Origin of the sequence: Achromobacter sp. Root170 (assembly GCF_001428165.1) — a bacterium.
GTDB classification, from domain to species: domain Bacteria; phylum Pseudomonadota; class Gammaproteobacteria; order Burkholderiales; family Burkholderiaceae_B; genus Achromobacter; species Achromobacter mucicolens.
This window is the reverse complement of record NZ_LMHN01000012.1, coordinates 628,428-743,770: the sequence shown is the minus strand read 5'-3', so window position 1 is coordinate 743,770 and position 115,343 is coordinate 628,428. Positions and strand designations below refer to the sequence as shown.

Here is a 115,343-nt window from a genome sequence, read left to right as displayed (position 1 = left end):
AGCTTGGCGGTGTAGCCCAGCTCGGTCGTGCAGACGGGCGTGAAATCGGCCGGATGCGAGAAAAGCACCCCCCAGCTGTTGCCCAGGTACTCGTGGAAGCGGATCTTGCCAGCCGAGGATTCCTGCTCGAAATCAGGGGCGGTGTCGCCCAGGCGTAGTTGACTCATGATGTCTCCTGTACGGGATTCAGTTGATGGGACCGGCCGCCGGTCCGGCTTGGACCGCAGCGGGCAATCGCGTTTCGGGGCGGCGGTGACCGCGTGTGAAACGATTCTTCCATCAAACCAACAGGCGGGGAAATACGCAAGTCATATAACCTTATGCAATATTCGCAGCAGCCTTTGCGCCGCCTCGCCCCGGGGCCGAAGACCCTCAGCTCAGGTGGTACGCCAGCGACACGATGATCGGGCCAAGCACCGGCAGCAGCACGTTCGCGATGGCGTACGTCACGGTGTAACCCAAAAGGGGCACCGAACTACCGCTGGCCGTCAGGATGGCGCTGATGGCCGGCGTGCTGACATGCTGCCCGGCAATGGCGCCCACCAGCAGCGGCCCTTCGATCTTCAAGAGCTTGTGTCCCACCCAGAGTGACAGGCACGCGGGCCCCAGCGACACCAACAGGCCGATCAAGGGCAGCACCGCGCCATGCTCGCGGATCAGCGACAGTGCATCCGGCCCAGCCGACAGCCCCACGCAGGCCACGAAGATCGCCAGTCCCAGGTCCTTGAGCAGTTGCACGGCATGGGCCGGCATGTGTCCGATCGACGGCCGCTTCGCATTGATCCAGCCGCACACCAGGCCGCTGACCAGCGCCCCGCCCCCGCTGCCCAGCGATACCGGAATCCCCCACAGCCTTGCCCCCAGGCTGCCGATCATCAGCCCGGCAAGAATGCCGAACGCCAGAAAGACCAGGTCGGTCACGCCGCTACGGCGCAGTTCGGATCCCAGCGCCGCACCCGCCTCGGACAGCTCGGGCTGGGCGCCCACCAGGGTGACCAGATCGCCGTATTGCACGACCGTCGCGGGGGTCAGGGGCAGCACGTGCCCGGACCGCGTAATGGATTGCAGGAACACGCCACGCGCGCGCCGGGCGTTGGGGCGCTTAGCCAGCTCGCCCACCGTATGACCATTGACGGTCTTCTTGCTGACGATGACTTGCAGCTCGCTCAATTGCAGGTCGTCCGCATGCGCCTCAGGCAACTGGATTTCCGGGCCGATCACCGATCCGGCCCGCAGCGCAAAACGGCGCAGTCCCAGCACCACCACGATGTCGCCGGTCGCCAGCACATAATCGGGCGTGGCATCGACCGCCTCGCCATTGCGCAGGACGCGGCTGACCACCGTGCGTCCGCCCAACTGGGCCTCCACGTCGGCGACCCGTTTGCCGTCCACGTCCTTGACCACGTGGGCGCGTCCCACCAGACGCGGCAGTGTCGGCAGGCTGGCCTCGTCGTTGTCGCCGGGCGTGGCGCCCAACTGGGCCTCCAGCGCCTTGGACGCCTCGCGCAGGTTGATGCGCAGCAGCGCGGGCGCCACCTGGCTGGTGAAGAACACGATGCTGATAAGCCCCACCAGGTAGGTCAGCGTGTAGGCCGTCGCGATGTTGGCCTCCATGCGCTGCACCTCGGCATCCGGCAGCCCCAGGTGCTTGAGCGCCTCGGCGGCGGTGCCAACGACCGCCGATTCCGTGGCCGCGCCGGCCGCCAGGCCCGCGGCGGTGCCCGCATCCAGCCCGAACAGCGGCACGGCCGTCAGCACGATCGTCAAGACCAGCACCGCCTCGATCAGCGGCAGCGCCACAAAGCGCAGGCTGGACCGGTTGAGGTTGGCGAAGAACTGCGGGCCGCCGGAGTAGCCCATGGCAAAGATGAACAGGGCGAACGCGACCTCCTTCAGGTCGCCGCGCATCTGGCAGCCCGTCTGGCCGATCAGCAGGGCGACGATCAGCGTGCCGCACACCCCGCCTAGCTGTATCGGCCCGACCTTCAGCTTGCCGATCAGGTATCCCAAGCCCACCGTGACGAACAACACCGCGATGGGGACGTTATTGAAAAACCCGACCGAACACGTCATGAGTTCACGCCGCCCTGTTGTTGCCTGCGTTGCGCCCGCCTACTTCACGGCGGCCTTCTTGGCCGACTTCGCAGCGGTGTCGGCCTTCTTCACCGCCTTCTTCACTGCCTTCTTGGCCGCCGTCTTGCCAGCCGGGACGCGCTTCTTGGCGGCAGACGCCTTGACCGTCTGGCCCTTGCCCGCGGTGGGGCCGGAACGCACCAGTTCAGACGACTTCCACGCCTCGACATACTCGGTCGCGGATTCGACCATGTACTTGCCGATCTTGGCGTAGTCCCCGTCGTCCAGGTTGGCCAGCGAAATTCGGATCGACCACGGCGGGCCGCCGAAGCCGCCGCCATCCATCAGCACGACCCCCGACTTCTCGGCCAGGCGGAACAGAAAGTCCACCGGTTCGTAGTTGTCGATCATGTATTTGCAGAAGGCGTCTCCATACATGACCTTGGCCCAGACCATGAAGTCCAGTTCGACGTAATACCAGCCCCGCATCGGATCTTCCGGCGGCATCGGAATGCCCAGCCCCCGCCACAGCGCGTCGCGCCGGCTGCGCACGATCTGCATGGTCAGATGCTTGTAGGCGTCCTTCAGGTCCAGCAGATGCGACAGCGCGAAAAAGCCCATCTGCACCTGCTGCGGCAACGATAGGCCGGCCGTGTGGTTCAGGGCAACATCGCGGCTGTCGGCAACCAGGCGGTCGATGAACTTCAGTTTCTCCGGCTCCATCGTCATGGCGCTATAGCGCTTGTCCAGCCGTTTTTTCCACGCTGCGGGCAGCTCGGCGATGCGCCGGTCCATCGTGTTGTTCTCGTGCGTGGCGATGACGCCCAGACGCCAGCCGGTGCAGCCGAAATTCTTGGAAAAGGAGTACACGCAAATGGTGTTCTGCGGCACCTCGGCCATCAGCGACCGGAAGTTCGGCACGAAGGTGCCATAGACGTCGTCGGTCACCAGCACCAGGTCGGGATTCTTGCGGATCAGGCGCACGATCTGCTTCATCTCGACGGGACTGAATGCGACGGAGGGCGGGTTGCTCGGGTTCACCGTGACCGCCAGCTTGATCTTGGGATCCTCAAGCTTGGCGATTTCCGAGGGCGGATAGTGCCAATCGTGCGTGCCGTCGGCGCGCATGCTGCTGGCGTTGATGCCGACGATCTTGAACTGGAAGCGCTCGAGGTGCGCGATCTCGATGTAGGGCGTGAAGGTGGGCAGGAACAGCGCGATGGTGTCGCCCTGCTTGAGCAGACCGTTGACCATCAGCGAATCGAAGATGTAGCACATGGCCGCCGTGCCGCCTTCCACCGGGAAGAGATCGAACTTGCCCTTGGGCGGGCGGCCATCGCACATTTCCTTGACGAGGTAGTCATGGATGATCTGCTCGATGTGCACCAACGCCCGGGGAGGCACGGGATAGTGGTCGCCGATGATGCTGTCGGTCAGTTCATGGATCCATTCGTCCGGATCAAACCCCTTGATCTTCACGCCGTATTCCAGCACCCCGACCAGAAAGTCGTAGCCGTCTTCACCCTTGTGCTTGGAGAGGAACTTGCGCAGCCGGTCGGCGCATCCCTTCTTGGCCGGCATGCCCGCCAGAATGCCTTCGTCGCGCACCCGGCGCGCCTCTTTCATGGCAAACCGGCCCAACAGGAAAAACGCATCCCGCGGTTCCGTGGCGATCCAGTTGGGATTGCCCCGGCCCGCATTCAGCATGGAGGCGGCGGCCGATTGCTGGCTATCCTTGGCCAGCGTGATCAGATAGTCCTTCAGTTCAAACGGAGACAACTGTTCCAGGTCGCGCTGATGGGAACGCGTGGTCTTCAAGGCCGAGGCCAGGCTGACGGTGACGGGCGCAGTGGAAGCCATTTTGTGTACTCCTGATGAGCTTGTTGGCCGACGCCGTGAAGACCGGCGCCGTTACGATTGCCGCGCTTTTCTGCTCTGTAGCACCCGCACGCCGCGGCTTTGCGGGGCTGTCCTGCTAGGCCATGAGCATGACGATGACAATGCCCCAGATGATCAGGAGGGTATTGCCGATGGCATAAGGCACCGTGTAGCCAAGCGCCGGGACCTGGCTTTTCGCCGTCTCGGTGATCTGGCCGATGGCCGCGGTCGTGGTCCGGGCGCCGGCGCAGACCCCCAACGCAATGGCCGGGTGGAACTTGAAGACATGACGGGCGATCAGCACGCCCAGGATCATCGGAATGCTGGTGGCGATGACACCGGCGATGAAAAGCTTGGCGCCCAACTGCTGAAAACCCTGTACGAACCCCGGTCCGGACACGATGCCCACGACGGCGACGAACGCGGTAAGGCCGACCGATGTCAGGAACCAGTGCACCGGCTCGGGCACACGCCCGAACGTCGGATGCACGGAGCGCAGATAGCCGAACACCAGCCCTGAAATCAGCGCGCCGCCGGAGGTCGACAGCGTGATCGGAATTCCGCCCACGGTCAGCACCAGCGTGCCGAACAACCCGCCCAGCAAAATGCCGAAACCCACGAACACCATGTCGGTCTGGTTGGTCGCGCGGTCCACGTAGCCCAGCTTGCCCACGACCCGTTCGACGTCGCGCTTGGCGCCCAACATGAAAAGGCGGTCGCCGCGGTCCAGCTTCAGGCCCCAGTTGACCGGCATCTCGTGGCCGCCACGCACGACCTTGCGCAGGAATACGCCCCGGCCCAGTTGGCGCACAGTCTCGTTATCGGCAAGCTCCTTGATCGTCTTGCCGGCCACGTTCTTGTTGGTCAGCACGACTTCGACGACTTCGGCGGGCAGGTTGATGACGTCACGGTCCTCGACCTCGGTGCCAATGAGACCCGAGGCCTGCAGCACCAGCGCGTCATGGCGTCCGGTTACGCCCAGCACGTCGCCCGCCTGCAATGCGGTGGTGGAGTCGGCATCGATGATCTGGTCGCCGCGGCGGATACGCTCGACAAACACGCGGGCGTCGACGAACTTCGCCTCCAGGTCGCCCACCGTCTTTCCCACGTATTCCGTGTTGTCCAGCCGGTATGCCCGCGCCGTGAATTTGCGGTAGCCCGACAGTTCCATCGAGTCCGCCCCCCCGGACATCTTGGCCTCGTACTCCTGGCATTCCTTGACGATGTCCACGCGCATCAGCTTCGGACCCAGGGACGCCAGCAGCCAGGCGCTTCCCACCGTGCCGTAGATGTAGCAGACCGCGTACGCGACGGGGATGCTGTCGATCCACTGCTTCTTGGTGGCGGCGTCGACGGACAGCCCGTTGATCGTATCGGTGGCCACGCCCATGACCGCCGAAATGGTCTGCGCGCCCGACAGCAATCCCGCGCCTGTGCCGGCGTCAAAGCCGAACGCAACCGCGGTCCCCCAAGTGACCAGCAGGCAGAGCACGCAGATGACGACGGCAAAAATGACCTGAGGAAGGCCATCGCTTTTCATGCCGCGGAAGAATTGCGGTCCTACGCCGTAGCCAAGACCGAAGAGGAAAAGCAGGAAAAACACCTGCTTGAGAATGGGGGCAATCGATATGTTGAGCTGGCCGACCAGCACGCCCACCAACAGAGTTCCCGTTACTGCGCCCAGATTGAAGCCGAAGATCTTCTTGGCGCCGATCCAATAGCCAAGACCCAAGGTCAGGAAAATCGCCAGCTCCGGGTACTTACGTAGTGTGTCAAAGAACCATTCCATCACGAATCTCCTTCGTTCTGTACAGGTCAAGCACATTCGCAAACAGGGGGTAGCGCGTCGGTTACGTTAGCAGAGTCTTTGCGAAAATCAAACGTTTTTGACAATTTTGCGGCGCGGATAAAACGCGCAAAAAAACCGCGCAAAAAAAACCGCGGGCGTCACGCCCGCGGTTCTGATTGACGCCTGCGCTGCGGTTTACAGCGCGTTGGTCAGTTCGGGAACGACCGTGAACAGATCGCCCACCAGGCCGTAATCGGCCACGCCAAAAATCGGCGCCTCGGCGTCCTTGTTGATCGCGACGATGACCTTCGAGTCCTTCATGCCAGCCAGATGCTGGATGGCGCCCGAGATGCCGACGGCCACGTACAGTTGCGGCGCGACGATCTTGCCGGTCTGGCCAACCTGCCAGTCGTTCGGCGCATAGCCGGCGTCGACCGCGGCGCGCGAAGCGCCCAGCGCCGCGCCCAGCTTGTCGGCCAGCGGATCCAGGATCTTGAAGTTTTCGGCGCTGCCCAGACCGCGGCCGCCCGACACCACGACGCGGGCGCCGGCCAGTTCGGGACGATCGCTCTTGGCGACTTCGCGGCCCACGAACGTGGACAGGCCCGAGTCGGCGACAGCGGCAGCGTCTTCGACTGAGGCGGAACCGCCTTGCGCGGCAACGGCATCAAAGCCGGTCGTGCGCACGGTGATGACCTTGACGGCGTCGGCCGATTGCACGGTGGCAATGGCGTTGCCGGCGTAGATCGGACGCTGGAACGTATCGGCGGATTCGACGCCGATGATGTCGGAGATCTGCGCCACGTCGAGCTTGGCGGCTACGCGCGGCGCCACGTTCTTGCCCGAGGCAGTGGCCGGGAACAGGATGTGGCTGTAGCTCGAGGCCACGGCCAGCACCTGCGCGGCGATGTTTTCGGCCAGGCCGTCAGCCAGATGCGGGGCATCGGCCAGCAGGACCTTCGCCACGCCGGCGGCCTGGGCGGCCTGGTCGGCCACGGCACGCGCGTTGGCGCCGGCGACCAGCACGTGCACGTCGCCTCCGATCTTGGCGGCGGCGGCGATGGCGTTCAGGGTTGCGCCCTTGAGTTGGGCGTTATCGTGTTCGGCAATAACCAGCGTCGTCATGATCAGACCACCTTCGCTTCGTTCTTGAGTTTGTCCACCAGCGCCGCGACATCGGCAACCTTGATGCCGGCCTTGCGGGCGGGCGGCTCGCTGACCTTCAGCGTCTTCAGGCGGGGCGCGGGATCAACGCCCAGGTCTTGCGGCGTGACGGTGTCCAACTGCTTTTTCTTGGCCTTCATGATGTTCGGCAGCGTGACGTAGCGCGGCTCGTTCAGGCGCAGGTCGGTGGTCACGATGGCGGGCAGCTTGAGCGACAGGGTTTCCAGGCCGCCGTCGACTTCGCGCGTTACGGTGACCTTGCCGTCGGCCAGTTCGACCTTGCTGGCGAACGTGGCTTGCGGCCAGTCCAGCAGCGCGGCCAGCATCTGGCCCGTCTGGTTGGCGTCGTCGTCGATGGCCTGCTTGCCCAGAATCACGAGCTGGGGCTGTTCCTTATCGACCAGCGCCTTGAGCAGCTTGGCGACAGCCAGCGGCTGCAGTTCGGCATCGGTCTGGACCAGCACGCCGCGATCGGCGCCGATGGCCATGGCGGTACGCAGTGTCTCCTGGCATTGCGCAACGCCGCAAGAAACCGCCACGACTTCAGCGACCGCGCCCTTTTCCTTCAGGCGGGTGGCTTCTTCGACGGCGATCTCGTCAAAGGGGTTCATGGACATCTTCACGTTGGCGATATCCACGCCGGTCTGATCAGACTTGACGCGCACCTTGACGTTGTAGTCAACGACGCGCTTGACAGGTACCAACACCTTCATCCCGCTGCCTCCAATTGGAAAATAATGACCCGGCATGCGCCGGGATCGCATTGCACAATTTTTTCCTGATTCTACAGCTTCGCCAGCGCCCGTATGTGCGCGACCACGCTGCGGCCCAGGGCGGACAAGTTGTAACCGCCCTCGAGCGTGCTCACGATCCGGCCCTGACAGTGGCGATCGGCCACCTCGACCAGTTGCTCGGTGATCCAGGCGTAGTCCGCCTCCACCAGGCCCATCTGCCCCATGTCGTCCTCGCGATGGGCATCGAAGCCCGCGGACACTAGGATCAATTCCGGACGGTGCGCCTCCAGCCGCGGCAGCCAGGTGTCCGTGACGATGGTCCTGACCGCGGCGCCAGCCGTGTAGGCCGGCACGGGCACATTGAGCATGTTGGCGGCCGGATGGTCCGCGCCGCTGTTGGGAAAGAACGGATGCTGGAAGAAGCTGCACATCAGCACCCGATCGTCCCCGGCAAAGACATCTTCGGTGCCGTTGCCATGATGGACGTCGAAATCGACGATCGCCACGCGCGTCAGGCCGTGAAAGTCCATGGCATGCTGCGCCGCAATGGCGACGTTGTTGAAAAAGCAGAAGCCCATGGCCTGCGACCGGCACGCGTGGTGCCCGGGCGGACGCACGGCGCAGAAAGCCGTTCGCGCCTCGCCGCCCAGCACGGCATCGACCGCCGCCACCCCCGCTCCCGCCGCATGCAACGCCGCCTCGAAGGTGTGCGGGTTCATGAGCGTATCGGGATCGATAGGGTAATACCCTTGGTCCGGCGTATGTTTCTGCAAACTGTCCAGGTACTGGACAGTGTGCACGCGCAAGAGGTCATTGCGGGACGCCTGCGGCGCCTGCCGGTCATTCAGGTAAGGCATCAATCCGCTTGCGAGCAACTGATCGGAGATGGCGTCCAGCCTCTGGGGGCTTTCCGGATGCCAGCTTCCCATTTCATGCAAGCGGCATGCCGGGTGGGTAAGATACATGGTCTCCATAAGGAAGATTATGTTCATCTGTCGGCGAATACTGCAACTCGGCGCGCTTTCCGCTCTGCTGGCGGGGTGCTCCACCACCACTCCCACCGCAGCAACCTCCACTCCTTCCGCTTCCCAGACCGCTCAGGCTTCAGGGACGCCCGCCATCCGCATCGGGCCCAGCACGCCGACGCTCGGCCCCGAACTCGCGGACGACGCGCCCGCCACGCTGACGCCATCCGGCGCCTTGCGGCCCGACGTCCGCACCTTCGTCGAAAACCTGGCCGCCGAGCGTCAGCTGCCGCTGGCGCCGATGGTCCAGGCGCTGGAAAGCTCACGTTACAACGCCACGGTGGCGCGGCTCATCGCGCCCTCCCCACCCGGCAAGAAGGTCTGGCGCAGCTGGCTGACCTATCGCTCGCGCTTCGTCGAACCCAAGCGCATTGCCTGGGGCGTCGAGTTCTACAACGAAAACCGCGACCTGCTGAATCAGGCGGCGCAACGCTTCGGCGTGCCGGCCCCGATCATCGCCTCCATCATCGGCGTCGAAACGCTGTATGGCCGCAACATGGGCAATTTCCGCGTGCTGGACGCGCTGGCCACGCTGGCCTTCGACTACCCGGACCCGGCCAAGCCCGAGCGCGCCACGATGTTCCGCACCCAGCTGGCCGACTTCCTGACGCTCGTCATGAACGACAAGCTGGAACTGGAAACCAAGGGGTCTTACGCCGGCGCGATCGGCATGCCGCAATTCATGCCGACCAGCGTGATGCATTACGCCGTGGACGGCGACGGCAACGGCCATATCGACCTGACCAACAACACCCAGGACGCCATCATGTCCGTGGGCAGTTTCCTGGCGCAGCACGGCTGGCAGCGCGGCGTGCCGGTGTTCGCGCCCGTGGTGCTGCCCGCCGACCCGACCGCCTTGGTGGACGGCGGCCTGGAGCCCAAGCAAAGCTGGACCACGCTGACGGCGGCCGGCTCGCGCCTGCAGCCCGGCGCATCCAGCGATGGCTGGGTCAGCCAGCCGCTGGGCGTGGTGGATCTGGTCGAGGAAATGCGCGGCACGGCGCAGTATCGCGTGGGGACGCCCAACTTCTTTGCGCTCACCAAGTACAACCGCAGCTACTTCTACGCCACGTCCGTGGCCGACCTGGCCACCGAGATCGAGGCCCGGGTGACGCGATGATCGCGCGCGCGCCGATTTTTCCCGCGCGGTGACTGCTGCCGCGCGGATGGACAAACGCCCCGGCGGATTCAACCGCCGGGGCGTTTTTTCATTCAAGGGATTGCCGCCTCGTCCTGGGCGGCACGCCACGCAATCCCGCGCGGGCCAGCCAGCAGGTCAGTTGAAGACGCCCGTGGACAGATAGCGGTCGCCGCGGTCGCACACGATGAACACGATGGTCGCATCGTTGACGCGCTCGGCAACCCGCAGGGCCGCGACCAGGGCGCCGGCCGACGAGATCCCGCCGAAAATGCCTTCCTCGGCGGCCAGCCGCCGCGCCATCACTTCGGCTTCGGACTGCTGGATGGACTCGTAGGCGTCCACACGGCTGCGGTCGAAGATCTTGGGCATATAGGCCTCGGGCCATTTGCGGATGCCCGGGATCTGCGATCCTTCGGCCGGCTGCGCACCCACCACCTGCACGGCGGGGTTGCGCGACTTGAGGTACGTGGACACGCCCATGATCGTGCCCGTGGTGCCCATGGCGCTGACGAAGTGCGTGATGCGTCCTTCCGTCTGGTTCCAGAGTTCCGGGCCCGTGGTTTCAATGTGCGCGCGCGGATTGTCGGGATTGGCGAACTGGTCCAGCACCAGCCCCCGGCCATCGGCCTGCATCTCGGTGGCCAGGTCGCGGGCGTATTCCATGCCGCCCTTGTCGGCCGGCGTCAGGATGAGCTCAGCGCCATACGCCGCCATGGCGGCACGCCGCTCGACGGACAGGTTGTCCGGCATGATCAGGATCATGCGGTAGCCCTTCATGGCGGCGGCCATGGCCAGCGCAATGCCGGTATTGCCGCTGGTGGCTTCGATGAGCGTGTCGCCCGGCTTGATGTCGCCGCGCTCTTCCGCGCGCTGGATCATCGACAAGGCCGGGCGATCCTTCACGGATCCCGCCGGGTTGTTGCCTTCCAGCTTGGCCAGGATGACATTGCCGCGCGCGTCGCCCGCCGCCCCGGGAATGCGCTGCAGGCGCACCAGGGGCGTGTTGCCGACGGTCTGCTCGATGGTGGGGTAGGTAGTAGTCATGCGGTCGATCATAACTCCGCCCGGCGCCGCGCGGCCCCAAAAGCCGCGCACACGCCAGGGGCTCCCCGCATCGCCGGGATGCGGGGATGCGGGGATGCCGGATCGTCGGATAGTCGGATCGTCGGATCGCCGGATCGCTGGATCGCTGGACCTTGGGATCGCCGGATCGCCGGATCGGCTGATCGGCTGATCGGCTGATCGCCAGATCGCCGGGCTCAGGGCTTGGCGCGGGCCGGGACCGGCGCGCCGCCCGCCGTGGACGCCCCGGCCGGCTTTGCCGCAGCCGCCTTGCCTGCTGCGGCGCGGGCTGCGGGCGCGGTTGCCGCCGCAGACTTCGGTGCGGCGCCCGCCGCGCCGATCGTCAGGCCCGCCGCTTGAAGCGCCTGCGCCTTTTTCTGTCCGATGCCCCGCACACGCTCGGTCAGGTCGTCCAGCGATTCGAAACGGCCACCGCGCTCGCGTTCGCGCACGATGATGTCGGCGGTGCGCGGGCCGATGCCCCGCAGGCCTTCAAGCTGGGCCGCCGTTGCCTGGTTGATATCCACGGCCTGGGCGGGCGGCGCGGCCACGCCAAGGCCGGCGGACAGCAGCAAGGCGCCAAGCGCCTGCCGCAGCACACGCTGGCCCGTGCGCGGGCAGGCGGGCATGGCGGCCGGACGCGCGCGGCGCCACGGCGCGAGCGGCAGATGGCGGGCAACGGTGGAATGGACTAAGGGATTCATGGGTTCTCCTGACGGGTCGGAGCGCAGCGGTTGCCACGCCTTGTTCCCATCATCGGGCGCCGCCCCGCGCCGCGCCCGGCGAGTGAATCAATTCATCCAGCCCGGCAACCACGCAGGCGAAAAAAAGCCACCGCATGGCGGTGGCCTTGTCGGATCGGCTGCCGGAAGGATTACTTGCGGGCGCGCCAGTAGCGCACGTATTCGGCCACACCCGTCTGCACATCGCGCATGGGTGCCGTGAAGCCGGCGGCGCGAAGCTGCGTGACATCGGCCTGCGTGTAGCTTTGGTAGCGGCCCTTGAGGTCGTCCGGGAACGGGATGTAGCGGATCAGGTCCAGTTCGGCCAGCTGCGCCAGCGTCAGCTCGGCCTCGCCACGCTCGGCGCGCAGCGTGTTGACCACCGCGGCCGCCACGTCATTAAACGGCTGCGCCTTGCCGGTGCCGCAGTTGAAGATGCCGGATTGTTCGGGATGATCCAGGAAGTGAAGGTTCACCGCGACCACGTCTTCGACCGAGATGAAATCGCGGCTCTGGCCGCCATCCACGTAACCGTCCCAACCCGCGAAGAGGCGCACGTGCCCGTGTTCCAGGAATTGGTTCATGTTGTGAAAGGCCACCGAGGCCATGCGGCCCTTGTGCTGCTCGTGCGGGCCATACACGTTGAAATACCGCAGGCCGACGACTTGCGCCGTCAGGCTGTCCATGCGCTTGCGCAGCACCTGGTCGAACAGCAGCTTGGAATAGCCGTAGACGTTCAGCGGGCCTTCGTTGTCGGGATGCTCGACGTAGGTCGTCGACCCGCCGTACACGGCCGCGGAGGACGCATACAGGAACGGCACGCGGCGCGTCTGGCAGAACTCGAAGAGCTCCAGCGTGACGCGGTAGTTGTTGTCCATCATGTAGCGGCCGTTGCGCTCGGTGGTGTCCGAGCACGCGCCCTGGTGCAGCACCGCGCGGATATCGGGCAGGCTGCCGTCGGCGACGCGGCGGCGGAAGTCGTCCTTGTCCATGTAGTCGGCGATCTTGCAATCGACGAGATTGACGAACTTGTCGCCTTCGGACAGGTCATCGACGGCAATGATGTCTTCGATGCCGCGGCGGTTGAGCCCGCGAACCAGGTTGCTGCCAATGAAGCCCGCGGCTCCGGTAACGACGATCATGAGGATTCTCCTGCCAATTCCGCGGCGGTGACGACGGACGTGCCCAGCTTGCCCACGGCGATGCCGCCGGCCTTGTTGGCCCAGCCCATGGCTTCGGCCCAGGGCAGCCCGATGGCGCGCGTGACCGCCAGCGTCGCAAGCACGGTGTCGCCCGCGCCCGACACGTCGAACACTTCGTGCGCCTGCGCATCGGTGTGATCGCGTCCCGCATCGGAAAACAAAGTCATGCCCTGCTCGGACCGCGTCACAAGCAGGGCTTCAAGGTCCAGATCCGCGCGCAGGCGCTGCGCGCGATCGGTCAATTCGGCCTCGGAATTCCAGCGGCCGACCGCCTGCTGCATTTCCGAGCGGTTGGGCGTGACCAGGGTCGCGCCGCGATAGCGCGAGTAGTCATCGCCCTTGGGATCCACCAGCACCGGGATGCCTGCGCTGCGCGCCAGCGCAATCAGCGACTCCACGCGGGTCAGCACGCCTTTGGCGTAATCCGACAGCACCACGATGTCGTGGTTGGCCAGGTGGCGCGCCAGGGCCGCGTCCACGGCGTCCAGCGACGCCTGCGAGGGATGCTGTTCGAAATCCACGCGCAAGAGTTGCTGCTGGCGGCCCAGGACGCGCATCTTCAGGGTGGTGTGCAGTTCGTTGTCGGCGATCAGGTCGCCCTGGATGCCGGCTTCGGTGGACAGGCGCCGGACGCTGTCGCCGGCCTCGTCCTGACCCAGCACGCCGACCAGCGTGACATGGCCGCCCAGCGCGGCCACGTTGCGCGCCACGTTGGCGGCGCCGCCCAGACGATCTTCGCGGCGGGCGACCCGCACGACCGGCACCGGCGCTTCGGGGGAGATGCGCTCCACTTCGCCGAACCAGTAGCGGTCCAGCATGACGTCGCCAACCACGAGCACGCGGCTACGCGAAATGGCTTCGGCGGGAAAAGAGTTCATTCAAGTTCTTCCAGACGGCGCGGCGCATAGGTTTCCCAGGCGTTGCAGCCGGGACATTGCCAGTAGAAGCGACGCGCTTGAAAACCGCAATTGCGGCATGCGTAGCGATCGAGCCGTTGCGTGTGTTTGTGGATCAGGCTGCGCAGCAGGGTCAGGTCCGCGCCCGGCACCGGGCCGTGGTCGCCATCGCTGTCGCCGTTGGCCAGTTCGGCCTCCAGGAGGCGATCCAGGCCGAGCAGCGAAGGATGGCTGCGCAGCGCGCCGCGCGCGAAGGCCCAAGCCGTCGCCGCGCCCTGCTGCACGCGCAGTTCCCGGAACACCACGTTGAACAGATCCAGGGACGCATGACGGCCGTACTGCTTTTGCAGGAAGTCCAGGCCCGCAGCGGCCTGGTTGGCGTTGCGATAGTTCGCCAGCAACTGCTCGGCCACCAGCCCGGCGTACTCGGACGCGTCGGTCATGACCGATTCCAGGTACAGCCTTTCGCGCTTGGGATCCTGCTCGATCAGCGCCAGGCGCGCGCGCAGCATGGCGGTGCGCACCTTGGCGCCCTTGCTCGAGGCGGCCTCGGTGGTGGTCAGCGCGTGGTCTGCGGCATCCAGCGCCTTGTGCGCGCTTTCGACGTCGGCGGGCTTGGCCGCCAGCGCGGTCTGCGCCTGCTCGCAGTAGTAGTGCACGATTTGCGGGACGGGCTCGTCGACCAGGCCCTGCAAGGTCTTGACGGCCTCGATCGCACGCGGCCAATCGTGTTCGGATTCATAGATGCGGATCAGCGAGCGCAGCGCGGGCAACGCATAACGCGTGTCCTTAAGCTGCTCGAAACCGCTTTCGGCCCGGTCCAGCATCCCGGCCTTCAGGAAGTCCTGCGCCAGTTCGTGCTGTGCGTGTTCGCGCTCGGCCTGCGGCAGGTCGGAACGGTTCAGCAGGCTTTGATGCACGCGGATGGCGCGCTCCATTTCTCCGCGGCGGCGAAACAGGCTGCCCAGGGCAAAGTGCAGCTCCGTGGTTTCCGGGTCCAGCTTGGCGACCTCGACGAACGCGTCGATGGCGCGGTCCGGCTCTTCGTTGAGCAGGAAGTTGAGCCCGCGGAAATAGGAGTCAGGCAGGCTGCGCGTTTCCCGCAGCATCTGCCGGATATCGAAACGCGCGGCCAGCCAGCCCAGCGCGAACAGCACCGGGACGAAAATCAACCACCAAGGTTCAAAATCCACTATTCGGACTCATGCGGTAATTCGGTGCAAAAAAGCAGGCGCGATGTCACAGCGGCGACATGGGAGCGACGGCTTCGGGGGGCACGACAGGCGTGGTGCCGTTGGCGGCGGCCTGGATGCGATCCAGTTCGCGGCGCAGGCGGATGGCCTCGCGGCGGCGGCGCAGCGCTGCGGGAACGGTCAGCAGCAGCCCGAACACCGCGCCAAGCACGAATACGACCAGCATGACGACGATCAGCGGGACGTCCTGGATGACGTAGTCGGCGTAGAACTTCACGGCGACGGGGTCGGTGTTCTTCAAGGCGAACATCAACACCGCCACAAAGACGAGCAATCGCAGGGCCCAGACGAGATAGCGCATGGCGCATGCTCCAGATGATTCGAGACCGTCAATTGTAAGCGACGTCTTCACGGCGAGAGAAAAAAAAGCCCCAATGCGGAGCCCGGACAGCGAATGCCAAGGTGGGACGAACGCGTGAACGGGCGCCACAAAAACAAAGCCCCTTGATTTCTCAAGGGGCTTCGTTCGCGGTCCGATCTGCCCGAAGGCAGCTCTGCCTGGCCGACGCGTCAATGCATGGCGTGCAAACCTGCCATGGAAGACGGCATCGACTCGCTCGATCCGGAGGATTGAGCGTCCTCGTCATTGCCGCCGACCAGGTCCACCCGTTCGCGCAATTCCTTGCCTGCCTTGAAGTGCGGCACCTGTTTGCCAGGCACCAGCACCTGCTCGCCGGATTTGGGATTGCGACCGATGCGGGGAGACCGCTGCGACAACGAAAAACTGCCAAAACCGCGGATCTCGATGCGCTGACCCGAGGCAAGCGCCTGGGTCATTGCATCAAGTACGGTCTTGACCGCGTAATCGGTGTCGCGGGCGGCCAGCTGAGGATAGCGGGCCGCCAAGGCGGCGATCAGCTCCGACTTGGTCACGAATTAACCGTCGTTGCGCTGTTGGTCCAGCTTGGCCTTCAGCAGCGCGCCGAGGTTGGTGGTGCCGGACGAAGCGCTGGCGTCGGACATGCGCTGGATCGTGTCGGCGGTTTCGGCGTTGTCGCGGGCCTTGATCGACAGCTGGATCGAACGCGTCTTGCGGTCGATGTTGACGATCATGGCTTCGATGTTCTCGCCGGCGGACAGCACGGTGGTGGCATCTTCGACGCGGCCCGAGGAGATCTCGGAAGCGCGCAGGTAGCCTTCGACGTCCACGGACAGCGTAACCACGGCGCCCTTGGCTTCGACCGACTTGATGGTGCCCGGAACCACGGCGCCCTTGTCAAACGTGGCGACGAAGTTGTTGAAGGGGTCGCCTTCCAGCTGCTTGATGCCCAGCGAGATGCGTTCCTTGTCGGTGTCGATGCCCAGAACCACGGCTTCGATTTCGTCGCCCTTCTTGAAGTTGCGCACGGCTTCTTCGCCAGCTTCCGTCCACGACAGGTCGGACAGGTGAACCAGGCCGTCGATGCCGCCGGGCAGGCCGACGAACACGCCGAAGTCGGTGATCGACTTGATGGCGCCACGGACCTTGTCGCCACGCTTGAAGTTCGTGGCGAACTCTTCCCACGGGTTCTGGCGGCACTGCTTCATGCCCAGCGAAATGCGGCGACGGTCTTCGTCGATTTCCAGGACCATGACTTCGACTTCTTCGCCCAGGGTCACAACCTTGCGCGGGTCGACGTTCTTGTTGGTCCAGTCCATTTCGGACACGTGGACCAGGCCTTCGATGCCGGCTTCGACTTCAACGAACGCGCCGTAGTCGGTCAGGTTCGTGACCTTGCCGAACAGGCGGGTGCCTTGCGGGTAGCGGCGAGCCAGGCCCACCCACGGATCTTCGCCAAGCTGCTTGACGCCCAGGGAGACGCGGCTCTTTTCCTGGTCGAACTTGAGGACCTTGGCTTCGACTTCCTGACCCACTTGCAGGACTTCGGAGGGGTGACGCACACGGCGCCAGGCCATGTCGGTGATGTGCAGCAGGCCATCGATGCCGCCCAGGTCGACGAACGCGCCGTAGTCGGTGATGTTCTTGACCACGCCCTTGACCACGGCACCTTCGTGCAGGGTTTCGAGCAGCTTTTGACGCTCTTCGCCCATGCTGGCTTCCAGCACCTGGCGACGCGACAGCACAACGTTGTTGCGCTTGCGGTCGAGCTTGATGACCTTGAATTCGAGGGTCTTGCCTTCGTACGGGGTGGTGTCCTTGACCGGACGCAGATCCACCAGCGAACCCGGCAGGAACGCGCGGATGCCGTTGGTCATGACGGTCAGACCGCCCTTCACCTTGCCGGTGATGGTGCCGGTAACCAGTTCGCCGTTCTCCAGGGCCTTTTCCAGTTGCAGCCAGGCCGACAGGCGCTTGGCGCGGTCACGCGACAGGATGGTGTCGCCGTAGCCGTTTTCCAGGGAATCGATGGCCACCGAGACGAAATCGCCGGGTTGCACTTCGAGCTCGCCCTGGTCGTTCAGGAACTCTTCCAGGGGGATCAGCGCTTCGGACTTCAGGCCGGCGTTGACGACGACGAAATTGTGGTCGACGCGCACGACTTCGGCGCTGATGACCTCGCCGGACTTCATGTCCTGGCTCTTGAGGCTTTGTGCGAAAAGGTCGGCGAAGCTTTCGCCGCCGGTGGCGGTAGTGGAAACGGAAGACATGGGGTTGAAATCCATTGGGCCGAAATGGCCGTTAAGAACACACCGCAGCGGATTGCCCGCCACAGTGGAGTCAAAATACCTGCCGGCTGGCTGACCCTTGCGGGGTGGCCCGTGGGGGAGTCGCCTGGCTTGAGCAGGGCCTAATCAAAAAACTGCTTTAAGTGCTGCGTCGCGCATCACTGGCTGGCTTGCTGCCAGAAATCCAGTATTGCCTGCACCGTTTCTGCGATTGTCAGGTTGGACGAATCCAGCACGTGTGCATCTGCTGCGGGAGCGAGCGGCGCGGTGGCGCGCCCGGTATCGCGCGCATCACGCTCGCGCATATCCCGCAAAAGGTCGTCTAGATTAGCAGAAATTCCCTTTTCGATCAACTGCTTACGCCGCCTCTCCGCCCGGGCGACAACGTCGGCCACCAGGAAGACCTTCAGGGACGCATCCGGGAACACGACGGTGCCCATGTCACGGCCGTCCGCCACCAGGCCAGGCGGCAGCCGGAACGCGCGCTGGCGCTCGAGCAGCGCCTGCCGCACGCCGGGAAAGGCAGCCACGCGGGACGCGAAATTGCCCACTTCCTCGCGGCGGATGTCATGGCCCGCATCGGCGCCCTCGAGGTACACGTGGGGCCCCTCGAAACGCACATCCAGCGTCTCGGCCACGCGCGCCACGGCCGGCTCGTCCTCGGCGGCAACGCCCCGGTTGATGGCGGCCAGCGCGGTCAGGCGGTACAGCGCGCCGCTGTCCAGCACGGCCCAGCCCAGCGCCTTGGCGACGCGATGAGCCACGGTGCCCTTGCCGGAGGCGGTGGGGCCGTCGATCGTGATGACCGGGGCCAGTGAGGCGGAAGTTGAAGCTGTCGAAGTCATGGATGCCATGCAGCGCTAGGCCGACACCAGGCCGGCGTAGACGTCAAAGTAACCCGGGAACGTCTTGCTGACACAACCGGGGTCGAGAATGCGGACCGCCGCCGGGCCAAACGCCGCCAGCGAGAAGCACATGGCCATGCGATGGTCGTCCCAGGTGCCGATGTGCGCATCGCGCCAGGCGTCCTGCGCCGGCGGCGTCACCTGCAGCCAGTCGGGGCCGGATTCCACCCGTGCACCCAGCTTTTCAAGCTCGGTCTGCATGGCGTGGATGCGGTCCGTCTCCTTGACGCGCCAGCTGCCGATGTTGCGCAGCCGGCAGGGGCCGTCGGCATACAGGGCCAGCGCAGCGGCCGTCATGGCGGCGTCGGGAATCAGGTTGAAATCGGTGTCGAAAGCCTTCAGGCGCGCGCCGTCGGCGACCTGCACACCCGAGACTTCGATCCAGCCCGGGCCGTAGGTGACCTGGGCGCCCATGTCGGCCAGGGTGCTCGCGAATCCCACGTCGCCCTGGATGCTGTCGGCGCCCACGCCGGTCACCCGCACGGGGCCGCCGCCGATGGCGCCCAGCGCCAGGAAATACGACGCCGTCGATGCGTCCCCTTCCACGGCGATCTCACCCGGGCTGCGGTATGCCGCGCCCGCCTCCACCACGAAACGGCTCCAGCCATCCCGCTGCACCAGCACGCCAAAGCGCGCCATCAGGTTCAGGGTGATTTCGATATAAGGCTTGGAGATCAGCTCGCCCACGACCTCGATGGTCACCGGCTTGCCGCTGCGGGCCGCCTGCAGCGGCGCGGCCAGCAGCAATGCGGTCAGGAATTGGCTCGACACCGAACCCTGCACGCGCGTCACGGCGTTCTCGGCGATGTCGCCGCGGCCGATGTGCAGCGGCGGATAGCCCGGCTGCCCCAGGTAGTCGATGCGCGCGCCCAGCGCGTTCAGCGCATCGACCAGGTCGCCGATGGGACGTTCGTGCATGCGCGGCACGCCGGACAGGCGATAGTCGCCGCCCATCAGCGCCAACGCCGCCGTCAGCGGGCGGATCGCGGTGCCGGCATTGCCCATGAAAAGGTCGGCGCTTTCCACCGGAAAGCGGCTCACGCCCTGCACCGTCACGCGGCCGGCGTCCAGGTCGGACACCTGCACGCCCAACTGGCGCAACGCAGCCAGCATGACGCGGGTATCGTCGGAGTCCAGCAGGCCGGTAATGACGGTCGTGCCCTCGGCAATGGCCGACAGCAGCAGCACGCGGTTGGAAATGCTCTTGGATCCCGGCAAGGCCATCATGCCCTGCGCGCGCCGCACGCGCGGCAGATCGAGGTAAGGCAAAGCGCCCATTGAACTACTCCTTGCGCCAGCCGCGGCGCGCACGCGCCGCCGTGTCCAGCAACGTCAGCAAAGCCTCGCCGTCGCCATCGGCAATAGCGCGCTCGGCACGGTCCAGCACCCCGCGCACCGCAGCCAGTTCGGCCAGCATCGCGTCGCGGTTGGACAGAAAGATGTCGCGCCACATCTCGGGCGATCCGGCGGCGATACGGGTGAAGTCGCGAAAGCCGCTGCCCGCCAGGTCAAGCCGGGTCTGGGCGTCGGCGGCCGTGGCCACCTGTTCCATATACACCGCGGAAAGCAGATGCGGAAGATGGCTGACCGACGCGAGCACACGGTCGTGCGCGCCTGCCTCCATGTCGATCACGTCCGCGCCGCAGGCCTGCCAGGCCCGGCGCACCAGCGTCAGGGCGGCTGCCTGGTTTTCCGGCACGGGCGTGAGGATGACGGTGCGACCGCGATACAGGCTGGCGTCCGCCGCCTCCGGCCCGGTACGCTCGGCGCCCGCGATGGGATGGCCCGGGACGAACTGCCCAATGCGGTCGCCCAGCGCCTCGCGCGCGGCGTCGACCACCTCGGCCTTGGTGCTGCCGCCATCGGTCAGGATGGTATTGGGGGCAAGGTGCGGCCGCATCTGCGACAGCACGTTGGTCAGGCCGCCAACCGGCGTGGCCAGCATGATGAGATCCGCCTGGGCGGCCGCGGCTTCCGCTGGCACGGCCTCGTCGATCAGGCCCAGCGCGACGGCGCGTTCCAGCGACTGCGCATTGCGTCCCACGCCCAGCACCTTGCCAACCTGCCCGGCTTGGCGCAAGGCCGCCGCGAACGAACCGCCGATCAAGCCGACGCCAACTACTGCCAACACAGGAATCAGGGGGCCCGCGGCCCCCTGATCGCAAGAAGGTAACGCGTCGTTCATGCGGTCAGGATGGCGGTCAGGGCGTCGATGAATCGGGCGTTTTCATGGGGCAGTCCAATGGACACGCGCAGCCACTCCGGCAGGCCGTCGCCGGCCACCGGACGCACGATGACGCCACGCTTGAGAAGTTCAAGGTTGATGCGCGGCGCGTCGCCCACGTGGACCAGCACGAAGTTGCCGTAGCTGGGCACGTAACGCAGGTTGAGCTTGTCGAACGCGGCGCAGAGCTGAGCCTTGCCCGCCTTGTTGGAGGCGTAGGCTTCTTCCAGGTAGTCCGCATCGCCGAGCGCGGCGATGGCCGCGGCCTGGGCCAGCGTGTTGACGTTGAACGGCTGGCGCACGCGGTTCAGCAGATCGGTCAGGCCGGGCTGCGCGACCGAGAACCCGACACGCAGGCCCGCCAGGCCATAGGCTTTGGAGAACGTGCGCGACACGATCAGGTTCGAATAGCGGCGCACCAGCGCGGTGCTGTCAAAGCGCAAATCGGGGTCGAGGTATTCGTTGTAGGCCTCGTCCAGCACAACGGTGACGCGGTCGCCATGGGCGGCCTGCACGCGTTCCAGGAATTCGGCGACCTTCTCGCCCGGCACGAAGGTGCCGGTCGGGTTGTTCGGGTTGGCGATGAACACCAGCCGCGTGTCGTCGGCGATCGCCTCGAACATCGCATCCAGGTCATGGCCGTGGTCGACGGCGGGCACCACGATGTGGCGCGCGCCGCGCGCTTGCGTGGCCAGGCGGTAGACCGCAAACGAGTGCTGCGCGTACACCGCCGACGTGCCCGGTTCCAGCAGCGCGAGCGCGGCGATTTCCAGGATGTCGTTGGAACCGTTGCCCAGCGTGATCCAGTTCATCGGCACGCCATAGCGTTCGGCAAGCGCCGCCTTCAGGTCGAAACCGTTGGGGTCCGGATAGCGCGCCAGCGATTCGGCGGCGGCCAGCATGGCCGCGCGCGCCGACTTGGGCATGCCAAGCGGGTTTTCGTTGGAAGCGAGCTTGACGATGGTGGCCGGATCCAGCCCGAACTCGCGGGCCAGTTCTTCAATCGGCTTGCCGGCCTGGTACGGGGCAATGGCACTGACGTGCGCGGGGGCAACGAGGGGCTTGGATGCGTGGGTCATGATGTGGGATTCACTGCGCCGGGTACGAGCCCAGCACTTTGAGGTAGGCAACCTGCGCCTGCAAGGCTGCCAGGGCGCGCTCGACATTCGGGTCGTTCCGGTGGCCCAGGACGTCGACGTAGAAATAGTATTCCCACTGGCCGGTGCGCGCCGGGCGCGACTCGAAGCGCGTCATCGACACGCCGTTGGCGGCCATGGGCGCCAGCATTTCATAGACGGCGCCCGCGCGGTTGGGCACCGCCAGGATCAGGCTGGTCTTGTCCTTGCCGCTGACGAGCGGCTCGATGTTGCCGATCGCCAGAAAGCGGGTGCGGTTGTGCGGGTCGTCCTGGATGCCGGCGGCGATGATCTGCAGGTTCCAGGCAGGCGCCGCGACATCGCCGGCAATCGCCGCGATGGTCGGATCCCCGGCGGCAGCGCGCGCCGCTTCGGAGTTGCTGGACGCGGCCACGCGCTCGACGTCAGGATAGTTGCGCGTCAGCCAGCCCTGGCACTGGGCCAGCGCCTGCGGATGCGCGGAAATGGTCTTGATGCCGTCCATGCTGCCCGATTGCGACATCAGGCAATGACGAATCACCAGCGAACGCTCGCCCAGGATCTTGAGCGGGGTGTTCAGCAGCAGGTCCAGGCTGCGGTTGACGGCGCCTTCGGTCGAATTCTCGACAGGCACCATGCCCACGTCGGCCTGTCCGGCCTCGACGGCCCGGAAGACTTCGTCGAACGAGGCGCAAGGCAGCTTCTGCACCGCATGGCCGAAGTGTTCCAGCGCGGCCTGTTCCGAAAACGAACCCTGCGGGCCCAGGAACGCGACCGTCATGCCGCGCTCAAGGCCGCGGCATGCGGAAATGATTTCGGTCCAGACCGACGCCACGCCGGCATTCGGAAACGGACCCGGATTGATCTGCTGCAGGCGGCGGATGACTTCGGCCTCACGCTCGGGCCGCAGCACGGGGCCATCGGCGTGCGCCGCATGTTTGGCCTCGCCCACTTCCAGCGCGGCGCGGGCGCGCTGCGACAGGAGATCAAGGATTTGCGCATCGAGGTCGTCGATACGCTTGCGCAGGGGAAGCAGCTTGCGCTGCAGCTCTTCATCCATGGCGGCGCTCGAAGTCCTTCAGGTACTCGACCAGCGCCTTCACGCCTTCGAGCGGCAGCGCGTTGTAGATGGAGGCCCGCATGCCGCCCACGCTCTTGTGGCCCTTCAGCTGCGTGAGGCCCGCTGCCTCGGCGCCCTTCAGGAAGGCGTCGTTGAGCGACTCGTCATGCAGCACGAACGGCACGTTCATGCGCGAACGCACGGGCGCGTGAATGGGATTGCGGTAGAAACTGGTGCTGTCCAGATAACCGTACAGCAGGTCGGCCTTGGCCTTATTGGCCGCTTCCATGCCCGCCACGCCGCCGTTGGCCTTGACCCACTTGAACACCAGGCCCGCGATGTAGATCGCAAAGGTGGGCGGGGTGTTGTAGCGCGAGTGTTCGGCGGCCACGTTGGCGTAGTCGAACGCGGACGGGCAGATCGGCAATGCCTGGCCGATCAGGTCGCGGCGCGCGATGACCATGGTGACGCCGGCCGGACCAGCGTTCTTCTGCGCGCCGGCGTACATCATGCCGCAGCGCGTCACGTCCATCGGGCGCGACAGGAAATGCGAGGAAGCGTCGATGACCAGCGGCACGTCGGGCGCGCCCAGGTCGGCGGTATCGGGCCAATCCAGGAACTCGACGCCGCCGATGGTCTCGTTGCTGCACAGGTGCAGGTAGGCCGATTCCTTGCGCACCTGCCAGGTGTCGGCAGCCGGTACCCAGGTCAAGGGCGCCTGCTCGCGGCCGTCGATCTGGGTGGCGTGGTCGGAACTGGCCGCGATATGCGTGCTGCCGTAGCGGCCGGCTTCCTTGTACGAGCGCTTGGACCAATGGCCCGTCACGACGAAGTCCGCAGCCGGCGCGCCGCGGCGTCCCATGAGATTCATGGGAACGATGGCGTTTTCCCCGGAACCGCCGCCTTGCATGAACATGACGGCGTAGTCCGCCGGCAGGCCCAGCAGGTCGCGTAGATCGGACTCTGCTTCATCGCAGATCTGCACGAAATGCTTGCCGCGATGGCTCATTTCCATCACGGACATGCCGCTGCCGTGCCAGTCCAACATTTCTGCAGCGGCTTGCTGCAGCACCACCTCGGGCAGGACCGAGGGGCCGGCCGAGAAGTTCCAGGGGCGGGCCATTATTGCTCCGTAGGTTCCGTCGAATCTGCTGCGTCGCTGCTGTCGTCGCCACCGGCTTGCTGGCCGTCTTCGTCCAGTTCGCCGTCGTCGTCCGCATCGCTTTCCACGACACGGCGCACGCCGGACAGCGTGCTGCCATCGTCGACGTTGATCAGCGTGACGCCCTGCGTCGCGCGGCCCATTTCGCGGATTTCCGCGACGCGGGTGCGCACCAGGACGCCGCCAGTGGTGATGAGCATGATTTCATCCGTGGGCGTGACCAGCACCGCACCCACGACCTTGCCGTTACGCGAGGTGGTCTGGATGGCGATCATGCCCTTCGTGCCGCGGCCGTGGCGCGTGTATTCCGCGATCGGCGTGCGCTTGCCGTAGCCGTTTTCGGTGGCGGTCAGCACCGTCTGCGTTTCGTCGCCGGCGACCAGCAGCGCAATCACGGTCTGCGTGTCTTCGAGCATCATGCCGCGCACGCCGCGGGCATTGCGGCCCATCGGACGCACGTCGTTCTCGTCGAAGCGCACGGCCTTGCCGGCGTCCGAGAACAGCATGACGTCATGCTTGCCATCCGTGAGGTCGGCGCCGATCAGGTAGTCGCCATCGTCAAGGTCGACGGCGATGATGCCGGCCTTGCGCGGGTTGGAGAAGTCGGACAGCGGGGTCTTCTTGACCGTGCCGCGCGAGGTCGCCATGAAGACGAAGTGGTCTTCGCTGAATTCCTTGACCGGCAGCACCACCGTGATCTTCTCGCCGTCGGCCAGCGGGAACATGTTGACGATCGGCTTGCCGCGCGAATTACGCGTGCCCTGCGGCACTTCCCAGACCTTCAGCCAGTAGACGCGGCCGCGGTTCGAGAAGCACAGCAGGAAGTCGTGCGTATTGGCGATGAAGAGCTGGTCGATCCAGTCGTTTTCCTTCATGGCCGTGGCCTGCTTGCCGCGTCCGCCGCGCTTTTGCGAACGGTATTCGGACAACGGCTGGCTCTTGATGTAGCCGCCGTGCGACAGCGTCACAACCATGTCGGTCGGCGTGATCAGATCTTCGGTATCCAGTTCCGTCGCGTTCAGTTCGATTTCCGAACGGCGCGAATCCTTGGCGCCGGTCGAGAACTCGGCCTTGATGGCCTGCAGTTCTTCGCTGATGATCGTCGTGATGCGCTCGGGACGAGCCAGGATGTCCAGCAGGTCGGCGATGGTGGACATGATGTCCTTGTATTCGCCGACGATCTTGTCCTGCTCCAGCCCGGTCAGGCGTTGCAGGCGCATGTTCAGGATTTCCTGGGCCTGGGTGTCGCTCAGGCGGTACAGGCCGTCGCCCTGAAGGCCGAACTCGACGCCCAGGTCGTCCGGACGGAAGGCCGCGCGGCCTCCCGGCGTGTCGCCGTCGGCGCGCGACAGCATTTCACGCACCAGCGACGAATCCCAGGACTTCGCCATCAGTTCCTGGCGGGCCACCGGCGGGGTCGGCGCTGCCTTGATGATCGCGATGAAATCGTCGATGTTGGCCAGCGCCACCGCCAGGCCTTCCAGCACGTGGCCGCGCTCGCGGGCCTTGCGCAACTGGAACACGGTGCGGCGCGTGACCACTTCGCGGCGATGCTGCAGGAAGTAATCGATCATCTGCTTCAGGTTGAGCAGGCGGGGCTGGCCGTCGACCAGCGCCACCAGGTTCATCCCGAAGGTGTCCTGCAGCTGGGTGTTCTTGTAGAGGTTGTTCAGCACGACCTCGGGCACTTCACCGCGCTTGAGCTCGATGACAAGGCGCATGCCGTCCTTGTCGGACTCGTCGCGGATGTCGGAGATACCTTCGATCTTCTTGTCGTTGACCAGCTCGGCAATGCGTTCCTGCAGCGTCTTCTTGTTGACCTGGTAGGGAATCGCGTCGATCACGATCGCCTGGCGATTGCCCTTCTCCATGTCTTCGAAGTGCGTCTTGGCGCGCATGATGACGCGGCCGCGACCCGTGCGATAGCCTTCGCGCACGCCGGACATGCCGTAGATGATGCCGCCCGTGGGGAAGTCCGGCGCCGGGATGAGCTCGATCAGCTCATCGACCGTGCACGCCGGATTGCGCAGGCAGTACAGGCAGCCGTCGACCACTTCCTGGAGGTTGTGCGGCGGAATATTGGTGGCCATGCCCACCGCGATGCCCGAGCTGCCGTTGACAAGCAGGTTGGGCAGGCGCGACGGCAGCAGCAGCGGTTCCTGTTCGCTGCCGTCGTAGTTGGGTCCGAAATCGACGGTTTCCTGGTCGATGTCGGCCAGGAGCTCGTGCGCGATCTTGGCCAGGCGGATTTCGGTGTAACGCATCGCGGCGGCGTTGTCGCCGTCGATGGAACCGAAGTTGCCCTGCCCGTCGACCAGCATGTAGCGCATGGAGAAATCCTGCGCCATGCGGACGATGGTGTCGTAGACGGACTGGTCGCCGTGGGGGTGGTACTTACCGATGACGTCCCCGACGATACGCGCGGACTTCTTATAGGCGCGGTTCCAGTCGTTGTTCAGCTCGTGCATCGCGTAGAGCACGCGCCGGTGGACGGGCTTCAAGCCGTCCCGCACATCCGGTAGCGCCCGACCGACGATCACGCTCATCGCGTAATCGAGGTAACTGCGGCGCATCTCTTCTTCCAGCGATACCGGAAGCGTCTCCTTGGCAAAGGAATCCATATATATAACGACAGAATCGTGTAAGGAGGAACCCGGGCCGGGTAAACAGGAAATTCTATCATTCGATTGAGGGACCGGTCGGATGGGCCGTCGGAAGGCGCCGCAAGCGGACCGCGACGGATCGATCGGAAACGCCGCCCGGCCAAGCCCACCCGCGCCCCGCGGCCCTGTTGTCAAAAACCAACATGGGAAACGGCAGGAGTGCCGAAAACGTCATATCCAGCATTAATGCGCCTGTCCAGGGAAGCCAAAGCCCCCCAAATGCCTTAAGATTGTTTCCAGCACGCAGGAAACCCAGTAGCTATTCCTTTGAACCAGCTCTTGGCGTTGCTATACTGGCCCCGTTTTCCTGATATGCGGCGGGGGTTCGCTGCGAGTCACTTATCCAGCTTCAAGCTCAACGAGGAGAAACATGAACAAACCCTCCAAATTCGCTCTGGCGCTCGCCTTCGCCGCCGTCACGGCCTCTGGTGTAGCTTCCGCGCAAACCGTGGACAACTGGCGCAACCCGTTCGGTAACGTTTGGAAGAACGGTACGAACGAACTGTGCTGGCGCGATGCCTTCTGGACCCCGGCCACCGGCATCCCCGGTTGCGACGGCGTCCCGGTTGCCCAGCAGAAGGCGAAGCCGGCCCCGATGGCGGCAAAGGTCGTGTTCAATGCTGACACGTTCTTCGACTTCGACAAGTCGACCCTGAAGCCCGAAGGTCGCCAACTGCTGCAGCAAGTCGCTCAGCAAGCCAGCACCATCGATCTGGAAACGATCATCGCCGTCGGCCACACCGACTCGATCGGTACCGAACAGTACAACCAGAAGCTGTCCGAGCGCCGCGCCGCTTCGGTCAAGGCTTACCTGGTCAGCCTGGGCATCGACCCCAACCGTATCTATACGGAAGGCAAGGGCGAACTGCAGCCGATCGCTTCCAACAAGACGAAGGAAGGCCGCGCCCAGAACCGTCGCGTTGAGATCGAAATCGTGGGTAGCCGCAAGTAATTGCTGGACTAGCTACAATAAAGGGGCCTCGCATAGCGAGGCCCTTTTTTTCGCCTGCGCAGCGCCCCTCGGGTGCAGCGCCGAGCCCTCTCCTCGCCTAGCGCGCTGGACCCCTCTATATATAGAGCAGCCTTACGCCGGACCGCCCATGAACACGCAAACTCACGACACCGCGCAAGCCTCCGTCAACGCCGACCAGGCCGAAATCGACAAGTTCAGCGCCCTGGCCAGCCGCTGGTGGGATCCCGAAAGCGAGTTCAAGCCGCTGCACGCCATCAATCCGCTGCGCCTGGAGTGGATCCAGGAATGCGCGGGCAGCCTGGCCGGCCGCAAGGTGCTGGACGTGGGCTGCGGCGGCGGCATCCTGTCGGAAGCCATGGCCCGCAGCGGCGCCGAGGTGACCGGCATCGACCTGGCCGACAAGTCCCTGAAGATCGCGCGCCTGCACGGTCTGGAATCGGGCGTGAAGGTGGAGTACCGCAAGGTGCCCGTCGAGGAACTGGCCGCCGAGCAACCCGGCCAGTACGACGTGGTGACCTGCATGGAAATGCTGGAACATGTGCCGGATCCCGCCTCGATCGTGCGCGCGTGCTCGACCCTGGTGAAACCGGGCGGCTGGGTGTTCTTTTCGACCCTGAACCGCAACGCCAAGTCCTTCGTGTTCGCCATCATCGGCGCGGAATATGTCCTGCGCCTTCTGCCGCGCGGCACGCATACCTACGACCAGTTCATCAAGCCGAGCGAACTGTCGGCCGCGGCGCGCGGCGCCGCGCTGGAGCCGGTGAGCATGCGCGGCATGGAATACAACCCGATCACCCAGATCTACTCGCTGTCGTCCGACACCTCGGTCAACTACCTGATGGCTACCCGTAAATGAGCGCCCTGATTCTGTTCGATTTCGACGGCACCCTGGCCGACACCGCCCCCGACCTGGCAGCCGCCGCGAACCGGCAACGCACCCGCCGCGGCCTGGAGCCAATGGCTTACGAGGTGCTGCGTCCCGTGGCGTCCCAGGGCGCGCGAGGCCTGCTGCGCGTCGCGCTGGACCTGCAACCGGGTCATCCGGACTACGAGCCCACCCGCCTGCAGTTCCTGGAAGACTACGCCGCCAGCTCGACGGTGCACAGCAAGCTGTTCCCGGGCATCGAGGAACTGCTGGCCGATATCCGCAACCGGGGCATGTCCTGGGGTATCGTCACCAATAAGGTCACCTACCTGACCTTGCCCATCGTCGAATTCCTGGACCTGACGCGCGACAGCGCCGTGCTGGTGTGCGGCGACACCACCGCACACGCCAAGCCCCACCCCCTGCCCTTGCAGCACGCCGCGCGCGAAGCAGGCTTTGAGATCGACCGCTGCGTCTACGTCGGCGACGACCTGCGTGACATTCAGGCTGCCCACGCCGCCGGCATGCCCGCCGTGGCGGCTGCCTATGGCTACGTGGGCGAAGAAGACAACGTCATTGCCTGGCAGGCGGAAACCTGCGCCAATTCGCCCACGGAATTGTGGGCGGCCATCGAGCCCTTGCTGCCGCGCGACCTGCGCTGACCGTCGCGCACGGGCGGCCCGCCGGCTGCCCGTCCCGCCGGGGCGGCGTACGCGCCTGCCGGGTGCCCGCCACTGTTCGGCCTTATTAGCGCAACTGACCGAACAATCTATCCGGACGCCGGGGCTTTATCCGCCCCGCAATCTCCCCTAAAGTGTGAACCGTACACCGCGCTCCGGTTTTTTCGGATCGCTTCGCTACCGGCGCATGCCGGCGTCGTGGCCCAAGCAGGCTGCGGCGACTTCCCCGTGCTGACGGCCCTCAGCGTCCCGTCGCACCGTGCCCTGCCTGGCGTGGCGCACGCCAGACCTTTTAGACCTTGCCTTCAACTCCCTGCACGCGCGGCGCCTTCCGGCCTCGCGCCCAAGGAATGCCTATGCTTTTGCCCATCCTGCTTCTTTCCGCCGCCGGCTTCACCGTCCTGACCACCGAGTTCCTGATCGTGGGCCTCTTGCCCGGGCTTGCCCGCGACCTGAACGTCACCGTTTCCCAGGCCGGCCTGCTGGTGACGCTGTTCGCCTTCACCGTCGCGGCGACCGGCCCCCTGCTCACCGCCCTCATGGCCAACATGGAGCGCAAGCGCCTGTTCATCGGCGTGCTGGTGCTATTTGGGCTGTCCAATGCGCTGGCGGCGGTGGCGCCCAACATCTGGATCATGGCGATCGCCCGCTTCGTGCCGGCGCTGGCGCTGCCGGTATTCTGGTCGCTGGCCAGCGCCACCGCCGTGGAACTAGTGGGACCGGCACGCGCCGGACGCGCCATCTCGACGGTGGCCTTCGGCATTGTGGCCGCCACGGTGTTCGGCATTCCCATCGGGGTGCTGATCTCGGACGCCTTCGGGTGGCGCGCCGCATTCTGGGTGCTGTCCGCGGTGGCATTCGCCAAGGCCCTGCTGCTGCTCCTGACCTTTCCCAGCACGCGCGTCCGGGCCGACAGCGTGCGCCTGGTCACGCAGTTGCGCATCCTGCGCGATCCCATGGTGGTCAGCCACGTGTTGCTGTCGCTGCTGGTATTCACGGGCATGTTCACCGCCTACACCTACCTGGCCGACATGCTCGAGCGCCTGGGCGGTTTTGACGGCGAGACCGTAGGCTGGACGATGATGGCGTTCGGCGCGGTCGGACTGGCCGGCAACACGCTGGGCGGGCGCCTCGTGGACCGCAGCCCGCTGGGCGCCACGGCCCTTTTTTCGGCGCTGATGGCCGTGGGCCTGACGTTCGTTGCACCCGCCATGCAGTCGCATGGCCTGCTGGCGGTGGCGCTGGGAATCTGGGGCATCGCCCAGGCCGCGCTGTTCATCGTCTGCCACGTGCGGCTGATGAAGTCCGCCCCCGAAGCGCCCGCCTTTGCCGCGTCGCTGAACATCTCGGGCGCCAACATCGGCATCGGCCTGGGCGCCGTGGTGGGCGGGCACGTGATCGACCACTACGGCTTGGCGGCGCTGGGCGGCGCGGCCGCCATCATCGTGGCGGTTTCCGTGGGCCTGGCCGCGCTGATGATGGCGGCGGCGCGCGGCCGGCGGCAGTCCAAGGCGGCGTGCGCCAACGCCATCTGAGCCGGCGCCCGTGTCCTGGCCGCCACGCCGGTTCCGGCGGGCAATTGCGCGATGGCAGGCTATTGCGTTTGACAGTACAATAGAGGTTCTTGGGGCCGATCCGGATTCGACGTGGGTCGCGAAACAACTCAGGGCATGCCGAGCACCAGTACGCTCGTTAAACCACTGGAACACTACAAACGCCAACGACGAGCGTTTCGCTCTCGCCGCTTAAGCGGTGAGCCGCTGCACTGATCTGTCCTTGGGTCAGGCGGAGGAAGGCAACTTCCTAGGGGGGTAACCCTCGAACCGCAGCAGCGACATTCACAAGGAATCGGTCTGCGCTGGGGTCACACGGCTCAGATTTAAATTACGTGAATCGCTTTGGTCCGGCCTGTCGGTTGGCTAAGTCCAAAGTTAAAACCAAATAAATCGACTACGCATGTAGAACTGGTTGCGGAGGGCTTGCGGACGGGGGTTCAATTCCCCCCGGCTCCACCAAATTCCGTTCAGCAACGTCAGCTGAAACCAAAAATCCTCAAGGATGCAGATCCTTGAGGATTTTTTTCGTCTGAGCCCGGCGGGGCCGCCGGCATTGCGGCGTCACTGCCGGTTGATCCAGTCTTGCGCGCCCTCGATGAACCACGGCAGATTCAAGCGTTCACCCTCGCCGGACTGGATGGTCAGGCGCTGGCCGGACGGGTTGGAATCTGCCCCTGCGGGGGAATCCAACGGCCGGCTGCGGTAGTCCACGTTGCTGCGCGGTTGCTGCGGCGTGTCGGCGCAGGCTGCGAGGGATGCGAGGGCTGCTCCGGCAAGGAGCAGCCGCAGCGCTGCGTGATGTGTCTTCATGGTGTGCGGGTTCCTGCTGGCGGCACAGGCCGGTGTGCCGGGCAATAAGGCCTTCCCCGTACCTTACTCGCATTGGGCTGCCCGCGTCAGCCTGCCCCCATCCGGCTGCCGCATCGACGACCAGATCAAGCTGCACGGCTACCGCATCGAACTGGCGGACTGGACGCACACGCTGGGCCGCTGGTCCTCGTTTGTGCGGGCCGTCAATCCGCACGTGAATCCGCTGCAGGCGCAGGTCGCCCAAGGTCGGTGCAGGAGATCGGCCCAGACCGGCAAGCCACCACCTACGCCAACGTGCAGGGGCAACCAGCCCTTTGACGTGCGCATCGACGGCAAGCTCGCCGGCACGCTGCAGGTGGCGCCCGACACGTTCCGCACGTTGGTGCCGCGGCGCGACGGCGGCAGGCTGTCCTTCAGCGCCATCGACGATAGTGCCGGCCTTGCAACCCAGTCACGCGCTTCATTGCCAGCGAGATCGCACCCCACTATGCCGAGTAGGAAGCCGCCGGCGTAACGCCGCGCGCGCTGTGGCGGCGCGCTGGCGAAGAGGGGTTGCTCAACTGCGCGCTGCCGGACCCCTATGGGGCAGGCGGCGACTTCGGTCATGCGGCCGCGTGATCGACTACCAGAACACCCGCTTCAACAGGCGAATGCACGCGCGCTGCGCATCTTCGGGGGCACGAGCGAGGTCATGCTGGAAATCATCGGCCGCAGCTTCAATTGACGCGGCGCGCGTCAGACGCGCGCGTCCATCCAGGCCTGCATCAAGGCGTGCGCCTCAGGCGTATCGCCGATCACCCACGGGTCCAGCGCGAAAGCCACGATGCGCTTGGCGCCATAGCCGCGCGCCACTTCCCATTGCTCGTACACCCGGGGAAAGTCGGCCGAACGGGCCTTGAACGTCGAACCGTCAGTCGCGCCTGACGGCAGTTCCTCGAAGAGCTCCAGGATCAGGTCGAACGACGCACGGCGTTCCAGCAGCATGTCGTGCAGCGGCGCCAGCGCGCGCAGGTTGTCCATCCCCGCCACCCCCACGCCATCCTGGATCATGGGATGGATACCCACGTGGTCCAGAATGCGGCTCCACAGTGTCGCCAGCGACCCGTTGCCCGGCAGCCGGCTGAAATAGGTGGAGATGCAGGGCACGTTGCCGCTGGTCTCCTGCGCCGCGCGCGACAGCGCGTCCAGCCACGGCATCAGCAGCGACTGGCGCTCGGCGGACGCCCAGTTGTACTGTTCCAGCTCATACGGCAGATACCATCCGCGGAAGGCGCGGCGCTGGTTCCAGCCGGATTCGCGCATGTACGCGATGCCGCGCTCGCGCGTCTGGTCCAGGAAGGCGGCCAGCGCGGGGGTGTCGGCGCGGGCCAGCACGTCCCACCAGCGCTGGTCGTACGGCAGGCCGACGTGGATGCCCAGGCCCTGGTGCGCGGCTTCGTCGAACAGCGTGTCCAGCAGCGCGCCGGGCGCCATCCAGTCGTCTGGCCGCCCGCCTTCCAGGCCGGTCCATTGCAGGAAGATCTCGCGGCTGCCCAGCCGGCGGAAACTGCGCAGCCGCAGCCGCCAGTCGTCAGGCGTCAGGTCCGCGTGGCTGCGCCAGAGCTGCAGGAACGTGGCATTTACGGAAACTGGCGGCGAGCATGCCGCCAAGGGCGCCAGCGCGCCGAGGGCCAGCGCCTGAAACAGGCGCCGGCGCAGGGGGGACTTGAGCCGCGGATGTTCCAGAAGACTGCCCTGCCCTTATCCGCGGTTGCCGAAAATGCCCGAAAGCGAACCCAGCAGATCGGCCGGGTTGAAGGATTGGCCGGGTTGCACCGCGCCGTCAGGCGTGGCCTTGTCGACCAGTTGCGGCAGCAGGGCCGACAGGGAATCCAGCACGGCGCTCTCGTCTTGCCCCGTCTTGGCGGCCAGTTCGTTCACGACGCCGGGATCCAGCACGGCGCCGAGCTGGCTCGGGCTGACGGGCAGGTTCTGGCCCGTGCCCACCCAGGACGCCACGACTTCGCCCAGTCCGCCCTTCTGGAAGCTGGCGATCAGCCCGGTCAGGCCGCCGGGGTACTTGTTCAGTTGTTCGATCAGCGCGGGCAGCAGCGAGGCCGATCCGCCTTGCTGACCGCCGCCGGCCATCGAGGCCAAAGTGTCCAATAGGCTCATTGCCGCGCTCCTGAAAAAGTCGGGAAATCAGTATAGGCCCATGAAAAGCGCGGTGTGCGTCAATGCTGTTGCCGCCAGCGACGACTTTGCAAAAGTTGTAAATCGCGCGCGCGGCCACGCGATCCGGTTCACCCTTTGGCCGGGGCGGCCGATGCCCGCAGCGCCTTCAACGCCTTCTGGCCCGCGCGCCCGTCCGGCGGCAGTCCCAGTTCGCGCTGGGCGGCCTGCAAGGCCTGGCGCGTACGGGCGCCGATCATGCCGTCGGGTTCGCCCAGGTCGTAACCCCGGGCGATCAAGAGGCGCTGCAGCTCGCGCCGCTCGGCGCGCGACAGGCCAGGATCGTCCGTCGGCCAGGCCTGCAACAGCGGACCGCCGCCCCGCAAACGGTCTGACAGATGCGCGATCGCCAGCGCGTAGCTTTCGGCCGCGTTGTACGAATACAAGGCGTCGAAATTGCGCGTGACGAGAAACGTCGGGCCGTTGCGGCCGGCCGGCAGCAGCAGCCCGGCCGGGGTGTCGCCCGCCGGCAACGCCCGCCCGTCGGCGCGCGTCACGCCCTGTCTGGCCCACGCGGACATCGGGCGTTTGTTCTTGCGGCCTGCCCCGGACGTATCCAGTCCGGCCGGCAGCTTGACCTCATAGCCCCAGACCAGCCCCGGATTCCAGCCCGCGCGCTTGAGGAAGTTGGCCGTCGACCCCAGCGCATCCGGCACGCTGTCGACCAGATCCCGGCGGCCATCGCCATCAAAGTCCACCGCCAGCCTCAGGTAGGTGGACGGCATGAACTGGGTCTGGCCAAACGCACCCGCCCAGGATCCGACAAGACGCTCGGGCGCAATGTGCTCGTCCTGGATGATCTTCAGCGTGGCAAAGAACTCGCCGCGGAAATACGCCTGCCGCCGGCCGTAGCACGACAGCGTGGACAGCGAGGTCAGCAACGGCCGGCCGCCCAGCGTGCGGCCGAAATTGCTTTCCACGCCCCACACCGCGGCGATGGTGGCCGGGTCCACGCCATAGCGCACCGAGGCCCGGTCCAGCTCGGCCTGCCACCGTGCCATGCCGGCCTGCCCGTCGGCCACGCGCTCGTCGTCCACCAGACCCGCCATGTAGTCCCAGATGGGCGTCTTGAATTCCGGCTGCGCGTCCAGCAGATCGATCACCGCCATGTCGGGCACAAGCTGGGCGGTATGCGTGTCGAACGTCGCGCCCGAGACGCCGGCCTTCAAGGCGGGCGCCCGCAGTGTCGACAGGCAGGCGGCAAAGGAGTCGGCGGCCAGCGCCGCAGGCGCGGGCAGGATCAGCGCGGCGGTCGTTACCGCGGCGGTCATCACCGCGGCGCGGGCGCCGCTCAACAGGGATTTCATGCTTGGGATTCCTTGGGAGGTGCGATCGCGGCATCGCCTTGCAGGCGCCGCGTCCAGTCTTCGACTTCACCGGCACGAGCGCGCTTTTCAAACAGCGCACGCCAGTTGGGCGACAGTTCGGGCAGCGCGGCAAGCGCGTGCAGCACGCCGGGATCGAGCACTCGGCGGTTCAGGATGTCCTGCACGCGCGACAGCGGCCATTGCGGATGCGGCCGCTCCGCAAGCGTGAGGGTGTCTCCAGCCGACAGCCAGCCCGTCTGCAGCACGCGGTAATACCAGCCCGTCATGCCGCTGGCCTGAACCTGCGCGGCCATGCCCTTGTGCTGGAACCGGTGATCCAGTTTCCAGCATGGCTGGCGCGCCTGCGACACCTGGATCAGCGCCGTGCCCGCGCGATAGATGTCGCCCACGCATACGTCGCTTTCGGTCAGGCCGGTCGTGGAAAGATTTTCGCCGAAGGCGCCGGGCGCACGCAGCACGGCGCGTTCGCCCAGCGCCTGGCGCCACGCGGGATAGTGGTCGTGCGCATAGTGATGCAACGCCTTTTCCGGGCCGCCATGAAAGCGCCGGTCCGCCTGTTCGTCTCCGTCCAACCCTTCCAGGCCCAGCCAGCGCCGTTCGGCAACCGGATGCTTGTCGATGCCGCTGTCGCGTCCCGAATCGCCCAGCGGCCGCACCGCGCCCGTCAGCAGGGCGTCGATCGTGATGTTCATTTTTCCGTCTTCCAATCAGCCGGCCTGCAGCGCGGCAAGCTCGTCGTCGTCGAATCCAGCGGCGCGCCGCGCCTCCAGGTTGAAGGGGCCACGCAGGCGGGGCGCCTGATAGCGCGCCGCCAGTTCGGCGTAGCAGGCAACCGGCTCCTTGCCCGCCAGCGCGCACTGCTGCTTGTACCAATGGTTGCCGATCGCGACATGGCCGATTTCGTCGCGCAGGATGATGTCCACGATGGCGGCGCTTTGCGCATCGCCCGCGCCCGCCAGCTTGTTCCGGATCATGGGCGAGGCATCCAGACCGCGCGCCTCGAGCGTGCGCGGCACCAGCGCCAGGCGCGCAAGCAGGTCGTCCCGCGTGCGCTCGGCCATATCCCACAAGCCGTTGTGCGCGGGGAAGTCGCCATAGGCGAATCCCAGCGCGTCCAGGCGCTGGCGCAGCAGGTCGAAGTGCAGCGCCTCTTCGCGCGCCACGCGCAGCCAATCGCGGTAGAAAGCCTCGGGCATGCCGGCAAAGCGCCACATGATGTCCAGCGCCAGGTTCACGGCGTTGAACTCGATATGGGCCAGCGCGTGCAAGAGCGCCGCGCGGCCCTCCTGCGTGGCCATGGAACGCTGGCTGACCTGGGCCGGCGGGACGAGTTCGGGCCGCGGCGGGCGGCCGGGCAATCCCTCGACCGGCGCAAAGACACGTGCGCAATCGAGCCGTGCATCGTCGGCAATGGCGCGCACGCGCGCCAGCTTCTCGGGCCATGCCGTGGCGGCCAGCGCCGCCAGCGCCTGCGCGCGGATGCAACGCGCATCGTCCTCCTGCCCGCCGGGGGCCGTCTTGCTGCTGTCCATGTTGCCGTCGTTCCCGGGCGCCGCCTGGGCGCCTCAAATCCCTGTCATTGCCATGGCTTGCACTCCAGGCATTGCCGAAGACTTTATCATTCGCGGATGGATCCCTTGCGCCTTACCTTGGAAACCGATCTGTCCCGCATCGACGCCCGGCAATGGGACGCGCTGGCCGGGGATCAGCCCTTTCTGCGCCACGCCTTTCTGCTGGCGCTGCACGAGACCGGCTGCGCATCGCGCCAGACGGGCTGGGCGCCGCATTTCATGGCGTTGTGGCGGGACGATGTGCTGGCCGGGGCCGTGCCGCTTTACCTGAAGTCGCATTCGCGCGGCGAGTATGTGTTCGACTACGCGTGGGCCGACGCCTTTCAGCGGCACGGCATGCGCTACTACCCGAAGCTGTTGTCGGCCATCCCGTTCACGCCGGTCACCGGCCCGCGGCTGTTGGCGGCCAACGACGAAGATCGCGCGACGCTAGTGCGCGGGCTGGTCGCGTTTGCCGAAGAGGTCAACGTGTCGTCGCTGCACCTGCTGTTTCCCATCGACGCCGACGTGCGCGCGTTGCGGGAAGCCGGCTTCATGATCCGCGAGAGCGTGCAGTTTCACTGGACCAATGCGGGCTACGCCGACTTCGACGCGTTCCTGTCCGCCATGAGCCACGACAAGCGCAAGAAGATCCGCCAGGACCGCAAAAAGGTCGCGGCGGCGGGCCTCGCTTTCCGCTGGCTGCGCGGCGGCGAAATTGGCGTGGAGGAACTGGATTTCTTCTACAGCTGCTACTGCCGCACCTACTTCAACCACGGCAACCCGCCCTACCTGAGCCGCGAGTTCTTCGAGCAGGCTCATCGCGACCAGTCCGACGCCTTCGTGCTGATCCTGGCCGAACGCGACGGCGAGCCGGTGGCGTGCGCCCTCAACCTGGCGGGCGGCGACGCCCTGTACGGGCGCTACTGGGGCGCGACGGAATACGTGCCGGGACTGCATTTCGAGACGTGCTACATGCAGTCGATCGCGTATTGCATCGCGCACGGCATTGCGCGCTTCGAAGGCGGCGCGCAAGGCGAACACAAGATGGCGCGCGGGCTGCTGCCTACGCCGACGTGGTCAGCGCACTGGGTGGCGCACCCGGGTTTTGCCGAGGCGATCCAGAACTTCCTGGACGAGGAAACCGCGGCAGTGACGGACTATCTGGGCGAACTGGAATCGCACACGCCGTTCAAGGGCTCGGGTATCTGACACCGACTTAAGAACGCCCGCCTGAACCGTCAGAGAAACCGGTCCAGCAGCTTGCGGCTGTGCTTGTCCAGCGACTGGATGTCGCGCACCAGGTAGAAGATGCCGTGGTTGTCGGCGATGAGCAGCGTCTGCGCGGACAGGCGGCGGATGTCTTCTTCGCCGCGCAGCGTGAACGAGGTCGCGCCGCGGTCGGTCTCGACCTTCCAGACGCTGGGCGTGGCGTAGGTGGACACGCTGGTCAGCTTGCGGATCTCGGGCATGAACTCGCGGCTGGCGAGTTCTTCTTCGATCAGGGCGCGCGGCTCGGCGGGGACGTCGGACAGGTGTTCGATCCACAGCAGCTCGTGCCCGTCGCTGGTCACCAGCGACAGGCCGCGTCCCGCCTCGCTGATCGGGAAGGCCCGCACCGGCAGGACGCCTTCATGCGATTCGCCGTCGGCGGACTGGAACTCCAGGCGGCCAAAGGCGTTGCGGCGCAATTGAAAGAACGGCAAGGTCATGGCGAGGTTATTCCGTTTCCGCGTCAGGCCACGGCGGCCATGTCTTCGCTGCCCGACGCCTGGGCGTCGGCTTCCGCCTGGCGCGCCTGCGCCTGATAGAGGCGGTAGTAGGCGCCCTCGCGGGCCATCAATTCTTCGTGCGGGCCCTGCTCCACGATCTGGCCGCGGTCCAGGACCACCAGGCGGTCGGCCTTGCGCAGCGTGCTCAGGCGGTGCGCGATCGCAATCGTGGTGCGGCCGCGCACCAGGTTGTCCAGGGCCTTCTGAATCTCTTTCTCGGTCGTGGTGTCCACCGACGACGTCGCTTCGTCCAGGATCAGGATGCGCGGGTCGATCAACAGCGCGCGCGCGATCGAGATGCGCTGGCGTTCGCCGCCCGACAAGGCCTGACCGCGTTCGCCCACCAGCGAGTCGTAGCCATGCGGCAGGCGCAGGATGAACTCGTGCGCATGCGCGGCGCGCGCCGCGGCCACGATCTCGTCACGGGTGGCGTCAGGCCGGCCGTAGGCGATGTTCTCGGCAATGGTGCCAAAGAACAGGAACGGCTCCTGCAGCACCAGCCCGATATTGCGGCGGTAGTCGGCCACGCGGACCGAACGGATGTCGGCGCCATCGACCAGCACCGCGCCTTCGGATACGTCGTAGAAGCGGCAGATCAGGTTGATCAGCGTGCTCTTGCCGGAACCGCTGTGTCCCACCAGCCCGATCATTTCGCCCGGCGCGATAGTCAGGTTCAGCCCGCGGATGACCTGGCGGTTGCCATAGCGAAAACCGACGTCGCGCAGCTCGATGCGGCCATTGATGTGCGGCAGCTTGGCGGGGTTTTGCGGCTCGGGCACGCTGGACACATGGTCCAGGATGTCGAAGATGCGCTTGGCGCCGGCAGCGGCCTTTTGCGTGACCGACACGATGCGGCTCATGGAATCCAGGCGCATGTAGAAACGCCCGATATACGCCAGGAACGCGGCCAGCACGCCCACGGTGATCTGCTTTTGCGAGACCTGCCAGATGCCGAAGATCCACACCACCAGCAAACCGACTTCGGTCAGCAGCGTGACGGTGGGCGAGAACAGCGACCACGTGGTGTTGACGCGATCGTTGACTTCCAGGTTGCGGTTGTTGGCTTCGCGAAAGCGCGCGACCTCGCGTTTTTCCTGCGCAAACGCCTTGACCACGCGAATGCCGGGAATGGTGTCGGCCAGCACGTTGGTGATCTCGGACCAGATGCGGTCGACTTTTTCGAAGCCGTGGCGCAGGCGGTCGCGCACGGCATGGATCATCCAGATGATGAACGGCAGCGGCACCAGCGTGACCAGCGCAAGCCACGGATTGATGCTGATCAGGATGACCGCCGTCATCGCGATCATGAGGATGTCGGTGGCGAAGTCCAAGAGGTGCAGCGACAGGAACACGCAGATGCGGTCGGTTTCGCTGCCGATGCGCGAAATCAGGTCGCCGGTGCGCTTTCCGCCGAAATACTCAAGCGAAAGCTGCTGCAAGTGCGCATAAGTGGTGGTGCGCAGATCGGCCCCGATGCGTTCGCTGACCCACGCCAGAATATACGTGCGCGCCCAGCCCAGCCCCCACGCCAGGATCGCCGATCCCAGCAGACCGCCCAAATACAGGCGCACCAGGCTGTAATCGATGGGTGCGCCGTTTTGGAACGGGATCAGCACGTCGTCCATCAAGGGCATTGTCAGGTACGGCGGCACCAGCGTGGCTGCGGTGCCCAGCACTGTCAGCAGAAAGCCTGCAAACAGCGGGCCGCGATAGGGCCGCGCAAACCGCCACAGCCGCAGCAGCGCCCAGGTGGTCGACGGCGCGGCCTGTTCCTGGTTGCAGGTCGGACATTCTTCCTCGCCCGCAGGAATGACGTTATTACAGATGGTGCAGGTGCGCTCTTCCAGCGCTTCGGCCTGTTTGCCCGACAAACGGATGGACTGCTGGGTTTCAAACTGCGCCAAAAGCCGCAACGCCGCGGGATTGCACGCCAGCGTGAACCGCCAGACGGCAAGGCGCGCGCTGTCGTCATGCAGTTCCAGCACGGCGGCGCCGGCATGGTCGCTGAGGGATAGCTTCAGTTGGGGGCCATATGGCCAGGATTCCCAACCGGAATCGTCGGGAAGGCGGGCGATCAGCCGTTTATCGGTGACGGCGACCAGCCCCGGCTGGAACTTCAAGCGCTGATCGAGGTCTATTTCGACCCAGGCCAGAAGGGTTTCGTCATCCGCCAGTTCGGTGCGGATTTCATCCCGCCAGCGGGCAGGAAATGCGTCGGCAAGGCCGGAAAGCAGGTTTGGTTTTTTCATTGGAACGCATACCGGGCCAGGACTCTGCCCTACTAGGCGGCAACCGGTTTGACGCCAGGGGCGGCAAACGTGTCCCTTCCTTACAACACAACGAGTTCACGCCATGAAGGCGTCGTATAGTATCAGCCGATTTTTCTAATTAGGAACATCTGGGATCCCCCACTCGTTGGCATTATTCTTAAGGCGCAACCCCAATAAAATCGCGGTCTTGCATAGGGGCGTCCGCGCGTGCCAACCTGCTTCTCGAGCGAATTAAAACATGAAAAAGAAAGACATTGAATTTATCGATGTCGTGGCTTTGCGCGGCCCGAACATTTGGACGTATCGTCCGGTCCTTGAAGCATGGGTGGATATCGGCGAACTGGAGGACTACCCCTCCAACACGATTCCCGGATTTTATGAGCGCCTGACCGAATGGTTGCCGACCCTGATCGAGCACCGGTGCAGCCCCGGCGTGCGAGGCGGCTTCCTGGCCCGCCTGAAAGAAGGCACCTGGCCCGGCCACATTCTCGAGCACGTCACGCTTGAACTGCAGAACCTGGCGGGCCTGCGCGGCGGCTTCGGCAAGGCGCGCGAAACCTCCAAGCGCGGCGTCTATAAAGTCGTTGTGCGCGCCTGGCAGGAACAGGTCACCCGCACCGCGCTGAACGAAGCGCGCGACCTCGTCATGGCCGCCATCGAGGACCGCCCGTTCGACGTGTCCGCCACCGTCGCCAAGCTGCGCAGCCTGGTCGACCGCCACTGCCTCGGCCCCAGCACCGCGTGCATCGTGGATGCGGCCGACGACCGCGACATTCCGTATATCCGCCTTTTTGAGGGCAACCTCGTCCAATTCGGCTACGGCTCGGCGCAGCGCCGCATCTGGACGGCCGAGACCGATCGCACCAGCGCCATCGCCGAGGGCATCTCGCGCGACAAGGACCTGACCAAGGAACTGCTGTCGACCTGCGGCGTGCCGGTGCCCGAAGGGCGCCTGGTCGACAGCGAGGAAGACGCCTGGGACGCCGCCGAAGACATCGGCCTGCCCGTGGTGGTCAAGCCCTACGACGGCAACCATGGCCGCGGCGTCTTCACCAACCTGACGACCCGCGAGGAAGTGGTGTCGGCCTACCGCGTCGCCGTGGATGAAGGCAGCGGCGTCATCGTCGAACGCTTTGTGCTGGGCAACGAACACCGCCTGCTGGTGGTGGGCAACCGCATGGTCGCCGCTGCTGCCGGCGAACCGGCGTGGGTCACGGGCGACGGCAAGTCCACGGTCGCCGAACTCATCGACAGCCAGATCAACACCGACCCGCGCCGCGGCCGCACCGAGAACCATCCGCTCAATTTTGTGCGCCTGGATTCCGCGGCCCGGCTGGAAATCGCGCGCCAGGGCCTCACCGAAGACAGCGTTCCGCCCGACGGCCAGCGCGTGCTGGTGCAGCGCAGCGGCAACGTCGCATTCGACGTGACCGACCGCGTTCACCCCAGCGTCGCGGCCACCGTGACGCTCGCGGCACGCATCGTCGGCCTGGACATTGCCGGTGTGGACCTGGTGGCCGAAGACATCACGCGCCCCCTGGACGAACAGCGCGGCGCCATCGTCGAAGTCAACGCCGGCCCGGGTCTCCTGATGCACCTGAAGCCCGCCGACGGCGCGCCGCGCCCCGTGGGCCGCGCCATCGTCGATCACCTCTTCCCCGAGGGCGAGGCGGGCCGCATTCCGATCGTCGGCGTGACCGGCACCAACGGCAAGACCGTCGTCGCCCGCCTGGTGGCGCGCCTCTTGCACCTGTCGGGCAAGCGCACCGGCCTGGCGTGCAGCGAAGGCCTGTATCTGGACCGCCGCCTGGTGCGAAAGGGCGACCGCGCCGACTACGCGTCGGGCACGCGCCTTCTGATGAACCGCAACGTGGACGCCGCCGTCATCGAGAACGACAGCGGCGTGATCCTGGGCCAAGGCCTGGCCTACGACCGCTGCCAGGTCGGCGTCGTCACCAACATCGATGACGGCGATCATCTGGGCGACTACGACATCAACGAAACCGAGCGCCTGTTCAACGTGTTCCGCACGCAGGTCGACGTCGTCCTGCCCGATGGCGTGGCCGTGCTGAATGCACGCGATCCGCGCGTGGTCGAAATGGCCGAGCTCTGCGACGGTTCCGTGATCTTCTTTGGCATCGACCCCGCCCTGCCCGCCATCGTGCAGCATCTGGCCCAGGACGGGCGCGCGGTGTTCGTGCGCGACGGCAGCATCGTGCTGGCCCGAGGCAGCCATGAGGAACGCCTGGCCGACGTCGCCGCCATTCCGCTGACGCACGGCGGCCGCGTGGCCTTCCAGGTCGAGAACGTGCTGGCGGCCGTGGGTTCGGCCTGGGCGCTGGACATTCCCGTTGAACTGATCCGTGCCGGCATCGAGACCTTCGACATCGATCAGGCGGATGCCCCGTGGCAGTTCACGCTGTTCGAGCGCAATGGCGCGACCGTCGTCGTGGACGACGTGCATAACGCGTCGGCGCTGCGCCCGCTGATCGCCGCCATCGACCAGTTTCCTTCCGGCAAGCGCGCCGCGGTCTACTCGGCCGGCGCGGACCGCCGCGACGCGGACCTGATCGACCAAGGCAAGCTGCTCGGCGACGCATTCGACCGCGTGGTCCTCTACGACGACACGACCGTGCGCAGCAAGCGTCCCGAGGGCGAGGCGCGCGCGCTGCTGCGCCAGGGCCTGGCGCAGGGCAGCCGCGTCAAGGACATCCAGGAAGAGCCTGACCACGGCAAGGCCATCGCCAGCGTGCTCGATGGCATCGGAAGCGGCGACTTCGCCCTGCTGCAGTCCGACGAGGCGTTCTCCGGCCCGACCATCGACCTGGTCCGCCGCTGGATCCAACAACACTGACACTATTGCGCACGCGTCCGCCCCCCGTGGCGGACGCGCGCCAGACGACAGGAAACCCTGCCATGGAAGTCTCCCGTATCCGAGCATTGCGCGGCCCCAACCTGTGGAGCAAGAACACCGCCATCGAGGCCATCGTGTCTTGCGGCGATGCCGAATGCTCCATCGATAACCTGCCCGAGTTCGAAGCCCGCCTGCGCGCGCGCCTGCCGCAGACCGGATTGCTGCGTCCCGAAGGCCATCAGGGCGCGGTGTCGATCGCGCACGTGCTGCAGATCGTCGCGCTGACGATGCAGGCGCACGCCGGCTGCCCTGTCACGTTCGGCCGCACCGCCTCCACCATCGAGCCCGGCGTGTTCCAGGTCGTGGTCGAGTACAGCGAAGAAGAAGTCGGCAAGCTGGCCATGGAACTGGCCCAGGACCTCGTGCGCGCCGCGCTCGATGACACGCCGTTCGACATCGCCGACGCCTTGAAGCGCCTGCGCGAACTGGACGAAGACGTCCGCCTGGGGCCCAGCACCGGCTCCATCGTGAACGCCGCCACGGCGCGCAACATCCCGTACCGCCGCCTGACGCAAGGCAGCATGGTGCAGTTCGGCTGGGGCAGCAAGCAACGCCGCATCCAGGCCGCGGAAACCGACCTGACCAGCGCCATCTCGGAATCCATCGCGCAGGACAAGGACCTGACCAAGATGCTGCTGGACGCCGCCGGCGTGCCGGTGCCGATGGGCCGTTCCGTGACCAGCGCCGAAGAGGCCTGGGAAGCGGCGCAGGAACTGGGCGGTCCGGTCGTGGTCAAGCCGCGCGACGGCAGCCAGGGCCGCGGCGTCGCAGTCAACATCGAGACCCGCGAGCGCGTGATCCAGGCCTTTGAAGTGGCCGAGGAAATCAGTTCCGAGGTCATCGTCGAACGCTACATTCCCGGCCACGATTTCCGCCTGCTGGTGGTCGGCGGCGCGCTGGTGGCGGCCTCGCGCCGCGATCCTCCGCAAGTCACGGGCGACGGCCAGCACACGATCCGCCAACTGGTCGATCAGGTCAACGCCGACCCCTTGCGCGGCGATGGCCACGCCACGTCGCTGACCAAGATCCGCTTTGACGACATCGCCCTGGCGACGCTGAAAAAGCAGGGCTTTGACGCCGATTCCGTGCCGCCCGCCGGCACGCTGATCTTCCTGCGCAACAACGCCAATCTCAGCACGGGCGGCTCGGCCACCGACGTGACCGACGAGGTCCATCCGGAAATGGCGGCGCGCGCGGTGTCCGCGGCCCGCATGATCGGCCTGGACATCTGCGGCGTGGACGTGGTGGCCGAAAGCGTGCACTACCCGCTCGAAGAGCAGCACGGCGGCGTGGTGGAAGTCAATGCCGCGCCCGGCCTGCGCATGCACCTGAATCCCTCGTTCGGCAAGGGCCGCGCGGTGGGCGAAGCCATCATCGCCAACATGTTCGCGGACGGCGAGGACGGCCGCATCCCGGTCGTGGCCGTCGCGGGCACCAACGGCAAGACCACCACGGTGCGCCTGACCGCGCACCTGCTGGGCGTGGCCGGCAACCGCGTGGGCATGACGAACTCGGACGGCGTGTACGTGGACAACCTGCGCATCGACACCGGCGACTGCAGCGGCCCGCGCAGCGCGCGCAGCGTGCTGATGCATCCGGACGTGGACGCCGCCGTGTTCGAAACCGCGCGTGGCGGCATCCTGCGCGAAGGGCTGGCGTTCGACCGCTGCAACGTCGCCATCGTCACCAACATCGGCATGGGCGATCACCTGGGGCTGGGCTACATCAGCACGGTCGAGGACCTGGCCGTGGTCAAGCGCGTGATCGTCCAGCATGTGCATCCGAGCGGCATGGCCGTGCTGAACGCGGCCGATCCGATCGTGGCCGAAATGGCGTCGAGCTGCCCGGGCGCGATCACCTACTTTGCCGAAGACCGCAATCATCCCGTGCTGGCCACGCACCGCGCGCAGGGCCTGCGTTCGGTGTACCGAGACGGCGATGCCATCGTGGCGGCGCAGGGAGCCGATGAAGTGCGCTTCCCGCTGGCCGAGATTCCGCTCACCCGCAACGGCACGGTCACCTTCCAGGTCGAGAACGCAATGGCGTCGATTGCAGCGGCATGGGCGCTGAACCTGGGCTGGGACGTGGTGCGCCGCGGGCTTGCCACGTTCGTCAACGATGCGCAGACGGCGCCGGGCCGCTTCAACGTGTTCGATTACCGCGGCGCGACCGTGATCGCCGACTACGGCCACAACCCCGACGCCATCCAGGCGCTGGTGCGCGCGGTGGACGCCATGCCGGCCAAGCGCCGCTCTGTCGTCATCAGCGGCGCGGGCGACCGCCGCGACGAAGACATCCGCATGCAGACCGAGATCCTGGGCGCCGCCTTCGACGACGTGCTGCTCTACCAGGATCAATGCCAACGCGGCCGCGAGGACGGCGAGGTGCTGGCATTGCTGCAGCAGGGCCTGGTGGGCGCCAGCCGCGCCACGCACATCGACGAGATCCACGGCGAGTTCCTGGCGATCGACACGGCGCTGGCACGCCTGAACCCGGGCGATCTGTGCCTCATCCTGGTCGATCAGGTGGAAGAAGCGCTGGCGCACATCGCCCAGCGCATTGCGCAGCCCTGACCGGGTCGTGCGACGAAGACGGGGCGCTCAGGCGCCCCGTTTTTTTTGTCCAGCACCGCGTCAGCCGTGCGGCGCCACCACCGGCGCCGAGGCCTGATACCTGTCGGTCACATGGGTGCATCCCACGGCAGCCATGGCGCCCAGCGCCAGCAAGATCGCGCTGCAAAGTCGTTTCGTCATGCGGGCTTTCTCCCTTCGGATGTGTCGAACCGCCAGCCGGTTCCCCGTGGACTATACCGGCCCGCCGACCGCCCGGCCACCCGCGCCATTGCTGGCGCTCGAGCGGATCGGTTACCAGCCGCGCTCAAAAGGGGTCAAATCGTTGCTCAAATGTAACTCGCCCCTATCGCTCCCGGGACGCGATTTCTCGTCTCAAACACGGGGCTTTTTCCACATTGGCGCAGTTACATTTCTCCACAGCGTCGTTTGACAGCCCCAGGGGGCGACTCGTAGCTTAGAACCTAGCTGATCAGTACCCAACACACCGCGTCACGGCAGCTTCATAGGCCATGAACCTGCCGCCGCACGTAACCAGAGAGAGGTCACCATGAACAACGACATCATCGCCGGAAAGTGGAAGCAACTGACGGGCAAGGCCAAGGCGGCTTGGGGTGAACTCACCGACGACGAGCTGACCCGCACCGAGGGCAATGCCGAACGCCTGGCTGGTCTGATCCAGGAGCGCTACGGCAAGACCAAGGACGAGGCGCAAAAGGAAGTCCGGGATTTCTTCGACCGTAATCCCTGATCTAGATAAACACCAGGAGAAGCTGTCATGTTGCATTACGCCGTAGTTTTCTTCGTCATCGCGATCATCGCGGCTGTCCTGGGTTTCGGCGGCATCGCCGCCGGTGCCGCGGGGATTGCCAAGGTCCTGTTCTTCGTCTTTCTGGTTCTGGCACTGCTGTCCATTCTGGGCGGCGCCTTCCGCAAGAAATAGAACGAGCACCTGAACGTTTTTAGATAGTCATTGCGTCTCGAACGCGCTGAACACCAATAAAAAGGAGCATTACTATGGAAATTCGCAAGCTGATCGCCGCCGCCGCACTGGGTACGGGCGCTGTCTTCACTTCCATGGCTTTTGCCGCCGACGACGGCAAGCCGAAACAGTCCGTGGGTGAATACGCGTCCGACGCCACCGTGACCACGAAGGTCAAGGCCGCCTTCGTGGCCGACAAGCAGCTGAGCGCCCTGGAAATCGCTGTTGAAACCAACAACGGCGTTGCCACGCTGACCGGTACGGTCGGTACCGCTGCCGAAGCGGATCATGCCGCGACGGTCGCCCGTGGCGTCGAGGGCGTGAAGCAGGTCAAGAACAACATCAAGGTTGATCCGGCCAAGAACCGCAAGTAATCAGGCATCGAACTTTCGACGCCGGAGTTGAAAACGGCGCCTGTGCAAACACAGGCGCCGTTTTCACGTTCGCGATCTGGAAAGCGCCAATGCTATAGAGTGACGGTCCCGCGCCCGATTTCCAGGGCGCGCCCGCCCACCAGGATGCGGCCATCTGCCGGGACATCGAGCAGCAGGCGGCATGGACGGCCGGTCTGGTCCCCCTGCTCGACCAGCAAGCTTGCCGGCAGCGCCGCCTTGCGATGCAGCAGCCAGCCGCCCAGGTTGGCGCAGGCCGAACCGGTGCCGGGGTCTTCGTTGATGCCGCCGCCGGGCTTGGCATAGAAGTAGCGGGACACCACCACCTGCCGCCCCGACCGAAAATTGCCTTCGTCGAAGGCGAACAGATACATCGTCTTGCGCCCCAGCGCGCTGGCCTGCCAGCGGTTCAGCAGCGACACGTCCGGGACCGCGCGCCGCACTGCATCCAAGTTGGCAACCGGCACGAGCAACTGGTCCGCGCCGGTGTCGACCCAGATCGGGTCGGCTGCCAGGTCCTCCTCCGACAGTCCCATCAGTTCCGCGATGCCCGCGCGGTCCAACGCCGGCGTGGCCGTGCGCACGCCGTCCGGACAAGGCGCGGTGAAGGTCCATGCATCGCCCTGGGCAGTCATGGGCACGACGCCCGCCTGAAACTCCAGCGTCACCGCGTCTTCGGCCTGCCGCAGGTCACGCACGACCTGCGCGGTGCCGATGGCCGGATGCCCGGCAAACTTCATTTCAAAACCCGGCGTGAAGACGCGCACGCGCGCGTCGGCCCGCTCGGACGGCAGGATGAACGTGGTTTCGGACAGATTGAATTGCGCCGCGAGATTGAGCATGGTGGCGTCGTCCATGCCGCGGGCGTCTTCAAAGACGCAGAGCTGATTGCCGCTGAACGTCGAGTCGGCAAAGACGTTGAGAAGTCGGAACGCGTAAGTGGCCATGGCGAAAATCTGAAAGGGATGACGCCGGCAACGCCGGCGCGGTCCCCAACTTTATCGCAGCGCTGGCACGCCCGCTTACCAGACCGCGAAGAACAGCACCCACGCGATGCAGAACGGCACCAGGCCTGCCGCCAGCACCAGGCCCCCGCCGATCTTGCGCGCCATGCCAACCGGACGCGCGTTCAGCAGGCGGGCGTAAAGACGCAGCGTCCACAGCACCGCCAGCGTCAGCAGCGTGAACCGGACCGGCGTCGCCCATGCCGCCTGCACGCCTTCATGCTTGAGCAACGTGATCGTCGTGGCGGACAGGCCCAGGAACACGCCAATGCCGGCCGACGGGATCAGCGCCTGCGCCAGCTTGTGCAAGCCCGCCCGCCCCCAGCGCGATACGGGCGCATGAGCAGCATGGGAATTAAGGGGCGCCTGCGGCACGGGTGCAGCGGGCGCAATGCGGTCCGCAATCCACAGCGACAGGAAGGTCGCGCCGCCCACGCACACCGTGGCGCCGACGACAAAAAGCAGGATGCCGGCGCCGTCCAGCCACGAGAAGCTGTCGTTCACGTCGGGGTAATGGGTCAGGATGAACCACGGCGCGTTGTCCATCAGCGGCCACAGGATGTCGTGCTCGACCAGCCACGTCGCGGCCCACTGCTTGGCCGTCACGAACCAGGGGCTGGCGCTCCAGAGGAACGCGCCGATCGCAATGCCCATCAGGCCGAAGCACAGCAACGCCGTTTGCCACGGATCGCCATCGGCCACGTGAACGATCTCTTCCTCGGGCGAGCGCGGCGTGAGCGCGATGGCGCCGCGATAGCCGCTGCAGCGGCCACAGACGTGGCAATCGCCCGCGCCCTTCATGTGGCGCAGCGGCACCAGCGGCGCACAGTTGATGGGTTCGATGCGGATGACCGGATGGCGCCACTTTTCTTCGTCGACCTTGAAGTGCCACGGCGCCAGCTTGGCCAGAAGATTGAACACGCCATTGACCGGGCACAGGTACTTGCACCACACGCGCTTGCTGCGGCCGTAACGCCAGCCGACGATCATGGCCGCCACCGTGGAGCCGCCCAGCACGGCCAGCACCGCCAGCGGGTACTGGTAGACGCTGACGAGCTGCCCGTAGATGGTCGTCAACGCGAAGGCCACGAACGGCCAGCCGCCCCAGCGCATCCATTTCGGAATGGCGCGGCCCTGGCCGCGCTCGCTGGCCCATTCGGTCAGCATGCCTTCCGGACAGAGCCAGCCGCACCAGGCGCGTCCCAGGATCGGCATGGAGATCAGCACGAACGGCCACCACACGCCCCAGAACGCAAACTGCGCCACGACGGTCAGGTTGTTGAACACCGACGCCGCGTTGTCGGGCAGCGGCAGCAGCGCCGGCACGATCAGCAGGAACGCGTACAACGCAACAATGCCCCACTGCAGCTTGCGCAACAGCGGGGCATGGTCACGGAGGAAGTCGGCGATGCGGGAGGTTGCCCTCCCGAGTGCAGCAGCCATGGTCAAACCTTCAAATATTCAGTCCGGAAAAAACCGGAATCAGGATGCTCCCCGGGCGGCGGCCACGGGTGCGGGCCGTCCGCCCGCCCAGCGCAGCAGCGCCCAGACGATGATCCAGTAAGCCACCCACAGCAGCACCGAGGTCAGCGCCGGCAGTGCGCGGTAACCCGCGAAGTCGGCCAGCACCTTGCCCACGCCCGTGCTGTCGCTAAGCAGCCAGGAACTGTCCCACACCGGGTCCACGAGGGTCGGCAGGACATCCAGGGAAATCAGGTGATCCAGCCCGCCCACCAGCAGCGAGCCGGCCAGGAGCAGCAGCAGGATTTCGGTCACGAAGAAGAAGCGGCGCCACGTGATGAGCTTGCCGCCCAGTTGCAGCAGCCAGAACGTCAGCAGCGCCACGGCGAAACCCGCGATGCCGGCGACGGCCAGCATCAGCATGTCGCTGCCGCCCTCGCCCGCCGACACCGTGCCGTACAGGAACACGACGGTCTCGCTGCCTTCGCGGGCGACGGCGATGGCAACCAGCACCAGGAGGCCCCACCAGTTGTCATTCGCCACGGAGGTGCGCGCCCCGCTTTCGAGCTCGCCCTTGAGCGTGCGGCCGTGCTTTTTCATCCACACGACCATCTGCACCACCAGCGCGCATGCCGCCAGCGACATGATGGCCTGGAACCATTCCTGGCCTTCATCGCTGAGCCAGGAGGACACGCCCAGCAGCACGAGCGCCAGCGCGACGGCCAGTGCCAGCCCGGCCGCGACGCCGCCCCACAGGTAGGGCAGGCCGCGCTTGCCTTCCGGCGTGGCGCGCAGCCACGTGTACAGGATGCCCACCACGAGCAGGGCTTCGACGCTTTCGCGCCAGACGATGAAAAGTACCTGTTCCATGCTTTGGTGCCGCGTTATTCCTTGGGCTTGACGACCAAGGTGCCTTTCACGCTCTGGTGAAAGTCGTCAAAAAAGGGATACTCGCCCGGACGCGAGATGGTGATGACCACGAAGGATTTCACCCCCGGTCCCAGGACTTTTTCCTTGCGCAGCGGAATGCTTTCGAATTCCACCGGCTCATTGCTTTCATTGATGAGTTCGATCTTGAAGCGGCCCGCCGGGACCTCGAGCGTGGCGGGCTCGAATGTGCCGTCGGGCTTGAACCGCAAGGTGAACGTGGGCAGCTCGTCCGCCTGCGCGGGCGCCATGCCCGCCACGCCGGCCAGGCCGATCAGCATTGCGGCAAGTACGCGAAGCAGGCGGCGCACGATCAGTAACCGCCCTTCTTGCCGGTGCCGGCGTACACGAACTCATATTCCAGGTCGAACGGTTCAAACCAGTCGGCCACGCCGGTTTCCTTGTCGATGTGGCGGCCGAAGTGGCTCATCTTGTTCGCGGTCGGCGGCAGGATCGTGTACTTGAGCTTGTACTTGCCCGGGCCTTCCAGTTTGACGTTTTCGCCGTAGTGCGGGCCGTCGTTGGCGACCATCGGCATGAACGTGCCCTTCTGGACGTTCTGGCTGCCGACCTTCTGGATCTCGTAGTTCACGACCAGGTAAGGCACCCATTCGCCTTCCGGAAAGCCCGTCTTGTTGCCGGCGGTGGCGTGGATGTCGGCCTCCAGGTGCACGTCGGAATCCTTGGCCGGACGCATCATTCCGGGCGGATCCATTTCGATCGGCTGCAGGTACACCGCGCCGATTTCCATTCCGCCCTTCTCGACAGGCTTGCCGATGGGGTATTCGGCCGCATGGGCGGCGGACACGCTCAACGCGACAATGGCCAGCGCCAAGGCTTTCTTGATCATGTGCATAATCCTTGAGACACAAAAGAAAATAGCGGCTCTCAAAACACAAACAAGAACCGTTTTCATTAATTTAGTGGATTTTGCTGACACAACCCTGAACCTGGGCCGACTAAAAGTGCCAGATCATTGCGTTCAGTCAATTGGCAAAAAGCCGCCTGGCATTCGCCAAGGCGGCTTTTTTGCACTGCGGCGGGCCACATCGGCCCGGCATCCGGCGGGATTACTTGCGGCCGGAGCCCGGGTTGCTGCCCGGCGTGAACGGGAAGGTCGAGAACATGGCGCGGGTCTGATCCTGCATCTGGTCCTGCATCTGCACGAACAGGTTTTTGCTCTGGTCTATGTAGTTGTTCATCATGTTCTGCAGCATCGGCGTCTGCACATTCATGAACTGCGTCCAGGCTTCCGGCCCGAACTGGCTGCCGTACAGGCCCTTGGACTGCTCGGCCATGCGCTGCTGGATCTCCATGAATGCCTGGATGTTCTTCTCGAGGTAAGAACCCATGATGCCTTGCATGGCGTGGCCGTAGAAACGGATGATCTGCGACAGCATGTTCGAAGAGAACATGGGCATGCCGCCGCTCTCCTCTTCAAGAATGATCTGCAAGAGAATGCTGCGCGTGAGGTCTTCGCTGCTCTTGGCGTCGACGACCTGGAATTCCTCGTTGGCCAGGACCAGTTGCTTGACATCTGCCAGGGTGATGTAGGTGCTGGTCCGGGTGTCGTATAAACGACGGTTGGGGTATTTTTTAATCAGGCGCAGGCTGGCGCCGGGTTGTGCTTGCGTCATGGTTGTCCCCGGATCGGGCGATCTCTTTAGGCTTCGAATAATGTGAGTGTAATGCCGTACGGCCCTCTGCCCGAAGCCGTACAGCGCCAGCGGGCCGCCCAGCGGCGGCCCACGTCGCGTCAGCCCATGTGCAGGCCGCCGTTCAGCGAGAAATCCGCGCCGGTCGAAAAGCCGGATTCATCGGACGCCAGCCACGAGGTCATGGAGGCGATTTCCTCCGGCGTGCCAAGGCGGCGCACCGGAATGGTGGCAATGATCTTTTCCAGCACGTCCGGCCGGATGGCGCGAACCATGTCGGTGCCGATGTATCCCGGCGAGATCGTGTTGACGGTCACACCCTTGCTGGCCACTTCCTGCGCCAGCGCCATCGTGAATCCATGGATGCCGGCCTTTGCCGTGGAGTAGTTGGTCTGGCCGAACTGCCCCTTCTGGCCGTTGACCGAGCTGATGTTGATGATCCGCCCCCACTGGCGCTCGACCATGCCGTCGATGACCTGTTTGGTCACGTTGAACAGGCTGTTCAGATTGGTGTCGATGACCGCGCGCCAATCGTCGGCGCTCATCTTCCGGAACAACCCGTCGCGGGTGATGCCCGCATTGTTGACCAGCACATCCACCGGCCCGAGGTCGGCCGTCACCTTTTCAAAGGCGGCAACGGTGGAGTCCCAATCGGACACATTGCCCACCGACGCGTAGAACGTAAAACCCTGTGCGGCCTGCTCATCCAGCCATTGCTGGTAGTTGCGGCTGGGGCCGCAACCTGCCACGACGCGAAAGCCATCCTTGGCCAAGCGCTGGCAAATAGAGGTGCCGATCCCGCCCATCCCGCCTGTTACGTAAGCCAGTTTTCCGCTCATTGGACTTCCTCCTGTGTGCGACGGACGCCTCGTTGATTAAACATCTTTCTGCCGGGGACCGGACCGCGGTGCGCGGTATCAGGCCGCCCGGACCTTTACATATCTGCCAGGCGCCGGCTCGATCGGCCGGTACTTGGCATTGCCTGCCTTTGCCCTCGCCTTGATCTGCTTGCCCGAATGTCCTGCCAGCCAACCGGTCCAATCGGGCCACCAGCTGCCGGGGTGCTCCACCGCCTGCGAAAACCAGGTGTTGGGGTCGCCGGGCAGCGGCTGGCTTTGCTGTTCGAGCGCATCGGCCACCCAGTAGCTGCGGCGCTTCTTGGCGGGCGGATTGACCACGCCCGCGATGTGGCCGGACGCGCCCAGCACGAAACGCTGCGGCCCGCGAAGCACCTGCGTGGACGCGTAGGCCGACACCCAAGGCACGATGTGGTCTTCGCGCGAGCCGAATATATAGACCGGCATGCGCAACCGCGTCAGGTCCAGCGGCAGGCCGGCGGCCTGCGCGCGGCCCGGCACCTTGAGATTGTTCTCGAGGTAGGTATTGCGGAAATACCAGGAAAAGAAAGGCCCCGGCAGGTTCGTGCTGTCGCCATTCCAGAACAGGAGGTCGAAAGCCGGAGGCTTTTGCCCCTTGAGGTAGTTGCCCACCACGTAGTTCCAGACCAGTTCGTTGGGCCGCAGGAACGAGAAGGTGGTGGCGAGGTCGCGGCCCGGCATCAGGCCGCCGTTGCCCAATTGATGATCGCGCATCAGCGCGTGGGCCTCGTCGACGAACACGTTCAGGATGCCGGTGTCGTGGAAATCGAGCAGCGAGGTCAGCAGCGTCAGCGACGCCACCGGGTGCTCGCCGCGCGCTTCGGCCAGCGCCAGCGCCGAGGCCAGCATCGTGCCGCCCACGCAGAAGCCCAGCGCATTGACCTGCGGCTGCTTGGTGATGTCGCTGGCCACGCGCAGCGCCTGCAGCACCGCGTCGTCCAGGTAGTCGGACCAGGTGGCGCGGTCCACGCCGTCGGTATCGGCAGCGACCGGATTGCGCCATGAAATCAGGAAGACCGTGTAGCCCTGCCCCACCGCGTGGCGCACGAAGGAGTTCTCGGGCTGCAGGTCCAGGATGTAGAACTTGTTGATGTTCGGCGGCACGATGACCAGCGGCCGGTCGTACACGGTGGCGGTCGAGGGCGCGTACTGGATCAGCTGGAACAGCTTGGTTTCGAACACCACGTCGCCGGGCGTCGTGGCCACATTGCGGCCGATCTCGAACTGCGACTCGTCGGTCTGGGTGATGCGGCCCTTCTGCACGTCGCCCAACAGATTGGCGAGCCCTTCGTTCAGCGCGCGGCCGGCGCTTTCGACGATGGACTGCTGGGCATCGGGATTGAGCGCCAGGAAATTGGCCGGCGACAGCGCGTCGACCCACTGCATGATCGAGAATCGAAGGCGGTCGCGCATGGGCTCGCTGACCTGCGCGGCATCGACCATGCGCTGCATGGCGCGCGCGGACAGCAGATACGTGTGCGCCAGGAGCAGGTGCGAAGCATTCGCCGCCCAGGCGTCGCCGGAGAAACGGCGATCGGACGGCGGCGCCAGCGCGCCACGCCGGGCATCGTCGCAAAGGCGTTGCCATTCGCGCGAGAACTCTGCCTGGATGTCAGCCAGGACTTCCGGTGCCACGCTCACCGGAATGGGACCTGCGGAGAGATTGGCATTCACTTCGACACCTTGTTATCGAAACTTCGCGATTGATGTTGCATTCCGGGTTCAGGACTGTCAATGCGGGTATACAAGGAGGCTTACTACGGTAAAACGCAAGCCCGGCACTGGCCTTTGCGCGGCGTCAAACCGGGCTCAACCAGGCCAGCAGCGCCATGCGTCCGGTCACGCCGTCACGGCGGTAGGAAAAGTACCGGTCCGCGCGGGACACCGTGCATTCCCCGCTGAGGGACACCTCTTGTACCCCGGCACGCCGCAGCCGGAAATCGGCCAATCCGGCGAGGTCGGCCAGCCATTTGCCGGCAAGGCCGGGGCGCGGCGCAAAAAAACGCGCCGGCGCCGGATCGTCGGCGGTGAACGCGTCCAGCACGTCCTGCCCGACTTCGAAGTGCTGCGGCCCGATGCCGGGTCCGATCCAGGCGCGCCAGCCGGACGCCTGCGGCGCCTTGGCCCGCATGGCCTGCAGCGTGTTTTCAAGCACCCCGCCCGCCAGCCCGCGCCAGCCGGCGTGCGCCGCCCCCAGCACCGTGCCCTCGGCATTGGCAATGACCACCGGCAGGCAATCGGCCACCATGACGGCCAGCACGCGGCCTGGCTGGGCCGTGACGCTGGCGTCGACCGCGGGCTCGGCCGGCACGTCCGGCGCGTCCGCGTCGACGACCTCGCTGCCATGAACCTGGCGCAACCACAGGGGATCGGCGGACACTGCGGCGCAAACCCGGCGCCGGTTCTCGGCCACGGCCTCGGGGTTGTCCTCGGCACGCAGGCCCAGGTTGAGGGTGTCGTGCGGCGCCACGCCCACGCCGCCGGCGCGGGTCGTGCAGAAGTAGCTCACGCCCTGCCAGTCGGGTCCCGTCACGACGGGCAGGCCTGCGATCAGGCGTTCCATGCAATGTTCTCCTGGACCTGCGCCATGTCGGCGGGCACGGGCGCGGCGAACTGGACGTCGCCCTTGCCGCCCGGGTCGTCGAAATGCAGCGCGCGGGCGTGCAGCATCTGGCGCTCTGCCCCCGCGATGTTCTTGCCGCCGTAGATCGTGTCGGCCAGCAAAGGATGCCCCAGGCTGGCCATGTGCACGCGGATCTGGTGGGTGCGCCCCGTTTCCAGCCGGCACACCACTTCGGTCACCCGCCCGCCCGGATCGACCGAGCCCCGGCGGGCCGGCGCGTAATTGGTGATGGCCGGCTTGGGTGCGACGGGGCGCTCGACGCTCATGCGCACCGGCACGCGCGGATCGCGCCCGATGGCGCGGTCGACCTTGCCCGCAGCGGCCAGCCATCCGTGCGCCAGCGCCACGTACTCGCGGCCCATGGTGCGTGCCTGAAGCTGGCGCACGAGGTGAGTCTGGGCGATTTCGTTACGGGCCACCACCATCAGGCCGGAGGTGTCCTTGTCCAGCCGGTGCACGATGCCCGCGCGGGCGACCTGCGCAAGTTCCGGATAACGATGCAGCAGGCCGTTGAGCAGCGTGCCGCTCCAGTTGCCGGCGCCCGGGTGGGTAACCAGGCCCGCCGGCTTGTTGACGACGATCCAGTCGGGGCTTTCGGCCACCACGCCGAACTCGACGGGTTCAGGCGTGAAGGCCTGCGCGTCGGGCGCCGGCTGGGCCCAGATGGTGAGTTCGTCGCCAGGGCCGACCGTCTGGCGGATCTTGCCCGGCGTCCCGTTGACCAGGACGTTGCCGGATTCGATCCAGCCTTGCAGGCGATTGCGGGAATGGTCGGGCAAGAGGCCCGCCAGGACCTTGTCCAGCCGGTCAGCGCGCGTGGCCGACGGCACGGTTACAAGTTGCGGCTCGGGGCGGCCGGATTCGTCGAGATTTTCGTCGGCGCTCTCGTCGGAAACAAGATCTGCGCGGGCGGCTGTATCAGACATGGAGACAAATCATATAATCAGCCTGCCATGCTAACACCAAGGATACGATTCTCGTGATTCACCACCCTGCAGCTCCCTCGAACCCCGCATCCCGCAGCGGGTCGGTTTTGCGCGTGGTCATCGCGCTTTTTGCCGTCATCGTCATCGCTGGTTGCAGCGGGGCGGACAGCAAGTACGACAAGACCACCAACTGGAGCGCAGAACAACTCTACGCGGACGCCAAGGCCGAAATGTCGTCGGGCGGCTGGAAGGAAGCGCGCGAGCGCCTGACCGCCATCGAAAGCCGCTACCCCTTCGGCGTCTACGCGCAGCAAGCCCTGCTTGAACTGGCCTACGTCAACTGGAAAGACGGCGAAAACGAACAGGCGCTTGCCGCCATCGACCGCTTCCAGCAGTTGTACCCCAATCACCCCGGCACCGATTACGCGCTCTACCTGAAGGGCCTGATCAACTTCACGCCGGCCAGCGCCTTCATGAGCAATCTCACCGGCCAGGATCCGGCCGAGCGCGACCCCAAGGGCCTGCGCGCGTCCTATGACGCCTTTACCGAGCTGATCAAGCGCTACCCGGAAAGCAAGTACAGCGTCGACGCCGAAAAGCGCGTGGCCTGGCTGGTCAACACCATTGCCATGAACGAAGTCCACGTGGCCCGCTATTACTACGAGCGTGGCGCCTACGTGGCCGCCGCCAACCGCGCGCAGACCGTCATCACCGACTTCGAGGGCGCCCCCGCCACCGAAGAAGCGCTCTACCTGATGGTTCAGTCGTACGACAAACTGAACATGACGGACCTGAAGAACGACGCGCAGCGCGTCTACGACAAGAACTTCCCGAACAGCGAGTTCCGCACGAAGGGCCTGAAGGCCGACAAGAGCTGGTGGAATCCCTTTAACTGATTCCGCTCGCATGGGAAGAGAAAAGCCCTTCAATATTGAAGGGCTTTTTTTTGCCTGCGCGGCGCGGACGGCGCCGCCTGGAGCCGCGTTCCTTGCGTCGGTCTATTCGTCGTCCGGTCCGCGCTTGCGGCGGTAGAACGCCAGCACCTCTTCCAGCTCGCGCGTGCGCGCAAATGGCGGCAGACCGCGCCACAGGCGCTTGCCGTAGGGCTTTTCCACCAGCCGGGCGTCACCCACCATCAGCACGCCCCAGTCCGATTCCGTGCGGATCAACCGGCCCGCGCCCTGCTTGAGCGAGATGGCGGCTTCCGGAAGCTGGTATTCCGCAAACGGGTTGCCGCCCTGCGCGCGGCAGGCGCGCAGACGGGCCTCGATGACGGGGTCGTCGGGCGGCGCGAACGGCAGCTTGTCGATCGCCACCAGGGTCAGCACATCGCCCGGCAGGTCGATGCCTTCCCAGAAGCTGGCGCTGCCCACCAGCACCGGGTGCTTGAGCTTGCAGAAGCGGTCGAGCAGATCGCGGCGCGTGCCCTCGCCTTGTTTGAGCAGCGGCCAGTCATGGCCCGCATCGTCAAAGGCATCGGCCAGCAGATTGGCCACCTTGTCCACGGCGCGCAGTGTCGTACAGAGCACCAGCGTGCCGCCCGGGCTGGCCTCCAGCAACGGCATGAGGGTCTGCACGAAGCGGTCCAGGAACTGCGGCGATTGAGGTTCGGGCATGCCGCGCGGCACGAACAGCAGCGCCTGCTCGGGGTAGTCGAACGGGGACTCCCACTTGCCGGTGCGCGCGGACTCCAGGCCAAGCTGGCTGGTGAAGTGCGTGAATTCACCGTTCACCGACAGCGTGGCCGAGGTCATGATCCAGGCCTGGCCAGGCTTGCGGAATTTGGAGAAGGCCTGCGCCACCGACAGCGGCGCCGAATGCAGGCGAACATGGTGCAGTCCATGCTCGACCCAGCGCACGGCCGGGCCGGTCCATTGCTCGGCGAGCGCCGCGCCCTCGAGCAGGGCCGCGGGGGTGGAGGGACCGTCGCCGAGCGGGCTTTGCACGGGCGCCTGGTCGTCGCGGCCCCAGCCCTCGTCGTCATGCGCGCCGGTACTGCGCCCGGGTGTGGCCCAGCGCTTGAGCTTGACCGAGATCTCGGCCCCCATGCGCGCGGCCGCGAGCAGGTCCGGGTGTTTTTCGGCCACCGCGCCCAGCGCCTTGGTGGCGCTGTCCACGGCCTCGCGCAGCGACAGCAGCGCGACGTCGAATTCCTCGGGGTTGGGAATGGCCTCGAACGTGGCCTTGCGGCCCGGCATCTTGTCCAGCGGCGCGCAGACCAGCCGCAATTCGCGCGCGGCGGTTTCCAGTTGGCGGCTGACGTCGCTCCATTTGGCGGCTTCGCGCGCGTAGGCCAGCCCCGCGACTTCCAGCGCGCGGCCAAAATCCATGAGCTGGTGCGTGGAAACGCTGTTGCCCAGAAAGCGCGTGGCGGTGTCGGGCAATTGATGGGCTTCGTCGAAGATGACGGTGTCGGCTTCGGGCAGCAGGTCCGTGACGCCTTCTTCGCGCAGCATCAGGTCGGCCATGAAGAGCGCGTGGTTGACGACGACGACGTCGGCCTCTTGTGCCTGGCGGCGCGCCTTGACGACAAAGCAGTCGCGGATGCGCGGACATTCCTGGCCCAGGCAGTTTTCGCGGGTGGATGTGACGCGTTGCCAGATGTCGGCGTCTTCGGGCACCTGCGCCAGATCGCCGCGGTCGCCCGTTTTGGAGATGCCCGCGAACACCTGGATCTGGCGCAGCTGCTGGATTTCGGAGCGGGATTTGAGCGCGCGTTCGTCGCCCTGCAGGCGCTCCAGGTGGTAATGACACACGTAGTTGCCACGGCCCTTGAGCAGCGCGGCCGTCACGGGCGCGGCCAGCGCCGCGCGCACGCGCGGCAGGTCGCGCGCAAAGAGCTGATCCTGCAGGGTGCGCGTGCCGGTGGAGATGAGCACCTTGCCGCCCTGGATGAAGGCGGGTACAAGATACGCCCAGGTCTTGCCGATGCCGGTACCGGCCTCGGCCACCAGCGTGGCGCGGTCCTGGATGGCCTGGCCGATGGCCTGCGACAGTTCCACCTGCGATGGACGCGGCTTGTAGCCGGGCAAGGCCGTGGCCAGCGGCCCGTCCTCGTCAAAGAATTCGGATATGTCCAGGTCCAGCATTACAGCAGCCTTGTGTAGGGCCCCAAATGATACCCGCTGCCGCGTCGTTTTCCGGCTTGCGGCCTGCCGCAACGCCGTTGGCAGAGGGACGGATCAGTCCCTTCTGCCACGTTCCGTAACAACGGCTTATGGCACAATCCGCCCCTCGTTTTCCCTTTTTGCCGTCGTATAGAGATGTCTGAAACTTCCACTATCACGAACGTCGCCGCCGGCGTCGACAACGCCCGCATCGTCGCTCAGCTCGCCACCGAGCTGGGCGCCCGCGCCTCTCAAATCGCTGCGGCGGTGGAACTGCTGGATGACGGCGCGACCGTGCCCTTCATCGCCCGCTACCGCAAGGAAGCGACCGGCGGTCTGGACGACACCGTGCTGCGCAACCTGGAAGTCCGCCTGGGCTACCTGCGCGAGCTCGAAGACCGCCGCGGCGCCATCCTGGAATCCATTTCGCAGCAAGGAAAGCTGACGGCCGAACTGCAGCAGGAAATCGCTTCGGCCGACACCAAGCAGCGCCTCGAAGACTTGTACGCGCCGTACAAGCCCAAGCGCCGCACGCGTGCCCAGATCGCCCGCGAAGCCGGCCTGGAACCCCTGGCCGACGCCATCCTGGCCGATCCCGCCTGCGATCCCGCAGCCCTGGCCGCGCAGTACCTGAATCCCGAAGCCTCCATCAACGACGCCAAGGCGGCGCTCGATGGCGCGCGCGACATCCTGGCCGAACGCTACGCGGAAAACGCCGACCTGCTGGCCGACATGCGCGAGCACCTGTGGTCCACCGGACTCGTGTACTCGAAGATGATCGAAGGCAAGGAAACCGAAGGCGCCAACTTCCGCGACTGGTTCGACTTCAACGAGCCGCTGCGCACCCTGCCGTCGCACCGCATCCTGGCGCTGCTGCGCGGCCGTCAGCAAGGCGTTCTTGAACTGCGCCTCGGCCTGGAAGCCGACCTCGAAGCGCAGACGCCGCATCCGTGCGTGGCCCGCATCGCCAACTTCCTGAAGCTGGGCAATGGCCTTTTCGCGCTGGACGCCACGCCGCGCGCGCGCTGGCTGGGTGAAGTCTGCCGCTGGACCTGGCGCGTGAAGCTCCTGACCGCCTTCGAAAGCGAACTGATCGGCCGCCTGCGCGAAAGCGGCGAAGCCGAGGCGATCCGCGTGTTCGCCGCCAACCTGAAAGACCTGCTGCTGGCCGCCCCCGCCGGTCCCAAGGCCGTGCTGGGCCTGGATCCCGGCATTCGCACGGGCTGCAAGGTCGCGGTCATCGACCAGACCGGCAAGGTCGTCGACACCACCACCGTGTACCCGTTCGAACCGCGCCGCGACCGCGACGGCACGATCAACACGCTGGCCGCGCTGGTGGCGCGCCACAAGGTGGACCTGATCGCCATCGGCAACGGCACGGCTTCGCGCGAAAGCGAAAAGCTCGTGGGCGACATGATGGAGCGTTTCCCCGACCTGAAGGTCACCCGCGTCGTCGTGTCCGAGGCGGGCGCGTCGGTGTATTCCGCATCGGAAACCGCCGCCCAGGAATTCCCCGACCTGGACGTCACGCTGCGCGGCGCCGTGTCCATTGCACGCCGTCTGCAGGACCCGCTGGCCGAACTGGTCAAGATCGACCCCAAGGCCATCGGTGTCGGCCAGTACCAGCACGACGTCAACCAGCGCGAACTGGCGCGTTCGCTGGACGCGGTGGTCGAAGACTGCGTGAACGCGGTGGGCGTGGACGTGAACACGGCATCGGCCGCGCTGCTGGCCCGCGTGTCGGGCCTGAATTCGCTGCTGGCCAAGAACATCGTCGCCTTCCGCGACGAGAACGGCGCGTTCCCCACCCGCGACGTCCTGCGCAAGGTGCCGCGCTTTGGCGACAAGGCGTTTGAACAGGCCGCAGGCTTTCTGCGCATCCCCAACGGCGACAACCCGCTGGACGCGTCGGCGGTGCACCCGGAAGCCTATCCCGTCGTCGAGCGCATCGTCGCCAAGATCAAGACCGAGGTGAAGCAGATCATCGGCCAGCGCGAGGCCCTGAAGGGCGTGTCGCCGTCCGACTTCACCGACGAACGCTTCGGCCTGCCCACCGTGAAGGACATCTTTGCCGAACTCGAAAAGCCCGGCCGCGACCCGCGCCCGGAGTTCAAGACGGCGCAGTTCAAGGAAGGCGTGGAAACGCTGAACGACCTGTACCCCGGTATGGTGCTGGAGGGCGTGGTGACCAACGTGGCCAACTTCGGCGCGTTCGTGGACATCGGCGTGCACCAGGACGGCCTGGTGCATATCTCGGCGCTGGCCGAGAAGTTCGTGAAGGATCCGCGCGATGTGGTGCGCGTGGGTCAGACGGTCAGCGTCAAGGTGCTGGAAGTGGACGCCGCGCGCAAGCGCGTGGCGCTTACCATGCGCCTGAACGACACCGCCGCGTCGGCCCGCCGCAGCGCCGATGCGCCCAAGGGCGGTGACCGTCCCCGCCGTCAGGGCGATGGCGGCCGCAACGCGGGTGGCGCGGCCGGATCGATGAACAGCGCCATGGCCGACGCATTCGCCAAGCTCAAGCGCTGATCCGCCGATCCGCTGCACTGCCCAGATCCCGGCGCCCGATGCGCCGGGATTTTTTTTGCACTGTTAATGGAGCAAGCAGCTGAACTGCATGCGCGACGGCGCGGATTGCCCGCGCCGTCTTCGGCTGCCGTTTATTCCTGCGCCAGCGACAAGAGCGCTTCGCGGGTACGGGCGAGGCGCGCCGCGGGCTCGCCCTGCATGCCCTCGGGCGCGGTGGCGACGGTCACGCCATCGATCACCGCCGCGTAGCCCTCTGCCTGCGCCTGCAGGACGCTGTCAGCGGGTTCGGACTGCAGCCGGCGCATCAGGGCGCCCGCTTCCTTGGGATCGGCAAAGCGCTGCGACAACAGCAGTTCCTCGCCGTCGGCCGCCAGCAGGCGGAACCGGAAGCCGCCGTCCTCGTCACGGAAGCTGACGAAGCGCGCGCCCTTGGATTTTTCCTTCTTGCCCTGCGCGCCCTTGCCGGCCGTGGCGGCTGCGCTCAGGTTGCGCAGACCCACGGCCTCGCGCAGTTCCTGCATGAAGGGCACGGCAAGCTTGCGCGCCTTGGCCGCGCCGGCTTGCAGGATGTCTTCGATGCGGCCCGGATTGGCCATCAGGTCGACGTACTTTTCGCGCATCGGCGCAAGCAGCGCTTCCAGGTGCTCGAACAGCGCCTGCTTGGCGTCGCCCCAGCCCATGCCCGCTTCGAGCTGCTGGCGGAACGCCGCCGATTGCTCGGACGTGGCGAATGCGCGGTACAGCGTGTACAGGTGGGAGGATTCGGCATCCTTGGGTTCGCCGGGCTCGCGCGAATCGGTCACGATGCGCATCACCGAGGCGCGCAATGCGCTCTTGCCGCCTTCGAACAGCGGAATGGTGTTGTTGTAGCTCTTGGACATCTTGCGGCCGTCCAGCCCCGGCAGCGTCGCCACGTCTTCTTCGATGACCACTTCCGGCAGCGAGAAATAGTCGCGTCCGTACAGGTGGTTGAAGCGCTGCGCGATGTCGCGCGCCATTTCCAGATGCTGGATCTGATCCCGGCCAACCGGCACCTTGTTGGCGTTAAACATGACGATGTCGGCCGCCATCAGGATCGGGTACGAGAACAACCCCATGGTGATGCCGTCGTCCGGATCCACGTTCTTGGCCACGTTCTGGTCGACGGACGCCTTGTACGCATGCGCCCGGTTCATCAGGCCCTTGGCGGTCACGCAGGTCAGCAGCCAGCTCAGTTCGGGGATTTCGGGAATGTCCGATTGGCGGTAGAACGTCACGCGTTCGGCGTCCAGGCCGACCGCCAGCCAGGTGGCGGCGATTTCCAGGCGCGAGCGCGCCACGCGTGCCGGATCGTCGCACTTGATCAGCGCGTGGTAGTCCGCCAGAAAGAAGAATGCGTCGACGCCGGGCTGCGTGCTGGCCTGCACCGCCGGACGGATCGCGCCCGCGTAGTTGCCGAGATGGGGGGTTCCAGTCGTGGTGATGCCGGTAAGGACGCGGGTATTCATGAGGCGAGAAGGCGGTTGCTAGGGGAAGCCGTCAGTGTAACGTGCCGCAGCGCGGCCCTGCCCGCCCGCAACGCAGCCCGCGCCTACCAGACCGCCAGCACGGGCGCGGCCAGCGCGCACAGGCCGCCCGCGGTCAGCGCCGCGCGCGGACGGAAGGTCAGGAACCAGATCAGCAGCAGGCCGGCGATGCTGAGAATGCCGATCCATTCGACCGTCCCGTAGCTCCAGCCCCAGACTGCCGCGGACGCCCACAGCGACAGCGCAAGCGCCGTCCAGCCGAACAGCCGCAACGGCAGCCGATGACGGCGCGGCAAGGCGCGGTCGAACAGATCTTCGTAGTGACGGTCCATGGCCAGGCACAGAGCGGAAAACCCGGCATAGGCCAGGCAGAAGGCGGCAAGCGTCATGGCGTATCACCTCGCGGTTCGAAAGCGGTGCGGTGCACGGCGGCCGGAACGGCGGGGTCGTTCGGGGCGGGCGCAGCGGCAGCGGACTTGACCGCCTGGGCGCGCGCGGCGCGGGGCTTGCCCGCGGATCGGGTGGGCGCCTTGCGGGCCCGGGCAGCCTTCTGCGCCATCCATGCAAAAAACAGGGCGCTTGCCAGGCACGTCAGGTCAAAACCCGCCATCACCCAGTCGCCCTGCGGCAACGAGACGCCCAGGTGCCGGTGGGTAGTCAGCGCATTGACCACGGGCACCAGGGCCAGCGCGGCGGCGGCCACCGCCAGCAGGTCCTGCCATTTGCGCCGCTGGAAGAGAAACGCATAGACCAGCGACAAGCCCCAGGCGATGAAGAACGCGCGCACCTCCCACACTTGGCGGCCCGGCATGTCGGCGGGCAGCAGCCGGTTGGCCAGGAATACCGCCGCCACGCCGAACACGACCCCCGCGATGGTGCCCGCGTTCAGACCGTCCACCAGCCGCAGCGAGAACGCTTCGCGCGCATCGCCCGGCCGGGCCTTCTGGCGGCGCTTGGTGATCCACAGCACCAGGCCCGTGGCCACCATGGCCGTGCCGGCCAGGCTGACGATGAAATACAGCCAGCGCAGCACCGGTTCGGCGAACAGGCCCAGGTGCAGGCCGGTGATCACGCCCGCGGTCAGGGCGGTCGCGCTGCGGCCGGCCTCGGACTCCTGCAGCGCGCCCGTCACCCCGTCAAAGCGCATGAACGGCGCCATCAGCCCGTACGACACGCCGTCGCCCACGTGGCGGCTGATGGTGATGGTGGCGCCCGCGTCATTGGGATTGTTGACGGTCACCCGGCCGACGCGGCCTTGCCACTGCTGCTCGGCCTGCGCCACCAACGGAGCAATCGGAACCAGCGGCGCGGGCTGGTTCAGCGGCGGCGTGACCTTGAAGGCCTTGAAGACCTCGTTGGTGTAATCGCGCGGATTGTCGTACACGGCCTGGATGCCGGCCGGCATCAGCATCACCATGAACAGCACCAGGCCGCTGAAGGTGATCATCAGGTGAAACGGCAGGCCCAGCACGGACAGCACGTTGTGGCCGTCCATCCAGGCGCGCTGGCCGCCCTTTCCGGGCCGGAAGGTAAAGAAATCAGCAAAGATCTTCTTGTGCGTGATGATGCCGCTGATGATCGCCACCAGCATGAACATGCCCGCGATGCTGGCCAGCCAGCGTCCCCACGGAAACGCAGTTTCCAGTTCGAAATGGAAGCGGTAGAAGAAGTCGCCGCCGCGGGTCTGGCGCGGCGTCACGGCCTGGCCGGTGGCCGCGTCCAGCTTGACGCGCACGAAACCGCGCTCGCCCGGCTTGGGCTTGGGGGTCTGGTACAGCAGCTGGATCAGGGGCTCGCGGTCGGACGGCGGCGTGATGAACCAGCGCTTGGCGTCAGGCGCGTTTTCCGCCAGATAGCGCTGCGCCGTGGCGACGGCCTGGACGGCGGGCGCCGGCTGCACCTGGATCTCGGGCTGCATCCAGCGCGTGATCTCGGGCCGGAAGAACGCCAGCGAGCCGGTCAGGAACATCGCGAAAAGCACCCAGCCGAAAATCAGGCCAGCCCACGTATGCAGCCACGACATCGACTGGCGCAGGCCCTCTTCACCGGGATGCCTGGTCTTGGACGCCTTCATGCCGCCCCCACGAGCCGGTGCGCGAGAAACAATCCGCCCAGCAGCGCGGCGGGGACCAGGATGCCCGCCCAGGCGCGCCAGGCGTTGCGCGTGGCGAACACCCAGATCACGCCGCAGGCATAGACCACGAAGGACATCAGCTGCGCCGCGGTCACGGCATCGGGCCGCCCCAAGGGCAGCCAGACCGCCAGACAGGCGGCCGCCGCAGAGGCCAGGGCATAGCCGCCCAGGATGGCGGCCGTCGCGCGGGAGAATACGGCCAATCGGTAGCGCATCATGCCTGCGCCGGCTGCGGGAGCTTTCACGGGAGTTCTAGGTGGTTGCGGGGACGTGGCCGGCCTGAATTATAACGATTCTCGTTAATACAGGAACGGCCAACCTGCTTACCAGCGATACCGCAGGCTCGCCTTGATGGAGCGCTGGTAGCCGAACCAGCACCAGGACTCGCCGGAGCACGACGCGATGTACTCCTTGTCGAACAGGTTCTGCACGTTCAGCGCAACCTGCATGCCCTTGAGCGCGGGCGAGGCGCGGCCCAGGTCGTAGTCCAGCATCAGGTCCACCAGCGTGACTTTCGGCACCTTCAGCGTGTTGGCCTCGTTGGCGTACGACGAACCGATGTACCGCACGCCGCCGCCCACGCCAAGGCCGGCCAGCGGGCCTTCCTGAAGCTGGTAGCGCGCCCAGGCCGACGCCTGCTGCGACGGCAGCGCGGCGGGGGTCTTGCCGGTCAGGTCAAAGCCCGCCGCATTCGGATAGGCCTTGGTGTATTCGTTGTTCATGACCGAGTAGGCGGCAATCAGCGACAGGCCGCGCATCGGCTCGGTCTTGGCCTCGAGTTCGATGCCCTGCGTGCGCAGCTCGCCCGCCTGGATCGAGCAACGTCCACCCGCCGTGCCGCACAGGTGCGTCGGGTCCGGGTCGGTGGTCGTCATGTTCTCGCGGCGGATGTCGAAGGCCGCGAAGGTCAGCATCGTGGCCGAGCCCGGCGGCTGGTACTTGATGCCCACTTCGTACTGCTTGCCCTCGATCGGCTTGAACGGCGTGTTGTTCCAGCCCGTGCCCGACTGCGGCTCGAAGGATTCCGAGTAACTGAAGTACGGCGCCACGCCGTTGTCGAAGTTGTAGATGGCGCCGAACCGGCCCGAGAACGCTTCGGCTTTCAGCTTGGACGGGGTGACGCGGCCCGAGGCGATCGCCGTCGTCTCGCCCACGTTGCGCGACCAGTCGTAGCGCCCGCCCAAGAGGAACGACAGACGGTCGATCTTGATCTGGTCCTGGAAATACACGCCGGTCTGGTACTGCGTGGAGGTCGCGTCGCTGGAGAATGCCGGCACGGGAATGTTCTGGAAATTGTCCGGATTCTTCACGTAGAGCGCAGGCGCGGAACCAAAGCCCGACAGCGTGTCGGTCTTGACGTGCTGGTAGTCGAATCCCACCAGAACGTTGTGGCCGATCTTGCCGGTGTTGAAGCGGGCCTGCAGGTTGTTGTCGATGGTCAGCGCCCCCACATCCACGTCGGTCGCGATCGAGGCGCGCTGATGGTACAGGTAGGTCCTGTCCGTATAGCCGTAGTAGTTGGTCATCGCGCCATAGACACTGCGGTACTTGGCGTCCGAGTGCGTCCAGCGCAGGCTTTGCGAGGCCTTGAAGGTGTCGTTGAAGCGATGGTCCAGGATGTAGCCCAGCGAGTAGCTCTTGCGGTCGCTCTTTTCGAAATTGGCGTCGCCATCGTAGTAATCGGCGGGCAGCCGGAAGCCGTCGGGCGCGCGCAGCAAGGTGCGCATGGCCGGCACCGCACCGTACGACCCCATGTCGGGATCATGCTGGAAATTGGTCAGGATGGTCAGCGAGGTATCGGCATTGGGTTTCCAGGCGAACGCGGGCGACACGAAGTAGCGGCGTTCCTTGGTGTCCTGCACCTGCCCGTCCGACATGTAGCCCGATCCCACCAGGCGATACAGGTACTTGCCCTCTTCGTCGATAGGGCCGCCGAAGTCGAAGTTGGCGCGGCGGAAGTCGTAATTGCCAACCTGCAGCTCCACCTCGCGCAGCGGCTCGTCCAGCGGCCGCTTGCTGACCTGGTTCACCACGCCGCCCGGACCGCCCTGCCCGTACATGACCGACGCCGGCCCCTTGAGCACATCCACGCGCTCAAGGCGGAAGGCATCGACCTGCGGCAGCGCATCGCGGCCGCCGAACACGCGCAGCCCATCAAGGTAAGTGGACGCCGAGAATCCGCGCACGTTGAACTGGTCCAGGCGGGTCGCCGTGGCGCCGCGCGACTCGGTGGCCACGCCCGCCGTGTAGCGCAGCACCTGATTCAGCGTCTGCGCGCCCTGCTCGGTGATCTGCTCGCGCGTGACCACGGACACCGACTGCGGCGTCTCGATCAGCGGCGTGTCCGTCTTGGTGGCGCTGGCGCTGGCGGTGGCCACGTAGCCCACCGTGGGCGCATAGGCGCTGTCCGACATGCCCGTGACCGTCACGGGCGCCAGCGTGTGCGTATCGCCCGCGGAGGCCGGCGCGGGCGCCAGCGTCCACGTGTTGCCCGATTGCGCGCGGGCCTGCAGGCCGCTGCCCGCCAGGATGCGCGAGAAGCCCGCGCCCACCGTATACGCGCCGTTCAACCCGTCCGAACGCCGCCCCCGCACCAGCGCCGGATCGAACGACAGCACCACGCCCGCGCTGCGCGCAAACTGCGTCAGCGCATCGGCCAGCGGCCCTGCCGGAATCTGGAAACTGCGCTGGCCGTTGGCGGCTGCTGCCGCGTCGGCGGCTGGCGCGGACTGCGCCCAGGCCGCGGGCGCGCCGGCGGCCAGCGCCCCGGCGCACGACACGGCCAGCACGGCTTGACGGCCGGCGGTCAGCGGTGCGCGCAGGCGGGTGTGGATTGAAGCGGACACAAACATCTCCCTGTACGGTGGTTTCTTTCTGCTTTCCGTACGGGGATGCAAAACCTGCAATGCGCCGGCAAGAAAATTTGTAACGCTCAGGCGTCGCTTGGTCCGACCTGCAGCCAATAGTGCGTGTGGCGCGTGACGGTGATCGGCAGGGAGTGTTCCAGCGCCTTGAGCGCGCGCTCGGCGTCGTCCAGCGGAAACACCCCGGAAAGCCGCAAGGCCGCCACCGCGGGATCGACGCGGATGACGCCCACGCGCTGGCGGGCCAGGTATTCGGCAAAATCGTCCAGCCGCCATTCCTTGGCCACCACCATGCCGTCCACCCAGGCGAGCCGGTCCGGGTCCGTCGCGCCGCGCTGAAGTTCGCCGTCTTCGGCAGGAAACAGCCGTTCACCGGCGTCAAGCTGCGTCAGGACGCCATGGCGCAGCAGCGCCACGCTGCCTTCGTAAACGCCCACGCGCGCGCCTTGCGCCGTTCGCCGCAGGTCGAACCGCGCGCGCTCGGCCTGCACTTGGCCGTCGCCGGTGTCCACGCGCAGCGTCCGCGCGCCCGGATGCGGCTCGGCCTGCACCAGCATCTCGCCGCGCAAGAGCGCAATATCACGTACGTTGCCGCTGACGTTGACGCGCACGGCAGAATCGCTGTTCAGGGTAACGCGCAGCCCGTCCGCCAGCGCAAGGGCCTGGCGCTCGCCCACGCGGGTGCTGTAGTCGGCGACCAGCCGCTGCCAGGGCGCATGACGGTAGCCGGCCCAGCCGGTGGCGGCCACGCCGGCCACGGTCAACAGGCTGCGCAGCGCGGCGCGCCGGCCGCGCGAGGCTGGCGCATTCAACGCGGTGTGCGCCAATGCCGCCGGCACCCGGCGCGCGTCGCGGCCGATGTCCTGCAGCCGGTCCCACGCCACGCGATGCGCGGGATCCTGCGCAATCCAGGCGCGGCACGATTCGCGCGTTTGCGCGTCCGCCACGCCCGATTGCAACCGGCTCCACCAGACAATGGCCTCGCGCACGACGGCCTCCGAAGGGGCGGCATCCGAGGACCTGCCCGCGGCGGGCATGAGGTTCAGCGCGTCAGGCATGGATCGCCGCATAGCACGCGGACATCGCGCGCACCATGTATTGCTGCACGGAGCTCAACGACACATCGAGGCGTTCGGCGATCTCGGGATACGTCAGGCCGTCCAGCTGCGACAGCAGGAACGCGGCGCGGGCCTTCGGCGGCAGCCCGTCCAGCAGGCGATCCAGCTGCACCAGCGCCTGCAATTGCTCGGCCTGCGCCTCGGGCGACGGCGCATAGGTTTCGGGCACGCTGGCCAGATAGGCAAGGTACGCGTGTTCCAGCGCGGCGTGGCGCTGGTGGTCGACGACCAATCCCTTTGCGATGGTGGTGAGGAGCGCCCGGGCCTCGTTGGCCCGCACCTGCTTGCGGCCCTGGATCACCCTGACGAAGACGTCCTGCGCCAGATCCTCGGCGCGATGTTCGCAACCCAGCTTGCGGCGCAGCCATCCGAACAGCCACGGGCGGTGATCGCGGTACAGGCCATCGACAGGCGCGACCTGGGCGTCGACGCACGGGGCCGATGAGGAAAGCAAGGTGGAAGACACGGATGAGACTGCGGCGCGGGACCAAAAGTCTCAAAATCTTAATTGATAATGACTTGCATTAACAATGATTGACCTCACCCGGCCCCGAAATTGCGGGCCGGGTGACGCATTACTACAACGTCGCGGCCAGGCGGCGCTCGGATTCGAGGTACTCGCGCGACTGCATTTCCAGGATGCGCGAGACGGTCCGGTGGAACTCGTTGGCCAGCGCGCCTTCCGTGTAGATCTCTTCGGGCTCGCACTCGGCCGACATGATGAGCTTGACGCGATGGTCGTAGAACACGTCGATCAGCCAGGTGAAGCGGCGCGCCTCGGACGCCTGGCGCGGGCCCATGCGCGGCACGCCCGACAGGATCACGGCGTGGAAGCGGTTGGCCAGCTCCAGGTAGTCGTTCTGCGAACGCGGACCGCCGCACAACGTGGCAAAGTCGAACCACACCACCGAGCCGCCCAGCGCCAACGCGCGGATCTCGCGATGCTCGATGTGCAGCACGGGCTCTTGCGGGGGGGTGTCGGCCAGCGCGTCGAAGGCCGCCTGCAGCGCCTGCTGCGCATGCTCGTCCAGCGGCGTGTGATAGCTCTGCACCTGCTCCAGCGAGCGGCGGCGGTAATCGATGCCCGCATCCACGTTCATGACGTCCATGCGCGACTGGATCAACGCGATGGCGGGCAGCACACGGTCACGGTGCAGGCCGTCGGTGTACAGCGTGGAGGGTTCGTAGTTGGACGTCATCACGAACGACGTGCCGTATTCGAACAGCTTGAGCAGCAGGCGGTGCAAAATCATTGCGTCCGCCACGTCGGAAACGTGGAATTCGTCAAAGCAGATCAGCCGGTAGCGCTTGGCCACGCGCTTGGCGACCTCGTCCAGCGGATCCTGCATGCCCTTCACTTCCTCGAGCTCACGGTGCACGCCGCGCATGAATTCGTGAAAGTGCAGGCGCGTCTTGCGCACCACCGGCACGGTGGCATAGAACGCATCCATCAGGAAGCTCTTGCCGCGGCCCACACCGCCCCACAAGTACACGCCGCGCGGCACGTCGGGACGGTTCAGCAGCTTTTTCAGCGCGTTCGAGCGCATCGACTTGAACTTGACCCATTCGTCGTAATAGCGCTGCAAGCGGTCGATCGCCTTCTTCTGCGCGTCGTCGGGCTTGTAGCCGCGTTCGGCCAATGCGTGTTCGTAGTAGTCGCTGACGTTCATAGGGGAACCGGATCAGGCTGAAATGGTAATGGCGGTAAAGAAAAGGGCGGGTCCTGGAACCCGCCCCCGGTCTTGCAGCAGTCAGTCGCGGCTTAGAAGTTCAGCGCACGCTTGTCCACGGCCAGCGCGGCTTCCTTCACGGCTTCCGACAGGGTCGGGTGCGCGTGGCAGATGCGGGCGATGTCTTCGGCGGCGCCGCGGAATTCCATGATGGTCACGGCTTCCGAGATCAGTTCCGAGGCCATCGGGCCCACAATGTGCACGCCCAGGACTTCATCGGTCTTGGCGTCGGCGATCACCTTGGCAAAGCCGGTGGTGTCGCCCAGCGCGCGGGCGCGGCCGTTGGCCAGGAACGGGAAGCTGCCGGCCTTGTACTCGCGGCCTTCGGCCTTGAGCTGCTGTTCGGTCTTGCCGACCCAGGCGATTTCCGGCGAGGTGTAGATGACCCACGGCACGGTGTCGAAGTTGACGTGGCCGTGCTGGCCGGCGATGCGCTCGGCAACCGCAACGCCTTCTTCTTCAGCCTTGTGCGCCAGCATCGGGCCGCGCACCACGTCGCCCACTGCCCAGACGTTCGGCAGGTTGGTCTTGCAGTCGCCGTCCACGGCCACGAAGCCGCGTTCGTCCAGCTTCAGGCCCACGGCGTCGGCGTTCAGGCCGCCGGTGTAGGGCACGCGGCCGATCGAGACGATCAGCTTGTCCACGACCAGCTTCTGCTCGGCGCCCTTGGCGTCGACGTAAGGCACGGTCACCGACTTGGCGGTCGCCTTGATCTCGCCGATCTTGACGCCCATCTGGATGTTCAGGCCTTGCTTGGTGAAAGCCTTCAGGGCTTCCTTGGCCACTTGCCCGTCGGCGGCAGCCAGGAATTCCGGCATCGCTTCCAGGATGGTGACTTCCGAACCCAGGCGGCGCCACACGCTGCCCATTTCCAGACCGATCACGCCAGCGCCGATGACGCCCAGCGTCTTGGGCACGGCGCCGATGTTCAGTGCGCCGTCGTTGGACAGCACGACCTTTTCGTCGAACGGCAGGCCGGGCAGTTCACGCGCCGACGAGCCGGTGGCGACCACGACGTGCTTGGCAACCAGGTCTTCCTCGGCGGTGCCGGTGACCTTGATGGCCCAGCCGCCTTCCACTTGGCCGCTGAACGCGCCCTTGCCGTGGAAGAACGTGACCTTGTTCTTCTTGAACAGGTACAGGATGCCGTCGTTGTTCTGCTTGACCACCGTGTTCTTGCGGCCGATCAGCGTGTCGAGCTTCAGGCTGACGCCCTTGACTTCGATGCCGTGCTCGGCGAAGTGGTGGTTGGCTTGCTCGTAGTGTTCCGACGATTGCAGCAGCGCCTTGGACGGGATGCAGCCGACGTTGGTGCAGGTGCCGCCGGGAGCCGGGCCGCCTTGGCCGTTCTGCCAGGCGTCGATGCAGGCGACCGACATGCCGAGCTGCGCGGCGCGGATGGCGGCGATGTAGCCGCCGGGGCCTGCGCCGATCACGACGACGTCAAATTGTTTGGACATAGTGTTCTCGCGAATGAGGGGTGAAGAAGCGCACTTCCTGCCCAGCGGGGTCGTGCTGCGGGCCGGCGGGGAGCCGGCCCGGGCGCCGCGCGACTTGCGGGTCGCGCTCGGCGCCGGCCAGGGGCGTCGAGATTACAGGTCCAGCAACAGGCGCTGCGGATCTTCCAGGGCGTCCTTCATGGCGACCAGGCCCAGCACGGCTTCGCGGCCGTCGATGATGCGGTGGTCGTAGGACAGGGCCAGGTAGTTCATCGGGCGGATGACGATCTGGCCGTTTTCGACGACGGCGCGATCCTTCGTGGCGTGCACGCCCAGGATGGCCGATTGCGGCGGGTTGATGATCGGGGTCGACAGCATCGAGCCGAACACGCCGCCGTTGGAGATCGAGAACGTGCCGCCGGTCATTTCTTCGATGCCCAGCTTGCCGTCAGCAGCGCGGCGGCCGAAGTCGGCAATGGTCTTCTCGATGTCGGCGATCGACAGCTGATCGGCGTTGCGCAGGATCGGCACCACCAGGCCACGCGGGCTGCCGACAGCGATACCGATGTCGAAGTAGCCGTGATAGATGATGTCCTTGCCGTCGATCGAGGCGTTGATCAGCGGGTACTTCTTCAGCGCGGCAACAGCGGCCTTGACGAAGAACGACATGAAGCCCAGCTTGATGCCGTGTTCCTTTTCGAACTTGTCCTTGTACTTGGCGCGCAGGTCGATGACGGCCTGCATGTTGACTTCGTTGAACGTCGTCAGGATCGCGTTTTCCTGCTGCGATTGCAGCAGGCGCTCGGCGATGCGGGCGCGCAGGCGGCTCATCGGCACGCGCTGTTCCGGACGGCCGTCCAGCGACAGCGTGGTCGGGGCGGGCGCGGCGGCAGCCTTGGCCGGCGCGGCCTTGGGCTGGGCGCTGGCGGCCAGGGCGTCGCCCTTGGTCACGCGGCCATCACGGCCGGTGCCCGACACGGAAGCGGCGTCAACGCCCTTCTCGGCCAGGATCTTCGAGGCGGCGGGCGAAGCGACGCCGGCAGCGGCGGTCGAGGCCGGGGCGGCAGCGGCGGGCGCCGGCGCGGCGGCGGCTTGCTCAGCGGCCTTGGGGGCTTCGGCCGGTGCGGTGGCGGCGGCGGCGGCCTTGGCGGCGGTGTCGATGCGGGCCAGCACTTCGCCGGAGGTCACGGTGCTGCCATCGCCCTTGACGATTTCGGACAGCACGCCCGAGGCGGGGGCCGGCACTTCCAGCACGACCTTGTCGGTTTCGACTTCGATCAGGATTTCGTCGGCTTCAACGGCAGCGCCCGGCTGCTTCTTCCAGGTCAGCAGGGTCGCTTCGGAAACGGATTCGGAAAGTTGGGGAACGACGACGTCGGTAATAGCCATTTTGTTTATTCCGTAGAGAGTGTGTTCTTGTCACGCGGCGCGGCAAGGTTCGAAACGGGGTTCCGGAACGCTTGCCGCCCGCGGCGCGTGCATCAAGTAAGGGTTACTTCGTCAACATGACCTTGAACTTGGGCGCGAAGGCCGTTTCGATCAGGGCCTTCTGCTGCTCCTGGTGCTTGGCCAGGTAGCCCACGGCCGGCGATGCCGACGCAGCACGGCCTGCGTAGCCAAGCTTCTGGCCTTCGACCATGTTCTCGTACACGTGATGCTGAACGTAGAACCAGGCGCCTTGGTTCTGGGGTTCGTCCTGCACCCAGATCACTTCGGTTGCCTTGGGGTACTTGCGCAGTTCGGATTCGAACGACTTGTGCGCAAACGGATACAGCTGCTCGACGCGGATGATGGCGACGTTGTCGGCGCCACGCTCGCGGCGGGCGTTGACCAGGTCGTAGTACACCTTGCCCGAGCAAGCCAGCACGCGCTTGACCTTGCTGGCGTCGATGGCCTCGTCGACCTCGCCGATGACCGGGCGGAAGCTGCCGCCGGCCAGATCGGTCAGGGGCGAACCGGCGTCCTTGTTGCGCAGCAGCGACTTCGGCGTGAACAGCACCAGCGGCTTGCGGAACGGACGGATCATCTGGCGGCGCAGGACGTGGAAGATCTGCGAAGCCGACGTCGGCTGAACCACTTGCATGTTGTTGTCGGCGCACAGCTGCAGGAAGCGCTCGATGCGGCCCGACGAGTGCTCGGGACCCTGGCCTTCGTAGCCGTGCGGCAGCATCAGCGTCAGGCCCGACTGGCGGCCCCACTTGGCTTCGCCGGAGCTGATGAACTGGTCGATCACGACCTGGGCGCCGTTGACGAAGTCGCCGAACTGGCCTTCCCAGATGACCAGCGTGTTCGGTTCGGCGCTGGAGTAACCGTATTCAAAGCCCAGCACCGCCTCTTCGGACAGCACGGAGTCGATGACGGTGAACGGCGCCTGGCCTTCCGACACGTTCTGCAGCGGAATGTAGGTGCCGTCGTTCCAGCGTTCGCGGTTCTGGTCGTGCAGCACGGCGTGGCGGTGCGTGAACGTGCCGCGGCCCGAATCCTGGCCGGTGATGCGGATGGCGTAGCCCGAGGACACCAGGGTCGCGAAGGCGAGGTGTTCGCCCATGCCCCAGTCCAGGTTCATTTCGCCCTTGGCCATGGTGCGGCGGTCGTTCAGCAGCTTGGCGACCAGCGGGTGCACCGTGAAGCCTTCCGGCACGGTGGTGATGCGTTCGCCGATGCGCTTGAGTTCAGCCAGCGGCACGGCGGTGTCGGCCTGGTCGGTCCACTTGGCGCCCAGGAACGGCGACCAGTCGATGGCGTACTTGCTCTTGTAGTCGGTCAGCACCGGTTCGATGGTGCGCTGGCCGTCTTCCATGAGCTGGCGGTAGTCCTTGACCAGCTGATCGGCTTCGCCGTCGGCCAGCACGCCTTGCGTGGTCAGCTTGTCGGCGTACAGCTTGCGCGTGCCGGGGTGGTGGCCGATGCGCTTGTACATCAGGGGCTGCGTCAGCGACGGGGTGTCCTGCTCGTTGTGGCCCAGCTTGCGGAAGCAGACGATGTCCACGACGACGTCGTGGCGGAACTGCAGACGGTAGTCCAGCGCCAGCTTGGTGACGAACACCACGGCTTCGGGATCGTCGCCGTTGACGTGGAACACCGGGGCTTCGATCATCTTGACCACGTCGGTGCAATACAGCGTCGAACGCGAGTCACGCGGGTCGGACGTGGTGAAGCCGATCTGGTTGTTGATGACGATGTGCAGCGTGCCGCCCGTACCGTAGCCGCGCGTCTGCGCCAGGTTCAGGGTTTCCATCACGACGCCCTGGCCGGCAAAGGCCGCGTCGCCGTGCACCAGCACCGGCAGCACTTGCTTGCCTTCGGCATCGCCGCGGCGTTCCTGGCGGGCGCGTGCGCTGCCTTCGACGACGGGGTTGACGATTTCAAGGTGCGACGGGTTGAACGCCAGCGACAGGTGGACGGGGCCGCCGCGCGTGGACAGGTCGCTCGAGAAGCCGTTGTGGTACTTCACGTCGCCGTCGGTCAGGCCTTCGGCGTGCTTGCCTTCGAACTCGGCGAACAGGTCGCCGGGCATCTTGCCCATGATGTTCACGAGCAGGTTCAGGCGGCCGCGGTGGGCCATGCCGACCACGATTTCCTGGACGCCGTTTTCACCGGCGTGGTTGACCACTTCGTCCATCGAGGCGATGAAGCTTTCGCCGCCTTCCAGCGAGAAGCGCTTCTGGCCGACGTACTTGGTGTGCAGGAAGCGTTCCAGGCCTTCGGACTCGGTGAGCTGCTGAAGGATGTGGCGCTTTTCTTCCGCGGTGTACGTGGGCGCGCCCAGCGTGGTTTCCAGGCGTTCCTGGATCCAGCGCTTGGCGGCGGGGTCGGAGATGTGGGTGAATTCTGCACCGATGCTGCGGCAGTAGGTGTCGCGCAGCGCCTTCAGGATGTCGCGCAGCGTCATCGTGCTGGCGGTCGTGAAGTAGGTGTTGGTGGCCGAGTACGTCTGGTCCAGATCGGCTTCGGTCAGGCCATAGAAGGCGGGATCGAGCTCGGGGATCGGCGGACGTTCCTGGCGCTTGAGCGGATCGAGGTCGGCCCAACGCGAACCCAGCGAACGGTAGGCGGCAATCAGCGATTGCACCGAAACCTGCTTGCTGGCCACGCTCAGGTCGGGTTCGGCGGCGCGTTGCACGAAGGCATTGGCCTTGGCGCGCTGGGCGAACGATTCGACGATGGGAGCATGGGCCTGGTCGCGAGTGGATTCCTGGCCGTCGGTTGCGGGAGCGTGCTGCAATTGGTCGAAATATTCGCGCCAGTTGTCAGGTACCGAACCGGGGTTATCGAGGTAGGCTTCGTAAAGCTCCTCGACATACGGGGCATTACCCCCAAAGAGGTAAGACGTGGATAGAGATTCTATTTCCGAAGACATATCGCTTCACCTTTACGAGTGCTTCACTCGAGACGATGCAGGAAAACCTTCCGCGACACGGGCTTCCCGTTAGGCGGATAGCAGGGGCAGAAGGCGCGTACAAGCCTTGAAAGCCTATGGTCGAGAAGTATAACCCTTTGAGTTTACGGGCGTCTTCCCGCATTTCCGTGACGCGAAAGCCCTTTGGGAATGCCGTCATGCAGCAACGGAATGTCCGTCCAACCCCTTCCAATGCGCCGTCTACGCGCCACCAAAATCGGTCAATGCAAAATGCCGCAGCGCGTCATTTTGAATAGCAGAAAAGGCAAGTGTTGCATTTACGCCGCGTCAAACAGGCAGCGCAGTGGTCGACATGATCTCTTTCAAGACGAAAAAAGTGCGAATTTGGCGTACGCCGGGCAGCTTGATGATCTCGCCCGCATGCAGCTTGTTGAATCTTTCCAGGTCGCGGATGCGCAGCATCAGGAAGTAGTCGAATTCGCCTGCCACCAGGTGGCATTCCAGGCAGCCGCTGATGCTCTTGGCCGCTTCCTCGAAGTCGGTGAACGAGTCGGGTGTGGAACGGTCAAGCACCACGCCCACGATGACTAGCGTGGCCATGTCCACGTCGGCAGGTTCAAGCAGCGCGACCGTCTTGCGGATGATGCCTTCGCTTTTGAGCCGCTCGACGCGCCGCAGACACGCCGCCGGACTGAGATGCACGCGCGCGCTCAGGTCCAGATTGGTGATCTGCGCGTCGTCCTGAAGAATGCGCAGGATCTGGCGGTCGATGCGGTCCAGCGTGAAAACGGCAGTCATGGAATGCGTCCCTGAAAATTAAATTTGGTCGCGGTTTTTAATTTGGAAATATTAGATGCATAAATACCAATAAACGAAGTTTCGATTTGGCGGATTGAAAAAATACGCAATTGACCCCTCAAGCCCATGATTTCTATGATTTTTGCGAACCCTGCCAAAAAGCGCAGGCCGCCCGAATCATCAGGAGCCACCATGGATCTGCAACGCTTTCCCCGTCATCGCCTGACCTTCGGCGATACCCCAATCGAAAAGCTGGACCGCCTTTCACAGCATCTGGGCGGCAAGGTCGAGATCTACGCCAAGCGCGAGGACTGCAACAGCGGCCTGGCGTTCGGCGGCAACAAGCTGCGCAAGCTTGAATACCTGATCCCGCAGGCGCTGGAACAAGGTTGCGACACGCTCGTCACCATCGGCGGCATCCAGTCCAACCACACGCGCATGGTCGCGGCGGTGGCCGCCAAACTGGGATTGGCCTGCGTGCTGGTGCAGGAAAACTGGGTGGATTATTCGGATGCGGTCTACGACCGCGTCGGCAACATCATGATGAGCCGCCTCATGGGCGCGGACGTGCGGCTGGTCGACCAGGGTTTCGACATCGGCTTTCGCCGCAGTTGGGAAGAGGCGCTTGAAGAAGTGAAACGCCGCGGCGGCAAGCCCTATGCGATTCCCGCGGGCGCGTCCGACCATGAGCTGGGCGGGCTGGGCTACGTCGGCTTTGCCGAAGAGGTGCGCCGCCAGGAAGCCGATCTGGGATTCAAGTTCGACTACATCGTCGTCTGCGCGGTCACGGGCAGCACGCAGGCCGGCATGGTCGTGGGCTTTGCCGCCGACGGCCGCGCCGACCGCGTCATCGGCATCGACGCATCCGCCACGCCGGAGCAGACGCGCGCCCAGGTCCTGCGCATCGCGCGGCGCACCGCCGACCTCGTCGGACTGGACAGACCCATCGAAGACAAGGACGTGGTGCTCGACACGCGTTACGCCTACCCCGCGTATGGCCTGCCGTCAGCCGAAACCAACGATGCCATCCGTACCTGCGCCCGCCTGGAAGGCATGATCACCGACCCCGTGTACGAAGGGAAATCCATGCAGGGGATGATGGACATCATCCGCAAAGGCGAGATTCCCGCCGGTTCGAAGGTCCTGTATGCGCACCTGGGAGGGGTGCCGGCGATCAACGCCTACAGCTTTCTCTACCGCAACGGATAGCGGTGGCTTCGGCGTCTTGGGGTGGCCTTGCGGGGATTTGCGGTGACGCCAAGCCCCCCGTAGGGCAACCCAGGATGGCGCGGGAGGGGCAATTGATGTACATACTTTGTATACACAAATCCATGCGCGAATCGTGTGTTGCCTTGCCACGGTTTCGCGTTCCCCCGTCCGCCCATGCCCGCCTACGATTCCACCCAGCCTTACCCCCGCGACCTGGTCGGCTACGGCCGCAATCCACCTCACGCGCAATGGCCAGGCAACGCGCGGATTGCGGTGCAGTTCGTCCTGAATTACGAGGAAGGCGGCGAAAACAGCGTGCTGCATGGCGACGCCGGCTCCGAGCAGTTCCTGTCCGAAATGTTCAGCCCCGCCAGCTATCCGGACCGGCACCTCAGCATGGAAGGCATCTATGAATACGGTTCGCGGGCGGGCGTGTGGCGCATCCTGCGGGAATTCGAAAAGCGCCAGCTGCCGCTGACGGTGTTCGGCGTCGGCATGGCGCTGCAACGCCATCCGGACCTGACCGCGGCGTTCGTGGAACTGGGTCATGAAATCGCCTGCCACGGCTGGCGCTGGATCCACTACCAGAACGTGGATGAAGCCACCGAGCGCGAGCACATGCGCCTGGCCATCGACGCCATCACCACGCTGACCGGCACACGGCCGCTGGGCTGGTACACCGGCCGCGACAGCCCGCGCACCCGCACGCTGGTCGCCGACGACGGCGGATTCGAGTACGACAGCGACTATTACGGCGACGACCTGCCCTTCTGGATGCAGGTGCGCAAATCGGATGGCGCCACGGCGCCGCAGCTCATCGTGCCCTACACGCTGGACTGCAACGACATGCGCTTTGCGCTGCCGCAGGGCTTCTCCCACGCCGATCCCTTTTTCCAGTACCTGAAGGACAGCTTCGACGCGTTGTATGCCGAAGGCGACGAGGCGCCCAAGATGCTCAGCATCGGCATGCACTGCCGCCTGTTGGGCCGGCCCGGCCGCATCGTTGCCCTGCAACGTTTCCTGGATCACATCGCGCGCCACGATCGCGTCTGGGTGTGCCGCCGGCTGGACATCGCGCGGCACTGGAAAGCCACCCACCCCTACATATCCGACCGTTGAACAGGACGACCATGACCAACAATCTGAACGAGCCGAACGTCGAGCCGCGCCCGCACAGCCGCCACGGCGAAACCGGCATGGGCAGCGACATCTGGGACTGGCACGAGGCGCTCAGCGTCTACAGCGATCCGGGTTACGCCGAAAAAGGCCAGCTCACGGTCACCTACCTGACCGACGCACACCGCGCCTGCGCCGCGCGCATCTCGCAATGGATGCGCGACTGCGGCTTTGACGAGGTCGGCATCGACGCCGTCGGCAATGTGGTGGGACGCTATCGCGCCGCCCGCGCCGGCGCGCCGGTCCTCATGACCGGCAGCCACTTCGACACGGTGCGCAACGCCGGCAAGTACGACGGCCGGCTTGGCATCTTCGTGCCCATGGCCTGCGTGCGCGCGCTGCATCGCGAGAACCGGCGTCTGCCGTTCGACGTGGAGGTGATCGCCTTCGCCGAGGAAGAAGGCCAGCGCTACCGGGCCACGTTCCTGGGCTCGGGCGCGTTGATTGGCAGCTTCAATCCCGACTGGCTCGCGCAGAAGGATGCGGACGGCATCACCATGCGCGAGGCCATGACGCACGCGGGCCTGGACATCGCCGGGATTGCCGGCCTGCGGCGCGATCCGGCCAATTACCTGGGCTTTGTCGAGGTGCACATCGAGCAGGGTCCGGTCCTGTATGAAATGGGGCTGCCGCTTGGCGTCGTCACGTCCATCAACGGCTGCGTGCGCCATCAGGTGCAGATCCTGGGCCTGGCCAGCCATGCCGGCACCACGCCCATGAACCGGCGGCGCGACGCGGCCGTCGCGGCCGCCGAGCTGGCGCTCTATGTTGAAAGCCGCGCCGCCCGCGATGGCGATTCGGTCGGCACGGTAGGCATGTTCGAAGTGCCCAGCGGATCGATCAACGTCGTGCCGGGCGAGTGCCGCTTCAGCCTGGACCTGCGCGCCCCCAGCGATGCGCAGCGCGACGCGCTGGTCGATGACGTGCTGGCCGAGCTGGCCGCCATCTGCGCGCGGCGCGGCCTGCGCTATTCGATTGAAGAAACCATGCGCGCCGCCGCCGCGCCCAGCGATCCGCGCTGGCAGCAGCGCTGGGAGCGCGCGGTCGACGCGCTGGGCGTCCCCGTGCACCGCATGCCCAGCGGCGCCGGCCACGACGCCATGAAGCTGCACGAGATCATGCCGCAGGCGATGCTCTTCGTGCGCGGCCAGAACAACGGCATCAGCCACAACCCCCGCGAATCCACCACCAGCGACGATATCGAACTTGCCGCGCAAGCCATGCTGGGCTTGCTCGACGCGCTGGCCAACGAAACCTCGACATAACGCCATGACCGATTACGCCCGACTCGACGCCTGGGTGGACGCCCATTTCGACGAAGAAGTCCGCTTCCTGCAAGATCTGGTGCGCGTGCCCACCGACACGCCGCCCGGCAACAACGCCCCGCACGCCGAGCGCACCGCGCAACTGCTGCAGGATTTTGGCCTGCACGCCGAAGCGCACCCCGTGCCGGCCCAGGCCGTCGCGGACTACGGCATGCAGTCCATCACCAACCTCATCGTGCGCCGCGAATACGGCGGCGCAGGCCCGCGCATCGCGCTCAACGCGCACGGCGATGTGGTGCCCCCCGGCGACGGCTGGAAGCACGATCCCTACGGCGCCGAGATCGAGGACGGCTGCCTGTACGGCCGCGCCGCAGCCGTCAGCAAGAGCGACTTCGCCAGCTTCACGTTTGCGCTGCGGGCGCTGGAAGCCGTCGCCATGCCGTCGCGCGGCGCGGTGGAGCTGCACTTTACCTACGACGAGGAATTTGGCGGTCTGCTGGGTCCGGGCTGGCTCCTGGAGCAGGGATTGACCCGCCCCGACCTGATGATCGCGGCCGGCTTCAGCTATGAAGTCGTCACCGCGCACAACGGCTGCCTGCAGATGGAAGTGACGGTGCACGGCAAGATGGCCCACGCCGCCATCCCAAGCAGCGGCGTCGACGCCTTGCAAGGCGCCGTCGCGATTCTGAATGCGCTGTATGCGCAGAACGCGCATTACCAAGCGATCACGTCGCAGGTCCCGGGCATTTCGCATCCGTACCTGAACGTGGGGCGGATCGAAGGCGGCACAAACACGAACGTGGTGCCCGGCAAGGTCAGCTTCAAGCTGGACCGCCGCATGATTCCCGAAGAAAACGCCGCAGAGGTCGAGGCCGACATCCGGCGCATCATCGAAGAAGCCGCGGCTTCATGTCCCGGTATCCGTGTCGAAATCAAGCGGTTGCTGCTGGCCAATTCGATGCGCCCGCTGCCCGGCGCGCAGCCGCTGGTGCAGGCCATCCAGCAACATGGCGAAGCGGTTATCGGCGAACCCATTCCCGCGATGGGCACACCGCTCTACACCGACGTGCGCCTGTACGCCGAAGCCGGCATCCCCGGCGTGATCTACGGCGCGGGCCCGCGCACGGTGCTGGAATCGCACGCCAAGCGCAACGACGAGCGCATCAATCTGGAAGACCTGCGCCGCGCCACGAAGGTCATTGCACGAACGTTGGCGGATTTGCTGCACTAAGCCAGCCGCATCACCCGGCGCCAGAACAGCACGGCCACCAGCACGAAGACGGCCAACCCGAGGTAGGACGCCATGCCGGCGAACGCCTCGCCCGCGATCGCCAGCGGCGCCTCGGAGCCCGTGCCGCCGATGATGGCCGCCATCAGCACGCCCACCAGGCTCTCGCCCACGATCAGGCCCGAGGCGATCAGCACGCCGCGGCGGTTGGCCGCCTCGGCGAAGCGGTCGTAGGGCTGGTTGGCGGCGGCGGCGCGGCGGCGCAGGGCGCGCTCAAGCAGCCAGGCCAGCAGCGCGCCCGCCACGATGGGCGCGGCGACGGTCGGCGGCAGGTAGATGCCGATGCCGACCGCCAGCACGGGAATGCGCGCCACCTTGCAGGTGCGCTTCATGATCTCGTCCACCACGATCAGCCCCACGCCCACCGCCATGCCGATCAGGATCATCGTCCAGTTCAACTGGTGGGTGAAGATGCCGCGCGTGATCGCCAGCATCAGCGTGGCCTGCGGCGCGGACAGCGCCTGCGAGGCGTCCATGCCCTCGCGCGGCATCGCGTCCGCAAACCCGTAAGCGTTGTACAGCAGCTCCAGCACCGGCGAAATCACCGCCGCACCGACGACGCAGCCGATCAGCAGCGCGACCTGCTGACGCCACGGGGTTGCCCCCACCAGCCAGCCGGTCTTCAGGTCCTGCAGGTTGTCGTTCGAAATCGACGCCACCGCCACGACGGCCGACGTGCTGAAGATCGCCAGGGCAATCGCCATCTGCACGCCGTTTTCCAGCGCCATCAGCTCGCCGCCCACGCCCAGCATCAGCACGGACACCAGGACGATGGCGACGATGCCCACGCCGGAGATCGGGCTGGTCGACGACCCCACCAGGCCGGCCATGTAGCCGCAAGCCGCGGCCACCAGGAAACCGAACACAAAGGCGAAGAGGACCGCGTAGGCCACCAGCTTCCAGATGGCGCCGGCCGACAGCGGCGTGCCCGACAGGAACACCTGGAACGTGAAGACCAGGATTGCCACCAGCACCAGCGTCACGGCCGAGATCCAGCCCGCCGACAGGTCGCGTTCGGTGCGCGGCGCGGTGCCCGCTCGGGCCGCGCCCTCCTTGGTCAAGGCCGAAAACGAGGCCTTCACGCCGCGCGCCATCGGCACGAACAGCGTCGCCAGCGTCCAGATCGCGCCGACGCCGATCACGCCCGCGCCAATGAAGCGCACCTGCGAGGACCACAGGCCCGTGGCATAGGACGCCAGCGTCGCGCCCGCGGGCATGTCGCCCATGGCCGTCAGGATGGGCACCGCGATGCCCCACGCAATGACCAGCCCGGTCAACATCGCCAGCCCGGCGACGATGCCGATCAGGTAGCCCGCGCCCAGCAGCGCCAGCGAAAAGCCCATCGGCAGCCTGAACACGGCGCCGCCCAATGCAAACCAGCCGCTCACGCTGTCGCCCAGCACGCGCAGCCCGCTGGCGGCAAAGCTGACCACGGCCGCCGCGACGCCCCCGGCGACGATGTCGCCCATGCCGGTGGCGGCGGGTTTGGCCGACGCGTGCGCGGCGGTCTGCGGCGCGTCCTGCGCGCGCTCGGCGCTGCCCACCCGCAGAATCTCCGCCGCCGCCACGCCTTCCGGATACGGCAGGTTGCTCTGCACCACCATCACGTGGCGCAGCGGAATCGTGAACATCACGCCCAGCATGCCGCCGGCCGCGCAGATGCCCAGCGTCTGCCAGAACGGAAAGCCCTGCCAGTGGCCCATCATGACCAGCGCCGGCAGGATGAAGATGATGGCCGACAGCGTGCCGGCCGCCGAGGCCTGCGTCTGCACCATGTTGTTTTCAAGGATGTTGGCGTCCTTGAACATGCGAAGGACCGACATCGAGATCACGGCCGCCGGAATGGCCGACGAGAACGTCAGGCCCACTTTGAGCCCCAGGAACACGTTCGAGGCGGTGAAGATGACGGTGATCAGCGCGCCGAGCAGGACGCCCCGGACGGTCAGCTCGGGCAGCGTGACCTCCGGCGGAACGCGGATGGGCTGGGTCATGGGTTTCTCCCTATTGATAGCCGCGCATTCTAGCGCCAGACCGTCCACCCCGTGGTCACCAGCGGTAAACGCGATCGGGCAGTGGAACCTGCCGTGCAGCAGGATCCTGACGAAAGATTATGCTGAAAGCGCCGGATTCCCCTGGGGAATTTGATGACTCATGCCTCGGGCATGGGTCTAGCATGAGCAGTAAAAACAGGAGACGACTTACCATGCTCGACCCTCGCCAGCCCCTTTCCGGATCGGCCCTCCAGGAGGACGCCGACCCCGCCGAAACCGCCGAATGGCGCGAAGCGTTGCAGTCCCTGCTGCAGGCCGACGGGGCCGAGCGCGCAGGCTACGTGCTGGACAGCGTCCTGGGCCACGCCGCCTCGCTCGGGCTGCGCGCCAACAGCCAGACCCGCACCGCCTACCTGAACACCATTCCCGCCGACCAGGAACCGCCCTTCCCCGGCAACCTGGCCGTCGAAGAGCGCATCGCCCGCATCAACCGCTGGAACGCGCTGGCGATGGTGGTGCGCGCCAATCAGGCGCACGGCGAGCTGGGCGGCCACATCGCCAGCTACGCGTCGGCCGCCGACCTGTTCGAAGTCGGCTTCAATCATTTCTTTCGCGCCCGCACGGACGGCAACCCGGGCGACATCGTCTACATGCAGCCGCATTCGGCGCCCGGCGTCTACGCGCGCGCCTTCCTCGAAGGCTTTCTGGGCGAAGACGACCTGGCGCATTTCCGCCAGGAAATCACCGCCACCACGCGCGGCTTGCGCGGCCTGTCCTCGTACCCCCATCCGTGGCTGATGCCGGATTTCTGGCAGTTCCCCACCGGCTCGATGGGCATCGGCCCCATCAACGCCATCTACCAGGCGCGCTTCATGCGCTATCTGGAACATCGCTCGCTGGTGCCCGGCGCCGACCGCAAGGTGTGGGGCATCTTTGGCGACGGCGAAATGGACGAGCCCGAATCCATCGCGGCGCTCACGCTGGCCGCGCGCGAAAAGCTCGACAACCTGATCTTCGTCGTCAACTGCAACCTGCAGCGCCTGGACGGCCCGGTGCGCGGCAACGGCCGCATCATCGACGAACTCGAAACCCTGTATGCCGGCGCCGGCTGGAACGTCATCAAGCTCGTCTGGGGCAGCGACTGGGACGCGCTGCTGCGCCGGGACACGGGCGGCGCGCTCGCCCGCGCCTTCGCCAACACCGTGGACGGCCAGTTCCAGACCTTCGCGGCCAACGATGGCGCATTCAACCGCGCCCATTTCTTCAACCAGAATCCCGAGCTGGCGGCGCTGGTGGCCGACTGGTCCGACGACGCCATCGACCGCCTGCACCGGGGCGGCCATGACATGGTGAAGATCCATGCCGCCTACCATCGCGCCGCGAACCATCGCGGCCAGCCCACCGTCATCCTCGCGCAGACCAAGAAGGGGTTTGGCATGGGAACGGCCGGCCAGGGCAAGATGACCACCCATCAGCAAAAGAAGCTGGACGACGAAGCGCTGCTCGCGTTCCGCGACCGCTTCGCGCTGCCGATTTCCGACGCCGACTGCCTGGCGCTCAAGTTCTACCGCCCCGCCGACGACAGCGCCGAAATGCGCCACCTGCAGGCGCGCCGCGCCGCGCTGGGCGGCTATATCCCGCGCCGCAACGCCGAGGCCCCGCGGCTCGCGCCCCCGGACGCCGACCAATGGGCGCGCTTTGCGCTGGCGGCCGACGGCAAGGAGATGTCGTCCACGATGGCCATCGTGCGCATGCTGACCGCGCTGCTCAAGGACGCCACCGTGGGCCCGCGCATCGTGCCCATCGTCGCGGACGAGGCGCGCACCTTCGGCATGGCCAACCTGTTCCGGCAGATCGGCATCTATTCGGCGCAGGGCCAGCTCTATGAGCCCGAGGACATCGGCTCGGTGCTGTACTACCGCGAGGCCCGCGACGGCCAGATCCTCGAAGAAGGCATCACCGAGGCCGGCGCCATCTCGTCCTGGACGGCGGCCGGCACCAGTTACTCGGTCAACGGCCTGCCGATGCTGCCGTTCTATATCTATTACTCGATGTTCGGATTCCAGCGCATCGGGGACCTGATCTGGGCCGCCGCCGACCAGCGCGCCCGGGGCTTTCTGATCGGCGCCACGTCGGGCCGCACGACACTGGGCGGCGAAGGCCTGCAGCACCAGGACGGCTCCAGCCACATCATGGCCGCCACCGTGCCCAATTGCCGCGCCTACGATCCGGCCTACGCCTTTGAGGTCGCCGTCATCGTCGAACATGGCATGCGGCGCATGCTGGACGAGCAACGCGATGAATTCTTCTACCTGACCGTCACGAACGAGAACCTGGCGCAGCCGGACATGCCCCAGGATCCCGGGACGCGCGAAGGCATCCTGCGCGGCCTGTACCGGCTGCGGCCCGCGCGCGGCACGGCGCAGGTCCGCCTGCTCGGCGCCGGCCCCATGCTGCGCGAAGCCGAGCTGGCTGCCGCGCGCCTGCACGACGAATTCGGCGTGGATGCGGAAGTCTGGAGCGTGACCAGCTTTTCGGAGCTGGCCCGCAGCGGCCGCCAAGCCGAGCGCGCACGCGTGCTGGGCCTGGAAGCGCCGCAGGACCAGGACTGGGTGCACACCTGCCTGGCCGGCAGCGACGCGCCGGTGATCGCGGCCAGCGACTACGTGCGCGCCGTGCCCGAACAGATCCGCGCCTACGTAAAAGCGCCCTACCGCACGTTGGGCACGGACGGTTTCGGGCGCAGCGACACGCGGGCGCGCTTGCGCGATTTCTTCGAAGTCGGCGCCGACTGGATCGTGCTGCATGCGCTGGACAGCCTGGACAGGCAGGACGATGCGCGCACCTTGCGCCGCGCCTTGAACGCTGGCAGCCGCCAGGCGCCGCCGTGGGAAATCTAGGGTCTCATCCATTTCACCTCGTCCATCGGGGCGGCGCCGCGCACGCGTTTGCTTGATCAAAAGCGAACGCTCGCTGCACTGCAGCAACCAAGCACCCGCGCTTTCTGGTGAAATACGGGTGTTCCCTAAGCATTTCGCGATGAATACGGCGGGCCGCGAGCCCGCCTTTTGCATCCCTGTTTTTTTTCCGTTAGCCCTTTCAGGCCCCGATCCCATGGACGAAACTCTCACCAAACTGGCGTTGGACTACCACGCCTATCCCACTCCCGGCAAAATCTCGGTCACCCCGACCAAGACCCTGGCCAACCAGGACGACCTGTCCCTGGCCTACTCCCCCGGCGTGGCTGCGGCTTGCATGGCCATTTTCGACCAGGGCGACGACGCCGCCTCCAAGTACACGTCGCGCGGCAACCTCGTGGGCGTGATCACCAACGGCACCGCCGTGCTGGGCCTGGGCAACATCGGTCCGCTGGCCGCCAAGCCCGTGATGGAAGGCAAGGGTTGCCTGTTCAAGAAATTCGCCGGCATCGACGTGTTCGACATCGAACTCGCGGAAAACGATCCGGACAAGCTGGTGGACATCATTGCCGCACTCGAGCCCACGCTGGGCGGCGTCAACCTTGAAGACATCAAGGCGCCCGAGTGCTTCTACATCGAGAAGAAGCTGCGCGAGCGCATGAAGATCCCCGTCTTCCACGACGACCAGCACGGCACCGCCATCATCTCGTCGGCCGCCATCCTGAACGGCCTGAAGGTCGTGAACAAGGACATCGGCTCGGTCAAGCTGGCCTGCTCCGGCGCCGGTGCCGCGGCCATCGCCTGCCTGGACCTGCTGGTTCACCTGGGCATCAAGCGCGAAAACATCTTCGTGGTCGACTCGCGCGGCGTCATCTGGGACGGCCGCGACGAGAACATGGAAGCCAACAAGAAGCGCTACGCGCAAAAGACCGACGCGCGCACGCTGGCCGACGTGGTCAATGGCGCCGACGTGTTCCTGGGCTGCTCGACCGCTGGCGTGCTGACTGCCGACATGGTCAAGACCATGGCCGACCGTCCGCTGATCCTGGCCCTGGCCAATCCGGAACCCGAAATCCGCCCCGAAGTCGCCAAGGCCGCGCGCCCCGACTGCATCATCGCGACGGGCCGTTCGGACTACCCGAACCAGGTCAACAACGTCCTGTGCTTCCCGTTCATCTTCCGCGGCGCCATGGATGCCGGCGCTTCGCGCATCACCGAAGAAATGAAGCTGGCGTGCGTCAAGGCGATCGCCGACCTCGCCCAGGCCGAGCAGAACGATGAAGTGGCCCGCGCCTACGCTGGCCAGGAACTGTCGTTCGGTCCCGAATACATCATCCCCAAGCCGTTCGACCCGCGCCTGATTGTCCAGATCGCGCCGGCCGTCGCGCAGGCCGCCGCCGACTCCGGCGTTGCCGCCCGCCCCATCGAGGACATCGAGGCCTACCGCCAGAAGCTGATGGGCTTCGTGTACCACTCGGGCCAGCTGATGCGCCCGCTGTTCGCCCAGGCCAAGAAGGCGCCCAAGCGCGTCATCTACGCCGACGGCGAAGACGAGCGCGTCCTGCGCGCCGTGCAGACGGTTGCCGACGAAAAACTGGCGTTCCCGATCCTGATCGGCCGTCCCGCCGTCATCGAGATGCGCATCCAAAAAGCAGGCCTGCGCCTCATCGCCGGCCAGCACTTCGAGATCGTGGATCCCGAAGACGACAGCCGCTTCAACGAAACCTGGAACGCGTACTACCAGTTGAAGGGCCGTGAAGGCGTGACGCCGGCCATCGCCAAGGCAATGATCCGCAAGCACAACACGCTGATCGGCGCGATGCTGCTGCGCCGTGGCGACGCCGACGCACTGCTGTGCGGCGTGGCCAGCAAGTACGACAACCAGCTCAAGTACATCGACGAAATCATCGGCAAAAAGGAAGGCCAGACCTACGCCGCCCTGAACGTGCTGATGCTGCCCGACCAGACGCTGTTCGTCACCGACACCCACGTCAACGAAAACCCGACGGCCGAGGAAGTCGCCAGCATCACGATCCAGGCCGCCGACGAAATGCTGCGTTTCGGCGTGGTGCCCAAGATCGCGCTGCTGTCGCACTCGAACTTCGGCAGCCGCATCACGGAATCGTCGCGCAAGATGGCCGCCGCGCGCCAGATCGTGCAAGACCGCGCCCCCGACCTGGAAGTCGACGGCGAAATGCACGCCGACGCCGCCCTGTCCGAAAAGATCCGCGTCCTGGCCTACCCGGACAGCACGCTGAAGGGCCCGGCCAACCTTCTGGTCATGCCCAACCTGGACACCGGCAACATCACGTACAACATGCTGAAGATGACCGGCAGCAATGGCGTCGCGATGGGTCCGATCCTGCTGGGCGCCGCGCGTCCCGTGCATATCCTGACCACCAGCGCCACCGTGCGCCGCATCGTCAACATGACGGCCCTGGCCGTGGTGGATGCGCAGCAGGAAGCCGCGGAAGAAGCCAAGAAGCGCCGCCGCTGATCGCACCCTCTGGCTGCACGCCCACGGGCGCCCCTCAAACGGGGCGCCCGTTTTCTTTTTTGGATGGTAAAACCTAGCTTGACCTTTACCTGGAGACGACATGCTGGCCGATGCAATGTATGCCTGGTTCCACTACCTGGCGATCTTTGTTCTGGTGGTGGTGCTCACCGCCGAAGCTGTATTGCTGCGCCCCGACCTGACGCCCGCCGGTGTCAAGCGCCTCATCGTCTACGACCGCCTCTATGGCGTGAGCGCAATCCTCGTCCTCGTCACCGGGGTGCTGCGGCTGACCGCCGGCGCCAAGGGCGCCGCGTTCTACATGGGCAATCCCTGGTTCCACGCCAAGATTTCGCTCTTTGTCGTCATCGCGCTCTGTTCCATTCCGCCCACGCTGACCTTCCTGCGCTGGGCAAAACAACGGCGCCAGCAGCCGGAGTTCGTCCCCGCCCTGCCCGAGATCAAGCGCGCGCGCCGCTGGGTGATGATCGCTTCGCACCTGTTCGTCTTCCTGCCGCTCTTCGCGGTGCTGATGGCGCGCGGCATCGGCTACTGATGCCGGCGGCTATGGGCAGCGGGCGCGCGCCGGGCGCGCCGGCTCCTTGCCGTCGACGACGAACGTGTCAAAGCGGAACACACCCGCCGCGTCGTTGCTGACGATCTTGATGAACTCGCCCTGCGGCGTATGCATCACGGACATGCCTTCGGGCACGTCCTCGTGGCCGGGCCGCACCGCGGCCTGCCCGTTCCAAGGACTGAAGACCAGGACGCCCGGGTACGGTTCACGATCCTCCCCCGCGCCCCGCCGCGCAGTCTTGAACTGCGTGCCGGCGGGGTACGTCAGGCCGCCGAACTGCGTGCGGCACGCCAGCTCCGCGTCCGTGACCCGCAATACGTTGCGCGACGCATCCAGGTAGAGCGTGGGCCGGCTGAGAAACAGCCCGTACAGCGGCACGGCTGCCTCGCTTTCCACCTCGAGCCGCCAGCGGTCGGCGTCCCGCGAACCATCCGTGTAGACCGTGCCGCTTGATCCGCGCAACGCTGTGCCTGCCGCGATGGCCAGGCCCGCGGCCTCGTTGCCCGGCGCCAGCACGCATTGTTCGAACGCCTTCATGGCGCCGTCCGGTTCGACGGCGAACTCGATGTCCTGCGCGCCGTCGCACCCCCACCCTTGCACGGTCTGCACGCCCGCGCCCCGCAGGATGACCGTGCGCGGATGCCGGCCAAGCGTGGCGTAGGTTTGCGCTTCGTACTCGGTGTCCAGGTAGCGTCGTGCAGACGTTGCCTGCACGCCCAGCATGGGCACCGCTTGCGGAAAACTGGCCTCGACGTAGGTGTCGAGCTTGCCCTCGTCCTTCAGCGTCAGGCGCGTGCCCGCCGGCATCGCCACGCCGCCGACCACTGCGGGCTCCTGCAACGTGACGCGCAGCGCCGCCTGCTTGCGATCGATGTCCCGGCCCACCTGCCACATCACTGCCTGGAACCACGCATAGAAGCTGAACGGCGCGGCCAGCGCCAGGCAAAGCACGATGGACGTCTTCCAATACTTGCGGACGGTGCGCCGGGCGCGGCCGCTGGCCACCAGGGCGACGCCCCAGCCCAACAACAACAGGCCGGCGAAAAAGCCGGCCGTGAGCAGAATGAAAAAACTGGCGCTGGGAAGTGCTATCGGAATCATGGCGGTGATGCTATCCGCAAAATTACTCTCTGGCGAATTATCAGAATTTTATTAAAGACACCACTTCTCGGACCGACTGTAATCACACATGTCGCCGAGCAGTACGCCATAAACCTCTGAAAAGCACCGTCGGCGCATTGCTTTTCAGCCCCTTTGACAGACATCCACTTATGAAATCCAAAGTAATCATCGCGCTGGCCATCGGCGCCCTCGCTTCCACTTCGCAGCTGGCATTTGCCTCGGACGGCACGATCAATTTCACGGGCGCCATATCCGCCAACACGTGCACCATCGACGGCAACGGCACCGGCAGCAAGAACTTCAACGTGCTCATGCCCACGGTCGGCGTCGATTCACTGACGGCCGCGGGCCAAACGGCCGGCACCACGCCCTTCACCATCCGCCTGACCGCATGCACCCCGGGTACGGGCATGGTCCACACCCTGTTCGAACCCGGCGCCAACGGCAATGCGGCCACCGGCAACCTGACGATCTCCGCGGGGGGTGCAGCCAACGTCGAGATCCGCCTCCTGAATGGCGACGCAACACCCATCAGCGTCACCGTCGCTGACGAGGCCCAGAACTCCAAGGCCGTCTCCCTGGCCAACGGCGAGGCCACGCTTCATTACCAGGCTCAGTATTTCGCGCTCGGCCAGGCAGGCGCGGGCAACGTGAACGCCACTGCCAAATACACCATCATTTATCAATAAGCCGCCCGGCTTGGCCTTGCGCTCGTTTGCAGCCGCCCGGATCAGTAGTCAAGCCCCCATTTACAGTCCGAGGAAACCGATGAATCCATTCAACGTAGCTCTTGCAGCCGGAGCATTGGCAGGCTGTATCTTCGCTGCCGCGCCGGCAACCGCATCCGTCGTCATTGGCAGCACCCGAATCGTCTATGAGGCCGGCCAGGCGGAAGTCAACGTCAAGCTCAAGAACGAGGGCGACCAGCCCGCGCTCACCCAGACCTGGATCGACACGGGCGACGCCAAGGCGGCGCCGGGATCCATCCAGGTGCCCTTTATCGTGACCCCTCCCGTGTCCCGCATCGACCAGGGCAAGGGCCAGACCCTGCGCCTGATGCACACGGGCGAACCGATGAGTGAGGACAAGGAGTCCGTGTTCTGGCTCAACGTGCTGGAAATTCCGCCCAAGGACAAAGCCAGCCAGAACCTCCTGCAGATGGCATTCCGGTCGCGGATCAAGCTGTTCTATCGCCCCGCGGGACTCAAAGGCAAGGCCGAGGACGCGCCCGCGCAAGTCAGCTGGCGTCTGGTCCGGTCCGGCAATCGCAACGCTATCGAAGCCACCAACCCCACGCCGTATCACGTCACCTTCATCGAAGTGAACGTGGCCAGCAACGGCAAGCGCGCCAAGTTCACCGACGGCGACATGCTTGCCCCCGGCGAAAAAAAGCTCCTGCCTCTGGTAGGAGACGTGATCCAGGGCGCAAATGCCGAAGTCTCGTACCGCTTCCTGAATGACCACGGCGGCGCAGTCAAAGGCGCCCGGGCCCTCAGCCCCGCCTAGCGCGACCTAAGCATTACCGGCCCGCACCGACCGGCCGGCTGTCCGCTCACCAACCCATCACCCGACGCCTCCAGGGCGGCGCGATCGGCCGGCATCCGCCTGCCGGCAGCGCCGCGCCTGATCGCGCACCTGCCCATCATGGAACGTCTCGCCACCACGCCGCATTTCGCGCTTGCCGCGATCACGCTAAGCCTGCTCAGCGCAACTGCCTGGGCCGACGGCGCCACCGAACTCGCCGCCCTGAATGCGGACGTGGAGTTCAACGATGCCTTCCTGAGCGGTGCGGACGTGGACGTCAGCCAGTTCTCGCGCTCGAACAGCGCCATCCCCGGCACCTATCGCCTCGATGTGCAGGTGAACGACCGCTGGCTGGGGCGCACCGACGTGCGCATCGGCAAACCCTCTTCCGCAAACGCGCCGCTTCAGGCCTGTTTCGACTCGGCGCTGGTGGAATTGGTGGGCATCGACCTTGCCAAGATCGACGCGGCGCGTGCCGAACTGCTGAACGGCACCCAGTGCGTCGCGTTGACCGACCTGGTGAAGGAAGCGCGCGCGCAGTTCGATGCGGGCGAACAGCGGCTGAACGTGACGGTGCCCCAGGCCTCGCTGGTCAGGCAGGGCCGCGGTTTCGTGGACCCCAAGCATTGGGACGAAGGCGTGCCGGCCGCGCTGTTGAATTACAACGCCAACTTCTACACCTCTCGCGCCGATGGCAAGGCGTCGACCCAGAGCTTTGCGGGCCTGAATGCCGGCGCTAACGTGGGTCCCTGGCGCTTGCGCCACTCCGGCAGCGCAACCCATGGCAGCAAGAGCGGCCTGCAATATCAAAGCGTGCAGACCAATCTGCGGCGCAACATCACGGGCATGAAGAGCCAGCTGGTGATTGGCGATGCGTTCACTGACGGATCGACTTTCGACAGCGTCGGATTTCGCGGCGTGCAGATGTCCAGCGACGATCGCATGTCTCCCGAATCGCAGCGCGGCTTCGCCCCGACCTTGCGCGGCATCGCCAACACGAACGCGCGCGTCCAGGTGCGCCAGAACGGCAACATCATTTACGAAACCACCGTCGCGCCCGGTCCTTTCATCATCGACGACCTGTACGCCACCGGCTACGGCGGTGACCTGGAAATGGTGGTCAACGAAGCCGACGGCCGCGTGCTGGTGTCCCGGGTGCCTTTCTCCGGCGCGGTGAATTCATTGCGCCCGGGCGTGACCCGCTACAGCGTCACCGCAGGCCAGTACCGCACGCCGCAGACGGCCGATCGCCCCCTGATGGCGCAAGCGACCGTGCAGCACGGCATCAACAATCTTGTGACCGCCTATGGCGGCCTGACCGGGGCCCAGGGCTACGGCGCAGTATTGGGCGGCGCGGCGCTGAACACCGATTTTGGCGCGTTTGGACTGGACGTCACCCAGGCGGCCACGCGCCTGCCAAAAGAAAAAAACCGCACTGGGCAAAGCGTCAAACTGAGCTACTCCAAGTTTCTGGAGCCCACTCGCACAAGCCTCACGCTCGCCGCCTACCGCTACTCCACCCGTGGCTACCTGAGCATGGCCGACGCCATGGAACTGAGATCCCGGCAAGAACAGGGGCAAGGCGCAGGCCAATATGGCACGCAGCGAGGCCGTCTGCAGGCGACGATCAACCAGAACCTGCCGGCCGGCTATGGGTCCCTGCACTTCACGGGATCGACCCAGGACTACTGGGACAGACCCGGCCGCGACACGCAGATCCAGGCGGCCTACAGCAACAGCTACAAGCGCGTGAACTACAGCGTCTCGGCCACCCGCCAACTCAACGTGGGAACCCAGAAGTGGGACAACCAGGTCATGCTCAACCTGGGCATTCCGCTCGGCCGCAACCAGAATCCGGTCTATGCGTCGACCAGCATGCAAAAGGCTTCGGATGGATCCAGCAGCGTCCAGCAATCCGTGGCGGGCTCGCTCGGCGCGAATAACGCGTTCAACTACGGCGTCAGCGCCGGGCGCGCCGTGTCGTCCAACGGTCCGGCCAACACCAGCATTGCTGCGAACGCCTCCTACATCACGCCCGTCACGGCCGTGTCGGCCAGCGCCAGCACCAGTTCGAACTACACCCAATACGGCGGCGGCATTTCCGGCGGCGTCGTGGCCTATGGTGGCGGCCTCGTCATGACGCCGGTCACCGGCGAAACGGTTGCGATCGTCGAGGCGAAAGACGCAGCGGGCGCGCGGGTGCTCAACAGCACCGGGGTGCGCCTGGATTCCAAAGGCCGCGCGATCGTATCGACCTTGACTCCCTATGCCAGGAACGCCATCGAGCTCGATCCCAAGGGGCTCCCGCTGAATGTCGAGCTCAAGGCGACCGAACAACAGGTGGCCCCCACCGCCGGCGCGGTGGTTCGGCTGACCTTCGAAACCGAAAACGTGGGAAGCGCGGCGCTGCTGACGGTGGCCATGCACGGCGGAGAGCCCCTTCCCTTTGGCGCCGACGTGCAGGACGCCGACGGAAACAGCGTGGGTGTCGTGGCGCAGGGCGGCCGCGTGCTGGCGCGCGGGTTGAAGGACACGCAGGGCATCCTGACCGTGAAATGGGGCGCGAACAACAGCGAAGCTTGCTCGTTTGGCTATGCCCTGCCCGAGCAGCGTCTCAAGGATGCCTCGCTGCCTCAGGCGAGCGGACTGCTCTGCGAAAAGACGGCGCCAACCCGGATCGCCAAAAACTGATGATGGAAATACTGATGAACAAGACCATATTGCGCGCGGCGTTCGGGCTGCTTGGCTTGCTGGGCTCCACGACCTCGTGGGCCGTCGCGAACTGCACCCAGACGATAAGCTCGGTTTCCGTGAACACGCCGCCGCACATCACGATACCCCGGGATGCGGCCATCGGCACGGCCCTTACCGACTGGCTGACAACCGGAGCCACTACCGATTGGTTCACCTGCAGCGTCTCCGGAAACAGTGGCACGGGGACGGGACTGCACACCGTTATTCCCAGCGCAGGTCAGACGAAAGTGGTTGACGGAATCACCTACGAGGTCCATGCGACAGGCGTCGACGGCCTGGGCATCATCATCGGAGGCCGCACCTACGTCAACGGCTGCGGATGGGCGGCATTCCAGGCCCTCAACCGGACCTGGAGAACCCGCGGATGCAACATGCAAGGCACGGCCACCAACGGCGGACAGCTACGTGCGATGTTCGTCAAGACCGGCCCCGTCGCCACCGGCGTCGTTCCGCCGACAACCATTGCAAGCGCGGCATCGTTCTCGAATGAAACCGGCAGCATGCTCAGCCAGGATCCCGGCCTGGAGATCCAGTTTGTCACCATGGCGGTGCTGCTGATGTCGCAGGCCTGCACCACGCCCGACGTTTCCGTATCCCTCGGAACTCCCCAGGCTTCGGTATTCACGGGCGCGGGCGCTTCCAGTCAGCTTGTCGGGTTCGATATTTCGCTCAACGGCTGCCCCGCAGGCATGAGCGCCATTCACTACCAGATCGATGCCGCCACGCCCATCGTGGACGCCGCAAACGCAGTCATTGGCCTGGACGCGACTTCAACGGCAACCGGCGTCGGCGTGCAGTTGCTGGACGCCGACGGAAATCCGGCCGTGCTGGGAACGAAGCTGCCGTTTGCCGGCTACAACAGTGCAACGGGCGGCAGCTTCAAAATCCCCTTGCGCGCCCGATACCGCCAAACCGGCGCCACGGTCACGCCAGGCTCGGCCAACTCGGCAGTCACCTTCACGATGAACTACCTGTAGCCTCCACCCGTAGCCGCCAAAAAAAAACGCCAGTCGGCGCGGGGCTGACTGGCGTTTTGCCGGAAGGCGTTGCCTTCCGGATGCGCATTGCGAATTAACGCTTGTCCATCGGGGGCACGTCGCGCGTGACCGAACCGGTGAACAGCTGGCGCGGACGGCCGATCTTGTAATCGGGATCCGACAGCATTTCGTTCCATTGGGCGATCCAGCCCACCGTGCGGGCCAGCGCGAAGATGGCCGTGAACAGCGAGGTCGGGATGCCGATGGCGCGCTGGACGATACCCGAGTAGAAGTCCACGTTCGGGTACAGCTTGCGCTGCACGAAGTACGGATCTTCCAGGGCGATGCGTTCCAGTTCCATGGCCAGCTTGAACAGCGGGTCGTTTTCCAGACCCAGGGCGGCCAGCACTTCCTTGCAGGTTTCCTGCATCAGCTTGGCGCGCGGGTCGTAGTTCTTGTAGACGCGGTGGCCAAAGCCCATCAGGCGCACGCCCGAGTTCTTGTCCTTGACCTTCTCCATGAACTCGCCGACCTTGTCGATGCCGCCGTTGGCTTGCAGTTCTTCGAGCATCTGCAGGCAAGCTTCGTTGGCGCCGCCGTGAGCCGGACCCCACAGGCAAGCCACACCAGCCGAGATAGCCGCGAACGGGTTGGTGCCCGACGAGCCGCACAGGCGGACGGTCGAGGTCGACGCGTTTTGCTCGTGGTCGGCGTGCAGGATGAAGATGCGGTCCAGCGCGCGCTCGACGACTTCATTGACCTTGTAGTCTTCGCACGGCGTGGCGAACATCATGCGCAGGAAGTTGCCCGTGTAGGACAGATCGTTTTGCGGGTAGATGAACGGTTGGCCTTGCGAGTACTTGTACGCCATCGCAACCAGCGTCGGCATCTTGGCGATCAGGCGGATGGCCGAGATGTGGCGATGCTGCGGGTTCGTGATGTCGGTGGAGTCGTGGTAGAACGCGGACAGCGCACCCACCAGGCCCGTCAGGACGGCCATCGGGTGGGCGTCGCGGCGGAAGCCACGCAGGAAGAAGTGCAGTTGCTCGTTGACCATCGTGTGATGGGTCACTTGCGAGTCGAAATCGGCCTTTTGTTCCTGGTTCGGCAGTTCGCCGTTCAGGATCAGGTAGCAGATGTCCATGAAGTCGCAGTTCACGGCCAGCTGTTCGATCGGGTAGCCGCGGTACAGCAGTTCGCCCTTGTCGCCGTCGATGTACGTGATGCCGGATTCGCACGCGGCCGTCGACATGAAGCCGGGGTCAAACGTGAACATGCCCGTCTGGCCGTACAGCTTGCGGATGTCGATCACATCCGGACCGACCGTGCCCTTGTAGACAGGGAACTCAATGGGTGCGCTGCCATCCGAGAAGGATAGAGTGGCTTTTTTGTCAGACAGGTTCATGTTTATTCCTCTCAATTAATCAGAGCGAGCGCATCTGGCCAATAATCGCCCGAAGCTTGGGGGTGTCCAATTCGCCTTCGAGTTCCTTTCTGGCCAGCAGCAGATCGAGAAGATCGTTGTCTCCCATCTCGAAAAGCTGGGTCAATGCGGCCACGTCATCATCGGTAAGCTCAGCTTCGTGGGCATCCAGATACCGGGTGATGATCAAGTCGTTTTCGAGCAGGCCGCGGCGCGCCCGCCAACGCAGTCGCGCCCGCTCCAGTTCAGTCAGCCTGCTCATTCGTACACCTCAAATACACAAAAACTAGACCGTGCGGCGGACCATCAGTTCCTTGATCTTGCCGATCGCCTTGGTCGGGTTCAGTCCCTTGGGACAGACGTCGACGCAATTCATGATCGTGTGGCAACGGAACAGACGGTACGGGTCTTCCAGGTTGTCCAGGCGCTCGCCGGTGGCTTCGTCGCGGCTGTCGGCGATAAAGCGGTAGGCTTGCAGCAGGCCGGCCGGGCCGACGAACTTGTCAGGATTCCACCAGAACGACGGGCAGGAAGTGGAACAGCACGCGCACAGGATGCACTCGTACAGGCCATCGAGTTCCTCGCGCGCCTCGGGCGACTGCAGGCGCTCTTTTTCGGGCGGCGGCGTGTCGTTGATGAGGTACGGGCGGATCGAGTGGTACTGGTTGAAGAAGTGCGTCATGTCCACGATCAGGTCGCGGATGACCGGCAGGCCAGGCAGCGGACGCAGGACGATCGGTTCCTTCAGTTCGCGCAGGTTCGTGGTGCAGGCCAGGCCGTTCTTGCCGTTGATGTTCATGGCGTCGGAACCGCACACGCCTTCACGGCACGAGCGGCGCAGGGCCAGGCTGTCATCGACGTCGTTCTTGATGCGCACCAGCGCATCGAGCAGCATCTTGTCGGTGGGCTGGAGTTCGACGTCCAGCTTCTGCATGTAGGGACGCTCGTCCTTGTCCGGATCGTAGCGGTAGATTTCGAACTTGACGATTCTCTTGGTGCTCATAGTAGGCTCAATCCGGACTTAGAAGGTACGCGCCTTGGGCGGGAAGGACTCGACCGTCAGCGGCTTCATCTGAACAGGCTTGTAATCCAGGCGGCTGCCTTCGGAGTACCAAAGCGTGTGCTTCAGCCAGTTCTCGTCGTCGCGGGTCGGGTGGTCGTCAAGCGCATGCGCGCCGCGGCTTTCGGTGCGGGCGGCGGCCGACTTGATGGTGGCGCGGGCCACTTCGGTCATGTTCGCCAGTTCCAGCGCCTCGACGCGGGCGGTGTTGAACACCTTGGACTTGTCCTTGAAGTAGATGCTGTCGGCTTGCTTGGCCAGATCTTCGATCTGGGTCACGCCTTCGTTCAGCAGCTCCAGCGTGCGGAACACGCCGCAGTGGCGCTGCATCGAGAAGCGGATGGCGTTGCCGATGTCTTGCGTCTTTTCGCCGGACGTGCGCGATTCCAGCTTGTTGATGCGGTCCAGCGAGAATTCGACGGCCTGCTGCGGCAGGTCCTGGTGCGCGCGCTGGCGCTCAGGATGCGAATTCACGATGTGGTTGCCGGTGGCGCGGCCGAACACGATCAGGTCGAGCAGCGAGTTCGTGCCCAGGCGGTTGGCGCCGTGGACCGACACCGCGGCGCATTCGCCGATGGCGTACAGGCCGTTGACGATCTTGTTCTCGCCGTTTTCGCGCGTCAGCACCTGGCCGTGGTAGTTGGCCGGAATGCCGCCCATCTGGTAGTGGATGGTCGGAACGACGGGGATCGGTTCCTTGATCGGGTCCACGTTGCCGAACTTGATGGCGATTTCGCGGATCGAGGGCAGGCGCTTGTTGATGACGTCGGCGCCCAGGTGGTCAAGCTTGAGCACCACGTAGCTGCCGTCCGGACCGCAACCGCGGCCTTCCTTGATTTCCTGGTCCATCGAGCGCGACACGAAGTCGCGCGGCGCCAGATCCTTCAGGGTGGGCGCATAGCGCTCCATGAAGCGCTCGCCATCCTTGTTCAAGAGGATGCCGCCTTCGCCGCGCACGCCTTCCGTGATCAGCACGCCCGCGCCGGCCACGCCGGTCGGGTGGAACTGCCAGAATTCCATGTCTTGCAGCGGGATGCCCGCACGGGCAGCCATGCCCAGGCCGTCGCCGGTGTTGATGAACGCGTTGGTGGAAGCGGCCCAGATGCGGCCCGCGCCGCCGGTGGCCAGCACCGTGGTCTTGGCTTCCAGGATGTAGATCTCGCCCGTTTCCATTTCGAGGGCGGTCACGCCCACGACGTCGCCGGCTTCGTTGCGCAGCAAGTCCAGCGCCATCCATTCGACGAAGAACTGGGTACGCGCGGCAACGTTGCGCTGATAGAGCGTGTGCAGCAGGGCGTGGCCGGTACGGTCGGCAGCGGCACAGGCGCGCTGGACGGGCTTTTCGCCGAAGTTCGCGGTATGGCCGCCGAACGGACGCTGATAGATCGTGCCGTCGGGGTTGCGGTCGAACGGCATGCCGAAGTGCTCGAGCTCGTACACGGCGTTCGGGGCTTCACGGCACATGAATTCGATGGCGTCCTGGTCGCCCAGCCAGTCCGAACCCTTGACGGTGTCGTACATGTGCCAGTACCAGTTGTCTTCGCTCATGTTGCCCAGGGAGGCGCTGACGCCGCCCTGCGCGGCAACGGTGTGCGAGCGCGTGGGGAACACTTTGGAGAGCACCGCAACGGACAGCCCCGCTTGGGACAGTTGCAGCGAACAACGCATGCCGGCTCCGCCGGCGCCAACGACCACCACATCAAACTGGCGGCGCGGCAGGGATTTCATGACAGAGACCACGGCTTAAATGCTCCAGAGGATTTGCGCGAAGTAAACGACCGAACCGACCAGCCAGAGGATCGTCAGCACTTGCAGCAGCAGGCGCACGCCCACCGACTTGACGTAGTCCATCCAGATGTCGCGCACGCCAATCCAGGCATGCCAGGCCAGCGCAACGAATGCAAGGGTGGCCAGGATCTGGCCAACCGGAAGAACGCCCACGTAGAAATTGAACAGCGCGGTCCAGTGCTCGTACGTGAAGGCAGGCATCATGAGGATGCCGATGAGCAGCACCAGCGTGTACACGGCCATGATGACGGCGGTGATGCGCTGGATGATGAAGTCCATGACGCCATAGTGCGCGCCGACGACCAGGCGCTTGGGTCCGTAGTTTTTAGCGGCGGCCATTTACAGCACTCCGAACAGTTTGAGAGCAAACACCAGGGTCAGCGCGAGGCTGACGCCGAACACCACGCCGGCGCTCTTCTTGGACGATTGCTTGTCGATGCCGATGTGCAGATCCAGCATCAGGTAGCGGATGCCCGCACAGAAGTGGTGCAGGTAGCCCCACACGAGGACGAGGAAAACGAGCTTGACGATCGGGTTGCCGGCGTACGCGGCCACGGCGGCGAACGTCTGGGGCGCGGCCACGCTGGCCGCGAACAGCGGCAGGATGACCAAGGGAAGACAGAGGAACAACAACGCGCCGCTGACGCGGTGCAGAATGGACAGCTTGCCGGCCAGGGGCAGGCGGTAACTGGCAAGTTGCGCAATACCAATATTGCGAAACTGCGGACGTGGCTTGGCAGCGGTGTCGGACATGACGGCCTCGGTGTTTCGGAACTAGGGAATCGTTACGGCAAAATTGCCGCGGCCCTTGCGGGCAAACGCGGTATTTTCGCCCAGAGACGGGTTGGTATCAAATCGTAGGTAAAAAGCTCATCAATTCAGACTATTGCGGTAGTGGTATCGATCGGTCAAGTACAACCCCCGGCGGATTTCCATGGGGCGGTCACCGTACGTGTAAGACACCCGGTCTACCTGCAACAACGGCGTTCCGGCGGCAACATTAAGCAGCGTACAGACTTCGGCCGGCGCGGCGACCGCGCGCAGCTTCTCGTCCGCGCGCACCATGCTGACGCCGAACTCGGATTCAAAAAGGCCATAGAGCGGCGCCTTGTTGGCGGTCAGCAGCTCCAGGGTGAGACCACGGAAGATGGAACCGGGCAGCCAGATGTCGTCCAGCACGGTCGGTGTCTGCCCCATGGACAGCAGGCGGCGGATCATGACGACGGTTTCGCCGGCGCGCAGATCGAGCGCGCGGGCGATCTCGGCGGGCGCGCGCGTGCGGCGGCATTCCAGGATGCGGCTTTCCGCCCGGCCGGCCTCGCCCTCTTCGTCGGGGGCCAGGCGCAGGAAACGGTAGCGCACGCGGGCTTCGTGGTGGGTGGCGACAAAAGTGCCCTTGCCCTGGCGGCGCAGCAGCATGTGCTCGGCCGCCAGCTCATCGACCGCCTTGCGCACCGTGCCCTGGCTCACCTGGAAACGGGCGGCCAGATCGATTTCGCTGGGGATGAGCTCGCCGGGCTTCCATTCGCCGCGTTCGAGGCTTTGAACAAGCAGATCCTTGATCTGGCGGTAGAGCGGACTGAAAGCGGCTCCCTCGCCCGTCGGACGGGCGGCGCGATTGCGTAAGGAGGTTTCGGGCCGAGGCTCTGCCATGGATCTTCTTGAGAGTGTCATGTTTATCCGGATGAATGAGAAGACAACGCCAGGGATGCAAACTCATCCGCATGCGCTGCTGCCGCCGGTCTTCAGGCTTGATGCAGACGCACGGCCGAGCGGGGCCGCGGCGCATTCGAATAAACGCTCTATTGTGGCATATCGGGAGGCGAGCTGTCCAACGTCTTATGTCTTATATAAGATAGAAGAGCGATTGACGCTTACGTTAATTCGATCTAGGATGCAAAGCTGCCCGCGCGACGCGCGGCGGCCCTGCTGGCCGCCTGAATTTCCGCGCCCAACGATTACACTGATTGGTGAGATTTCTTTCTCGCCAAACCATTACGGAGAACGTTCATGTCCAAGCCTGCCTTGCGTGTCGCCGTCACCGGCGCCGCCGGCCAAATCGGTTACGCACTGCTATTCCGCATCGCCTCGGGCGAAATGCTGGGTAAAGATCAACCCGTCATCCTGCAACTGCTGGAAATCCCCGACGAGAAAGCGCAAAAGGCCCTGAAGGGCGTCATCATGGAATTGGATGACTGCGCCTTCCCGCTGCTGCAGGAAGTGACCGCGCACAGCGATCCGCGCACCGCCTTCAAGGACGCCGACGTGGCCCTGCTGGTGGGCGCCCGCCCCCGCGGCCCGGGCATGGAGCGCAAGGACCTGCTGTCCGTCAACGCGCAGATCTTCACGGCGCAGGGCAAGGCCCTGAACGACGTCGCCAGCCGCAACGTCAAGGTGCTGGTCGTGGGCAACCCCGCCAACACCAACGCCTACATCGCCATGAAGTCGGCGCCGGACCTGCCCGCCAAGAACTTCACCGCCATGCTGCGCCTGGACCACAACCGCGCGCTGTCGCAACTGGCCGCCAAGTCGGGCAAGGCCGTGGCCGACATCGAAAATCTGATCGTCTGGGGCAACCACTCGCCCACGATGTACCCCGACTACCGCTTCGCCACCGTCGGCGGCGAATCGCTGTCCAAGCTCATCAACGACGACGCCTGGAACCGCGACACGTTCATCCCCACCGTGGGCAAGCGCGGCGCCGCCATCATCGAAGCCCGTGGCCTGTCCTCGGCCGCTTCGGCCGCCAACGCCGCCATCGACCACGTCCGTGACTGGGTCCTGGGCAGCAACGGCAAGTGGGTCACGATGGGCATCCCGTCGGACGGCTCCTACGGCATCCCCGAAGGCATCATCTACGGCGTGCCGGTCACGACCGAAAACGGCGAATACAAGCGCGTCGAAGGCCTGGAAATCGACGCCTTCTCGCGTGAGCGCCTGGACTTCACGCTGAAAGAGCTCCTCGAAGAGCGCGACGGCGTCAAGGACCTGCTGAAGTAAGCAGCGCGCAGTAAAGGTTTGGGCCCGTTCATGCGGGCCCATTCCTTAGGCGGGTCCGCCACGCGCGGCCCGCCATGCAGGCAGCACCGGGAAATACACCTGTCTCTTTGCCAAGCCGCAAAGGTACGCGCCGCGGGATTGTCGCGCAGGGGACAGATTTATTTTTCGGACCCGCGATAACGTCGTGGGCTACCAAGAACAGGAGACAACCATGTCCAGACCCGACTCGCCCGGCGCCCTCTTTCGCCGCGCGCTCGCCGAAGAAAATCCCCTGCAGATCATCGGCGCCATCAACGCCAACCACGCCCTCTTGGCCAAGCGCGCCGGCTATCGCGCCATCTACCTGTCCGGCGGCGGCGTCGCAGCCGGTTCGCTGGGCCTGCCGGACCTGGGCATCAACACCATGGACGACGTCCTGACCGACGTGCGCCGCATCACCGACGTGTGCGATGTGCCGCTGCTGGTGGACATCGACACCGGCTTCGGCCCGTCGGCGTTCAACATCGCCCGCACGGTCAAGAGCCTGATCAAGTTCGGCGCGGCCGCCTGCCACATCGAGGACCAGGTGGGCGCCAAGCGCTGCGGTCACCGTCCCGGCAAGGAAATCGTCACGACCGAGGAAATGGCCGACCGCGTGAAGGCCGCCGCCGACGCGCGCACCGACAGCGACTTCTACCTGATCGCCCGCACCGACGCGATTGCATCGCACGGCGTGGACGCCGCCATCGAGCGCGCGCTGGCCTGCGTGGAAGCCGGGGCCGACGCGATCTTCGCCGAAGCCGCCTACGACCTGCCCACCTACGACCGCTTCGTGAAGGCCGTCAAGGTGCCCGTGCTGGCCAACATCACCGAATTCGGCAAGACGCCGCTCTTCTCGGTCGAAGAACTGAAGAGCGTCGGCGTGGGCATGGTGCTGTACCCGCTGTCGGCCTTCCGCGCCATGAACAAGGCCGCCGAGGCCGTCTACACCGCGATCCGCCGCGACGGCCACCAGAAGAACGTGGTCGACCTGATGCAGACCCGCGAGGAACTGTACGATCGCATCGGCTATCACGAGTTCGAATCCAGACTGGATGCGCTCTTCCAGAAGGGCAAGGCGTAATCCCGCAACGTCCAGGCGCCGCCGCGGCAACCCCGCGGCGCCGTCCGCCACCCATTGCATCTTCCATCGCGTAAGGAAAGGAGTAGAGACATGAGCACGGCTCCCAAGAAGCAAGAAGCCAAATCGGACGCCAAGCCGGAAGAAAAGGCCGGTTTCAAGCCCAAGAAGTCGGTTGCGCTGTCCGGCGTGGTCGCGGGCAACACCGCCCTGTGCACCGTCGGCCGCAGCGGCAACGACCTGCACTATCGCGGCTACGACATCCTGGACATCGCCGATACCAGCGAGTTCGAGGAAATTGCTCACTTGCTGGTCCATGGCAAGCTGCCCAACAAGGCCGAACTGAAGGCCTACAAGGAAAAGCTGCGCAGCCTGCGCGGCCTGCCCGCGCAGCTGCAGGTCGCCCTGGAAGCCCTGCCCGCCGCCAGCCATCCGATGGACGTGATGCGCACGGCCGTGTCGGTGCTGGGCTGCGTGCTGCCTGAAAAGGACGACCACAACACCCCGGGCGCGCGCGACATCGCCGACCGCCTGATGGCCAACCTGGGCTCGGCCCTGCTCTACTGGTACCACTACAGCCACAACGGCCGCGTCATCGACGTGCAGACGGACGACGACAGCATCGGCGGCCACTTCCTGCACCTGCTGCATGGCGAAAAGCCGAGCGACGAATGGGTCAAGGCGATGCACATTTCGCTGAACCTGTACGCCGAGCACGAATTCAACGCCTCCACGTTCACGGCCCGCGTCATCGCCGGCACGGGTTCGGACATGTTCTCGGCCATCTCGGGCGCCATCGGCGCGCTGCGCGGCCCCAAGCACGGCGGCGCCAACGAAGTGGCGTTCGAAGTGCAGAAGCGCTATGAAACCCCGGACGAAGCCGAGGCCGACATCCGCCGCCGCGTGGAAGCCAAGGAAGTCATCATCGGATTCGGTCACCCGGTCTACACGGTTTCCGATCCGCGCAACAAGGTTATCAAGGACGTCGCCAAGAAGCTGTCCAAGAAGGCCGGCACGACCAAGATGTTCGACATCGCCGAACGCCTGGAAACCGTCATGTGGGACGTCAAGAAGATGTTCCCCAATCTGGACTGGTTCTCGGCCGTCAGCTACCACATGATGGGCGTGCCCACGGCCATGTTCACCCCGCTGTTCGTCATAGCGCGCACCGCGGGCTGGTCGGCCCACATCATCGAGCAGCGCATCGACAACAAGATCATCCGCCCCACCGCCAACTACGTGGGCCCGGAAGACCAGAAGTTCGTGCCCATCGACAAGCGCAAGTAAAGCCAAGCGGAAGTAAAAACGATCGAGGGCGCGGCATGGCCACCTGTATTCACTTTTCCGAAGAGGTACTGCTATGTCTGCCCCGATCTCGAACGTACGTCCCGAGCCCGACCAGGTCCTGGCCGATATCGCGGACTACGTTCTGAATTTTGAAGTCCGCAGCGACCTGGCCTACGAGACGGCACGCAACTGCCTGATCGACACCCTGGGCTGCGGCCTGGAAGCGCTGGAGTATCCAGCATGCCGCAAACTGCTGGGCCCGGTCGTGCCGGGCACCGTGGTGCCCCATGGCGCCAAGGTGCCCGGCACGCAATTCCAGCTCGACCCCGTCCAGGCCGCGTTCAACATCGGCGCCATGATCCGCTGGCTGGACTTCAACGACACGTGGCTCGCGGCCGAATGGGGCCACCCGTCGGACAACCTGGGCGGCATCCTCGCCACGGCCGACTGGCTGTCGCGCACGGCGGTCGCGTCGGGCAAGCCCCCGCTCACGATGCGCGACGTGCTGACCGGCATGATCAAGGCGCACGAGATCCAGGGGTGCATCGCCCTGGAGAATTCCTTCAACAAGGTGGGCCTGGACCACGTCGTGCTGGTCAAGGTGGCCTCCACGGCGGTCGTTGCGCAAATGCTTGGGCTGTCCCGCGACGAAGTCATCAACGCCGTGTCGCTCGCCTGGGTCGACGGCCAGAGCCTGCGCACCTACCGCCACGCCCCCAACACCGGCAGCCGCAAAAGCTGGGCCGCCGGCGATGCCACCAGCCGCGCGGTGCGCCTGGCGCTGATCGCCCGCACCGGCGAAATGGGGTATCCCTCGGTGCTGACCGCCAAGACCTGGGGCTTTTACGACGTGCTCTTCAAGGGCCAGCCGTTCAAGTTCCAGCGGCCCTACGGCAGCTACGTGATGGAAAACGTGCTGTTCAAGATTTCATTTCCAGCCGAATTCCATGCGCAGACCGCCGTCGAATGCGCCATGCAGATTCACGGCCTGCTCAAGTCGCTGGGCAAGACGGCCGACGACATCAAGCAGATCCGGATACGCACGCACGAGGCGTGCATCCGCATCATCGACAAGAAGGGTCCGCTGAACAATCCCGCCGACCGCGACCACTGCATCCAGTACATGGTGGCTGTGCCGCTGCTGTTCGGGCGCCTGACGGCGGGCGACTACGAAGACGAGATCGCGCAGGATCCGCGTATCGACGCGCTGCGCGCCAAGATCGTCTGCGTCGAGGATCCAGCCTTCACCAGCGACTATCACAACCCCGCCAAGCGCTCGATCGCCAATGCGCTGACCGTGCAGTTCAACGATGGCACGGCGCTCGACGAGATCGTCTGCGAATACCCCATCGGCCACAAGCGCCGCCGCGCCGACGGCATCCCGCTGCTGGAAGCCAAGTTCCGCACCAATCTGGCCCGCATATTCCCGCCGCGCCAGCAGCAGCGCATCCTGGACGCATCGCTGGCGCAGGCGACCCTGGAGTCGATGCCGGTCCATGAGTACATGGACCTCTTTGTGATCTAAAGGGTGCCAGCCCCCCGACGCAGCCGCCCAATCTGATGCCGCGCGCAAGCGGGTGTCAGACACCGGCGGCCACGGGTATCGGCCACCGGCGCGCATACAATGCGGCTTTCCTCAATTGGATCGCGCCATGGCCATGCTCTGGGTCAAGACCTTTCACATCGTCTTCATCGCCTCCTGGTTTGCCGGCCTGTTCTATCTGCCGCGCATCTTTGTGAACCTGGCCCAGCAGTCGGATCCCGCCGTGCAGACGACCCTCCTCGGCATGGCGCGCCGGCTGTACCGCTTCACCACCATTCTGGCGGTCGTGGCCATCATTTTCGGGATGTGGCTTTACGTGGGTTACCGTATCGGCGTGGGCCCCGGCAATGGCTGGATGCACGCCAAGCTCTTTTTCGTGCTGCTCGTCATCGGCTACCATCACGCCTGTGGCCTCATGCTGCGCAAATTCGAACAGGGCAAGAACACCCGTTCGCACAAGTTCTATCGCTGGTTCAACGAAGTTCCCGTCTTGCTGCTCTTGGTGGTGGTGGCGCTGGTCGTCGTCAAACCCTTCTGATACCCCTACCTTTGCACATTCGCCAGGATTCGTATGTCCTCTGATGAACAGGACCGCCCGCGCAAGACGCTGACGATCAAGAAAACGGCCCGCGACGCCCAGGCCGAAGGCGCGGGCAAGCGCACCCGCACCGGCGCCCGCGCGCGCCTGGTGGCGCAGATCGAGCGCACCCGCGAAAACACCGAACGCCAGAAGGACCCCGCCGGCTACCAGCGGCGTCAGGAAGAAGAGGCGCGCGGCGCCCGCAAGCCCGCCCGCGGCACGTCCTCGCGCCCCGGCCAGTCTGAACGCGGCCAGTACGACCGCGGTCCCGCCAACCGGGGTCCGTCCGACCGTCCCGCGCCGCGCCGTGGCGCTCCCGACCGCGACCGCGCGGGCGACGCCCGCCGCGATGACGCCCCCAGCCCGCGCGCCGGACGCACGCCGCAGCGCGCGCCGCGCCTGGACGACCAGTACATCGCGCCGGCCACGCCTGCGGGCCGCTTCTACGACCCGTTCGAAGACGACGATCCCGCCCCCGAATTCGCGCCCGAACCCGAACACGCGCACGACGCCGACTTTGCGGGCGAGTCCGATTTCGCTCATGAGCCGGATGTACGAAGCGAGCGCGATGCGCCCCGCGTCGACGTGCGCAGCCGCCGCCCGCGCGAACCGCGCCAGGCGGAAACCTTCACGGTATTCGCGCCCTGCCCGCAAGGCCTGGAAGAAGCGCTGACCGCCGAAATGCAGGCGCTTGGCTATGAAGACGCCAAGGCCGGCCGGGCGGGCTGTTCGTTCACGTCCGACTGGTCGGGCATCCAGCGCGCCAACCTGTATTCGCGGCTGGCGACCCGCATTCTGGTGCAGGTGGCGCATGCCGAGATTTCGCACGAAGACGACATCCTGGATCTGGCCCGCGACACCCCCTGGGAGCGCTGGTTCGGCGCCGAACAGACGCTGCGCGTGGACACGTCGGCCATCAAGAGTCCGGTGCAAAGCCTGCAGTACTGCAATCTGCGCGCCAAGGACGGCATCTGCGACCGCCTGCGCGAGCTCGAAGGCGAGCGCCCCAGCATCGACACGGTGCGCCCGGATGCGCGCGTGCACCTCTTTCTGACGGGCCACACGGCGACGCTGTATCTGGACACGTCCGGCGAATCCCTGTTCAAGCGCGGCTGGCGCCTGGACAAGGGCGAAGCCCCCCTGCGCGAAAACCTGGCGGCGGGCATGCTGGCGCTGGCGGGCTGGGATCCGGCCGCGCCGCTGCTGGACCCCTTCTGCGGCTCCGGCACCATTCTGATCGAAGCGGCCTGGATTGCCCTGGGCGTGCCCCCGGGCATTTCCCGCCCGTTCGGATTCGAGCGCCTGCGCGGCCACGATGCCTACCGCTGGCGCGACCTGAAGGACGACGCCCGCGCCCGCATCCTGCCCCAGCTCGATGCGCCGCTGGTCGGATACGACCTGAACCCCCTGGCCATCGAATACGCCCGCAACAACGCCGAGCGCGCCTGGCTGACGGCCGATTCGATCCGCTTTGAAGTGGGTGATGCGCGCGAGGTGACGGCGCCCGCCGACCACGGCTGGATCGTCACCAACCCGCCCTACGGCGAGCGCATGGGCGCGGAACAGGACGCGGACCTGTGGCGCGACTGGGCCAGTTGCCTGAAGCGCAATTTCGCGGGATGGCAGCTGCATGTCATCACCAGCGACCTGACGCTGCCCAATCAGATGCGCCTCAAGCCCAAGCGGCGCATCCCGCTGCACAACGGGGCGCTCGACTGCCGCCTGTTCGGCTTTGAACTGGTCGCCGCAGGCTACCGCGACGCCTGAGCACGTTGTAAAAGCGCCGCAACATGGCGCGCCTATCTTTGCTTATGGTGCCCCGCCGCGCGGTTTTGGGGCATCATCAGCACCAAGGTGTTGCCAAGTTGCACCAGCCTGCATCGGCCACTTGCATAGTTTCAGGGTAAACCCCTATAATTCGGGTTATCCCTAGTAGCAAACAACTGTGCAAGCCCGTGGAGGCTATAGTGATCAACCCGAACAACACCATTCGCCTGACCGACGAACTCGAGCGTCAACTGATGCTCCAGGCTATCGAAGAACAATTCCGCCCGCATCCGATGCGGGCGTTGGCTGCAGGCCTGCGCAAGCTGGCCCACGGCATCAAGGCCCTGGCTGGCAAGACGAGCGCCAAGAACGCGCATTCCGCTGCCTAAGCAAGGCCTGGGCCGCTGGCCCAACGATTTTCCCCTTGGGGGCTGCATAGCCCCTTTTATAGACCCGCCCTCAACGGCGGGTTTTTTTTCGCGCGCACACCGAAGCGCAGCGAAAGCACTTCACCCCCCTAGGCAAGAAAAGCCGCCCCGCCGCCCGGCCGCCCGAAGGCGGGGCAGCCCCCTCGGGGGGCAGCAAGCATGCATCGCGTGCGCGGCGTGGGGGCATCACCCCCGGCGTGGGGGCAACAATTTATGGATAATACCGGTCCATGAATGACGCCACCCTCGACCAGACTCCGAACCGGCTGCGCCGGTTTGCCTGCATGATGTACGAAGCCGTGCTGCTGTTCGGCGTCGTGTTTCTGGCGGGCTACCTGCTGGACACGCTTACCCAGAGCCGCAACGCGCTGGAATTGCGGGCCGCGCGCCAGGCGTGGCTGTTCGTGGCGATCGGTGCCTATTTCGTGTTGTGCTGGCGACGCCGCGGGCAGACGCTGCCCATGAAGACGTGGAACATCCGGCTGGTGGATCGCCACGGCAACACCCCGTCGACCGGCCTGCTGATCCTGCGCTACATCCTTGCCTGGCCGCTGGTGCTGGCGGGCGCCGCGCTGGTCTGGGCGGCGGCGCTGGCCACGGGATGGCCTTCGGTGGACATGTTCATCGTGGCCGCTCCCTTCGCGATCTTCATCTGGTCCTGGCTGGATCCCGACGGCCAGTTCCTGCACGACCGGATCCTGGGCACGCGCCTGCGCAATGCGCCGCAAGCCAAGGGCAAAAAGGCCAGTTGAACCGCGCCGCCGGTGCGCCGGCATGCGGGCGCCGCCCCGGTTTGATGCGGGCCAAGGCGCAGACCATCTAGCGCCCCCTGTTCAGAAAGATGACAGCCGCACGCCGGGACAATGAGGCCCCAATTAATTTACGGCTTCATCATCACCATGCGCGCATTCCTTTCCCGCCTGTCGCTGGCCTTCGCCAGCGCGCTGTTGTTCCTGCACGCAGGCGCGTCCGCCCAGAACGCCTCGGCCCAGCAGGAGATCGAAGCGGCGTCCAAAGCTGCCTTTGCGGCGGCCCGGCAAGGCCCTGACGACGTAACGCTTGGCGACCAGGCAACCCTGAAGCTGCCCCACAACATGTTTTTCGTGCCCCGCCCGCAAGCCGAGCGGCTGATGCAGGCCTACGGCAACGGCAAGGATCCCTCGCTGCTGGGCGTCGTGATGCCCAAGAGCGACGATGAGGACTGGGTCGTCACCATCAACTTCGACAAGGCGGGCTATATCAAGGACGACGACGCCCGGAACTGGAACGTCGGCGAGTTGCTGGACAGCCTGCGTGAAGGCACCGAGGCGTCCAACGAGGAACGCAAGAAGCGCGGCTTTCCCGAACTGACGGTGGACGGCTGGGTGGAGACGCCCAAGTACGACAGCAACAACCAACGCCTGGTCTGGTCGGTGGCTGCCAAGCACAAGGGCGCGGCCGCGGACGAAGACGGCACGGTCAACTACAACACCTATGCGCTGGGCCGCGACGGCTACATCACGCTGGATCTGATCACCGAAAAGAACAAGGTGCCCACGGACAAGGCCGCGGTGCTGGCCCTGCTGGACAACCTGCATTACGTGCAAGGCAAGCGCTACGCCGATTTCGACGCCTCGAGCGACAAGGTTGCCGAGTACGGTCTGGCGGCCCTCGTGGCGGGCGTGGCCGCCAAGAAGCTCGGGCTGTTCGCGGTGATCGCGGCATTCCTGGCCAAGTTTGCCAAGGTGGGCATCCTGGCCGCGGCCGCGCTGGGCGGCGCGGCCTGGAAGCGTCTGAAGGGCAAGAAGGGCACCGAACAGTCCTGATCCGCCGGACCGGCGGCGCGCGGCCCCTGCCCGCGCGCGCCGTCACAACCGTGTCACGGATCCGTCACGCACACGTCATCGCGAGGTGGTCTCATGCTCAAGCATGACCACTGCCCACAGGGAAGCGACCGTGAACGAAATCCAACCCGCGCATTGGCGCGCCCTCTGGATTTCCGATATTCACCTGGGCACTGCCGGGTGCAAGGCGGAATTCCTGCTCGATTTCCTGGATCACAACGATTCGGACACCCTCTATCTGGTCGGCGACATCGTCGACGGCTGGCAGTTGCGCAAGCACTGGCATTGGCCCCGCGCGCACAACGACGTGATCCAGCGCATCCTGCGCAAGGCCCGCAACGGCACCCGCGTGGTGTTCATCCCCGGCAACCATGACGAGTTCGCCCGGGAGTTCGCGGGTTTCGCCTTCGGCGACATCGAGGTCCTGGACGAGGACGTGCATGTCACGGCCAAGGGGCTGCGGCTGCTCGTGCTGCACGGGGACCAGTTCGACGGCGTCATCCAGCACAGCCGCTGGCTGGCGCACCTGGGCGACGGGCTCTACCAGCTTGCTCTCTGGATCAACCACCACTTCAACCGCCTGCGCCACCGGCTGGGCCTGCATTACTGGTCGCTGTCCCAGTACCTGAAGCACAAGGTCAAGAACGCGGTGTCGTTCATCACCGACTTCGAGGAGGCGTTGGCCGGCGAGGCGCGGCGCCGCGGCCTGGACGGCGTGGTCTGCGGCCATATCCACAAGGCCGAACTGCGCGACGTCGGCGGCATCCTGTATTGCAATGACGGCGACTGGGTGGAAAGCCTTACGGCGCTGGCCGAAACGCACGACGGGCAGCTCCAGCTCCTGGACTGGGCCGTGTTGCAGGCCGAACGCCAGCGCGACCCGGCCAACCGCCCGCCCCGGTCGCTGACCTTGCCGGCCCTGCCGTCCGCCCTGCGCCGCCAAGGCAAATACCCGTGATAACCCTTATGCGTCCCCGTTACGCAACGCGGATATTGCAGTTCAAGCCCCTCTAGGTCATGCTTGCAACTGGTTAGCGGGCGTCATGGCCCGTTCACGCTGCAACATGCTCACAACATAGGGCCATGAACGACCAATATCAGGCGCTCTACCAATCATTCCGCTGGCTGGTGCCCACCCAGTTCAACATCGCGGAAGCGTGCTGCCACCGCTGGGCATCCAGTAGTCCGGATGCGCGGCGCATTGCCATCTACTACGAAGATGAGTCCGGCAACCGCGAGGTCTGGACCTTCGCCCGTCTGGCGGAAGCCGCCAATCAGCTGGCCAACGGCCTGGTGAAAATGGGCGTCGGCCGGGGCGACAGGGTCGGTGTGGTATTGGGACAACGCCCTGAGACCGTGGTCGCCCACATGGCCATCTACAGCGTGGGGGCGGTGGTCCTGCCCCTGTCCGCGCTCTTCGGTCCCGAGGCGCTGCAAAGCCGCCTGTGCGATGCCGAAGCGCGCGTTGCCATCGTCGACCACGCCTCCAGCCCCAATCTGCTGGCCGTCACTGAAAACTGCCCCGCCCTGCAACAGGTCATCGGCATCGGTTTCGCCGACGAACGCGTGCTGCCGTGGCGCAGCCTGCTGGCCCGCCAGCCTAACGAATTCAAGGCCGTCCAGACCCGCTCGTCGGATCCGGCC

99 protein-coding genes, 1 other RNA gene and 2 pseudogenes (2 of these 102 cut by a window edge) are annotated in these 115,343 nt (G+C 65.6%); 39 read left to right on the top strand and 63 right to left on the bottom strand.

All coding sequences use genetic code 11. The features are described from left to right. The 7 genes from ASD87_RS13565 to ASD87_RS13535 all read right to left on the bottom strand — a co-directional run. On the bottom strand, positions 1-167 hold the 5' end (the start) of the coding sequence (locus ASD87_RS13565; protein WP_056322285.1) for a peroxiredoxin. The gene continues 475 nt to the left of window position 1, outside the view; only the first 167 of its 642 coding nucleotides appear in the window; the start codon lies at positions 165-167; its stop codon lies beyond the left edge, outside the window. A 205-nt stretch (positions 168-372) separates the two neighbouring features. Beyond that, on the bottom strand, positions 373-2,073 hold the full coding sequence (gene aspT / locus ASD87_RS13560; protein WP_056322283.1) for an aspartate-alanine antiporter: 1,701 nt from the start codon (positions 2,071-2,073) through the stop codon (positions 373-375). Positions 2,074-2,112: 39 nt separating this feature from the next. Beyond that, positions 2,113-3,933 carry a bifunctional aspartate transaminase/aspartate 4-decarboxylase gene (locus tag ASD87_RS13555; RefSeq protein WP_056322281.1) on the bottom strand — a complete coding sequence of 607 codons (1,821 nt, stop codon included), beginning with the start codon at positions 3,931-3,933 and terminating at the stop codon, positions 2,113-2,115. 115 nt (positions 3,934-4,048) lie between these two features. Then, positions 4,049-5,740, bottom strand: coding sequence for an aspartate-alanine antiporter (gene aspT / locus ASD87_RS13550; protein WP_056322278.1), 1,692 nt, complete (start codon positions 5,738-5,740; stop codon positions 4,049-4,051). A gap of 195 nt (positions 5,741-5,935) precedes the next feature. Further along, on the bottom strand, positions 5,936-6,865 hold the full coding sequence (locus ASD87_RS13545; RefSeq protein ID WP_056322276.1) for an electron transfer flavoprotein subunit alpha/FixB family protein: 930 nt from the start codon (positions 6,863-6,865) through the stop codon (positions 5,936-5,938). A gap of 2 nt (positions 6,866-6,867) precedes the next feature. Further along, positions 6,868-7,617 carry an electron transfer flavoprotein subunit beta/FixA family protein gene (locus ASD87_RS13540; RefSeq protein WP_056322273.1) on the bottom strand — a complete coding sequence of 250 codons (750 nt, stop codon included), beginning with the start codon at positions 7,615-7,617 and terminating at the stop codon, positions 6,868-6,870. Positions 7,618-7,688: 71 nt separating this feature from the next. Beyond that, a complete protein-coding gene (locus ASD87_RS13535) occupies positions 7,689-8,612 on the bottom strand; it encodes a histone deacetylase family protein (RefSeq protein ID WP_082586273.1) in 924 nt (307 codons plus the stop codon). A 10-nt stretch (positions 8,613-8,622) separates the two neighbouring features. Between ASD87_RS13535 and mltB the strand changes: the two genes are divergently transcribed. Further along, positions 8,623-9,783 (top strand): lytic murein transglycosylase B, encoded by a 1,161-nt coding sequence (mltB, locus tag ASD87_RS13530; RefSeq protein ID WP_056322271.1) that lies wholly within the window; start codon positions 8,623-8,625, stop codon positions 9,781-9,783. Between the two features lie 156 nt (positions 9,784-9,939). Here mltB and cysM read toward each other — a convergent pair whose 3' ends face one another. The 15 genes from cysM to gyrA form a co-directional block, all read right to left on the bottom strand. Next, positions 9,940-10,848 (bottom strand): cysteine synthase CysM, encoded by a 909-nt coding sequence (gene cysM, locus ASD87_RS13525; RefSeq protein WP_056322744.1) that lies wholly within the window; start codon positions 10,846-10,848, stop codon positions 9,940-9,942. Positions 10,849-11,063: 215 nt separating this feature from the next. Next, the gene (locus ASD87_RS13520; RefSeq protein WP_056322268.1) at positions 11,064-11,570 is read right to left on the bottom strand and encodes a helix-hairpin-helix domain-containing protein; all 507 of its coding nucleotides are present in this window, start codon (positions 11,568-11,570) and stop codon (positions 11,064-11,066) included. Between the two features lie 170 nt (positions 11,571-11,740). Continuing rightward, a complete protein-coding gene (gene rfaD, locus ASD87_RS13515) occupies positions 11,741-12,730 on the bottom strand; it encodes an ADP-glyceromanno-heptose 6-epimerase (protein ID WP_056322266.1) in 990 nt (329 codons plus the stop codon). Next, positions 12,727-13,668, bottom strand: a complete 942-nt coding sequence (gene rfaE1, locus ASD87_RS13510; protein WP_056322264.1) for a D-glycero-beta-D-manno-heptose-7-phosphate kinase — start codon at positions 13,666-13,668, stop codon at positions 12,727-12,729. Before rfaE1 ends, rfaD begins: the two co-directional genes overlap by 4 nt. Continuing rightward, entirely contained in the window at positions 13,665-14,879 is a 1,215-nt protein-coding gene (gene lapB / locus ASD87_RS13505) for a lipopolysaccharide assembly protein LapB (protein WP_056322260.1), read from the bottom strand. Before lapB ends, rfaE1 begins: the two co-directional genes overlap by 4 nt. 46 nt (positions 14,880-14,925) lie before the next feature. Further along, positions 14,926-15,240, bottom strand: a complete 315-nt coding sequence (locus ASD87_RS13500) for a lipopolysaccharide assembly LapA domain-containing protein (RefSeq protein WP_056322258.1) — start codon at positions 15,238-15,240, stop codon at positions 14,926-14,928. Between the two features lie 209 nt (positions 15,241-15,449). Continuing rightward, positions 15,450-15,812, bottom strand: coding sequence for an integration host factor subunit beta (locus ASD87_RS13495; protein ID WP_056322254.1), 363 nt, complete (start codon positions 15,810-15,812; stop codon positions 15,450-15,452). 3 nt (positions 15,813-15,815) lie between these two features. Then, a complete protein-coding gene (rpsA, locus tag ASD87_RS13490; protein ID WP_056322251.1) occupies positions 15,816-17,528 on the bottom strand; it encodes a 30S ribosomal protein S1 in 1,713 nt (570 codons plus the stop codon). Positions 17,529-17,704: 176 nt separating this feature from the next. Further along, complete coding sequence (cmk, locus tag ASD87_RS13485; RefSeq protein ID WP_056322250.1) at positions 17,705-18,391, bottom strand: (d)CMP kinase; 687 nt, start codon at positions 18,389-18,391, stop codon at positions 17,705-17,707. Between the two features lie 15 nt (positions 18,392-18,406). Then, complete coding sequence (aroA, locus tag ASD87_RS13480) at positions 18,407-19,729, bottom strand: 3-phosphoshikimate 1-carboxyvinyltransferase (RefSeq protein ID WP_056322247.1); 1,323 nt, start codon at positions 19,727-19,729, stop codon at positions 18,407-18,409. A gap of 4 nt (positions 19,730-19,733) precedes the next feature. Beyond that, the gene (locus tag ASD87_RS13475) at positions 19,734-20,636 is read right to left on the bottom strand and encodes a prephenate dehydrogenase/arogenate dehydrogenase family protein (protein WP_056322245.1); all 903 of its coding nucleotides are present in this window, start codon (positions 20,634-20,636) and stop codon (positions 19,734-19,736) included. Next, on the bottom strand, positions 20,633-21,754 hold the full coding sequence (hisC, locus tag ASD87_RS13470) for a histidinol-phosphate transaminase (protein ID WP_056322242.1): 1,122 nt from the start codon (positions 21,752-21,754) through the stop codon (positions 20,633-20,635). Before hisC ends, ASD87_RS13475 begins: the two co-directional genes overlap by 4 nt. 10 nt (positions 21,755-21,764) lie before the next feature. Continuing rightward, the gene (gene pheA, locus ASD87_RS13465) at positions 21,765-22,850 is read right to left on the bottom strand and encodes a prephenate dehydratase (protein ID WP_056322239.1); all 1,086 of its coding nucleotides are present in this window, start codon (positions 22,848-22,850) and stop codon (positions 21,765-21,767) included. Continuing rightward, positions 22,843-23,973: a 3-phosphoserine/phosphohydroxythreonine transaminase gene (gene serC / locus ASD87_RS13460; protein ID WP_056322236.1), complete on the bottom strand. Its 1,131-nt coding sequence runs from the start codon at positions 23,971-23,973 to the stop codon at positions 22,843-22,845. Before serC ends, pheA begins: the two co-directional genes overlap by 8 nt. Next, complete coding sequence (gene gyrA, locus ASD87_RS13455; protein WP_056322234.1) at positions 23,973-26,633, bottom strand: DNA gyrase subunit A; 2,661 nt, start codon at positions 26,631-26,633, stop codon at positions 23,973-23,975. The genes serC and gyrA overlap by 1 nt, the downstream gene beginning before the upstream one ends. Positions 26,634-27,045: 412 nt before the next feature. On the opposite strand from gyrA, the gene ompA reads away from it, so the two are divergent. The 5 genes from ompA to ssrA all read left to right on the top strand — a co-directional run bounded on the left by ompA (position 27,046) and on the right by ssrA (position 31,208). Next, a complete protein-coding gene (ompA, locus tag ASD87_RS13450) occupies positions 27,046-27,627 on the top strand; it encodes an outer membrane protein OmpA (protein WP_056322232.1) in 582 nt (193 codons plus the stop codon). A 148-nt stretch (positions 27,628-27,775) separates the two neighbouring features. After that, entirely contained in the window at positions 27,776-28,504 is a 729-nt protein-coding gene (gene ubiG / locus ASD87_RS13445; RefSeq protein WP_056322229.1) for a bifunctional 2-polyprenyl-6-hydroxyphenol methylase/3-demethylubiquinol 3-O-methyltransferase UbiG, read from the top strand. Beyond that, the gene (locus tag ASD87_RS13440) at positions 28,501-29,175 is read left to right on the top strand and encodes an HAD-IA family hydrolase (protein ID WP_056322226.1); all 675 of its coding nucleotides are present in this window, start codon (positions 28,501-28,503) and stop codon (positions 29,173-29,175) included. The genes ubiG and ASD87_RS13440 overlap by 4 nt, the downstream gene beginning before the upstream one ends. 374 nt (positions 29,176-29,549) lie before the next feature. Further along, positions 29,550-30,728 (top strand): MFS transporter, encoded by a 1,179-nt coding sequence (locus ASD87_RS13435; protein WP_056322224.1) that lies wholly within the window; start codon positions 29,550-29,552, stop codon positions 30,726-30,728. Between the two features lie 91 nt (positions 30,729-30,819). Continuing rightward, positions 30,820-31,208, top strand: a transfer-messenger RNA (tmRNA) gene (gene ssrA / locus ASD87_RS26590). A gap of 102 nt (positions 31,209-31,310) precedes the next feature. Here the strand turns inward: ssrA and ASD87_RS13430 are convergent. Then, positions 31,311-31,559 (bottom strand): hypothetical protein, encoded by a 249-nt coding sequence (locus tag ASD87_RS13430; protein WP_056322221.1) that lies wholly within the window; start codon positions 31,557-31,559, stop codon positions 31,311-31,313. Here ASD87_RS13430 and ASD87_RS27110 point away from each other — a divergent pair. The 3 genes and pseudogenes from ASD87_RS27110 to ASD87_RS27595 all read left to right on the top strand — a co-directional run bounded on the left by ASD87_RS27110 (position 31,558) and on the right by ASD87_RS27595 (position 32,283). After that, positions 31,558-32,073, top strand: coding sequence for a hypothetical protein (locus ASD87_RS27110; RefSeq protein ID WP_056322220.1), 516 nt, complete (start codon positions 31,558-31,560; stop codon positions 32,071-32,073). The genes ASD87_RS13430 and ASD87_RS27110 overlap by 2 nt on opposite strands. After that, positions 32,022-32,171, top strand: a pseudogene (locus ASD87_RS27320) (acyl-CoA dehydrogenase family protein); the annotation flags it as partial. The gene ASD87_RS27110 and the pseudogene ASD87_RS27320, both read left to right, overlap by 52 nt. Next, positions 32,140-32,283, top strand: a complete 144-nt coding sequence (locus ASD87_RS27595) for an acyl-CoA dehydrogenase family protein (RefSeq protein ID WP_156403415.1) — start codon at positions 32,140-32,142, stop codon at positions 32,281-32,283. The pseudogene ASD87_RS27320 and the gene ASD87_RS27595, both read left to right, overlap by 32 nt. A gap of 11 nt (positions 32,284-32,294) precedes the next feature. Here ASD87_RS27595 and ASD87_RS13420 read toward each other — a convergent pair whose 3' ends face one another. From ASD87_RS13420 to ASD87_RS13400, 5 genes are all read right to left on the bottom strand, one after another. Then, positions 32,295-33,209 carry a DUF4434 domain-containing protein gene (locus tag ASD87_RS13420; protein WP_235512691.1) on the bottom strand — a complete coding sequence of 305 codons (915 nt, stop codon included), beginning with the start codon at positions 33,207-33,209 and terminating at the stop codon, positions 32,295-32,297. Between the two features lie 90 nt (positions 33,210-33,299). Then, on the bottom strand, positions 33,300-33,713 hold the full coding sequence (locus ASD87_RS13415; protein WP_056322216.1) for a YidB family protein: 414 nt from the start codon (positions 33,711-33,713) through the stop codon (positions 33,300-33,302). Between the two features lie 128 nt (positions 33,714-33,841). After that, positions 33,842-35,086: a lytic murein transglycosylase gene (locus ASD87_RS13410; RefSeq protein ID WP_369818537.1), complete on the bottom strand. Its 1,245-nt coding sequence runs from the start codon at positions 35,084-35,086 to the stop codon at positions 33,842-33,844. Next, positions 35,074-35,790, bottom strand: a complete 717-nt coding sequence (locus ASD87_RS13405; RefSeq protein WP_056322211.1) for an MOSC domain-containing protein — start codon at positions 35,788-35,790, stop codon at positions 35,074-35,076. The genes ASD87_RS13410 and ASD87_RS13405 overlap by 13 nt, the downstream gene beginning before the upstream one ends. A gap of 15 nt (positions 35,791-35,805) precedes the next feature. Continuing rightward, a complete protein-coding gene (locus ASD87_RS13400) occupies positions 35,806-36,630 on the bottom strand; it encodes a ferritin-like domain-containing protein (protein ID WP_056322208.1) in 825 nt (274 codons plus the stop codon). A 96-nt stretch (positions 36,631-36,726) separates the two neighbouring features. On the opposite strand from ASD87_RS13400, the gene ASD87_RS13395 reads away from it, so the two are divergent. Beyond that, a complete protein-coding gene (locus ASD87_RS13395) occupies positions 36,727-37,860 on the top strand; it encodes a GNAT family N-acetyltransferase (RefSeq protein WP_056322205.1) in 1,134 nt (377 codons plus the stop codon). Between the two features lie 29 nt (positions 37,861-37,889). Here ASD87_RS13395 and ASD87_RS13390 read toward each other — a convergent pair whose 3' ends face one another. Together ASD87_RS13390 and ASD87_RS13385 are read right to left on the bottom strand one after the other, a co-directional pair. Continuing rightward, on the bottom strand, positions 37,890-38,360 hold the full coding sequence (locus ASD87_RS13390) for a DUF1854 domain-containing protein (RefSeq protein WP_056322203.1): 471 nt from the start codon (positions 38,358-38,360) through the stop codon (positions 37,890-37,892). A gap of 23 nt (positions 38,361-38,383) precedes the next feature. Further along, on the bottom strand, positions 38,384-40,669 hold the full coding sequence (locus ASD87_RS13385) for an ABC transporter ATP-binding protein (RefSeq protein ID WP_056322199.1): 2,286 nt from the start codon (positions 40,667-40,669) through the stop codon (positions 38,384-38,386). 259 nt (positions 40,670-40,928) lie between these two features. On the opposite strand from ASD87_RS13385, the gene cphA (ASD87_RS13380) reads away from it, so the two are divergent. From cphA (ASD87_RS13380) to ASD87_RS13365, 5 genes are all read left to right on the top strand, one after another. After that, positions 40,929-43,544 carry a cyanophycin synthetase gene (gene cphA, locus ASD87_RS13380; protein WP_056322197.1) on the top strand — a complete coding sequence of 872 codons (2,616 nt, stop codon included), beginning with the start codon at positions 40,929-40,931 and terminating at the stop codon, positions 43,542-43,544. Positions 43,545-43,606: 62 nt separating this feature from the next. Then, on the top strand, positions 43,607-46,177 hold the full coding sequence (gene cphA / locus ASD87_RS13375; RefSeq protein WP_056322195.1) for a cyanophycin synthetase: 2,571 nt from the start codon (positions 43,607-43,609) through the stop codon (positions 46,175-46,177). 547 nt (positions 46,178-46,724) lie between these two features. Further along, the gene (locus tag ASD87_RS13370; protein WP_006218180.1) at positions 46,725-46,925 is read left to right on the top strand and encodes a CsbD family protein; all 201 of its coding nucleotides are present in this window, start codon (positions 46,725-46,727) and stop codon (positions 46,923-46,925) included. Positions 46,926-46,952: 27 nt separating this feature from the next. After that, positions 46,953-47,117 (top strand): DUF1328 domain-containing protein, encoded by a 165-nt coding sequence (locus ASD87_RS26585; protein WP_082586272.1) that lies wholly within the window; start codon positions 46,953-46,955, stop codon positions 47,115-47,117. A gap of 74 nt (positions 47,118-47,191) precedes the next feature. After that, a complete protein-coding gene (locus ASD87_RS13365; protein ID WP_056322192.1) occupies positions 47,192-47,530 on the top strand; it encodes a BON domain-containing protein in 339 nt (112 codons plus the stop codon). A 92-nt stretch (positions 47,531-47,622) separates the two neighbouring features. Here the strand turns inward: ASD87_RS13365 and ASD87_RS13360 are convergent, their stop codons facing one another. The 10 genes from ASD87_RS13360 to ASD87_RS13315 form a co-directional block, all read right to left on the bottom strand. Further along, positions 47,623-48,495 carry a PhzF family phenazine biosynthesis protein gene (locus ASD87_RS13360; RefSeq protein WP_056322190.1) on the bottom strand — a complete coding sequence of 291 codons (873 nt, stop codon included), beginning with the start codon at positions 48,493-48,495 and terminating at the stop codon, positions 47,623-47,625. Positions 48,496-48,570: 75 nt separating this feature from the next. Next, positions 48,571-49,995: a 4Fe-4S binding protein gene (locus tag ASD87_RS13355; RefSeq protein WP_056322187.1), complete on the bottom strand. Its 1,425-nt coding sequence runs from the start codon at positions 49,993-49,995 to the stop codon at positions 48,571-48,573. A 39-nt stretch (positions 49,996-50,034) separates the two neighbouring features. Then, positions 50,035-50,883, bottom strand: a complete 849-nt coding sequence (locus ASD87_RS13350) for an FTR1 family protein (RefSeq protein ID WP_056322184.1) — start codon at positions 50,881-50,883, stop codon at positions 50,035-50,037. A 14-nt stretch (positions 50,884-50,897) separates the two neighbouring features. Further along, positions 50,898-51,221 (bottom strand): cupredoxin domain-containing protein, encoded by a 324-nt coding sequence (locus ASD87_RS13345; protein ID WP_056322182.1) that lies wholly within the window; start codon positions 51,219-51,221, stop codon positions 50,898-50,900. Positions 51,222-51,253: 32 nt separating this feature from the next. Next, complete coding sequence (locus ASD87_RS13340; RefSeq protein WP_056322179.1) at positions 51,254-51,790, bottom strand: iron transporter; 537 nt, start codon at positions 51,788-51,790, stop codon at positions 51,254-51,256. A gap of 220 nt (positions 51,791-52,010) precedes the next feature. Beyond that, the gene (gene phaR / locus ASD87_RS13335; RefSeq protein ID WP_056322176.1) at positions 52,011-52,577 is read right to left on the bottom strand and encodes a polyhydroxyalkanoate synthesis repressor PhaR; all 567 of its coding nucleotides are present in this window, start codon (positions 52,575-52,577) and stop codon (positions 52,011-52,013) included. A gap of 119 nt (positions 52,578-52,696) precedes the next feature. After that, a complete protein-coding gene (locus tag ASD87_RS13330) occupies positions 52,697-53,434 on the bottom strand; it encodes a 3-ketoacyl-ACP reductase (protein ID WP_056322174.1) in 738 nt (245 codons plus the stop codon). Between the two features lie 78 nt (positions 53,435-53,512). Continuing rightward, on the bottom strand, positions 53,513-55,147 hold the full coding sequence (gene phaC / locus ASD87_RS13325; protein WP_056322171.1) for a class I poly(R)-hydroxyalkanoic acid synthase: 1,635 nt from the start codon (positions 55,145-55,147) through the stop codon (positions 53,513-53,515). A gap of 124 nt (positions 55,148-55,271) precedes the next feature. Further along, positions 55,272-56,036, bottom strand: coding sequence for a peptidoglycan editing factor PgeF (gene pgeF / locus ASD87_RS13320; RefSeq protein WP_056322170.1), 765 nt, complete (start codon positions 56,034-56,036; stop codon positions 55,272-55,274). Beyond that, positions 56,024-57,022, bottom strand: coding sequence for an RluA family pseudouridine synthase (locus tag ASD87_RS13315; RefSeq protein ID WP_056322167.1), 999 nt, complete (start codon positions 57,020-57,022; stop codon positions 56,024-56,026). Before ASD87_RS13315 ends, pgeF begins: the two co-directional genes overlap by 13 nt. Positions 57,023-57,129: 107 nt before the next feature. On the opposite strand from ASD87_RS13315, the gene ASD87_RS13310 reads away from it, so the two are divergent. Continuing rightward, positions 57,130-57,918, top strand: coding sequence for an outer membrane protein assembly factor BamD (locus ASD87_RS13310; protein WP_056322165.1), 789 nt, complete (start codon positions 57,130-57,132; stop codon positions 57,916-57,918). Positions 57,919-58,020: 102 nt separating this feature from the next. Here ASD87_RS13310 and ASD87_RS13305 read toward each other — a convergent pair whose 3' ends face one another. Continuing rightward, entirely contained in the window at positions 58,021-60,111 is a 2,091-nt protein-coding gene (locus ASD87_RS13305; RefSeq protein ID WP_056322164.1) for an ATP-dependent DNA helicase, read from the bottom strand. Between the two features lie 174 nt (positions 60,112-60,285). Here ASD87_RS13305 and tex point away from each other — a divergent pair, with 174 nt between their 5' ends. Beyond that, positions 60,286-62,658 (top strand): RNA-binding transcriptional accessory protein Tex, encoded by a 2,373-nt coding sequence (tex, locus tag ASD87_RS13300; protein WP_056322161.1) that lies wholly within the window; start codon positions 60,286-60,288, stop codon positions 62,656-62,658. A gap of 131 nt (positions 62,659-62,789) precedes the next feature. Here tex and ASD87_RS13295 read toward each other — a convergent pair whose 3' ends face one another. The 13 genes from ASD87_RS13295 to ASD87_RS26900 all read right to left on the bottom strand — a co-directional run bounded on the left by ASD87_RS13295 (position 62,790) and on the right by ASD87_RS26900 (position 78,800). After that, positions 62,790-64,145, bottom strand: coding sequence for a tryptophan--tRNA ligase (locus ASD87_RS13295; protein WP_056322159.1), 1,356 nt, complete (start codon positions 64,143-64,145; stop codon positions 62,790-62,792). A gap of 83 nt (positions 64,146-64,228) precedes the next feature. Beyond that, positions 64,229-64,552: a DUF3325 domain-containing protein gene (locus tag ASD87_RS13290; protein WP_056322155.1), complete on the bottom strand. Its 324-nt coding sequence runs from the start codon at positions 64,550-64,552 to the stop codon at positions 64,229-64,231. Then, complete coding sequence (locus ASD87_RS13285) at positions 64,549-66,237, bottom strand: PepSY domain-containing protein (RefSeq protein ID WP_056322154.1); 1,689 nt, start codon at positions 66,235-66,237, stop codon at positions 64,549-64,551. The genes ASD87_RS13290 and ASD87_RS13285 overlap by 4 nt, the downstream gene beginning before the upstream one ends. Further along, complete coding sequence (locus tag ASD87_RS13280) at positions 66,234-66,515, bottom strand: DUF3649 domain-containing protein (RefSeq protein WP_056322151.1); 282 nt, start codon at positions 66,513-66,515, stop codon at positions 66,234-66,236. Before ASD87_RS13280 ends, ASD87_RS13285 begins: the two co-directional genes overlap by 4 nt. Before the next feature lie 105 nt (positions 66,516-66,620). After that, entirely contained in the window at positions 66,621-69,149 is a 2,529-nt protein-coding gene (locus tag ASD87_RS13275) for a TonB-dependent siderophore receptor (protein WP_056322149.1), read from the bottom strand. Positions 69,150-69,229: 80 nt separating this feature from the next. Continuing rightward, complete coding sequence (locus ASD87_RS13270) at positions 69,230-70,219, bottom strand: FecR domain-containing protein (protein ID WP_082586271.1); 990 nt, start codon at positions 70,217-70,219, stop codon at positions 69,230-69,232. After that, a complete protein-coding gene (locus tag ASD87_RS13265; RefSeq protein WP_056322146.1) occupies positions 70,212-70,745 on the bottom strand; it encodes a sigma-70 family RNA polymerase sigma factor in 534 nt (177 codons plus the stop codon). Before ASD87_RS13265 ends, ASD87_RS13270 begins: the two co-directional genes overlap by 8 nt. 112 nt (positions 70,746-70,857) lie before the next feature. Beyond that, complete coding sequence (gene zapE, locus ASD87_RS13260; protein WP_056322144.1) at positions 70,858-71,949, bottom strand: cell division protein ZapE; 1,092 nt, start codon at positions 71,947-71,949, stop codon at positions 70,858-70,860. Positions 71,950-72,041: 92 nt separating this feature from the next. Further along, on the bottom strand, positions 72,042-73,469 hold the full coding sequence (gene lpdA, locus ASD87_RS13255; protein ID WP_056322141.1) for a dihydrolipoyl dehydrogenase: 1,428 nt from the start codon (positions 73,467-73,469) through the stop codon (positions 72,042-72,044). A gap of 132 nt (positions 73,470-73,601) precedes the next feature. Continuing rightward, positions 73,602-74,837: a 2-oxoglutarate dehydrogenase complex dihydrolipoyllysine-residue succinyltransferase gene (gene odhB, locus ASD87_RS13250; protein WP_056322139.1), complete on the bottom strand. Its 1,236-nt coding sequence runs from the start codon at positions 74,835-74,837 to the stop codon at positions 73,602-73,604. Positions 74,838-74,940: 103 nt separating this feature from the next. After that, entirely contained in the window at positions 74,941-77,808 is a 2,868-nt protein-coding gene (locus ASD87_RS13245; RefSeq protein ID WP_056322136.1) for a 2-oxoglutarate dehydrogenase E1 component, read from the bottom strand. A gap of 327 nt (positions 77,809-78,135) precedes the next feature. Then, a complete protein-coding gene (locus ASD87_RS13240) occupies positions 78,136-78,606 on the bottom strand; it encodes an Lrp/AsnC family transcriptional regulator (RefSeq protein ID WP_056322133.1) in 471 nt (156 codons plus the stop codon). Continuing rightward, on the bottom strand, positions 78,603-78,800 hold the full coding sequence (locus ASD87_RS26900) for a hypothetical protein (RefSeq protein WP_142050206.1): 198 nt from the start codon (positions 78,798-78,800) through the stop codon (positions 78,603-78,605). Before ASD87_RS26900 ends, ASD87_RS13240 begins: the two co-directional genes overlap by 4 nt. Between ASD87_RS26900 and ASD87_RS13235 the strand changes: the two genes are divergently transcribed. From ASD87_RS13235 to ASD87_RS13220, 4 genes and pseudogenes are all read left to right on the top strand, one after another. After that, positions 78,799-79,815 carry a 1-aminocyclopropane-1-carboxylate deaminase gene (locus tag ASD87_RS13235; RefSeq protein ID WP_056322131.1) on the top strand — a complete coding sequence of 339 codons (1,017 nt, stop codon included), beginning with the start codon at positions 78,799-78,801 and terminating at the stop codon, positions 79,813-79,815. The genes ASD87_RS26900 and ASD87_RS13235 overlap by 2 nt on opposite strands. A 174-nt stretch (positions 79,816-79,989) precedes the next feature. Next, complete coding sequence (gene puuE, locus ASD87_RS13230) at positions 79,990-80,934, top strand: allantoinase PuuE (RefSeq protein ID WP_056322128.1); 945 nt, start codon at positions 79,990-79,992, stop codon at positions 80,932-80,934. Positions 80,935-81,014: 80 nt separating this feature from the next. After that, a pseudogene (locus tag ASD87_RS13225) lies at positions 81,015-82,256 on the top strand (hydantoinase/carbamoylase family amidase); the annotation flags it as partial. Between the two features lie 4 nt (positions 82,257-82,260). Further along, positions 82,261-83,487, top strand: a complete 1,227-nt coding sequence (locus ASD87_RS13220; protein WP_056322126.1) for an ArgE/DapE family deacylase — start codon at positions 82,261-82,263, stop codon at positions 83,485-83,487. Here the strand turns inward: ASD87_RS13220 and ASD87_RS13215 are convergent. Further along, the gene (locus tag ASD87_RS13215; RefSeq protein WP_056322123.1) at positions 83,484-85,535 is read right to left on the bottom strand and encodes an OPT family oligopeptide transporter; all 2,052 of its coding nucleotides are present in this window, start codon (positions 85,533-85,535) and stop codon (positions 83,484-83,486) included. The genes ASD87_RS13220 and ASD87_RS13215 overlap by 4 nt on opposite strands. A gap of 212 nt (positions 85,536-85,747) precedes the next feature. Here ASD87_RS13215 and mdeB point away from each other — a divergent pair, with 212 nt between their 5' ends. The 3 genes from mdeB (at position 85,748) to ASD87_RS13200 (ending at position 91,503) form a co-directional block, all read left to right on the top strand. Then, entirely contained in the window at positions 85,748-88,435 is a 2,688-nt protein-coding gene (mdeB, locus tag ASD87_RS13210; protein ID WP_056322121.1) for an alpha-ketoglutarate dehydrogenase, read from the top strand. Between the two features lie 214 nt (positions 88,436-88,649). Next, complete coding sequence (locus ASD87_RS13205; protein ID WP_056322119.1) at positions 88,650-90,950, top strand: NADP-dependent malic enzyme; 2,301 nt, start codon at positions 88,650-88,652, stop codon at positions 90,948-90,950. A 100-nt stretch (positions 90,951-91,050) separates the two neighbouring features. Beyond that, positions 91,051-91,503 carry a DUF2214 family protein gene (locus ASD87_RS13200; RefSeq protein ID WP_056322116.1) on the top strand — a complete coding sequence of 151 codons (453 nt, stop codon included), beginning with the start codon at positions 91,051-91,053 and terminating at the stop codon, positions 91,501-91,503. Between the two features lie 9 nt (positions 91,504-91,512). Here ASD87_RS13200 and ASD87_RS13195 read toward each other — a convergent pair whose 3' ends face one another. Further along, positions 91,513-92,625 (bottom strand): hypothetical protein, encoded by a 1,113-nt coding sequence (locus tag ASD87_RS13195; RefSeq protein WP_056322114.1) that lies wholly within the window; start codon positions 92,623-92,625, stop codon positions 91,513-91,515. Between the two features lie 170 nt (positions 92,626-92,795). On the opposite strand from ASD87_RS13195, the gene ASD87_RS13190 reads away from it, so the two are divergent. The 4 genes from ASD87_RS13190 (at position 92,796) to ASD87_RS13175 (ending at position 97,901) form a co-directional block, all read left to right on the top strand. Then, the gene (locus ASD87_RS13190) at positions 92,796-93,335 is read left to right on the top strand and encodes a fimbrial protein (protein WP_056322111.1); all 540 of its coding nucleotides are present in this window, start codon (positions 92,796-92,798) and stop codon (positions 93,333-93,335) included. 79 nt (positions 93,336-93,414) lie between these two features. Continuing rightward, on the top strand, positions 93,415-94,152 hold the full coding sequence (locus ASD87_RS13185; RefSeq protein WP_056322109.1) for a fimbria/pilus periplasmic chaperone: 738 nt from the start codon (positions 93,415-93,417) through the stop codon (positions 94,150-94,152). Positions 94,153-94,290: 138 nt separating this feature from the next. Continuing rightward, positions 94,291-96,861: a fimbria/pilus outer membrane usher protein gene (locus ASD87_RS13180; RefSeq protein ID WP_056322106.1), complete on the top strand. Its 2,571-nt coding sequence runs from the start codon at positions 94,291-94,293 to the stop codon at positions 96,859-96,861. A gap of 14 nt (positions 96,862-96,875) precedes the next feature. Then, positions 96,876-97,901, top strand: a complete 1,026-nt coding sequence (locus tag ASD87_RS13175; protein WP_056322102.1) for a fimbrial protein — start codon at positions 96,876-96,878, stop codon at positions 97,899-97,901. Positions 97,902-97,995: 94 nt separating this feature from the next. Here the strand turns inward: ASD87_RS13175 and ASD87_RS13170 are convergent, their stop codons facing one another. The 7 genes from ASD87_RS13170 to ASD87_RS13140 form a co-directional block, all read right to left on the bottom strand. Next, positions 97,996-99,306: a citrate synthase gene (locus tag ASD87_RS13170; RefSeq protein ID WP_056322100.1), complete on the bottom strand. Its 1,311-nt coding sequence runs from the start codon at positions 99,304-99,306 to the stop codon at positions 97,996-97,998. Between the two features lie 19 nt (positions 99,307-99,325). After that, positions 99,326-99,586, bottom strand: a complete 261-nt coding sequence (locus ASD87_RS13165; protein WP_056322097.1) for a succinate dehydrogenase assembly factor 2 — start codon at positions 99,584-99,586, stop codon at positions 99,326-99,328. Positions 99,587-99,610: 24 nt separating this feature from the next. Further along, positions 99,611-100,327 carry a succinate dehydrogenase iron-sulfur subunit gene (locus tag ASD87_RS13160; RefSeq protein WP_056322095.1) on the bottom strand — a complete coding sequence of 239 codons (717 nt, stop codon included), beginning with the start codon at positions 100,325-100,327 and terminating at the stop codon, positions 99,611-99,613. A gap of 18 nt (positions 100,328-100,345) precedes the next feature. Further along, positions 100,346-102,124 (bottom strand): succinate dehydrogenase flavoprotein subunit, encoded by a 1,779-nt coding sequence (sdhA, locus tag ASD87_RS13155; RefSeq protein ID WP_056322092.1) that lies wholly within the window; start codon positions 102,122-102,124, stop codon positions 100,346-100,348. Positions 102,125-102,127: 3 nt separating this feature from the next. Next, on the bottom strand, positions 102,128-102,511 hold the full coding sequence (sdhD, locus tag ASD87_RS13150; protein WP_056322089.1) for a succinate dehydrogenase, hydrophobic membrane anchor protein: 384 nt from the start codon (positions 102,509-102,511) through the stop codon (positions 102,128-102,130). Next, positions 102,512-102,925, bottom strand: a complete 414-nt coding sequence (sdhC, locus tag ASD87_RS13145) for a succinate dehydrogenase, cytochrome b556 subunit (protein WP_056322086.1) — start codon at positions 102,923-102,925, stop codon at positions 102,512-102,514. A gap of 120 nt (positions 102,926-103,045) precedes the next feature. Further along, complete coding sequence (locus tag ASD87_RS13140; protein ID WP_056322083.1) at positions 103,046-103,825, bottom strand: GntR family transcriptional regulator; 780 nt, start codon at positions 103,823-103,825, stop codon at positions 103,046-103,048. Between the two features lie 357 nt (positions 103,826-104,182). On the opposite strand from ASD87_RS13140, the gene ASD87_RS13135 reads away from it, so the two are divergent. From ASD87_RS13135 to ASD87_RS13085, 11 genes are all read left to right on the top strand, one after another. After that, entirely contained in the window at positions 104,183-105,172 is a 990-nt protein-coding gene (locus ASD87_RS13135; protein ID WP_056322080.1) for a malate dehydrogenase, read from the top strand. Between the two features lie 211 nt (positions 105,173-105,383). Next, positions 105,384-106,274 carry a methylisocitrate lyase gene (prpB, locus tag ASD87_RS13130; RefSeq protein ID WP_056322077.1) on the top strand — a complete coding sequence of 297 codons (891 nt, stop codon included), beginning with the start codon at positions 105,384-105,386 and terminating at the stop codon, positions 106,272-106,274. A gap of 90 nt (positions 106,275-106,364) precedes the next feature. After that, the gene (gene prpC, locus ASD87_RS13125) at positions 106,365-107,558 is read left to right on the top strand and encodes a 2-methylcitrate synthase (RefSeq protein WP_056322074.1); all 1,194 of its coding nucleotides are present in this window, start codon (positions 106,365-106,367) and stop codon (positions 107,556-107,558) included. Positions 107,559-107,631: 73 nt separating this feature from the next. Further along, on the top strand, positions 107,632-109,083 hold the full coding sequence (locus tag ASD87_RS13120) for a bifunctional 2-methylcitrate dehydratase/aconitate hydratase (RefSeq protein ID WP_056322072.1): 1,452 nt from the start codon (positions 107,632-107,634) through the stop codon (positions 109,081-109,083). 127 nt (positions 109,084-109,210) lie between these two features. Then, the gene (locus ASD87_RS13115; protein WP_172802131.1) at positions 109,211-109,639 is read left to right on the top strand and encodes a CopD family protein; all 429 of its coding nucleotides are present in this window, start codon (positions 109,211-109,213) and stop codon (positions 109,637-109,639) included. A 33-nt stretch (positions 109,640-109,672) separates the two neighbouring features. Beyond that, the gene (locus ASD87_RS13110; protein WP_056322069.1) at positions 109,673-111,448 is read left to right on the top strand and encodes a THUMP domain-containing protein; all 1,776 of its coding nucleotides are present in this window, start codon (positions 109,673-109,675) and stop codon (positions 111,446-111,448) included. A 200-nt stretch (positions 111,449-111,648) separates the two neighbouring features. Next, positions 111,649-111,837: a hypothetical protein gene (locus tag ASD87_RS13105; protein ID WP_008161862.1), complete on the top strand. Its 189-nt coding sequence runs from the start codon at positions 111,649-111,651 to the stop codon at positions 111,835-111,837. Positions 111,838-112,106: 269 nt separating this feature from the next. Then, the gene (locus ASD87_RS13100; protein ID WP_056322067.1) at positions 112,107-112,628 is read left to right on the top strand and encodes an RDD family protein; all 522 of its coding nucleotides are present in this window, start codon (positions 112,107-112,109) and stop codon (positions 112,626-112,628) included. Positions 112,629-112,775: 147 nt separating this feature from the next. Next, the gene (locus tag ASD87_RS13095; protein WP_056322737.1) at positions 112,776-113,681 is read left to right on the top strand and encodes a DUF2167 domain-containing protein; all 906 of its coding nucleotides are present in this window, start codon (positions 112,776-112,778) and stop codon (positions 113,679-113,681) included. A gap of 103 nt (positions 113,682-113,784) precedes the next feature. Next, on the top strand, positions 113,785-114,657 hold the full coding sequence (locus tag ASD87_RS13090; protein WP_128827694.1) for a UDP-2,3-diacylglucosamine diphosphatase: 873 nt from the start codon (positions 113,785-113,787) through the stop codon (positions 114,655-114,657). A gap of 125 nt (positions 114,658-114,782) precedes the next feature. Then, positions 114,783-115,343 carry the beginning of an acyl-CoA synthetase gene (locus ASD87_RS13085; RefSeq protein WP_056322062.1) on the top strand. Its footprint extends 1,155 nt past the window's final position, so only the first 561 of its 1,716 coding nucleotides appear in the window; the start codon lies at positions 114,783-114,785; the stop codon falls past the right edge of the window.

Coding starts and splice junctions, on each gene's coding strand:
- ASD87_RS13435 (WP_056322224.1), top strand. CDS start 29,550: ATGCTTTTGCCCATCCTGCTTCTTTCCGCCGCCGGCTTCACCGTCCTG.
- prpB (WP_056322077.1), top strand. CDS start 105,384: ATGTCCAGACCCGACTCGCCCGGCGCCCTCTTTCGCCGCGCGCTCGCC.
- lpdA (WP_056322141.1), bottom strand. CDS start 73,469: ATGTCCAAACAATTTGACGTCGTCGTGATCGGCGCAGGCCCCGGCGGC.
- ASD87_RS13315 (WP_056322167.1), bottom strand. CDS start 57,022: ATGTCTGATACAGCCGCCCGCGCAGATCTTGTTTCCGACGAGAGCGCC.
- ompA (WP_056322232.1), top strand. CDS start 27,046: ATGAACAAACCCTCCAAATTCGCTCTGGCGCTCGCCTTCGCCGCCGTC.
- ASD87_RS13360 (WP_056322190.1), bottom strand. CDS start 48,495: ATGGCCACTTACGCGTTCCGACTTCTCAACGTCTTTGCCGACTCGACG.
- ASD87_RS13330 (WP_056322174.1), bottom strand. CDS start 53,434: ATGAGCGGAAAACTGGCTTACGTAACAGGCGGGATGGGCGGGATCGGC.
- ASD87_RS13140 (WP_056322083.1), bottom strand. CDS start 103,825: ATGGCAGAGCCTCGGCCCGAAACCTCCTTACGCAATCGCGCCGCCCGT.
- ASD87_RS13165 (WP_056322097.1), bottom strand. CDS start 99,586: ATGAGCAGGCTGACTGAACTGGAGCGGGCGCGACTGCGTTGGCGGGCG.
- hisC (WP_056322242.1), bottom strand. CDS start 21,754: ATGACCCACGCATCCAAGCCCCTCGTTGCCCCCGCGCACGTCAGTGCC.
- rfaD (WP_056322266.1), bottom strand. CDS start 12,730: ATGATCGTCGTTACCGGAGCCGCGGGCTTCATTGGCAGCAACCTGGTT.
- zapE (WP_056322144.1), bottom strand. CDS start 71,949: ATGAACGTCAGCGACTACTACGAACACGCATTGGCCGAACGCGGCTAC.
- ASD87_RS13205 (WP_056322119.1), top strand. CDS start 88,650: ATGGACGAAACTCTCACCAAACTGGCGTTGGACTACCACGCCTATCCC.
- ASD87_RS13440 (WP_056322226.1), top strand. CDS start 28,501: ATGAGCGCCCTGATTCTGTTCGATTTCGACGGCACCCTGGCCGACACC.
- ASD87_RS13340 (WP_056322179.1), bottom strand. CDS start 51,790: ATGATCAAGAAAGCCTTGGCGCTGGCCATTGTCGCGTTGAGCGTGTCC.
- ASD87_RS13500 (WP_056322258.1), bottom strand. CDS start 15,240: ATGCGCTATCTCGTCTGGGCCCTGCGATTGCTCGTCTTTGTGGCGGTG.
- ASD87_RS13285 (WP_056322154.1), bottom strand. CDS start 66,237: ATGAAGGCGTCCAAGACCAGGCATCCCGGTGAAGAGGGCCTGCGCCAG.
- puuE (WP_056322128.1), top strand. CDS start 79,990: ATGCCCGCCTACGATTCCACCCAGCCTTACCCCCGCGACCTGGTCGGC.
- ASD87_RS13135 (WP_056322080.1), top strand. CDS start 104,183: ATGTCCAAGCCTGCCTTGCGTGTCGCCGTCACCGGCGCCGCCGGCCAA.
- ASD87_RS26585 (WP_082586272.1), top strand. CDS start 46,953: ATGTTGCATTACGCCGTAGTTTTCTTCGTCATCGCGATCATCGCGGCT.
- ASD87_RS13295 (WP_056322159.1), bottom strand. CDS start 64,145: ATGAATACCCGCGTCCTTACCGGCATCACCACGACTGGAACCCCCCAT.
- ASD87_RS27110 (WP_056322220.1), top strand. CDS start 31,558: ATGGTGTGCGGGTTCCTGCTGGCGGCACAGGCCGGTGTGCCGGGCAAT.
- ASD87_RS13400 (WP_056322208.1), bottom strand. CDS start 36,630: ATGGACAGCAGCAAGACGGCCCCCGGCGGGCAGGAGGACGATGCGCGT.
- ASD87_RS13275 (WP_056322149.1), bottom strand. CDS start 69,149: ATGTTTGTGTCCGCTTCAATCCACACCCGCCTGCGCGCACCGCTGACC.
- ASD87_RS13100 (WP_056322067.1), top strand. CDS start 112,107: ATGAATGACGCCACCCTCGACCAGACTCCGAACCGGCTGCGCCGGTTT.
- mltB (WP_056322271.1), top strand. CDS start 8,623: ATGTTCATCTGTCGGCGAATACTGCAACTCGGCGCGCTTTCCGCTCTG.
- ASD87_RS13175 (WP_056322102.1), top strand. CDS start 96,876: ATGAACAAGACCATATTGCGCGCGGCGTTCGGGCTGCTTGGCTTGCTG.
- ASD87_RS13095 (WP_056322737.1), top strand. CDS start 112,776: ATGCGCGCATTCCTTTCCCGCCTGTCGCTGGCCTTCGCCAGCGCGCTG.
- ASD87_RS13090 (WP_128827694.1), top strand. CDS start 113,785: ATGACCACTGCCCACAGGGAAGCGACCGTGAACGAAATCCAACCCGCG.
- ASD87_RS13305 (WP_056322164.1), bottom strand. CDS start 60,111: ATGCTGGACCTGGACATATCCGAATTCTTTGACGAGGACGGGCCGCTG.
- ASD87_RS13270 (WP_082586271.1), bottom strand. CDS start 70,219: ATGCCTGACGCGCTGAACCTCATGCCCGCCGCGGGCAGGTCCTCGGAT.
- ASD87_RS13475 (WP_056322245.1), bottom strand. CDS start 20,636: ATGAACGACGCGTTACCTTCTTGCGATCAGGGGGCCGCGGGCCCCCTG.
- ASD87_RS13235 (WP_056322131.1), top strand. CDS start 78,799: ATGGATCTGCAACGCTTTCCCCGTCATCGCCTGACCTTCGGCGATACC.
- cmk (WP_056322250.1), bottom strand. CDS start 18,391: ATGACTTCGACAGCTTCAACTTCCGCCTCACTGGCCCCGGTCATCACG.
- aspT (WP_056322283.1), bottom strand. CDS start 2,073: ATGACGTGTTCGGTCGGGTTTTTCAATAACGTCCCCATCGCGGTGTTG.
- ASD87_RS13355 (WP_056322187.1), bottom strand. CDS start 49,995: ATGGCTGCTGCACTCGGGAGGGCAACCTCCCGCATCGCCGACTTCCTC.
- ASD87_RS26900 (WP_142050206.1), bottom strand. CDS start 78,800: ATGGTGGCTCCTGATGATTCGGGCGGCCTGCGCTTTTTGGCAGGGTTC.
- ASD87_RS13215 (WP_056322123.1), bottom strand. CDS start 85,535: ATGACCCAGCCCATCCGCGTTCCGCCGGAGGTCACGCTGCCCGAGCTG.
- ASD87_RS13520 (WP_056322268.1), bottom strand. CDS start 11,570: ATGAATCCCTTAGTCCATTCCACCGTTGCCCGCCATCTGCCGCTCGCG.
- ASD87_RS13555 (WP_056322281.1), bottom strand. CDS start 3,933: ATGGCTTCCACTGCGCCCGTCACCGTCAGCCTGGCCTCGGCCTTGAAG.
- ASD87_RS13365 (WP_056322192.1), top strand. CDS start 47,192: ATGGAAATTCGCAAGCTGATCGCCGCCGCCGCACTGGGTACGGGCGCT.
- aroA (WP_056322247.1), bottom strand. CDS start 19,729: ATGGGCGCTTTGCCTTACCTCGATCTGCCGCGCGTGCGGCGCGCGCAG.
- ASD87_RS13180 (WP_056322106.1), top strand. CDS start 94,291: ATGGAACGTCTCGCCACCACGCCGCATTTCGCGCTTGCCGCGATCACG.
- odhB (WP_056322139.1), bottom strand. CDS start 74,837: ATGGCTATTACCGACGTCGTCGTTCCCCAACTTTCCGAATCCGTTTCC.
- ASD87_RS13535 (WP_082586273.1), bottom strand. CDS start 8,612: ATGGAGACCATGTATCTTACCCACCCGGCATGCCGCTTGCATGAAATG.
- mdeB (WP_056322121.1), top strand. CDS start 85,748: ATGCTCGACCCTCGCCAGCCCCTTTCCGGATCGGCCCTCCAGGAGGAC.
- ASD87_RS13115 (WP_172802131.1), top strand. CDS start 109,211: ATGGCCATGCTCTGGGTCAAGACCTTTCACATCGTCTTCATCGCCTCC.
- cysM (WP_056322744.1), bottom strand. CDS start 10,848: ATGACTACTACCTACCCCACCATCGAGCAGACCGTCGGCAACACGCCC.
- ASD87_RS13540 (WP_056322273.1), bottom strand. CDS start 7,617: ATGAAGGTGTTGGTACCTGTCAAGCGCGTCGTTGACTACAACGTCAAG.
- ASD87_RS13430 (WP_056322221.1), bottom strand. CDS start 31,559: ATGAAGACACATCACGCAGCGCTGCGGCTGCTCCTTGCCGGAGCAGCC.
- ASD87_RS13370 (WP_006218180.1), top strand. CDS start 46,725: ATGAACAACGACATCATCGCCGGAAAGTGGAAGCAACTGACGGGCAAG.
- ASD87_RS13185 (WP_056322109.1), top strand. CDS start 93,415: ATGAATCCATTCAACGTAGCTCTTGCAGCCGGAGCATTGGCAGGCTGT.
- ASD87_RS13120 (WP_056322072.1), top strand. CDS start 107,632: ATGTCTGCCCCGATCTCGAACGTACGTCCCGAGCCCGACCAGGTCCTG.
- rfaE1 (WP_056322264.1), bottom strand. CDS start 13,668: ATGAACTCTTTTCCCGCCGAAGCCATTTCGCGTAGCCGCGTGCTCGTG.
- sdhD (WP_056322089.1), bottom strand. CDS start 102,511: ATGGCCGCCGCTAAAAACTACGGACCCAAGCGCCTGGTCGTCGGCGCG.
- ASD87_RS27595 (WP_156403415.1), top strand. CDS start 32,140: ATGGGGCAGGCGGCGACTTCGGTCATGCGGCCGCGTGATCGACTACCA.
- ASD87_RS13290 (WP_056322155.1), bottom strand. CDS start 64,552: ATGACGCTTGCCGCCTTCTGCCTGGCCTATGCCGGGTTTTCCGCTCTG.
- pgeF (WP_056322170.1), bottom strand. CDS start 56,036: ATGGAACGCCTGATCGCAGGCCTGCCCGTCGTGACGGGACCCGACTGG.
- ubiG (WP_056322229.1), top strand. CDS start 27,776: ATGAACACGCAAACTCACGACACCGCGCAAGCCTCCGTCAACGCCGAC.
- ASD87_RS13395 (WP_056322205.1), top strand. CDS start 36,727: ATGGATCCCTTGCGCCTTACCTTGGAAACCGATCTGTCCCGCATCGAC.
- ASD87_RS13200 (WP_056322116.1), top strand. CDS start 91,051: ATGCTGGCCGATGCAATGTATGCCTGGTTCCACTACCTGGCGATCTTT.
- ASD87_RS13545 (WP_056322276.1), bottom strand. CDS start 6,865: ATGACGACGCTGGTTATTGCCGAACACGATAACGCCCAACTCAAGGGC.
- cphA (WP_056322195.1), top strand. CDS start 43,607: ATGGAAGTCTCCCGTATCCGAGCATTGCGCGGCCCCAACCTGTGGAGC.
- ASD87_RS13110 (WP_056322069.1), top strand. CDS start 109,673: ATGTCCTCTGATGAACAGGACCGCCCGCGCAAGACGCTGACGATCAAG.
- ASD87_RS13245 (WP_056322136.1), bottom strand. CDS start 77,808: ATGTCTTCGGAAATAGAATCTCTATCCACGTCTTACCTCTTTGGGGGT.
- ASD87_RS13415 (WP_056322216.1), bottom strand. CDS start 33,713: ATGAGCCTATTGGACACTTTGGCCTCGATGGCCGGCGGCGGTCAGCAA.
- rpsA (WP_056322251.1), bottom strand. CDS start 17,528: ATGTCTTCCGTTTCCACTACCGCCACCGGCGGCGAAAGCTTCGCCGAC.
- tex (WP_056322161.1), top strand. CDS start 60,286: ATGTCTGAAACTTCCACTATCACGAACGTCGCCGCCGGCGTCGACAAC.
- ASD87_RS13350 (WP_056322184.1), bottom strand. CDS start 50,883: ATGGAACAGGTACTTTTCATCGTCTGGCGCGAAAGCGTCGAAGCCCTG.
- prpC (WP_056322074.1), top strand. CDS start 106,365: ATGAGCACGGCTCCCAAGAAGCAAGAAGCCAAATCGGACGCCAAGCCG.
- ASD87_RS13385 (WP_056322199.1), bottom strand. CDS start 40,669: ATGAAAAAACCAAACCTGCTTTCCGGCCTTGCCGACGCATTTCCTGCC.
- ASD87_RS13190 (WP_056322111.1), top strand. CDS start 92,796: ATGAAATCCAAAGTAATCATCGCGCTGGCCATCGGCGCCCTCGCTTCC.
- pheA (WP_056322239.1), bottom strand. CDS start 22,850: ATGGATGAAGAGCTGCAGCGCAAGCTGCTTCCCCTGCGCAAGCGTATC.
- serC (WP_056322236.1), bottom strand. CDS start 23,973: ATGGCCCGCCCCTGGAACTTCTCGGCCGGCCCCTCGGTCCTGCCCGAG.
- ASD87_RS13280 (WP_056322151.1), bottom strand. CDS start 66,515: ATGATGCGCTACCGATTGGCCGTATTCTCCCGCGCGACGGCCGCCATC.
- sdhC (WP_056322086.1), bottom strand. CDS start 102,925: ATGTCCGACACCGCTGCCAAGCCACGTCCGCAGTTTCGCAATATTGGT.
- ASD87_RS13240 (WP_056322133.1), bottom strand. CDS start 78,606: ATGACTGCCGTTTTCACGCTGGACCGCATCGACCGCCAGATCCTGCGC.
- aspT (WP_056322278.1), bottom strand. CDS start 5,740: ATGGAATGGTTCTTTGACACACTACGTAAGTACCCGGAGCTGGCGATT.
- ASD87_RS13390 (WP_056322203.1), bottom strand. CDS start 38,360: ATGACCTTGCCGTTCTTTCAATTGCGCCGCAACGCCTTTGGCCGCCTG.
- ASD87_RS13220 (WP_056322126.1), top strand. CDS start 82,261: ATGACCGATTACGCCCGACTCGACGCCTGGGTGGACGCCCATTTCGAC.
- cphA (WP_056322197.1), top strand. CDS start 40,929: ATGAAAAAGAAAGACATTGAATTTATCGATGTCGTGGCTTTGCGCGGC.
- phaR (WP_056322176.1), bottom strand. CDS start 52,577: ATGACGCAAGCACAACCCGGCGCCAGCCTGCGCCTGATTAAAAAATAC.
- ASD87_RS13345 (WP_056322182.1), bottom strand. CDS start 51,221: ATGCTGATCGGCCTGGCCGGCGTGGCGGGCATGGCGCCCGCGCAGGCG.
- ASD87_RS13160 (WP_056322095.1), bottom strand. CDS start 100,327: ATGAGCACCAAGAGAATCGTCAAGTTCGAAATCTACCGCTACGATCCG.
- ASD87_RS13170 (WP_056322100.1), bottom strand. CDS start 99,306: ATGAACCTGTCTGACAAAAAAGCCACTCTATCCTTCTCGGATGGCAGC.
- ASD87_RS13405 (WP_056322211.1), bottom strand. CDS start 35,790: ATGAACATCACGATCGACGCCCTGCTGACGGGCGCGGTGCGGCCGCTG.
- gyrA (WP_056322234.1), bottom strand. CDS start 26,633: ATGGATTCCTTTGCCAAGGAGACGCTTCCGGTATCGCTGGAAGAAGAG.
- ASD87_RS13195 (WP_056322114.1), bottom strand. CDS start 92,625: ATGATTCCGATAGCACTTCCCAGCGCCAGTTTTTTCATTCTGCTCACG.